This is a genomic window from Chromobacterium sp. LK1 (assembly GCF_001043555.1).
GTDB classification, from domain to species: domain Bacteria; phylum Pseudomonadota; class Gammaproteobacteria; order Burkholderiales; family Chromobacteriaceae; genus Chromobacterium; species Chromobacterium aquaticum.
Genome location: NZ_LDUI01000001.1, coordinates 114,744 through 225,261, shown reverse-complemented (window position 1 = coordinate 225,261; position 110,518 = coordinate 114,744). Strand labels below are relative to the sequence as shown.

General features: G+C 65.5%; 110 protein-coding genes, 2 tRNA genes and 1 pseudogene (2 of these 113 only partly in view). 48 read left to right on the top strand and 65 right to left on the bottom strand.

The features are described 5' to 3' along the window. Window positions 1-771: the 3' portion of a carboxylating nicotinate-nucleotide diphosphorylase gene (nadC, locus tag VI26_RS01015; protein ID WP_048407864.1), read on the top strand. The gene continues 69 nt to the left of window position 1, outside the view; the window shows 771 of its 840 coding nt (coding positions 70-840); the start codon falls outside the window, past its left edge; the stop codon is at window positions 769-771. A 76-nt stretch (window positions 772-847) separates the two neighbouring features. Then, on the top strand, window positions 848-2,728 hold the full coding sequence (locus VI26_RS22985) for a GGDEF domain-containing protein (RefSeq protein ID WP_053074156.1): 1,881 nt from the start codon (window positions 848-850) through the stop codon (window positions 2,726-2,728). On the opposite strand, the gene VI26_RS01005 is transcribed toward VI26_RS22985, so the two are convergent. From VI26_RS01005 to trxA, 3 genes are all read right to left on the bottom strand, one after another. Next, on the bottom strand, window positions 2,706-3,353 hold the full coding sequence (locus VI26_RS01005) for a CoA pyrophosphatase (protein ID WP_048407863.1): 648 nt from the start codon (window positions 3,351-3,353) through the stop codon (window positions 2,706-2,708). The genes VI26_RS22985 and VI26_RS01005 overlap by 23 nt on opposite strands. A 187-nt stretch (window positions 3,354-3,540) precedes the next feature. Next, window positions 3,541-4,797, bottom strand: a complete 1,257-nt coding sequence (rho, locus tag VI26_RS01000) for a transcription termination factor Rho (RefSeq protein ID WP_048407862.1) — start codon at window positions 4,795-4,797, stop codon at window positions 3,541-3,543. A gap of 124 nt (window positions 4,798-4,921) precedes the next feature. Then, entirely contained in the window at window positions 4,922-5,248 is a 327-nt protein-coding gene (trxA, locus tag VI26_RS00995; RefSeq protein WP_048407861.1) for a thioredoxin TrxA, read from the bottom strand. Window positions 5,249-5,460: 212 nt separating this feature from the next. Here trxA and fabI point away from each other — a divergent pair, with 212 nt between their 5' ends. Beyond that, window positions 5,461-6,249, top strand: a complete 789-nt coding sequence (gene fabI / locus VI26_RS00990; RefSeq protein ID WP_048407860.1) for an enoyl-ACP reductase FabI — start codon at window positions 5,461-5,463, stop codon at window positions 6,247-6,249. A gap of 125 nt (window positions 6,250-6,374) precedes the next feature. On the opposite strand, the gene VI26_RS00985 is transcribed toward fabI, so the two are convergent. After that, on the bottom strand, window positions 6,375-6,770 hold the full coding sequence (locus tag VI26_RS00985; RefSeq protein ID WP_048407859.1) for a nuclear transport factor 2 family protein: 396 nt from the start codon (window positions 6,768-6,770) through the stop codon (window positions 6,375-6,377). Between the two features lie 127 nt (window positions 6,771-6,897). On the opposite strand from VI26_RS00985, the gene VI26_RS00980 reads away from it, so the two are divergent. Next, window positions 6,898-7,653 carry an AraC family transcriptional regulator gene (locus VI26_RS00980; RefSeq protein ID WP_048407858.1) on the top strand — a complete coding sequence of 252 codons (756 nt, stop codon included), beginning with the start codon at window positions 6,898-6,900 and terminating at the stop codon, window positions 7,651-7,653. Here the strand turns inward: VI26_RS00980 and VI26_RS00975 are convergent. The 3 genes from VI26_RS00975 to VI26_RS00965 all read right to left on the bottom strand — a co-directional run bounded on the left by VI26_RS00975 (window position 7,631) and on the right by VI26_RS00965 (window position 11,079). After that, window positions 7,631-8,728: a polyamine ABC transporter substrate-binding protein gene (locus VI26_RS00975; protein ID WP_048407857.1), complete on the bottom strand. Its 1,098-nt coding sequence runs from the start codon at window positions 8,726-8,728 to the stop codon at window positions 7,631-7,633. The genes VI26_RS00980 and VI26_RS00975 overlap by 23 nt on opposite strands. Window positions 8,729-8,822: 94 nt before the next feature. Further along, window positions 8,823-10,229 carry an FAD-binding oxidoreductase gene (locus tag VI26_RS00970; protein WP_048407856.1) on the bottom strand — a complete coding sequence of 469 codons (1,407 nt, stop codon included), beginning with the start codon at window positions 10,227-10,229 and terminating at the stop codon, window positions 8,823-8,825. A gap of 85 nt (window positions 10,230-10,314) precedes the next feature. Then, a complete protein-coding gene (locus tag VI26_RS00965) occupies window positions 10,315-11,079 on the bottom strand; it encodes a helix-turn-helix domain-containing protein (RefSeq protein ID WP_048407924.1) in 765 nt (254 codons plus the stop codon). A gap of 92 nt (window positions 11,080-11,171) precedes the next feature. On the opposite strand from VI26_RS00965, the gene VI26_RS00960 reads away from it, so the two are divergent. Both VI26_RS00960 and VI26_RS00955 read left to right on the top strand, forming a co-directional pair. Beyond that, window positions 11,172-11,738 (top strand): GNAT family N-acetyltransferase, encoded by a 567-nt coding sequence (locus VI26_RS00960; RefSeq protein ID WP_048407855.1) that lies wholly within the window; start codon window positions 11,172-11,174, stop codon window positions 11,736-11,738. An 11-nt stretch (window positions 11,739-11,749) separates the two neighbouring features. After that, window positions 11,750-13,330 carry a hypothetical protein gene (locus tag VI26_RS00955; RefSeq protein ID WP_048407854.1) on the top strand — a complete coding sequence of 527 codons (1,581 nt, stop codon included), beginning with the start codon at window positions 11,750-11,752 and terminating at the stop codon, window positions 13,328-13,330. Here VI26_RS00955 and VI26_RS00950 read toward each other — a convergent pair. From VI26_RS00950 to VI26_RS00900, 11 genes are all read right to left on the bottom strand, one after another. Further along, window positions 13,327-13,626, bottom strand: coding sequence for a putative quinol monooxygenase (locus tag VI26_RS00950; protein ID WP_048407853.1), 300 nt, complete (start codon window positions 13,624-13,626; stop codon window positions 13,327-13,329). The two genes, VI26_RS00955 and VI26_RS00950, sit on opposite strands and share 4 nt — an antisense overlap. Before the next feature lie 246 nt (window positions 13,627-13,872). Continuing rightward, window positions 13,873-13,949: transfer RNA gene (locus VI26_RS00945), tRNA-Pro, on the bottom strand. 30 nt (window positions 13,950-13,979) lie between these two features. Continuing rightward, complete coding sequence (locus tag VI26_RS00940) at window positions 13,980-14,333, bottom strand: MerR family transcriptional regulator (protein WP_019103244.1); 354 nt, start codon at window positions 14,331-14,333, stop codon at window positions 13,980-13,982. Further along, window positions 14,314-14,616, bottom strand: a complete 303-nt coding sequence (locus VI26_RS00935) for an integration host factor subunit alpha (RefSeq protein ID WP_048407852.1) — start codon at window positions 14,614-14,616, stop codon at window positions 14,314-14,316. The genes VI26_RS00940 and VI26_RS00935 overlap by 20 nt, the downstream gene beginning before the upstream one ends. A 71-nt stretch (window positions 14,617-14,687) precedes the next feature. Beyond that, window positions 14,688-17,045, bottom strand: coding sequence for a phenylalanine--tRNA ligase subunit beta (gene pheT, locus VI26_RS00930; protein ID WP_048407851.1), 2,358 nt, complete (start codon window positions 17,043-17,045; stop codon window positions 14,688-14,690). A 21-nt stretch (window positions 17,046-17,066) separates the two neighbouring features. Next, the gene (gene pheS, locus VI26_RS00925) at window positions 17,067-18,050 is read right to left on the bottom strand and encodes a phenylalanine--tRNA ligase subunit alpha (protein ID WP_048407850.1); all 984 of its coding nucleotides are present in this window, start codon (window positions 18,048-18,050) and stop codon (window positions 17,067-17,069) included. Window positions 18,051-18,204: 154 nt separating this feature from the next. Continuing rightward, the gene (rplT, locus tag VI26_RS00920; RefSeq protein ID WP_019103240.1) at window positions 18,205-18,564 is read right to left on the bottom strand and encodes a 50S ribosomal protein L20; all 360 of its coding nucleotides are present in this window, start codon (window positions 18,562-18,564) and stop codon (window positions 18,205-18,207) included. 13 nt (window positions 18,565-18,577) lie between these two features. Further along, complete coding sequence (gene rpmI / locus VI26_RS00915; protein ID WP_048407849.1) at window positions 18,578-18,775, bottom strand: 50S ribosomal protein L35; 198 nt, start codon at window positions 18,773-18,775, stop codon at window positions 18,578-18,580. Between the two features lie 166 nt (window positions 18,776-18,941). Beyond that, entirely contained in the window at window positions 18,942-19,466 is a 525-nt protein-coding gene (gene infC, locus VI26_RS00910; RefSeq protein ID WP_081556240.1) for a translation initiation factor IF-3, read from the bottom strand. A 41-nt stretch (window positions 19,467-19,507) separates the two neighbouring features. Beyond that, a complete protein-coding gene (thrS, locus tag VI26_RS00905) occupies window positions 19,508-21,409 on the bottom strand; it encodes a threonine--tRNA ligase (protein WP_048407848.1) in 1,902 nt (633 codons plus the stop codon). Window positions 21,410-21,584: 175 nt separating this feature from the next. Next, window positions 21,585-21,661: transfer RNA gene (locus VI26_RS00900), tRNA-Val, on the bottom strand. A gap of 160 nt (window positions 21,662-21,821) precedes the next feature. On the opposite strand from VI26_RS00900, the gene tgt reads away from it, so the two are divergent. From tgt to VI26_RS00860, 8 genes are all read left to right on the top strand, one after another. Next, window positions 21,822-22,937, top strand: coding sequence for a tRNA guanosine(34) transglycosylase Tgt (gene tgt, locus VI26_RS00895; RefSeq protein WP_048407847.1), 1,116 nt, complete (start codon window positions 21,822-21,824; stop codon window positions 22,935-22,937). Between the two features lie 129 nt (window positions 22,938-23,066). Then, a complete protein-coding gene (gene yajC, locus VI26_RS00890; protein ID WP_043633815.1) occupies window positions 23,067-23,393 on the top strand; it encodes a preprotein translocase subunit YajC in 327 nt (108 codons plus the stop codon). Window positions 23,394-23,461: 68 nt separating this feature from the next. Then, complete coding sequence (secD, locus tag VI26_RS00885; protein WP_048407846.1) at window positions 23,462-25,309, top strand: protein translocase subunit SecD; 1,848 nt, start codon at window positions 23,462-23,464, stop codon at window positions 25,307-25,309. Window positions 25,310-25,318: 9 nt separating this feature from the next. Next, window positions 25,319-26,254, top strand: a complete 936-nt coding sequence (secF, locus tag VI26_RS00880; RefSeq protein ID WP_048407845.1) for a protein translocase subunit SecF — start codon at window positions 25,319-25,321, stop codon at window positions 26,252-26,254. A gap of 81 nt (window positions 26,255-26,335) precedes the next feature. Continuing rightward, window positions 26,336-26,980, top strand: coding sequence for a DedA family protein (locus tag VI26_RS00875; protein ID WP_039756039.1), 645 nt, complete (start codon window positions 26,336-26,338; stop codon window positions 26,978-26,980). A 210-nt stretch (window positions 26,981-27,190) separates the two neighbouring features. After that, window positions 27,191-29,092 (top strand): DNA mismatch repair endonuclease MutL, encoded by a 1,902-nt coding sequence (gene mutL, locus VI26_RS00870; RefSeq protein WP_048407844.1) that lies wholly within the window; start codon window positions 27,191-27,193, stop codon window positions 29,090-29,092. Between the two features lie 3 nt (window positions 29,093-29,095). Further along, entirely contained in the window at window positions 29,096-29,917 is an 822-nt protein-coding gene (locus VI26_RS00865; RefSeq protein WP_048407843.1) for an MBL fold metallo-hydrolase, read from the top strand. A gap of 496 nt (window positions 29,918-30,413) precedes the next feature. Continuing rightward, window positions 30,414-32,795: a glycosyl hydrolase family 18 protein gene (locus VI26_RS00860; RefSeq protein WP_048407842.1), complete on the top strand. Its 2,382-nt coding sequence runs from the start codon at window positions 30,414-30,416 to the stop codon at window positions 32,793-32,795. A 29-nt stretch (window positions 32,796-32,824) separates the two neighbouring features. Here the strand turns inward: VI26_RS00860 and VI26_RS00855 are convergent, their stop codons facing one another. After that, window positions 32,825-33,037 (bottom strand): hypothetical protein, encoded by a 213-nt coding sequence (locus tag VI26_RS00855; protein WP_048407841.1) that lies wholly within the window; start codon window positions 33,035-33,037, stop codon window positions 32,825-32,827. Window positions 33,038-33,126: 89 nt separating this feature from the next. Here VI26_RS00855 and sgrR point away from each other — a divergent pair, with 89 nt between their 5' ends. From sgrR to VI26_RS00835, 4 genes are all read left to right on the top strand, one after another. Continuing rightward, on the top strand, window positions 33,127-34,809 hold the full coding sequence (gene sgrR, locus VI26_RS00850) for an HTH-type transcriptional regulator SgrR (RefSeq protein ID WP_048407840.1): 1,683 nt from the start codon (window positions 33,127-33,129) through the stop codon (window positions 34,807-34,809). Window positions 34,810-35,182: 373 nt separating this feature from the next. Then, window positions 35,183-35,728, top strand: a complete 546-nt coding sequence (locus VI26_RS00845; protein WP_048407839.1) for a MarR family winged helix-turn-helix transcriptional regulator — start codon at window positions 35,183-35,185, stop codon at window positions 35,726-35,728. Then, on the top strand, window positions 35,725-36,939 hold the full coding sequence (locus VI26_RS00840; RefSeq protein ID WP_048407838.1) for a cyanate transporter: 1,215 nt from the start codon (window positions 35,725-35,727) through the stop codon (window positions 36,937-36,939). The genes VI26_RS00845 and VI26_RS00840 overlap by 4 nt, the downstream gene beginning before the upstream one ends. A 50-nt stretch (window positions 36,940-36,989) precedes the next feature. Continuing rightward, window positions 36,990-37,406 carry a RidA family protein gene (locus VI26_RS00835; protein ID WP_048407837.1) on the top strand — a complete coding sequence of 139 codons (417 nt, stop codon included), beginning with the start codon at window positions 36,990-36,992 and terminating at the stop codon, window positions 37,404-37,406. A gap of 431 nt (window positions 37,407-37,837) precedes the next feature. Here VI26_RS00835 and VI26_RS00830 read toward each other — a convergent pair whose 3' ends face one another. The 8 genes from VI26_RS00830 to VI26_RS00795 all read right to left on the bottom strand — a co-directional run bounded on the left by VI26_RS00830 (window position 37,838) and on the right by VI26_RS00795 (window position 44,869). Further along, window positions 37,838-39,310: an FAD-binding oxidoreductase gene (locus VI26_RS00830; RefSeq protein ID WP_082150807.1), complete on the bottom strand. Its 1,473-nt coding sequence runs from the start codon at window positions 39,308-39,310 to the stop codon at window positions 37,838-37,840. A gap of 70 nt (window positions 39,311-39,380) precedes the next feature. Then, window positions 39,381-40,652: a flagellar assembly protein T N-terminal domain-containing protein gene (locus VI26_RS00825; protein ID WP_197081331.1), complete on the bottom strand. Its 1,272-nt coding sequence runs from the start codon at window positions 40,650-40,652 to the stop codon at window positions 39,381-39,383. Continuing rightward, window positions 40,652-41,293 (bottom strand): LPP20 family lipoprotein, encoded by a 642-nt coding sequence (locus VI26_RS00820; protein WP_048407835.1) that lies wholly within the window; start codon window positions 41,291-41,293, stop codon window positions 40,652-40,654. The genes VI26_RS00825 and VI26_RS00820 overlap by 1 nt, the downstream gene beginning before the upstream one ends. 107 nt (window positions 41,294-41,400) lie before the next feature. Continuing rightward, window positions 41,401-42,318: a GlxA family transcriptional regulator gene (locus tag VI26_RS00815; protein ID WP_048407834.1), complete on the bottom strand. Its 918-nt coding sequence runs from the start codon at window positions 42,316-42,318 to the stop codon at window positions 41,401-41,403. Continuing rightward, the gene (locus VI26_RS00810) at window positions 42,308-43,204 is read right to left on the bottom strand and encodes an EamA family transporter (protein ID WP_048407833.1); all 897 of its coding nucleotides are present in this window, start codon (window positions 43,202-43,204) and stop codon (window positions 42,308-42,310) included. The genes VI26_RS00815 and VI26_RS00810 overlap by 11 nt, the downstream gene beginning before the upstream one ends. Continuing rightward, a complete protein-coding gene (locus tag VI26_RS00805) occupies window positions 43,191-43,415 on the bottom strand; it encodes a DUF1737 domain-containing protein (RefSeq protein ID WP_156183689.1) in 225 nt (74 codons plus the stop codon). Before VI26_RS00805 ends, VI26_RS00810 begins: the two co-directional genes overlap by 14 nt. 121 nt (window positions 43,416-43,536) lie before the next feature. Next, window positions 43,537-44,088 carry an isochorismatase family protein gene (locus tag VI26_RS00800; protein WP_048407832.1) on the bottom strand — a complete coding sequence of 184 codons (552 nt, stop codon included), beginning with the start codon at window positions 44,086-44,088 and terminating at the stop codon, window positions 43,537-43,539. Window positions 44,089-44,158: 70 nt separating this feature from the next. After that, window positions 44,159-44,869, bottom strand: coding sequence for a LysE family translocator (locus tag VI26_RS00795; protein ID WP_082150813.1), 711 nt, complete (start codon window positions 44,867-44,869; stop codon window positions 44,159-44,161). 237 nt (window positions 44,870-45,106) lie between these two features. On the opposite strand from VI26_RS00795, the gene VI26_RS00790 reads away from it, so the two are divergent. The 4 genes from VI26_RS00790 to VI26_RS00775 all read left to right on the top strand — a co-directional run bounded on the left by VI26_RS00790 (window position 45,107) and on the right by VI26_RS00775 (window position 49,713). Further along, window positions 45,107-46,555, top strand: coding sequence for a PLP-dependent aminotransferase family protein (locus VI26_RS00790; protein ID WP_048407831.1), 1,449 nt, complete (start codon window positions 45,107-45,109; stop codon window positions 46,553-46,555). A 470-nt stretch (window positions 46,556-47,025) separates the two neighbouring features. After that, window positions 47,026-47,760 (top strand): hypothetical protein, encoded by a 735-nt coding sequence (locus VI26_RS00785; protein ID WP_048407830.1) that lies wholly within the window; start codon window positions 47,026-47,028, stop codon window positions 47,758-47,760. An 18-nt stretch (window positions 47,761-47,778) separates the two neighbouring features. Further along, window positions 47,779-48,948 carry an MFS transporter gene (locus tag VI26_RS00780; RefSeq protein ID WP_048407829.1) on the top strand — a complete coding sequence of 390 codons (1,170 nt, stop codon included), beginning with the start codon at window positions 47,779-47,781 and terminating at the stop codon, window positions 48,946-48,948. A 345-nt stretch (window positions 48,949-49,293) separates the two neighbouring features. Next, window positions 49,294-49,713, top strand: coding sequence for a VOC family protein (locus VI26_RS00775; RefSeq protein WP_048407828.1), 420 nt, complete (start codon window positions 49,294-49,296; stop codon window positions 49,711-49,713). 264 nt (window positions 49,714-49,977) lie between these two features. Here VI26_RS00775 and VI26_RS00770 read toward each other — a convergent pair whose 3' ends face one another. The 18 genes from VI26_RS00770 to VI26_RS00685 all read right to left on the bottom strand — a co-directional run bounded on the left by VI26_RS00770 (window position 49,978) and on the right by VI26_RS00685 (window position 64,158). After that, window positions 49,978-50,691 (bottom strand): glucosaminidase domain-containing protein, encoded by a 714-nt coding sequence (locus tag VI26_RS00770; protein ID WP_048407827.1) that lies wholly within the window; start codon window positions 50,689-50,691, stop codon window positions 49,978-49,980. Beyond that, window positions 50,672-51,097: a flagellar export chaperone FlgN gene (gene flgN, locus VI26_RS00765; protein ID WP_048407826.1), complete on the bottom strand. Its 426-nt coding sequence runs from the start codon at window positions 51,095-51,097 to the stop codon at window positions 50,672-50,674. The genes VI26_RS00770 and flgN overlap by 20 nt, the downstream gene beginning before the upstream one ends. After that, window positions 51,098-51,367 carry a flagellar biosynthesis anti-sigma factor FlgM gene (gene flgM / locus VI26_RS00760; RefSeq protein ID WP_048407825.1) on the bottom strand — a complete coding sequence of 90 codons (270 nt, stop codon included), beginning with the start codon at window positions 51,365-51,367 and terminating at the stop codon, window positions 51,098-51,100. Between the two features lie 90 nt (window positions 51,368-51,457). Then, complete coding sequence (locus VI26_RS00755; protein WP_048407824.1) at window positions 51,458-52,150, bottom strand: Crp/Fnr family transcriptional regulator; 693 nt, start codon at window positions 52,148-52,150, stop codon at window positions 51,458-51,460. 223 nt (window positions 52,151-52,373) lie between these two features. Beyond that, on the bottom strand, window positions 52,374-53,357 hold the full coding sequence (locus tag VI26_RS00750) for a flagellar motor protein MotB (RefSeq protein WP_048407919.1): 984 nt from the start codon (window positions 53,355-53,357) through the stop codon (window positions 52,374-52,376). Between the two features lie 13 nt (window positions 53,358-53,370). Beyond that, window positions 53,371-54,237: a flagellar motor stator protein MotA gene (gene motA, locus VI26_RS00745; RefSeq protein WP_048407823.1), complete on the bottom strand. Its 867-nt coding sequence runs from the start codon at window positions 54,235-54,237 to the stop codon at window positions 53,371-53,373. Between the two features lie 17 nt (window positions 54,238-54,254). Next, window positions 54,255-54,947 carry an RNA polymerase sigma factor FliA gene (locus VI26_RS00740; protein ID WP_048407822.1) on the bottom strand — a complete coding sequence of 231 codons (693 nt, stop codon included), beginning with the start codon at window positions 54,945-54,947 and terminating at the stop codon, window positions 54,255-54,257. A 5-nt stretch (window positions 54,948-54,952) separates the two neighbouring features. Further along, on the bottom strand, window positions 54,953-55,393 hold the full coding sequence (gene fliL, locus VI26_RS00735; RefSeq protein WP_048407821.1) for a flagellar basal body-associated protein FliL: 441 nt from the start codon (window positions 55,391-55,393) through the stop codon (window positions 54,953-54,955). A gap of 17 nt (window positions 55,394-55,410) precedes the next feature. Further along, a complete protein-coding gene (locus tag VI26_RS24765) occupies window positions 55,411-56,406 on the bottom strand; it encodes a flagellar hook-length control protein FliK (protein ID WP_053074155.1) in 996 nt (331 codons plus the stop codon). Continuing rightward, window positions 56,403-56,690 (bottom strand): hypothetical protein, encoded by a 288-nt coding sequence (locus VI26_RS00725; RefSeq protein WP_048407820.1) that lies wholly within the window; start codon window positions 56,688-56,690, stop codon window positions 56,403-56,405. The genes VI26_RS24765 and VI26_RS00725 overlap by 4 nt, the downstream gene beginning before the upstream one ends. Then, window positions 56,677-57,069, bottom strand: a complete 393-nt coding sequence (fliS, locus tag VI26_RS00720; RefSeq protein WP_048407819.1) for a flagellar export chaperone FliS — start codon at window positions 57,067-57,069, stop codon at window positions 56,677-56,679. The genes VI26_RS00725 and fliS overlap by 14 nt, the downstream gene beginning before the upstream one ends. Before the next feature lie 85 nt (window positions 57,070-57,154). Continuing rightward, window positions 57,155-58,498 carry a flagellar filament capping protein FliD gene (gene fliD / locus VI26_RS00715; RefSeq protein WP_048407818.1) on the bottom strand — a complete coding sequence of 448 codons (1,344 nt, stop codon included), beginning with the start codon at window positions 58,496-58,498 and terminating at the stop codon, window positions 57,155-57,157. A gap of 111 nt (window positions 58,499-58,609) precedes the next feature. Beyond that, window positions 58,610-59,044, bottom strand: coding sequence for a flagellar export protein FliJ (gene fliJ, locus VI26_RS00710; protein ID WP_048407817.1), 435 nt, complete (start codon window positions 59,042-59,044; stop codon window positions 58,610-58,612). Next, a complete protein-coding gene (gene fliI / locus VI26_RS00705; protein WP_048407816.1) occupies window positions 59,041-60,354 on the bottom strand; it encodes a flagellar protein export ATPase FliI in 1,314 nt (437 codons plus the stop codon). Before fliI ends, fliJ begins: the two co-directional genes overlap by 4 nt. Before the next feature lie 3 nt (window positions 60,355-60,357). Continuing rightward, a complete protein-coding gene (gene fliH, locus VI26_RS00700) occupies window positions 60,358-61,065 on the bottom strand; it encodes a flagellar assembly protein FliH (RefSeq protein ID WP_048407815.1) in 708 nt (235 codons plus the stop codon). Then, window positions 61,062-62,120, bottom strand: coding sequence for a flagellar motor switch protein FliG (locus VI26_RS00695; protein ID WP_082150806.1), 1,059 nt, complete (start codon window positions 62,118-62,120; stop codon window positions 61,062-61,064). The genes fliH and VI26_RS00695 overlap by 4 nt, the downstream gene beginning before the upstream one ends. Beyond that, complete coding sequence (gene fliF, locus VI26_RS00690; protein WP_369799172.1) at window positions 62,104-63,798, bottom strand: flagellar basal-body MS-ring/collar protein FliF; 1,695 nt, start codon at window positions 63,796-63,798, stop codon at window positions 62,104-62,106. The genes VI26_RS00695 and fliF overlap by 17 nt, the downstream gene beginning before the upstream one ends. An 18-nt stretch (window positions 63,799-63,816) precedes the next feature. After that, complete coding sequence (locus VI26_RS00685) at window positions 63,817-64,158, bottom strand: flagellar hook-basal body complex protein FliE (RefSeq protein ID WP_048407814.1); 342 nt, start codon at window positions 64,156-64,158, stop codon at window positions 63,817-63,819. A gap of 477 nt (window positions 64,159-64,635) precedes the next feature. On the opposite strand from VI26_RS00685, the gene VI26_RS00680 reads away from it, so the two are divergent. From VI26_RS00680 to VI26_RS00645, 8 genes are all read left to right on the top strand, one after another. Continuing rightward, a complete protein-coding gene (locus tag VI26_RS00680) occupies window positions 64,636-65,499 on the top strand; it encodes a FliM/FliN family flagellar motor switch protein (RefSeq protein WP_048407813.1) in 864 nt (287 codons plus the stop codon). Window positions 65,500-65,530: 31 nt separating this feature from the next. Beyond that, window positions 65,531-65,887, top strand: coding sequence for a flagellar motor switch protein FliN (gene fliN, locus VI26_RS00675; RefSeq protein WP_048407812.1), 357 nt, complete (start codon window positions 65,531-65,533; stop codon window positions 65,885-65,887). Further along, window positions 65,887-66,651, top strand: a complete 765-nt coding sequence (fliP, locus tag VI26_RS00670; protein WP_048407811.1) for a flagellar type III secretion system pore protein FliP — start codon at window positions 65,887-65,889, stop codon at window positions 66,649-66,651. The genes fliN and fliP overlap by 1 nt, the downstream gene beginning before the upstream one ends. Window positions 66,652-66,908: 257 nt before the next feature. Then, the gene (gene fliQ / locus VI26_RS00665; protein ID WP_048407810.1) at window positions 66,909-67,181 is read left to right on the top strand and encodes a flagellar biosynthesis protein FliQ; all 273 of its coding nucleotides are present in this window, start codon (window positions 66,909-66,911) and stop codon (window positions 67,179-67,181) included. Between the two features lie 2 nt (window positions 67,182-67,183). Next, window positions 67,184-67,963, top strand: a complete 780-nt coding sequence (fliR, locus tag VI26_RS00660; protein WP_048407809.1) for a flagellar biosynthetic protein FliR — start codon at window positions 67,184-67,186, stop codon at window positions 67,961-67,963. Continuing rightward, window positions 67,956-69,098, top strand: coding sequence for a flagellar type III secretion system protein FlhB (flhB, locus tag VI26_RS00655; RefSeq protein ID WP_048407808.1), 1,143 nt, complete (start codon window positions 67,956-67,958; stop codon window positions 69,096-69,098). Before fliR ends, flhB begins: the two co-directional genes overlap by 8 nt. Next, window positions 69,095-71,185: a flagellar biosynthesis protein FlhA gene (locus tag VI26_RS00650; protein ID WP_048407807.1), complete on the top strand. Its 2,091-nt coding sequence runs from the start codon at window positions 69,095-69,097 to the stop codon at window positions 71,183-71,185. The genes flhB and VI26_RS00650 overlap by 4 nt, the downstream gene beginning before the upstream one ends. Before the next feature lie 757 nt (window positions 71,186-71,942). Further along, entirely contained in the window at window positions 71,943-72,806 is an 864-nt protein-coding gene (locus tag VI26_RS00645) for a helix-turn-helix domain-containing protein (protein ID WP_197081330.1), read from the top strand. Between the two features lie 84 nt (window positions 72,807-72,890). Here the strand turns inward: VI26_RS00645 and VI26_RS00640 are convergent, their stop codons facing one another. The 16 genes from VI26_RS00640 to VI26_RS00570 form a co-directional block, all read right to left on the bottom strand. Then, window positions 72,891-74,693 (bottom strand): hybrid sensor histidine kinase/response regulator, encoded by a 1,803-nt coding sequence (locus VI26_RS00640; protein WP_048407805.1) that lies wholly within the window; start codon window positions 74,691-74,693, stop codon window positions 72,891-72,893. Further along, window positions 74,693-75,181: a molybdopterin-dependent oxidoreductase gene (locus tag VI26_RS00635; RefSeq protein WP_053074153.1), complete on the bottom strand. Its 489-nt coding sequence runs from the start codon at window positions 75,179-75,181 to the stop codon at window positions 74,693-74,695. The genes VI26_RS00640 and VI26_RS00635 overlap by 1 nt, the downstream gene beginning before the upstream one ends. A 173-nt stretch (window positions 75,182-75,354) precedes the next feature. Then, window positions 75,355-75,615 carry an acyl-CoA-binding protein gene (locus tag VI26_RS00630; RefSeq protein WP_048407804.1) on the bottom strand — a complete coding sequence of 87 codons (261 nt, stop codon included), beginning with the start codon at window positions 75,613-75,615 and terminating at the stop codon, window positions 75,355-75,357. 415 nt (window positions 75,616-76,030) lie between these two features. After that, window positions 76,031-76,756 (bottom strand): hypothetical protein, encoded by a 726-nt coding sequence (locus VI26_RS00625; RefSeq protein WP_048407803.1) that lies wholly within the window; start codon window positions 76,754-76,756, stop codon window positions 76,031-76,033. 87 nt (window positions 76,757-76,843) lie between these two features. Continuing rightward, window positions 76,844-77,578 (bottom strand): DsbC family protein, encoded by a 735-nt coding sequence (locus VI26_RS00620; protein WP_048407802.1) that lies wholly within the window; start codon window positions 77,576-77,578, stop codon window positions 76,844-76,846. Between the two features lie 25 nt (window positions 77,579-77,603). Further along, window positions 77,604-78,755 (bottom strand): UbiH/UbiF family hydroxylase, encoded by a 1,152-nt coding sequence (locus VI26_RS00615; protein WP_048407801.1) that lies wholly within the window; start codon window positions 78,753-78,755, stop codon window positions 77,604-77,606. Between the two features lie 13 nt (window positions 78,756-78,768). Beyond that, a complete protein-coding gene (locus VI26_RS00610) occupies window positions 78,769-79,932 on the bottom strand; it encodes an FAD-dependent oxidoreductase (RefSeq protein ID WP_048407800.1) in 1,164 nt (387 codons plus the stop codon). A 40-nt stretch (window positions 79,933-79,972) separates the two neighbouring features. Then, a complete protein-coding gene (locus VI26_RS00605) occupies window positions 79,973-81,268 on the bottom strand; it encodes an aminopeptidase P N-terminal domain-containing protein (protein WP_048407799.1) in 1,296 nt (431 codons plus the stop codon). 87 nt (window positions 81,269-81,355) lie between these two features. Continuing rightward, complete coding sequence (iolB, locus tag VI26_RS00600) at window positions 81,356-82,165, bottom strand: 5-deoxy-glucuronate isomerase (protein WP_048407798.1); 810 nt, start codon at window positions 82,163-82,165, stop codon at window positions 81,356-81,358. Then, window positions 82,162-83,082: a myo-inosose-2 dehydratase gene (iolE, locus tag VI26_RS00595; RefSeq protein ID WP_048407797.1), complete on the bottom strand. Its 921-nt coding sequence runs from the start codon at window positions 83,080-83,082 to the stop codon at window positions 82,162-82,164. The genes iolB and iolE overlap by 4 nt, the downstream gene beginning before the upstream one ends. A gap of 14 nt (window positions 83,083-83,096) precedes the next feature. Beyond that, window positions 83,097-84,953 carry a 3D-(3,5/4)-trihydroxycyclohexane-1,2-dione acylhydrolase (decyclizing) gene (iolD, locus tag VI26_RS00590; protein WP_048407796.1) on the bottom strand — a complete coding sequence of 619 codons (1,857 nt, stop codon included), beginning with the start codon at window positions 84,951-84,953 and terminating at the stop codon, window positions 83,097-83,099. After that, the gene (iolC, locus tag VI26_RS00585) at window positions 84,950-86,908 is read right to left on the bottom strand and encodes a 5-dehydro-2-deoxygluconokinase (RefSeq protein ID WP_048407795.1); all 1,959 of its coding nucleotides are present in this window, start codon (window positions 86,906-86,908) and stop codon (window positions 84,950-84,952) included. Before iolC ends, iolD begins: the two co-directional genes overlap by 4 nt. 329 nt (window positions 86,909-87,237) lie before the next feature. Next, window positions 87,238-88,032: an ATP-binding cassette domain-containing protein gene (locus VI26_RS00580; protein ID WP_048407794.1), complete on the bottom strand. Its 795-nt coding sequence runs from the start codon at window positions 88,030-88,032 to the stop codon at window positions 87,238-87,240. Beyond that, window positions 88,019-88,168 (bottom strand): hypothetical protein, encoded by a 150-nt coding sequence (locus VI26_RS24180; protein ID WP_156183687.1) that lies wholly within the window; start codon window positions 88,166-88,168, stop codon window positions 88,019-88,021. The genes VI26_RS00580 and VI26_RS24180 overlap by 14 nt, the downstream gene beginning before the upstream one ends. Further along, window positions 88,165-89,310 carry an ABC transporter permease gene (locus tag VI26_RS00575; RefSeq protein WP_082150805.1) on the bottom strand — a complete coding sequence of 382 codons (1,146 nt, stop codon included), beginning with the start codon at window positions 89,308-89,310 and terminating at the stop codon, window positions 88,165-88,167. The genes VI26_RS24180 and VI26_RS00575 overlap by 4 nt, the downstream gene beginning before the upstream one ends. Before the next feature lie 68 nt (window positions 89,311-89,378). Beyond that, the gene (locus VI26_RS00570; protein WP_048407793.1) at window positions 89,379-90,422 is read right to left on the bottom strand and encodes a sugar ABC transporter substrate-binding protein; all 1,044 of its coding nucleotides are present in this window, start codon (window positions 90,420-90,422) and stop codon (window positions 89,379-89,381) included. A 204-nt stretch (window positions 90,423-90,626) separates the two neighbouring features. On the opposite strand from VI26_RS00570, the gene VI26_RS00565 reads away from it, so the two are divergent. From VI26_RS00565 to dcuC, 7 genes are all read left to right on the top strand, one after another. Further along, window positions 90,627-91,493, top strand: a complete 867-nt coding sequence (locus tag VI26_RS00565) for a MurR/RpiR family transcriptional regulator (RefSeq protein WP_048407792.1) — start codon at window positions 90,627-90,629, stop codon at window positions 91,491-91,493. Further along, complete coding sequence (gene iolG, locus VI26_RS00560) at window positions 91,483-92,481, top strand: inositol 2-dehydrogenase (RefSeq protein WP_197081329.1); 999 nt, start codon at window positions 91,483-91,485, stop codon at window positions 92,479-92,481. Before VI26_RS00565 ends, iolG begins: the two co-directional genes overlap by 11 nt. A gap of 164 nt (window positions 92,482-92,645) precedes the next feature. Beyond that, window positions 92,646-93,662 (top strand): Gfo/Idh/MocA family oxidoreductase, encoded by a 1,017-nt coding sequence (locus VI26_RS00555; protein ID WP_048407791.1) that lies wholly within the window; start codon window positions 92,646-92,648, stop codon window positions 93,660-93,662. A gap of 422 nt (window positions 93,663-94,084) precedes the next feature. Continuing rightward, entirely contained in the window at window positions 94,085-95,167 is a 1,083-nt protein-coding gene (gene glpQ / locus VI26_RS00550) for a glycerophosphodiester phosphodiesterase (RefSeq protein WP_048407790.1), read from the top strand. Window positions 95,168-95,590: 423 nt separating this feature from the next. Next, the gene (locus tag VI26_RS00545) at window positions 95,591-96,286 is read left to right on the top strand and encodes a DUF5610 domain-containing protein (RefSeq protein ID WP_053074152.1); all 696 of its coding nucleotides are present in this window, start codon (window positions 95,591-95,593) and stop codon (window positions 96,284-96,286) included. A 245-nt stretch (window positions 96,287-96,531) separates the two neighbouring features. Next, the gene (locus VI26_RS00540) at window positions 96,532-97,050 is read left to right on the top strand and encodes a DUF5610 domain-containing protein (protein ID WP_048407789.1); all 519 of its coding nucleotides are present in this window, start codon (window positions 96,532-96,534) and stop codon (window positions 97,048-97,050) included. Window positions 97,051-97,183: 133 nt separating this feature from the next. Continuing rightward, window positions 97,184-98,533 (top strand): anaerobic C4-dicarboxylate transporter DcuC, encoded by a 1,350-nt coding sequence (dcuC, locus tag VI26_RS00535; protein ID WP_048407788.1) that lies wholly within the window; start codon window positions 97,184-97,186, stop codon window positions 98,531-98,533. Window positions 98,534-98,797: 264 nt separating this feature from the next. Here dcuC and VI26_RS00530 read toward each other — a convergent pair whose 3' ends face one another. Further along, entirely contained in the window at window positions 98,798-99,910 is a 1,113-nt protein-coding gene (locus VI26_RS00530; protein ID WP_048407787.1) for a M35 family metallo-endopeptidase, read from the bottom strand. Window positions 99,911-100,273: 363 nt separating this feature from the next. On the opposite strand from VI26_RS00530, the gene queC reads away from it, so the two are divergent. From queC to VI26_RS00480, 11 genes and pseudogenes are all read left to right on the top strand, one after another. Continuing rightward, a complete protein-coding gene (gene queC, locus VI26_RS00525; protein WP_048407786.1) occupies window positions 100,274-100,972 on the top strand; it encodes a 7-cyano-7-deazaguanine synthase QueC in 699 nt (232 codons plus the stop codon). 319 nt (window positions 100,973-101,291) lie between these two features. Further along, window positions 101,292-101,627: pseudogene (locus VI26_RS25220) on the top strand (6-pyruvoyl tetrahydropterin synthase family protein); the annotation flags it as partial. A gap of 9 nt (window positions 101,628-101,636) precedes the next feature. Next, window positions 101,637-101,993: a 6-carboxytetrahydropterin synthase gene (locus VI26_RS25215; protein ID WP_231461316.1), complete on the top strand. Its 357-nt coding sequence runs from the start codon at window positions 101,637-101,639 to the stop codon at window positions 101,991-101,993. 185 nt (window positions 101,994-102,178) lie between these two features. Beyond that, entirely contained in the window at window positions 102,179-102,814 is a 636-nt protein-coding gene (gene queE, locus VI26_RS00515) for a 7-carboxy-7-deazaguanine synthase (RefSeq protein ID WP_048407784.1), read from the top strand. Window positions 102,815-103,109: 295 nt separating this feature from the next. Continuing rightward, window positions 103,110-103,370 carry a DUF2282 domain-containing protein gene (locus VI26_RS00510; protein WP_048407783.1) on the top strand — a complete coding sequence of 87 codons (261 nt, stop codon included), beginning with the start codon at window positions 103,110-103,112 and terminating at the stop codon, window positions 103,368-103,370. Between the two features lie 158 nt (window positions 103,371-103,528). Further along, on the top strand, window positions 103,529-103,804 hold the full coding sequence (locus VI26_RS00505) for a DUF2282 domain-containing protein (protein WP_048407782.1): 276 nt from the start codon (window positions 103,529-103,531) through the stop codon (window positions 103,802-103,804). 49 nt (window positions 103,805-103,853) lie between these two features. Next, a complete protein-coding gene (locus VI26_RS00500; RefSeq protein ID WP_231461308.1) occupies window positions 103,854-104,681 on the top strand; it encodes a DUF692 domain-containing protein in 828 nt (275 codons plus the stop codon). Then, window positions 104,668-105,417 (top strand): DUF2063 domain-containing protein, encoded by a 750-nt coding sequence (locus VI26_RS00495; protein WP_053074151.1) that lies wholly within the window; start codon window positions 104,668-104,670, stop codon window positions 105,415-105,417. The genes VI26_RS00500 and VI26_RS00495 overlap by 14 nt, the downstream gene beginning before the upstream one ends. 121 nt (window positions 105,418-105,538) lie before the next feature. Further along, window positions 105,539-105,994 (top strand): DoxX family protein, encoded by a 456-nt coding sequence (locus tag VI26_RS00490; RefSeq protein WP_048407780.1) that lies wholly within the window; start codon window positions 105,539-105,541, stop codon window positions 105,992-105,994. 52 nt (window positions 105,995-106,046) lie between these two features. Next, window positions 106,047-106,895 (top strand): phosphoserine phosphatase SerB, encoded by an 849-nt coding sequence (serB, locus tag VI26_RS00485; RefSeq protein ID WP_048407779.1) that lies wholly within the window; start codon window positions 106,047-106,049, stop codon window positions 106,893-106,895. 25 nt (window positions 106,896-106,920) lie between these two features. Continuing rightward, on the top strand, window positions 106,921-107,433 hold the full coding sequence (locus VI26_RS00480; protein WP_048407778.1) for a hypothetical protein: 513 nt from the start codon (window positions 106,921-106,923) through the stop codon (window positions 107,431-107,433). Window positions 107,434-107,533: 100 nt separating this feature from the next. On the opposite strand, the gene VI26_RS00475 is transcribed toward VI26_RS00480, so the two are convergent. The 3 genes from VI26_RS00475 to VI26_RS00465 all read right to left on the bottom strand — a co-directional run. Then, on the bottom strand, window positions 107,534-108,610 hold the full coding sequence (locus VI26_RS00475) for an ABC transporter ATP-binding protein (protein WP_231580932.1): 1,077 nt from the start codon (window positions 108,608-108,610) through the stop codon (window positions 107,534-107,536). A gap of 1 nt (window position 108,611) precedes the next feature. Beyond that, entirely contained in the window at window positions 108,612-110,222 is a 1,611-nt protein-coding gene (locus VI26_RS00470) for an iron ABC transporter permease (protein WP_048407776.1), read from the bottom strand. A 108-nt stretch (window positions 110,223-110,330) separates the two neighbouring features. Next, window positions 110,331-110,518, bottom strand: the final stretch of a protein-coding gene (locus tag VI26_RS00465) for an extracellular solute-binding protein (RefSeq protein WP_048407775.1). It continues 805 nt past the right edge of the window; only the last 188 of its 993 coding nucleotides appear in the window; the start codon falls outside the window, past its right edge; its stop codon occupies window positions 110,331-110,333.

Genomic DNA, 110,518 nt, shown 5'->3' with positions numbered 1-110,518 from the left:
CGCTGCGACTGGACCGCCCAGCTGATTCCAGAACGCGAGGACGGCGCGGCGCGCGTCATCGCGCGCGAGGCGGCCACGCTGTGCGGCCAGGCCTGGTTCGACGAATGCTTCCGCCAGGTGGATTCTCGCTGCCGGGTGGAATGGCTGGCGGCGGAAGGCTCCGAGCTCGCCGCCGGCGACGAGTTGTGCCGTATTGCCGGCCCAGCGCGCGCGCTGCTGACCGCGGAGCGCTCCGCGCTCAATTTCCTGCAGATCTTGTCCGCCGTCGCCAGCGAAACCCGCCGCTATGTCGACGCCGTGGCCGGCAGCCGCGCCCGCATCCTGGACACCCGCAAGACCATGCCCGGCCTGCGGCTGGCGCAGAAATACGCGGTAACGGTGGGCGGCGGCGACAATCAACGCATAGGCTTGTTCGACGGCATCCTGATCAAGGAAAACCACATCATGGCCGCCGGCGGCATCGCCGCCGCGCTGCAGGCCGCGCAGCGGCTGGCCCCGGCCGAGGTCAGCCTGCAGATCGAGGTGGAGACGTTGCAGCAGCTGGACGAAGCGCTGAGCCACGGCGCCAAGCTGGTGCTGCTGGATAATATGTCGCTGGAGCAAATGCGGGCGGCGGTGGCGCTCAGCGCCGGCCGCGCGCAATTGGAAGCCTCCGGCGGCGTGGATTTCGACAGCGTGCGCGCGATCGCGGAAACCGGCGTCGACCGCATTTCGGTGGGCAAGTTGACCAAGGACGTCCGCGCCGTCGATCTGTCGATGCGCTTCACCTGAACCGCGGGCGGGGCCGCCCTGTCGCCCCCGCTTGCCTAGCGCTATAACGGGTTCATAACTCCCAACCACGAGCGTCATGGACTTCCACCTCCGCAAACGGAACAAACGCCCGGCCCGCTACGCGATCTGGGGTTCCATCCTCTTTTTGTTCGGCACGCTGGCCATGGTGGGCCTGGAATTGCTCAACACCTACCGCCAGGAGGAGGAGAACGCGCTGCGGCAGGCCAGCGGCCTCAGCCAGCTGCTGGCGGAACGCCTGGCCGCCGGCATCAGCGAAGCCGGCCTGATCCTGCAAAGCAGCGGCCAACTACCGCAAGTACAGACGCTGCTGCACACCGGAAAAAGCAGCGAGAGCGAACAGCAGAAGCTGTTCCAGCAGCTGCAGCTGCAACTGCAGCTGGCGCCCTATCTGAGCCAGATAGAAATCATAGACAGCGCCTGCCAGGCCATCTTCACCAGCCGCCAGGCCAATCAGGTACGCCAGCCGCACAATGAGTTCTGCCGCTGGCTGCACCGCAATGAAAACCCGGAAAACAACTACACCGCAGCCCAGCACAATCCCGAGCAGCACGGCATCGCGCTGGCCAGCAAGCTGCGCGACGACGAAGGCAACGTCATCGGCATGGCCACCGGCGTCATCGCCAGCAATTTCTTCCAGGACGAGGTTTCGCGCGTCACCGTCGGCGAGCACGGCGAAATTCTGGTGTTGGACCAGCGCCAGTTGATGGTGGCGCGCTGGCCCAAGCCGCCCAAGGGGCTGGAGCAGCAGCTCCGCCCGCTGCAACCCAGCAAGCTGTTCAGCCGCGATGGCGCTCAGGCACAATTCAGCGCCCCGTCCAATGTCGACGGCGCCACCCGGCTCTACAGTCAGAGCCAGACCGGCCGCTACCCCTTCCAGGTCGCGGTGGGCATCGCCCGCAAGGACTTCACCCGCACCGTGCAGGAAAAAGCCGTGCTGGCGCTGCTGGGTTGGCTGTTCATCGCCGGCATAACGCTGCTGGCGCTGCGCAACTACCTGTCCAATCTGCGTCAGCATGCGCTGCTGAGCCGCAGTACCGACCTGATCCGCCAGAGCGAGGAAGAGGCCAAGCTGATCCTGGACACCGCGCCGCTGGCTCTGCTGCTGGTCAACCCCAGAACCCGGCGTATACAGCGCGGCAACGCGCTGGCGCGCGCAATGCTGCAACTGCCGCCACGCGCGCCCGACACCAAGGAGGATTCCGACATCCTCAATCTGCCGTTCCGGCTGCAGCCTCTGGAGCAGTGGCTGGAAGCCGGCAGGGAGATAGAAAGCCAGGAGATCGAGCTGGAGCTGGAAGATCAGAGCCGGCTCTGGGTGATTGTCTCGCTGCGCCCGCTGGGCGAACGCTCGCCGCCGTCCACCCTGGTGGCGCTCTACGACATTTCCTCGCGCAAGCAGTTGGAGCAGCAATTGCAGGAAAGCAATCAGCAGCTGAGCGAAATGGCCGCCACCGATCCGCTGACCCATTTGTACAACCGGCGCTACGCCGACATGATGCTGAAAGACGAGATCAGCCGCTGCGAACGCTATGGCCAGTCCATGACCATCGCGGTGTTCGATATCGACCACTTCAAGCAATTCAACGACCGCCACGGCCACCAGGCCGGCGACAATGTGCTGGTGGCGGTGGCCAATGCGCTGACCGACACCACGCGCAACACCGACATCTGCGCGCGGGTAGGCGGCGAGGAATTCCTGGTGATTTTCCCCTGCACCCGCTTGCGCGATGCGCAGAAGGTGATGGAACGGGTGCAGGTGGTGCTGAGCCAGACCCGCTTCCCGCTGGTGGACCAGAGCGTGACCTTCAGCGGCGGGCTGACCGACTGGCGCCCGCACGACACGCCGGAATTGATGCTGGCGCGCGCCGACCGCCTGCTTTACGAGGCCAAGGTCGCCGGCCGCAACATCCTGTTCAACGATCTGGACATGATCTGAACGGCGGCGCGTCCTGCCCGGCCACGCCCAGCGCGTCGGCCAGCAGCCACAACATCGCCGCGGTGGCACCCCAGATTCGGTGGCGCTGCCAATCCAGCGACATATAGGCGCGCAATTGGCCATCGTCACCGCGATGGCTGTGGCGCTGGTAGGCGCCGGTATCCATCAGCAGCGGCAGCGGCGCCTCGAACACCTCGGCCACTTCCCCCGGCTCCGGATGCAGTTCGAACGGCGGCAGCACCATGCCCACCACCGGCGTGACCACGAAGCCGGTGATCGTCACATAATCGGGCAGCCTCCCCAGCAGGCGGACGCGGCCGGCCTCCAGCCCGGTTTCCTCCCAGGTTTCGCGCAGCGCGGCGCGCTCGGCCGAGCCATCCTCCCGCTCCAGCTTACCGCCGGGAAAACTGACCTGGCCGCCATGCGCCGGCAGGTTTTCCGCGCGCCGGGTCAGCAATACCGTCGGCCCCTCCAGCCGCCACACCAGCGGCACCAGCACCGCCGCCGGCCGCAACCCGTCATCGGCCGGACGGTAACTCAAATCGCCCACCCTGCCGGTAAAGTCATAGCCGGACAGCCGACCGCTAATCCAGTCGGCAGCCTCTCCCGCCTCCATCGACCACATATTGTTGTCCCCTGCCCGTCCGCGCCGTCCAATGATTATGAGCAGCGGCGCCATTGCTCCATCTTAGGCCAAAGCGCGGCCGCGCAGGCACCGCCGCCACGGCTTTTAACAAAAAACTCCCACTTGCTGCGAGATGGACAAAAAAAATGCCAGGCTGGTAGCCTGGCATCCTTGTGAGCATTTCCGCTCAGCGGCGCATCGAGTCGAAGAATTGCTGGTTCGACTTGGTGGCCTTGATCTTGTCCTGCAGGAATTCCATCGCCTCCAGATCATCCATCGGGTAGAGCAGCTTGCGCAGCACCCAGATGCGTTGCAGCTGGTCCTGCGGAATCAGCAACTCTTCGCGGCGGGTGCCGGAACGGTTGATGTTCAGCGCCGGGAAGATGCGCTTCTCGGCCATGCGGCGTTCCAGATGGATTTCGCTATTGCCGGTGCCCTTGAATTCCTCGTAGATCACATCGTCCATGCGGCTGCCGGTATCGATCAGCGCGGTGGCGATGATGGTCAGGCTGCCGCCCTCTTCCACATTGCGCGCGGCGCCGAAGAAGCGCTTCGGGCGCTGCAGCGCGTTGGCGTCCACGCCACCGGTCAGCACCTTGCCGGAGGCCGGCACCACGGTGTTGTAAGCGCGCGCCAGACGGGTGATGGAATCCAGCAGGATCACCACGTCCTTCTTGTGTTCCACCAGGCGCTTGGCCTTCTCGATCACCATCTCGGCCACTTGCACGTGGCGGGTGGCCGGCTCGTCGAAGGTGGAGGACACCACTTCGCCCTTGACCGAGCGTTGCATCTCGGTCACTTCTTCCGGGCGTTCGTCGATCAGCAGCACGATCAGCACCGCTTCCGGGTGATTGGCGGTGATGGCGTGAGCGATGTGCTGCAGCATCACGGTCTTGCCGGACTTGGGCGGTGCCACCAGCAGGCCGCGCTGACCCTTGCCGATCGGCGAGATCAGGTCGATGATGCGGCCGGTGATGTTTTCCTCGGCGCGAATCTCGCGTTCCAGCTTGAACTGCTCGGTGGGGAACAGCGGCGTCAGGTTCTCGAACAGAATCTTGTGCTTGGAGTTCTCCGGCGCCTCGCCGTTGACCTTGTCCACCTTGACCAGCGCGAAATAGCGTTCGCCATCCTTCGGGGTGCGGATCTCGCCTTCGATCGAATCGCCGGTATGCAGGTTGAAGCGACGAATCTGCGACGGGCTGACGTAGATGTCATCCGGGCCGGCCAGGTAGGAGGTGTCCGGGCTGCGCAGGAAACCGAAACCATCCGGCAGCACTTCCAGGGTACCTTCGCCAAAAATGCTTTCGCCTTTTTTGGCCTGGTTTTTCAACAACGCGAAGATCAAGTCCTGCTTGCGCAGTCGGTTGGCCCCGTCGATCTCGTTGGAAATGGCCATTTCAACGAGCTCGGAAACATGAAGATGTTTTAGATCAGATAAGTGCATAGCAGCCGTAGGTCGACTCGGTAACGATTTAGCGGAACGCTGAATTCGGAGGGTGGCGTAAAAAATGGAACGGGCAACGCGTCAATCGCTACCCGTTTTGAGATTTTGCTGGAGAATAGACGCTTTACAGTTGGCTGTCAATGAAGGCGGTCAACTGGCTCTTGGCCAGCGCGCCCACCTTGGTGGCGGCCACTTGGCCATCCTTGAAAATCATCAGCGTCGGGATGCCGCGGATGCCGAATTTCGGCGGCGTCAGCTCGTTCTGGTCGATGTTCAGCTTGACCACTTTCAGACGGCCTTCGTATTCCTTGGCCACTTCGTCCAGGATGGGAGCGATCATCTTGCACGGACCACACCACTCGGCCCAGTAGTCGACCAGCACCGGCAGGTCGGCTTTCAGCACATCGTTATCGAAACTGTCATCGCTTACGTGGTGAATAAGATCGCTCATGGTTTCCTCGCTATATATATTTGGCGCAACTGCTCAATTGATGTGTGATGGTAACAAGCACGGAGGACCGGGGCAACCGGAAATCCGGCGCCGAGCGCCCGCCGCGCGCTTCGCCATTTCCTTATATAGCATGCCCGCGCCCGACAATGCCGCTGCTGAAAACCCAAGGCTTCGGTATAATGCGCAGCTGTTTATCCCGAGAAGGACGCCAAATGGGCTTTCTGCAAGGCAAAAAGATTCTGATCACCGGCATGATCTCCAACCGCTCCATCGCCTACGGCATTGCCCAGGCCTGTCATCGCGAGGGCGCGGAACTGGCGTTCACCTATGTGGTGGACAAGCTGGAAGACCGCGTGCGTGAAATGGCCGCCGACTTCGGTTCCAAGCTGGTTTTCCGCTGCGATGTGCAAAGCGACGAAGAAATCAACAAACTGTTTACCGATCTGGGCAAGGAATGGGACGGCCTGGACGGCCTGGTGCACGCCATCGCCTTCGCCCCGCGCGAATCGCTGGAAGGCGATTTCCTGGACGCGCTGAGCCGCGAAGCATTCCAGACCGCTCATGAAGTTTCCGCCTACAGCTTCCCGGCGCTGGCCAAGGCCGCGCGCCCGATGATGCAAGGCCGCAACGCCGCGCTGCTGACCCTGTCCTACCTGGGCGCGGTGCGCGCGATCCCGAACTACAATGTGATGGGCCTGGCCAAGGCCAGCCTGGAAGCCTCGGTGCGCTTCATGGCCGCCAGCCTCGGCAAGGACGGCATCCGCGTCAACGGCATTTCCGCCGGCCCGATCAAGACCCTGGCCGCCGCCGGCATTTCCGGCTTCTCCAAGCTGCTGGCCATGGCCGCCGGCCAGTCCTGTCTGCGCCGCAACGTCACCACCGAGGAAGTGGGCAATACCGCCGCCTTCCTGCTGTCCAATCTGTCTTCCGGCATCACCGGCGAAATCACCTATGTCGACGCCGGCTTCAGCATCAATTCGCTGAACGTGCCCGAAGCCTGATTCAATCGCGCATCTGGAAATGGACCCGCCGGGTCCATTTTTTTTTGCCCGCGCCCATGCACCTCCACTATTGCCCGCCCTAACCGCCCAAGCGCAGCAGGCTTTGAACGCCGGCCAAACTCGCATCAGTGGCGAGAGCCCAGATCCCTGTCCTCCCCCGTCCCGGCCAGCATATGCGTCAGTTCATCGCAGGCGACCACCCGGCCGTCGCGCACACGGAACTCGGCGATCACCAGCATGCGCACCTGGCCGCCATCCCACTTGTCGGCGGCGACGAGATGGCGGGTGAACACGCGTTCGCCCTGCTCCGCCCAACTCAGGATTTCAAGGACGACCCGGCCGCACGCCTGTTTCAGATGGCGCAGGTGCTTGACGAAATCGGCGTAATCCAGGCTGCGTCCATCCGCCTGCTGACGGTATTCGGGATGCACCAATTGCGCCAGCCTGGCTTCGTCCAGCTCCGGGCGCAGCAATGCGCATTCGAATAATTCGCGTACCAAGGTGATTGCGGTGTTCGACATAGTCACTCCTGTATCAATGGATAGGACGCGGCCGCCGGAACAGCCGCCGCGTGCCGCCAGTATCGCCGCGTCCCGCCATGACTTGTTATCGCTATAATGCCAATCAATATCTTAAATAGGCCAAAGCATGTTGCTCTCCGCCGCCCGCATCCGCCACGACGATGCCGATCCCGAAGCCTGGCACTGCCATGACAGCGGCCAGCTCAGCCTGCTGCGCCAAGGCGTGTTGAGCATAGCCACCGCCAACGGCCGCCTCTGGCTGCCGCCGGGCCACCTGGCCTGGATTCCGCCCGGCTTGCGCCACGCCTCACAGCGCCACGGCCCTATCGACGGCCTCAGCCTGCACTTCTCCGCCGCGGCCTGCTCCCGGCTGCCGGCCGATGCGCTGGCCATGACCTGCGACGCGCTGGCGCCGGCCATCATGCGGCGCGCGTTGGATTTCGCCGCGCCGCCAAGCGACCGCGAGCACAGGCTGCTGGAAATTTTGCTGGAGGAAGTGGCGGAATCGCCGCCGCTGCGGCTGACGCTGCCGCAGCCCAGCGACCCGCGCCTGCGCCGCATCGCCGCCGCGCTGACGCAAGCGCCAGACGATGCGCGCTCGCGCGACGCCTGGGCGCAATGGGCCGGCCTCAGCGGCCGCAATCTCAGCCGCCTGTTCCCGCAGGAAACCGGCCTCAGTTTCCAGGCCTGGCGCCGGCGACTAAGGCTGCTGAGCTCGCTGGAATTGCTGTCCGCCGGACAGCCGGTCGGCGTCGCGGCCTGGCGCTGCGGCTACGACAGCCCCAGCGCCTTCATCGCCGCCTTCCGCCAGGACTTCGGCTGCACACCCTCCCAGTTGCTGGCCCGGCGCCCGGACGCCTTCAGCGATAACTATTGTTCTTGAACTGATTGAACAGTCGCACCCGTTCACGTTGCAGCGCCGGCGGCACCCGCCCCTGGCTGCGCAGCCTGGCCATCGTCGCCGCGTCCGGATAGAGGTTGCGGTCCGCCGTCAGCGCGCGCTCCAGCAGCGGCCGCGTCGCCGGCACGGCATTGGGGTAGAACAGCTCGTTGCTGATCTCCGCCATCACTTCCGGCCTCATCATGAAATCGATGAAGCGATGCGCATTGTCCGGATGCGGCGCGTCCTTGGGGATGGCGAAGGTGTCCATCCACAGCTCCGCCCCCTTGGACGACAGCAGGTAGCGGATCTTGCGCCGGCTCTTGGCCTCGCTCGCGCGACGCGCGGCGATGTAGGCGTCGCCGGAATAAATCATCGCTACGCAGACCTCGCCGTTGACCAAATCGTTGATGGGCGCGGAAGTGAACACCCGCACATGCGGCCGCGCCGCGCGCAGCAGGCCGGCGACGGCGGGCAAGTCTTCCGGCCGGTTCAAGGCCGGGTCCTTGCCCAGATAGATCAGCGCCTGCACCACCACCTGGCTGGGCGAGATCATCATGGCGATGCCGCAGCCGCTGAGCTTGGCCGCATAGGCGGGATCGAACAGCAGCGCCAGCGCGTCGGCCGGCAGCGGCTGACCACCCAGCGCCTGCCGCACCCGGTCTTCGTCTATGGCCACCGAGGAGGTGCCCCATAGATAGGGCACCGCGTGGCGGTTGCCGGGATCGGCGGCGGCCAGCTGTCGCAGCAGCGCCGGATCCAGCTGGCGATAATTGGGCAACTTGGACTTGTCCAGCGACTGAAAAGCGCCAGCCGCCAGCTGATTGCCCAGAAAGCTCATCGACGGCCCCACCACATCGTAGCCGCTGCGGCCGGTCAACAACTTGCCCTGCAGAATTTCATTGCTGTCGTAGACATCGTAGCGGACCTTGATTCCGGTTTCGCGCTCGAAGCGCTGCAAGGTGCGCTGCCCTATGTAATGGCTCCAGTTATAAACATTGAGCACATTCTGTTCCTCCGCCTGCGCGGCCAGCGTCCATATCGCCAGACACGCGCCCATCACCATGGCTCGCCACATCGCGTCCCCTCCTTTAAGAGCGGCTAACAAAACGCCTGATGCTGCGTTGCATCGGCGCGCCTTGCTCAGCCGTGAAACTGACTTTTGTTAGCCGCTAGGCCAGCAGGGCTTCCAGCGCCGACGCCAGCCGCGCCGCGCCTCGCTTGCTCCAGGCCGGCGCGCCGCCGCTGGCGCACAAGCGCTCTTCCAGGGCATAGCCGCTGCGCACCAGGTGGTAACCCAGCCAGGGAATCGGTTCCGGCGCCCAGCGCCGCACCCGCTCCAGCCCGCCTTCGGTCGATACCCAGGGCATGGCGGTCAACGGGTCCGGCCGCTCCAGGATCAACTGCGCCAGCGTGCGCCCCATCAGATTGGCCGCGCCCACGCCTTCGCCGCCATAGCCGCCGGCCATGGCGAGGCCGGCGCGCCGGTCGTACAGGACATAGGGGGTAAACGCGCGCGTCACGCCCAGGGTGCCGCCCCAGCGGTATTGCACCGCCGTCGCGCCCAGCGCCGGGAACAGCCGGCGCAACAGGCGCTCACGCCAGCGGAACGCTTCGGCGTCGGGGTCGAAATCCCACTGCACCCGTCCGCCCAGGCGATAACCGCCGCGCGCGCCGAACACCAGCCGGCCATCGACGCTGCGCTGGCCGTAAGTCACCATGCGGCTGAGATCGCCAAACGCTTGCCGCCGCGCCAGGCCGATCTCATCCCATTGAGCCGCCGACAGCGGCTCGGTGGCCAGCAACAAACTTTGCACCGGCAGCAGGCAGCGGCTCAGCGCCGAGAACTGGCTGGCGGCGCCTTCCAGCGCCGGCACCACCACCCGCGCGCTCAGCTCGCAATCGGCCAGGTAGAGCTTGCCCGCCGACCAGCGCCGGACCGGGCTATCCTCGTGGATGCGCACGCCCAGCGCCGCCACCGCCCGCGCCAGACCCCACGCCAGCTTCGCCGGGTCTATCACCGCGCAATGCGGCGAATAAATCCCGCCGCCGACGCCGCTGACACCCAGTTGCGCCGCCATCTCCGCCGCGTCCAGCCAGCGGAAATCGGCTTCGTCATGGCCGGCCCGCCGCAATTGCCGCAACCAGTCGCGCCCCATCGCCGCCTGCTCCGGATAGCGCGCCGCCGCGTACAGCACGCCGCCATGAGCGAAGTCGCAGTCGATGCGCTCTCGCGCCAGCACCGCCGCCACCTCGTCGACGATGCCGAACAGGCTCCGCCTGGCCTGCTCGCGCGCCGCGCCTTGCAGGCTCAGCAAGTGGCGCTCCTGCTGGGCCAGGCCGCCGAGCAGCCAGCCGCCGTTGCGGCCGGAAGCGCCGTCGCCGCAGCGCTGCGCCTCCAATAGCGCCACGTCCAGTTCCGGCGCGGCGCGCTTCAGGTAATAGGCGGTCCACAGGCCGGTGTAGCCGCCGCCGATGATGGCCACGTCGCAGCTGGACGACTGCCGCAGCGGCGGCCTGGCCGGCGCCGCCGGCGGTGCGGCGTCCAGCCACAAACAGGCTTGAGACAAGGCGCTCATGCGCTCTCCTTGGCAACGCCCCGCTCAGGGGACGAACCCAAACAGACTAAGCCGGCGCGCGCGCCGCGTCATGCGCGCGGGACCGCTAGGAATCGGCGGAGAAGTGGCGCTGCGGCGTGGTGCCGGTTTCCAGACGAAAGGCCTTGTAGAAAGTGGAGGCGGACTTGAAGCCGACGGCGAAGGCCATTTGCAGCGGGCCGGACGGTTGTCGCGGCTGCGCCAGCAAATGGCGGATGCGCTGCTGATTGAGCCAGGCGTAGAAACTCAGGCCCAGCGCCTGGTTCAGCGCGTGGGAAATCTGGTTACGGGTGTAGCCGGTGGCCTGCGCCACCTGGCCCAGGCTCAGCTCGCAATCCAGATAGGGCCGCTGTTCGGCGAAATAAGCCTGCAAATCCGCCAATAGCCGCGCCAGCCGCTGCGGGTTCAAGCCAATTCGATCGCCGGCCCGTTCCCCGCTCAAACGCACCGGCGTGCAGTATTCGCGCACGGCGATGATAAGCCCGTCGCGCACTTGGATCGCCTCGCCGCCTTGAAAGCCGACCAGCTTGCCGCTGGAGGCCAGGCGGATCACATAGCGGTATTGAATGAAGGCGGTGTCGCCGTCCACGCGGATGCGGTCGGTGTGGCGCAAGCTCTCCTTGCCGCCATGCGGCATGCTTTCGGCCAGGTAGGCCGGCAAGTCGGCGTGAGCCAGCGTCAGATTGCGATAGAAGTCGCAGTATTCGATTTCCGGATGAAACAAGGCCAGCGCAGCCTCCGCGTCGCGCGCGCGCCAACACTCGTGATAACGCCGCGCCACCTCCCACGTCGCGCGGCTCTCTGCGTCCCAGCCCGCTTGCGGCTCAGTCATCATGTCCGCCATGTCTGTCCCTCTCCCGCTGCGTTGGCGGCTGTTATCATATAGCGTTGACCATACCCGTCCCTTGCGAGGAGAGCCAGCCGATGGAGATTCTGATCTTCCCCGAAGCGGAAGTGCCCGCCGAACTGCGCGACCAGGTGCTGGCGCTGCAACAGCTGGCCTGGCCCGGCGACGCTGCGCCCGGCCTGCAAGCCATCCATGATCCGGCGCTATCGCCATTGTCACTTTTGCTGGTGGAAAACGGCCGGGTGCTGTCGGCGCTGGACATCCTCAGCAAATCCCTGCGCCATGCCGACGCGGAATTCCGCGCCAGCGGCATCAGTTGCATGGTGACCCAGCCCGAGGACCGCAGCCGCGGCCTGGGCCGTCTGCTGGCCGCCAGCGCGCGCGAAACCATGCAGGCCAATGGCGCCGACCTGGGCATCTTCACTTGCGACCGGCCCTTGCGCCGTTTCTACCAGGCCTGCGGCTGGCAGGAACTGCCCGGCGCGGTGCTACTGGGAGGCACGCCGGAGGCGCCGCTTGCCAGCAGCCGGTTCGACAAAGCAGTCATGGCCTGCTTTTTCAGCGCCGAGGCCAAGCGGCTGGCGGCCCGCTTCGAGCGCTGCGAGATCGCGCTCTATCCGGGCGCCATCGACACACTGTGGTAAGGCCAGCCCTCATGAGCGAAGCGCCCACCCACATCGACGTCGAGCTGTCTTCGCCCTGCCGCGTGAACGGCCAGCCGGCCCGCGCGCAGTCCGTGTGGCTGCTGGCCCGGCTCTGGCACGCTCACCGCCATGGCGACGGCACGCTGCCGGCGGCGGCGCTGCGGCTCGGCTTCCCCGGCCAAGACAATATCCGCATGCTGGTTTCACGCGCCTTCGCCGATTTCGCGCGCTGGGGCGTGGAAGTGGGCTGGGGCGCCGCGCGCGAGCAGCCCATCGCCACGCTGGCGCGGAACGGACGCAGCCGCGGCCCGTTCTGGCTGAGCGCCGACGGCGCGCGACGGCTGCGCCTGCTGGCCGAGGGCGCGGAGGTGGAGCGCGACTGGCTGGAACACTTCCTTGGCCTGCGCCGGCCGTCGGCTACCGGCGCCGATCAGCCCGGCGGCTGGTCTCATCTGATGCGGGACATGGGTTTCTGGCAACAGATGGCGCAGGCGATCCGCGATGAGCATGATGGCTTCGGCCGCCGCCCCAGCCGCCAGGTGGCGGAGTCCTTCCATGCGGCACGGCTCTGCGCCGGCGACGATTTCCAGCAGGCGTTGGCCCTGATGAAGGAAAGCCTGGCCTGGCGCCGCAGCGCGCAACTGGAAGGCAGCCGCAGCGCGCTGAAACGGCTGGACCGCATCCTGGACGCCGGCAGCGTTCACAGCGCCCAGCCCACCTTCGCCGCGATGGCCTGCATCGTCAAGGCCTGGGAACGCTATACCCAGGGCGATACCAGCGCCGCGCGCGCCGCGCTGGAGCATTTGCAGACCGCGCCGGAATTGCAGCCGGTGTTCCGTTACAACCCGCGCGTGCGTTTCGAATGTCTGAACCTGCTGGCACTGCTGCACAAGCATGCCGCTACCGGCAAAGCCGAACCGGCCTACCGTCAGGGCGAGGCCGCAGCCGCGCTGCGGGCGTTGAACGGCGCGCTGGAAGCGGCCTACGAGGCGGACTCCATCGACGCCGCCCAACACGTCGCCGCCAATATCGGCTGGTGCATGTGGCTGTTCTGGCAACAGCGGCTGATAGACCCGGAACGGGAGCAGGCGATAAACGCGGTGCAACTGCAGGCAATGCGCTGGCTGGGATTGTCGGAGTGGATTTGCGACCGCTTCGGCTATGGCAGCGGCTCGGCCTGGAATCTGATCTTCATGCTGCGCATCGCGCGCGGCAACTGCTCGCCGCAGCGCTCGCGCAGCCTGGCAAGCTTCCGCGCCCAACAGCCGCTGGCGCTGCCCGAAGTGGTGCTGGCCTTGCGCCCCTTGCACGCCTCGCTATCGCCAGCCAAGGGCTTCAGCCGCTGGTCCTCGGCGGCGACCTTGGCGCTGGAGGAGCAGGCGGCCGGCAATACCGCCTTCACACCCTTGCAGCAGGCCAATCTATTGCTGGAGGCCGCCTGGTTCCTGCTGCACGAACAAGGCGCCGGCCCGGAGGCCGCCGACGCGCTCGCTCGTCTGCAGGCGCAACTGCCCTCCTTGCGCCGCGGCGAGCGCAGCTTTTTCAACAGCGAATTGCAGAACTTGCCGATTGAGGCGCCGAGCGCCGGCTAGGCCGGATTCAGCACATGCACGGCCAGGCTGGCCACCATGCCCTCGGTCGCGGCGATGAAGGCGAGCAGCGGCGGCGCGGCTAGATGTTGGTCCAGCGCCGCCTTGCTTTCCCACTTTTCAAGCACCACCAGGCTGTCCGCGCCGAAAGGCCGCGGCGAATCCTCATGATCCAGGGCCGGGCCGTATTCGATGCAGCCCTCCTCCAGGCGCACCTCAGGCACGATGGCATTCAACTCGCGCAATACCGCGGCGCGCTGGCCCGGCTGGGCGGTGATCACGGCAACAACATGCAGCATGGCATCCTCTCTGTCGAACTTACGCCGCGCGCGACGCGCACGCGGCTAGATTACGGCAAGCGACAAGGAAAATGGTTCGCGGCGGCGGATAGACAAGCGAATGAACGGGCCAAAAGAAAGTGAGGACGGACTTAAGGAGGCGGGGTGATTGAAGGGGAATCCCCGCAAAAGTCCCGCAAGACCGATGAAAATAAAAAAAGCCCTGCAAATGCAGAGCTTTAAATATTTGATTCTATTGGAATTCTTTGGTCGGGGCGAGAAGATTCGAACTTCCGACCCCCTGCACCCCATGCAGGTGCGCTACCAGGCTGCGCTACGCCCCGACTCGAGAGAAACGTATTCTAAACTGCTTTTTAATTTTTGCCAAGCCCTGAATCAAGCCATTCCAAAATTGCCTCCAGCTCGGTCCTAACCTCCTGGGCCGTTGCCGGACGCACTTCCTGACCGTCTGCGCCCAGGCGCTGGCGTGCGCCGTGGATGGTAAAACCATCGTCATATAACAGCCCGCGAATACGCCTGACCAATAAAACCTCATGGTGCTGGTAGTAGCGGCGGTTGCCACGGCGCTTCACCTGGCGCAGCTGGGAGAATTCCTGCTCCCAATAGCGCAGCACATGCGGCTTGACGCCGGTGAGCTCGCTGACTTCGCTGATGGTGAAATAACGCTTGGACGGTATCGACGGCAGATCAGCCTTGCTTGTTGGCATGGAATTGCTCGACCATTCCCTTGAGTTTCTGACTAGCATGGAACGTTACCACACGGCGCGCGGTGATGGGAATCTCTTCCCCGGTCTTGGGATTGCGGCCCGGGCGCTGCGGCTTGTCGCGCAATTGGAAATTGCCGAAACCGGACAGCTTGACGGAATCGCCGGATTCCAGCGCCAGACGGATTTCCTCAAAAAACGATTCAACCATGTCCTTGGCTTCCCGCTTGTTCAGACCCACTTGGTCAAACAGCATGTCGGCCAACTCAGCCTTGGTCAAAGTCATGTCACCCTCTCACACATCAATATTCTAATCATTGCAGAGCCCGCCGCAAGCGCCGGGCTCCATGCTCAAACTCAGCGCAGCTGAGCGCCCAACTCGGCGGCGGCGCCGTCAAGCAAGGCGCTTAGCGCCGGCTCCACGTCTTCGTCGGTCAGAGTGCGGCTATTGTCCTGCAACAGCACGCGGAAGGCCAGACTCTTCTTGCCTTCCGCCACGCCTTTGCCGCGATAAACGTCGAACAAGGCCACTTCGCTGACGATGGCGCCGCTGTGCTTGGCGAAGCAGGCCAGTAACTGGGCGGTTTCCACCGCCTCGTCCACCACCAGCGCCAGATCGCGGCGCACCGCCTGGAACTTGCTGACCGGCTGCGCCTTGATGGGCTGCCGCGCCTCCACCACGGCCAGGTCCAGCTCGAACAACACCGGCGCGCTGGGCAGATCGTATTGCTGCGCCCACTTGGGATGCAGTTCACCGATCACGCCCACCACCAGGCCGTTCACCAGCACTTCGGCGCAACGCCCCGGATGGAAGGCCGGATGTTCGGCCTTGCGGAAGCTGGCCTGCTGCGGATGCAGCAGCGCCTCGACATCGGCCTTGGCATCGAAGAAATCGACGCGCTCGGCCTTGACGCCCCATTGCTCCGGCAGGCGCGGCCCCCAGGCCAGGCCGGCCACTTTTTCCGGCTGATCGAACCAGTCGGCGGATTTCTTGAACACGCGCGCCACTTCGAATACCCGCACGCGCGGCTGCTTGCGGTTGATATTGCCCACCAGCACGTCGACCAAGCCGCCGATCAGCGTGGAGCGCATCACGCTCATCTGCGAGGCGATCGGGTTGATCAGGCGCACCGGCTGCTCATTGGCGGCGAAATCGCGTTCCCAGGCCTCGTCCACGAAAGCATAGCTGACGATTTCCTGATAATCGCGGGCCGCCAGCAGATGACGGATCTGATCGCGCGGACGCAGTTCTTCGCGCTGCGCCAACATGCGCATGCCGGAACGCGGCGCGTCGGACGGAATCGCGTCGTAACCATAAACTCGTGCCACTTCCTCGATCAAGTCCTCCTCGATCGCGATATCGAAGCGGAAGGACGGCGCCGCCACGGTGAAGACATCGCCGTCCAGGCTGTGCGTCAGACCCAGACGGCTCAGGATGTCGCCGATCTGTTCGCTGCTCAGCGTCACGCCCAGCAGCTTGGCGCAACGCGACACACGCAGCTTGACTTCGCCGCGCCGCGGCAGTTCCGCCGTTTCCTCGACGATAGGACCGGGCTGACCGCCGCAGATCTCCAGCACCAGACCGGTTGCGCGCTCCATCGCTTCGCGCTGTAGCTGGAAGTCCACGCCGCGCTCGTAGCGGAAGGAGGAATCCGAACCAAAGCCGAATTCGCGCGCCTTGCCGGCAATCGCTTCCGGCGCGAAGAACGCGCTTTCCAGGAAGATATCGCGGCTGGCGACGGTCACGCCGCTATGTTCGCCGCCCATGATGCCGGCCAGCGCCAGCGCCTTGGTCTGATCGGCGATCACCATATGGCCGGCGTTGAGCTTGACGGTTTTTTCGTTCAGGCACAGCAGCTCTTCGCCGTCCTTGGCCATGCGCACGGCGATGCCGCCGTCCAGCTTGGCCAGGTCGAAGGCGTGCATGGGCTGACCTTGTTCCAACAATACGTAATTGGTGATGTCGACCACGGCGGAAATCGAACGCAGGCCGGCGCGCTCCAGGCGGCGGCGCATCCATTCCGGCGTGGCGGCGGCTGCATTGACGCCTTTGACCACGCGGCCGAGGTAGCGGCCGCAGGCCGGCGTGGCCGCTATCGCTACCGCCAGCGCGTCGTCGATCTGCGGCGCGACGGCGGGAATGGCCACCGGCGCGAGCTCGGCGCCGGTCAAGGCCGCCACTTCGCGCGCGATGCCGCGGATGGACAGGCAATCGGCGCGGTTGGGAGTGATCTTCAGCGTGAACAGCTGATCGTCCAGACCCAGGTAGTCGCGGATGCTCTGCCCTACCGGCGCGTCGGCCGGCAGCAGCAGCAGGCCGTCGGCGTCGTCCGGCACGCCCAGTTCCTTGCCGGAACACAGCATGCCGTTGGACTCGACGCCGCGCATCTTGGTCGGCTTGATCTTGAAATCGCCGGGCAGCACCGCGCCGGGCAAGGCGCACGGCACTTTCAGGCCGACGGCGACATTGGGCGCGCCGCAGACGATCTGCACCAGCTCGCCGCTGCCCACGTCCACCTTGGTCACGCGCAGGCGGTCGGCGTTTTCGTGCTTGGCCACTTCCTTGACTTCGGCCACCACCACGCCGCTGAAGGCCGGCGCGGCGGCGTTGACTTCTTCCACTTCCAGGCCCGCCATGGTCAGCAGGTAGGACAGCTCGTCGGTGCTCAGCGACGGATTAACCCAGCTTCTCAGCCATTGTTCGGAAAATTGCATAGTATTCGGCTCCGTACGCGATCAGTTGAACTGTCTCAGGAAGTTGAGGTCGTTCTCGAAGAACAGCCGCAGGTCGTTGACGCCGTAGCGCAGCATGGCGAAACGATCGAGGCCGATGCCGAAGGCGAAGCCGGTGTACTTCTCCGGGTCGATGTTGACATTGCGCAACACATTGGGGTGCACCATGCCGCAGCCGCCCACTTCCAGCCAGCCGCGTTCTCCCAGCACGTCGATTTCCGCCGACGGTTCGGTGAACGGGAAGAAGGACGGACGGAAGCGCACTTGCAGGTCGTCGCGCTCGAAGAAGCGGCGCAGGAAGTCGGTGACCACCGCCTTGAGATCGGCGAAGGACACGCCCTCTTCCACCCACAGGCCTTCCATCTGATGGAACATCGGCGAATGGGTGGCGTCGGAATCGACGCGATATACCCGGCCCGGAGCCACGATCTTGATAGGCGGCTGATTGTCCATCATGAAGCGCGCCTGGATCGGGCTGGTATGGGTGCGCAGCACATCGCCGCCTTCCACGTAGAAGGTGTCGGCCATCGCGCGCGCGGGGTGGTTTTCCGGGATGTTCAGCGCCTGGAAATTGTAGAAATCGGTTTCGATCTCCGGACCGTCCGCCACTTCGAAGCCCATGGTGCGGAACAGGCCGGCGATGCGTTCCAGCGTCAGCGCCACCGGATGCAATCCGCCACCCGCGCTGCCGCGGCCCGGCAGGGTCACGTCCAGCGCCTCGGCGGCCAGTTGCGCTGCCAGCTTGGCGGCGTTCAATTGCTCGAAGCGCTGCTTGTGCGCGGCTTCGAACGCCTGCTTGGCCACATTGATGGTGGCGCCGGCGGCCTTGCGCTCTTCGGCGGGCAGCTTGCCCAGCTGTTTCAGGAGTTCGGTCAACTCGCCGCTCTTGCCCAGATAGCGGGCCTTGACCTGCTCCAGTTCAATGAGATCGGTCACCGCCGCTAGCGCGGCCTGGCCGGATTGGAGAATCGCGTCAACGTTGTTCATCGTGTTCCACACCGTATGCGAAAGAAAGCTGGCCACACGCGCCCAGGGCTCGGACGAGTCTGGCCAACCATCTTGATGGTGAATCATGCCTGCGGCCGGGCCGCATCAAAAAAAAGGGAGGCAAGATTGCCTCCCTTTTGATCCGTCCGGGCGATTAAGCAGCGAGGCTTGCTTTCGCCTTTTCGACGATCTGGGCAAAAGCCGGCTTGTCGAACACGGCCAGGTCGGCCAGGACCTTACGGTCGATTTCGATGGAGGCTTTTTTCAGACCATTCATGAATTTGCTGTACGGCAGGCCGTTCTCGCGAGCGGCTGCGTTGATACGAGCGATCCACAGTTGACGGAACTGACGCTTTTTCTGACGACGGTCACGGTAGGCGTATTGACCGGCTTTCATCACCGCCTGTTTGGCGATGCGATAGACGTTCTTCCGGCGGCCGCGATAGCCTTTCGCCAGTGCGAGGATTTTCTTGTGACGAGCACGTGCGGTTACACCGCGTTTTACGCGTGGCATATTTCAGGTCTCCTTAAGCGTAGGGCATCATGGCGCGAACAGAGGCCACATTGGTTGCGTCCACCATGGAGGTGCCGCGCAATTGGCGCTTGCTCTTGGTGGTCTTCTTGGTCAGGATGTGACGCTTGAAGGCGTGTGCACGCTTGAAACCACCACCACCCAGTACTTTGAGACGCTTTTTCGCGCTCGACTTGGTCTTCATTTTCGGCATGGACTGCTCCTGCTGAATTTTGATTAGATTAGACGCGAGGTGGTTGCCAGCCAGGCTGGAAACGCTTCAAAAACCATCGCGTCACGCTTTTGGGCAGATCGTTGCCGACCTACAAAATCAACACGGCAGAGCGAACCCTGCCGTGTCAAGGTGATGATTATACCGATTATTTCTTCTTCGGCGCAATCATCATTACCATCTGGCGGCCTTCAAGCTTGGGAAACTGCTCAACAACCGCAATTTCGGACAAATCGGCTTCGACACGCTTAAGCAACTCCAAACCGATGTTCTGGTGGGCCATCTCACGACCGCGGAAGCGCAGGGTGACCTTGGCCTTGTCGCCGTCAGCCAGGAATCGGGTCAAGTTGCGCAACTTGACGTTGTAGTCGCCGTCGTCGGTACCCGGACGGAACTTGATTTCCTTGATCTGAACCTGTTTCTGCTTCTGCTTGGCTTCGTGACGCTTCTTGGACTGCTCGTACTTGTACTTGCCGTAGTCCATCAGCTTGCACACCGGAGGTTGCGCGGTCGGGGAAATCTCCACCAGATCCACATCGCCCTCTTCGGCAAGAGCCATCGCCTCACGCAGACTGACAACACCAATCTGCTCACCTTCCTTACCTACCAGACGGATTTCACGGGCGGTAATCTCGCCGTTGATCCGTGCTTCGCGTTCCTGAGCTATAGCCAAATCTCCTATTAATCTAAACTCAATGCCTGCCGTCGCCGGAATCAGGCCCCAGGCATCTCAGCCTTGAGGCGCGCAATCAGCGCATCCAGCGTAAGCTGCCCCAGGTCTTCCCCGCGGGAGCGTACAGCAACCAACTCGCCAGCCTTCTCCTTGTCGCCGACGATGATCTGATACGGCAACTTTTGCAGGCTGTGCTCGCGAATTTTATAGCCGATCTTCTCGTTTCTCAAGTCGAGATCAACGCGGAAGCCTTGTTCGCGCAGCTTGGCGGCCACATTGGCCGCGTATTCGGCCTGCGCTTCGGTGATATTCATCACCACCATCTGCACCGGAGCCAGCCACAAGGGGAAGGCGCCGGCGTGGTTTTCGATCAGGATGCCAAGGAAGCGCTCCAGCGAACCCAACGCCGCGCGGTGCAGCATCACCGGCCGTTTGCGGCTATTGTCGTCGGCCACGTATTCGGCGTCCAGACGCTCCGGCAGCATGAAGTCCAGCTGCAGGGTGCCGCACTGCCAGGAGCGGCCCAGCGCGTCCTTGATGTGATACTCGATCTTGGGACCGTAGAACGCGCCCTCGCCCGGCAGTTCTTCCCACTCCACGCCGCAGGCGCGCAGCGCTTCGCGCATGCCTTCCTCGGCCTTGTCCCAGGTCGATTCTTCACCGATGCGTTTTTCCGGGCGCAGCGCCAGCTTGATCGCCACCTTGTCGAAACCGAAGCGCTCGTACACTTCCATCACCAGGCGGTGGAAGTCCTTGGCCTCCTGGTTGATCTGGTCTTCGGTACAGAAGATGTGGCCGTCGTCCTGCACGAAGCCGCGCACGCGCATGATGCCGTGCAGCGCGCCGGACGGTTCGTTGCGATGGCAGGAACCGAATTCGGCATAGCGCAGCGGCAGGTCGCGATAAGAACGCAGGCCGCTGTTGAACACTTGCACATGGCCCGGGCAGTTCATCGGCTTGACCGCGTAGTCGCGCTTTTCCGATTCGGTGATGAACATGTTTTCGCGATAGTTGGCGGCGTGACCGGAGCGCTCCCACAGATGGGCGTCCATCATCATCGGGGTACGGATTTCCTTATAGCCTTCGCGGTTCAGCTTGTCGCGCATGTATTGCTCGACGCTCTGCCACAACTGCCAGCCCTTGGGATGCCAAAACACCATGCCCGGCGCCTCGTCCTGCAGGTGGAACAGATCCAGTTGCACGCCCAGCTTGCGATGATCGCGCTTTTCCGCCTCTTCCAGCATATAGAGATAGGCGTCCAGGTCTTCCTTCTTGGCCCAGGCGGTGCCGTAGACGCGCTGCAGCATTTCATTCTTGCTGTCGCCGCGCCAGTAAGCGCCGGCCACCTTCATTAGCTTGAACACCTTGAGCTTGCCGGTGGACGGCACGTGCGGGCCGCGGCACAGGTCGGTGAATTCGCCTTCGCGGTACAGGCTCAGCACTTCGCCCTGCGGGATGGACTCGATGATCTCGGCCTTATAGGCCTCGCCTATGCTCTTGAAGTAGGCGATGGCCTCGTCGCGCGGCAGCTCGTAACGCTCCACTGGGATGTCTTTCTTCGCCAGCTCGGCCATTTTCTTTTCGATGGCGGCCAGGTCTTCCGGCGTGAACGGGCGCTTATAGGCAAAATCGTAGTAGAAGCCGTTTTCGATTTCCGGCCCGATGGTGACCTGGGCTTCCGGGAACAGCTCCTTCACCGCGTACGCCAGCAAGTGGGCGGTGGAGTGGCGGATGATGGACAGGCCGTCCGCGTCCTTGTCGGTGATGATGGCCAGATCGGCATCGCGAGCGATGGTGTGGGAAGTGTCCACCAAGGCGCCGTCGACGCGACCGGCCAGCGCCGCGCGCGCCAGCCCGGCGCCGATGGACGCAGCCACTTCATGAACCGTCACCGGTTTATCGAACGAACGGATCGAGCCGTCCGGCAAGCGAATGTCTGGCATGTCAACTCCAACAAGGCGAGAGAGAAATTTTTAGAAAGCGAAGGATAAAAAAAAAGTGCGGCCTGAGCCGCACTTTTTTCGCATGGAACAACCCGCAAGGCTCAGCTAGCGTGAGAATTTCGGGTTGTGGTAGTTCGCAAGTTGTACACTTGTAACGCTCCATGCGTTTGAATTTTGGTAGGCACGATTGGACTCGAACCAACGACCCCCACCATGTCAAGGTGGTGCTCTAACCAGCTGAGCTACGTGCCTGTCGTCGAGTTGCGAATACTAAACAAGCCCATCCCTCTTGGCAAGCATTTTTTTCATCCCCGTTACAAGCAAAACCGCGACAAAACCCCAGCCGGCGCGGCTTACGGTATACTAGCCGGCTGATTTTGCTAAACAAACATACCAGAGCAATCCCCGAATCATGCTGAAGTTTACCGTACACAAAACCTCCGGCGGCGCGCGGCGCGGCACGCTGGAGTTGAACCACGGCACCGTGGAGACGCCGGTGTTCCAGCCGGTGGGCACTTACGGCTCGGTCAAGGCGATGAGCCCGGTCGAGCTGAACGACATCGGCGCCCAGATCATTCTGGGCAACACTTTCCACCTGTGGCTGCGCCCGGGCCTGGAAATCGTCGAGCAGTTCGGCGGCCTGCACGAGTTCATCGGCTGGGACAAGCCCATCCTCACCGATTCCGGCGGCTTCCAGGTGTTCAGTCTGTCCGATATGCGCAAGCTGACCGAGGAAGGCTGCACCTTCCAAAGCCCGATCAACGGCGACAAGCTGTTCCTGAGCCCGGAAATCTCGATGCAGATCCAGACCGTGCTCAACTCCGACATCGTGATGCAGCTGGATGAATGCACGCCGGGCCAAGTGGACCACGCCACCGCGCAGAAGTCGCTGCAGATGAGCTTGCGTTGGGCCGAGCGCTCGCGCCGCGCCTTCGACGATCTGAAAAACCCGAACGCGCTGTTCGGCATCGTGCAAGGCAACCTTTATACCGATTTGCGCCAGGAATCGCTGGAAGGGCTGATGCAGGTCGGCTTCGACGGCATCGCCATCGGCGGCCTGTCGGTGGGCGAGCCCAAGCCGGAAATGTACCGGATGCTGACCGAGCTGAAGGACATGCTGCCGGCGGAAAAGCCGCATTATCTGATGGGCGTGGGCACGCCGGAGGACCTGGTGCATGGCGTGGCGAACGGCGTGGACATGTTCGACTGCGTGATGCCGACGCGCAATGCGCGCAACGGCTGGATCTTCACCCAGTGGGGCGACGTCAAGATCAAGAACGCGCGCTACAAGGACGACAAGAAGCCGCTGGACGAAGAGTGCGAATGCTATGCCTGCCGCAACTTCAGCCGCGCCTATCTGCATCATCTGCACCGCGTCGGCGAAATCCTTGGCGCCCGCCTCAACACCATCCACAACCTGCACTATTACCAGGAGTTGATGCGCCAGATGCGCCGCGCCATCGAGGAAGACCGCTTCGAGGACTTCCGCCTGGAGTTCGCCGCCAAGCGCGCCCGCGGCGTCAACTGAGGAACCACCCGCACGGTCGGCCTGTCACAGGCCTGACCGTTGCAAGCATTGGAAAAAGCGGACCAGCATGGCTACAATGGTCCGTTTATTTCGACCAGCCATAACAAATATATCTAAGGGAGTAGTTTGATGTCCTTTATCAGCCCCGCCTTCGCCAACACCGGCGCCGCAGTTGGAGGTTTCGACCTGATGGGTTTCCTGCCCATGATCGCCATCTTCGTGCTGTTCTGGTTCCTGATGGTTCGCCCGCAGCAGAAACGCATGAAAGAGCATCAAAAGATGCTGTCGGAAATCCAGAAGGGCGATGAAGTCGCCACCCAGGGCGGCATCGTCGGCCGCGTGGCCAAGATCGGCGAACAATTCCTGACCCTGGAAATCGCCAACGGCGTCGAAATCACCGTTCAGCGCGGCTCGGTTTCCGCCAAGCTGGAAAAAGGCACGCTGAAGTCGCTGTAAGGATTCAGCCGACGGCCACCGCAGCCCGCTGCCGGTGGCCGGTTCATTTTCTTTTCCCGAACTAAAACATGAACCGCTACCCTCTTTGGAAATACCTCGTCATTGCGGTGGCCCTGATCCTTTCCGCGATCTACACGCTACCCAATTTCTACGGCGAGACTCCCGCGGTCCAGGTCTCCAGCTCGCGCCAATCCATTCCGGTGGACACCGCCGTGATGACGCGCGTGGAAGAGGCGCTGAAGGCGCAGAACATCTCTCCCGACGGCCTGTTCCTGGACGGCACCAGCCTGCGAGTCCGCTTCAAGGACGCCGACACCCAGTTGAAGGCGCGCGACGCCATCCAGCACGCGCTGGGCGATAACTACATCATCGCGCTGAACCTGCTGTCCGCCTCCCCCGCCTGGCTGAGCAGCCTGAAGGCGCATCCGATGTTCCTCGGCCTCGACCTGCGCGGCGGCGTGCACTTCCTGCTGGAAGTGGACATGAAGGCCGCCACCGACAAGACGATGGAACGCTACGCCGGCGACCTGCGCCGCGAGTTGAAGAACAAGAAAGTCCGCTATGGCGCGATCAAGCGCAACGGCAATGCGCTGGAAGTGCAGCTGCGCGACGCCGACACGCTGAAATCCGCTCAGGACGTGGTGTATCGCACCCTGCCCTCGCTCACCGTGAAAAGCGACGACAGCAGCTACCGGCTGACGCTGACCCTGAAACCGGAAGAAATCACCAAAATCCAGAGCGACGCGGTCAAGCAGAACATCACCACGCTGCACAACCGCGTCAACGAGCTGGGCACCTCCGAGCCCATCATCCAGCAGAACGGCCCGAACCGCATCGTGGTGCAGCTGCCCGGCATCCAGGACACCGCCCGCGCCAAGGACATCATCGGCCGCACCGCCACGCTGGAAGTGCGCATGGTGGAAGACGACCCGAGCAAGATGGCCGACGCGATGGCCGGCAATGTGCCGGCCGGCTACGAGTTGCTGGACGAAGCCTCCTCCCGCGGCGTGCAGAAGATCCTGGTGCGCAAGGACGTGGAGCTGACCGGCGACAATATCAACGACGCCCAGGCCGGCTTTGATGAAAACGGCGCGCCCGCCGTCCACATCAATCTGGACTCCGCCGGCGCCTCCATCTTCCGCCAGGTGACCGCCGAGAACATCGGCAAGCGCATGGCGATGGTGCTGGTGGAAAAAGGCCGCGCCGAAGTGGTCACCGCGCCGGTGATCCGCTCCGAAATCGGCGGCGGCCGCGTGCAGATCTCCGGCAGCATGAACCCGGCCGAAGCCAACGACACCGCGCTGCTGTTGCGCGCCGGCTCGCTGGCCGCGCCGATGAACATCGTCGAAGAACGTACCGTCGGCCCGAGCCTGGGTCAGGAAAACATCGAGAAAGGCTTCCACTCCACGCTGTGGGGCTTTGCCGCCATCGCCGCGTTCATGATCCTGTACTACGGCGTATTCGGCGTGTTCTCCGCGCTGTCGCTGGCGATCAACGTCTTCCTGCTGCTGGCGCTGCTGTCGATGATTCAGGCCACGCTGACCCTGCCCGGCATCGCCGCCATCGCGCTGGCGCTGGGCATGGCCATCGACGCCAACGTGCTGATCAACGAACGCATCCGCGAGGAACTGCGCAACGGCGTGCCGCCGCATTCGGCGATCCAGGCCGGTTACAGCCATGCCTGGCACACCATCCTGGACTCCAACGTCACCACGCTGATCGCCGGCCTCGCGCTGCTGATCTTCGGTTCCGGCCCGGTGCGCGGCTTCGCCGTGGTGCACTGCCTGGGCATCCTGACCTCGATGTTCTCCGCGGTGGTGGTTTCCCGCGGCCTGGTCAACCTGTGGTACGGCCGCCGCCGCAAACTGACCACGCTGGCCATCGGCCAGGTGTGGAAACCGGAAAACAAAGGATAAGGACCGGACATGGAGCTTTTCCGCATCAAACGGGACATCCCGTTCATGAGCTACGGCCGGCTCACCACCGCCATTTCGCTGGTGACCTTCATCCTGGCCGTGTTCTTCCTGGCCACCCGCGGCCTGAACTATAGCGTCGAGTTCACCGGCGGCACCGTGCTGGAAGTCCAGTACCAGCAGTCCGCCGACTTGAGCGCCATCCGCGACAAGGTGGACGCGCTGAAGCTGGGCGAATCCACGGTGCAGAGCCTGGGCAGCAGCCGCGACGTGATGATACGCCTGCCCAACAAGCCGGGCGTGACCTCCGCCCAGCTGTCGGACAAGGTCATGGGCATGCTCAAGGCCGGCGATCCGCAAGTGCAGCTGCGCAAGGTCGACTTCGTCGGTCCCAGCGTGGGCGAGGAATTGGTGACCCACGGCCTGACCGCCACCATCCTGGTGTGCCTGGGCATCATGATCTATCTGGCGGTTCGCTTCGAGTGGCGCTTCGCCATCGCCGCCATCGTCGCCAATATGCACGATGTGGTGATCATCCTGGGCTGCTTCGCCTTCTTCCGCTGGGAGTTTTCGCTGACCGTGCTGGCCGGCATCCTGGCGGTGCTGGGCTACTCGGTGAACGAATCGGTGGTGGTATTCGACCGGATTCGCGAGAACTTCCGCAAGCCGGGCATGAAGGGCCACAGCGTCGCCGAAGTCATCGACAACGCCATCACCGCCACGATGAGCCGCACCATCATCACCCACTTCTCCACCGAGATGATGGTGGTGTCGATGCTGCTGTTCGGCGGCCCGGCGCTGCACGGCTTCGCGATGGCGCTGACCATAGGCATCGTGTTCGGCATTTACTCCTCGGTGCTGGTCGCCAGCCCGATCGCCCTGTGGCTGGGCGTGAAGCGCGAACATATGATCAAGCCGGTGAAACCAAAAGAAGAAGCGGTCGTCTGATCACTTCTCCAAACGCTGGCCGGCTTGTCCGGCCAGTACTACTTTCAACCCAAGCACCCCCAGACCGAGCGCAACGACACCATGGAAGCCATCACTTTCCTGATCGACTTCATCCTGCACATCGACACCCATCTGTCCCAGCTGGTGGCCGCCTACGGCCCCTGGATCTACGCCATCCTGTTCCTGATCGTGTTCTGCGAAACCGGACTGGTGGTCACGCCCTTCCTGCCCGGCGATTCGCTGTTGTTCGTCGCCGGCGCGCTGGCGGCCATGGGCCAGATGAATCCGCACTTGCTGGTGCTGCTCCTCATCGTCGCCGCCATCCTTGGCGACGCGACCAATTACGCCATCGGCCGCAATGTCGGCATGAAGCTGTTCGAGAAATTCCCCCGCATCCTGAAGCCGCAATACCTGGACCGCACCCACGCCTTCTATGAGCGCCACGGCGGCAAGACCATCATCTTCGCCCGCTTCGTGCCCATCGTGCGCACCTTCGCGCCCTTCGTCGCCGGCATCGGCAAGATGCACTACCCGCAATTCCTGCGCTACAACGTGGTCGGCGCCATCGCCTGGGTGGTCGGCTTCACCTACGCCGGTTATTTCTTCGGCAACCTGCCCTTCGTGCGCAAGAACCTGGAACTGCTGATCTTCGGCATCATCCTGGTCTCCTTCCTGCCGGGACTGATCGAGATCTGGCGCCACAAGCGCGCGGCCGCCCGCGGCTGATCCGTAGTAGAATCGACAAGGCCGCCCAAGACCTGTTCAAAGTCTCGCGAGCTAAGGTGAGACAAGGCGAAAACGGCTGAAGAAGCGGAGTGTACAGACAGTACATAAGCATTCTGAAGACGATTTCAACGCCGTATCGCCGACGCGCAGCAGACATTGACAGGCTCTTCGCGCGGCCTTTTGCTTTGACATCACGCCCCAACGCCGCCCATGACACGCATCCAACGCCTGCCCGACCACCTCGTCAACCAGATCGCCGCCGGCGAAGTGGTGGAACGCCCCGCCTCCGCGCTCAAGGAAATACTGGAAAACAGCCTGGACGCCGGCGCGTCCAAGATCACGGTGGACCTGGCCCAGGGCGGCATCAAGCTGCTGCGCGTCACCGACAACGGCGGCGGCATCGTGGCGGAAGACCTGGCGCTGGCGCTGGACCGCCACGCCACCAGCAAGATCGCCTCGCTGGACGACCTGGAAAACGTCGCCACGCTGGGCTTCCGCGGCGAGGGCCTCGCCAGCATCGCCTCGGTGTCGCGGCTGACCCTGGTCAGCCGGCCGCCGGACGCCGAGCACGCCCATCAAGTCATCGCCATCGACGGCTCGCTGCACCCGGTGGAGCCGGCCGCCCACGCGCCCGGCACCAGCGTCGAAGTGGTGGACATCTATTTCAACACCCCGGCGCGGCGCAAATTCCTGAAAAGCGAGAACACCGAATACGCGCACTGCGAAGCCGTTTTCGAGCGCATCGCGCTCGCGCATCCGCATGTGGAATTCATGTTGCGCCACAACGGCAAGGTGATCTGGCGCCTGCCGGCGCAAAGCCTGGCCGAGCGCGTGGCCGCGATGCTGGGCAAGGACTTCGTCGCCGCCGCCATCGAGATCGACACCGCCGCCGGCCCGCTGACGCTCAGCGGCTTCGTCGCCTCCCCCACGTATTCCAAGGCCAGCCGCGACGCTCAGTACTTCTACGTCAACGGCCGCTTCGTGCGCGACAAGACCGCGCTGCACGCGCTGCGCCAAGCCTATCGCGACGTGCTGCACCACGATCGCCACCCGGCTTACGCGTTGTTCCTGACCATGGAGCCGTCCGGCGTCGACGTCAATGTACACCCGACCAAGATCGAGGTGCGCTTCCGCGAATCGCAGGCCATCCACCAATTCCTGTTCCACAGCGTGCACAAGGCCTTGGCCAGCACCACCGCCGGCGCCGCGCCCACCGTTCAGATCGCCGACGCGGACGGCGAAACGCCGGCCAGCCCGGCGCTGGCCCAGGGCGAATCGGCGCCCTTGTTCGACAAGCCGTTCAACCGCTCCGCCGCGCCCTCCTCCGGCCAGGCCGCGTCCCAGCCCGCCTTCCGCTACCAGCAGCAGGCGATGCCGCTGCACGTGGCCAGGGAGGCCACCGGCATTTACGACAAGCTGTTCGGCGGCCTGCGCGAGGAAGAACGCGCCCAGCCCGCCGCGCCGGCGCCGGTGGAATACAGCCTGCCGCCGCAGCGCGTCGCCGCGCTGCCGCAAAGCGCGGACGGCATTCCGCCGCTGGGCTTCGCGCTGGCGCAGCTGCACGGCGTCTACATCCTCAGCCAGTGCGAAGACGGGCTGATCCTGGTGGACATGCACGCCGCCCATGAACGCATCGTCTACGAGCAACTGAAGACCGCGCTGGAAGCCGACACCATCCCGATGCAGCCCTTGCTGCTGCCAGTGTCCTTCGCCGCCGACCGCATGGAAGTGGCCACCGCCCACGAGCACGGCGAGGACATGAAGCGGCTGGGCATGGAACTGGCGCCGCTGTCCCCCACCCAGATCGCGGTGCGCGGCGTGCCGGTGTGGCTGAAGGACGGCAACCCGGTGGACCTGGCGCGCGCGGTGCTGAAGGATGTGCGCGAGTTCGGCCTCAGCCAGGTGCTGACCGAGCGCCGCAATGAGCTGCTCGCCACCATGGCCTGCCACGGCGCGGTGCGCGCCAACCGCCAGCTGACGCTGCCGGAAATGAACGCGCTGCTGCGCGATATGGAAGCCACCGAGCGCTCCGGCCAGTGCAACCATGGCCGTCCCACCTGGACCCGGTTGTCCATGCGCGAGCTGGACAAGCTGTTCATGCGCGGACAATAAGCGATGCGCGTGACCGTACTGGCGGAAAACCACAGCCTGCGCCCGGACTTGATCGCCGAAGCCGGCCTGGCCTTGCTGATCGAGGACGGCGAAGAACGCATCCTGTTCGATACCGGCCGCAGCGACGCGCTGCTATACAACGCCAGCCGGCTGGGCGTCGACCTCGCCACGCTGAGCCGGGTGGTGCTGTCGCACGGCCATTACGACCACAGCGGCGGCCTGCCGGCCTTAAGCCGACTGCTGCGCGAGCGCGCGGCTGCGCCGCTGCCGCTGCTGGCCCATCCTGGAGCTTTCCGAGCGCGCGAAGCGCGGCTGGGGCCGATCACGCTACGCAAGCTGGGCTCGCCGCTGAACGAAGCCGATCTGCAAGCCAGCTTTAAGCTGCAGCTGCACGCTGGGCCGCACGCCTTCGCCGACCGCTATGTCTTCCTCGGCCAGATTCCGCGGCAACGCCACGCCGAGGGCCGCGGCACCCTGGGCCGGCTGCTGGACGCGCGCGGCCACCGGCCGGACCCGGTGGCCGACGACTCGGCCCTGGTCTACCACAGCGAGCAAGGCCTGATCATCTTCAGCGGCTGCGCCCATTCCGGCATCCGCCACATCGTCGACTACGCGCGCGAAGTTTGCGCCGAGCCGCGCGTCCGCGCGGTGATAGGCGGTTTCCACCTGCGCAGGGCCAATCCGTGGCGCGTCTGGCAGACGCGCCGCTATTTCCAGCGCCTGGACGCCGAACGCCTGCACGCCTGCCACTGCACCGGCTACGCCCGCCACGCGCTGGCCGGCCAGCAAGGCATAGCCGCCGGCAGCCGCTTCAGCTTCGACTAAGAACCTGTTTACGATCCGCTGCGCGTCGTGAAACCTTGCACGGTGAGTACGAGCTCAAAATGCTCATCTACCACCTGTACATTCCACTTTTTCGCTCGTTTTCGCCTTGCCTCGCGCTAGCTCGCGAGACGTTGAACCGATTCTGAGACGCTAAACGCTGACGCGCGCGCCACAATCGCGCGCCAAAGTCATTATTCACATCCCGCCGCAAGCCCTCGTTTGCTGCGCCGCACTAAGGTGGAGCACGATCCAGGCCTCTCGGCCCGTTGCGCCAGTTGCGGCGCGCATTCCAGACATTTCCTCTTCCGACCAAGGCCTCGTCGCTAGCAGAGACCACGACAAACGCACCTGAAAAAAAGAACAGGTGCGTCATTAGCATTTCTGTTCACATGCTTAAGCCCAATACCACTTACATACAACTTTAATACAACTTGAATACAAGTCGGCGCGCCGCGCCGGCCTTCCGCCCCGCCTTTTTCCAAGAAGGAGATGGACAGTGAGCAAAGCCCTACTGCTGCTGAAAACCGGCCTGGCCGGCACCGCCATGGCCGGCGCCGCCTTGCTGGTCGCCCAGCACGCCCCCACCACGGCCAAGGCGTCGGCACCCGCCGCGCGCGACGGCCTGATCAAAACCGCGGCCGCCAGCTGCGCCGATCCGGCCTGGAGCGCCAGCTCGATCTACACCGGCGGCCAGCGCGTCAGCTACCAGGGCCAGATCTGGCAAGCCAAATGGTGGACCCAGGGCAATGCGCCCGCCGCCAACGACGCCAGTCCGTGGAAATTGATAGGCCAGTGCGACGGCGGCGGCGACAACCCGAGCGATCCGCCGCTGGTGCAAGTGCCGCCGCCCACCGGCAACGCGCTGTGCCAGCCGGAAGGCCTGGCGCGCACCGACGGCGTCGACGTGCCCTATTGCGCGGTCTATCAGAAAGGCGGCGCCGAGCAGCTGGCCAATGGCAGCCGCAAGCGGCTGATCGGCTATTTCACCAGCTGGCGCACCGGCAAGAACGGCCAGCCGGCCTATCTCGCCAGCGACATCCCTTGGGGCAAGCTCACCCACATCAACTACGCCTTCGCCCACGTCGACGGCAACAACCGGCTGTCCGTCGGCGAGAACAACCCCGGCAACCCTGCCACCGACATGAGCTGGCCCGGCGTGCCCGGCGCGGAAATGGACGCCAGCCTGCCCTATAAGGGCCATTTCAACCTGCTGACCCAGTACAAGCGCAAATACCCGGGCGTCAAGACCCTGGTCTCGGTGGGCGGCTGGGCCGAAACCGGCGGCTACTTCGACGCCGACGGCAAGCGCGTCAACAGCGGCGGCTTCTACAGCATGACCATCAACGCCGACGGCAGCGTCAACCAGGCCGGCATCAACGCCTTCGCCGATTCCGCCGTCGCCTTCCTGCGCAAATACGGCTTCGACGGCGTGGACATCGACTTCGAGTACCCGACCTCGATGAACGACGCCGGCAATCCGCTGGACTGGACGGTGGCCAACGCCCGCCGCGGCGCGCTGAACAAGGGCTTCAACGTGCTGGCGCAAACGCTGCGCGATCGCCTGGACCGCGCCGCCGCCCAGGACGGCCGCTACTACCAGCTGACCGCCGCGGTGCCGGCCTCCGGCTACCTGCTGCGCGGCATGGAAGCCTTCCGCAGCCTGCGCTACTTCGACTTCGTCAATGTGATGTCCTATGACCTGCACGGCGCCTGGAACGAATTCGTCGGCCCCAACGCCGCGCTCTACGACGACGGCAAGGACGCCGAGTTGGCGCGCTGGAGCGTGTACACCACCGCGCAATACGGCGGCATCGGCTATCTGAACACCGATTGGTCCTATCACTACTACCGCGGCGGCCTGCCGGCGGCGCGCGTCAATATCGGCGTGCCCTACTACACCCGCGGCTGGAAAAACGTCAACGGCGGCAGCAACGGCCTGTGGGGCACTTCGGTGGGCGGCAACTGCCCGACCGGCCTGAAAACCTGCGGCGACGGCGCGGTGGGCATAGACAATCTGTGGCACGACCTGGACGAACAGGGCCGTGAAGTGGGCGCCGGCTCCAACCCGATGTGGCATGCCAAGAACCTGGAGAAGAACCAGGCCGGCAGCTATCTGTCCGCCTATCTGGACCCGAGCAAGCCGGAAAACCAGCTCAACGGCAGCTACCAGCGCTTCTACAACGACACCCTGACCGCGCCGTGGCTGTGGAACGCCGGCAAGAAGGTATTCCTGTCCACCGAGGATGAGCAGTCCATCGCCAAGAAAGCCGCCTGGGTCGACGCCAACAACGTCGGCGGCGTGATGTTCTGGGAACTGGCCGGCGACTACGACTGGAAACAGGACCGCAATGGCGGCAAGGGCGAGTACTTCATCGGCACCACGCTGACCAGCCTGCTGTACAACGCCTTCAGCAAGCCGGCCACAGTCAGCGTCAAGCCCGCCGCCGCCGCTCCGGCCGCCACCGCCGCCATCGACGTAGGCTTCTCGCTGGATGGTTTCGCGCTGGGCGACAGCAATTATCCGATCAACCCCAAGCTGACCATCACCAACCGCTCCGGCAGCAGCCTGCCCGGCGGCACCGAGTTCCAGTTCGACGTACCCACTTCGGCGCCGTCCAACTTCGCCGACCAGTCCGGCTTCGGGCTCAAGGTGATCAGCGTCGGCCATAGCGGCAACAATATCGGCGGCCTGAAGGGCGATGCCCATCGCGTCTCGGTCAAGCTGCCGTCGTGGCAGTCGCTGGCGCCGGGCCAGAGCGTCAGCCTGGCCGTGGTCTACTACCTGCCGATTTCCGGCCCGCGCAATTTCAGCGTGACTTTGGGAGGCAAGACTTACGCCATTCGCGAGGAGGCGCCCTACCTGCCTTACCTACGCTGAGAACCGCTTCAATGTCTGGCGCTGGCTCGCTAGACATTGAACGGATGCTGAATTCCCTCGTTCTCCTCAGTACCTTCCAAGCCGGGTTCGCCCGGCTTTTTTTCTGCGCCGCCATCCGTCGGCGGCTGCCATTGCATCAGCTCGTTCAAGCTGTCCAGCGCCGCCTGCGGCGTCAGGCCGAACACCGGCTTTTTGTCATCGAGAAAGCGCTGGTAAAACAAGAAGATCGGATCGGTTTTCATCGCTGTGGACTCCCGCTGTGGATGCGAGTATTGTCGGCGCAATATGAGGCAATAAAAATTGCTGACTTTCAATCAGGAAACTTCCCCTTATGTCCGCGCGGCTCGCCCAGCAGTACCAGAAACTCCATCATCACTTCGCCGGCCAGGCCGAGGCGGTCTCGCTGCAGCAATTGGCCGACCTGCTATTCTGCACCCGCCGCCACATGCGCAGCCTGCTGCAGCAGATGCAGGCGCAAGGCTGGATAGCGTGGCAGGCGCAAGCCGGCCGCGGCATGCGCTCGCGGTTGAGCTTTCTGCAAGCGCCGGAACAACTGCAGCGCGAGCGCGCCGCGCAATTGCTGGAACAGGGCCGGGTGGAACAGGCGGTGGACCTGCTGGGCGATGACCGCGACGAGTTGGCGCCCTTGCTGCTGGCGCGGCTGGGCAAGCGCTGGAGCCAGGATCGCCAAGTGCTAGGCGTGCCCTATTACCGACCGCTGCCCAATCTCTATCCCGGCACGCCGCTGCGCCGCTCCGAGCGCCATCTGGTCGGCCAGATCTTCAACGGCCTGAGCCGGATAAATGAGGAAAAAGGGGAAGTGGAAGGCGATCTCGCCCATCACTGGAGCCAGCAGAGCCCGCTGGAATGGCATTTCCATCTGCGTCCGGCGGTGCGCTGGCACGACGGCGGCGAACTCAGCGTCGCCGATGTCCAGGCCTCGCTGCTGCGCTTGCGCGCGCTGCCGCTGTTCTCCCATCTGCAAGCTGTGCGGCCCTTGTCGCCGCGCAGCCTGGCGCTGGAATTGAGCGAGCCCGATCAGTGGCTGCCCTGGCTGCTGGCCGACAGCGCCGCGCTGATCCTGCCGGCCGACCACGCCGCGCGCGCCGACTTCGCCTCGCGCCCGGTGGGCACCGGCCCCTACCGCGTCGCCGCCAATACTCGGCACCAGCTGTGCCTGCAGGCCTTCGACGACTACTTCGGCTACCGCGCGCTGCTGGATCAGGTGGACATCTGGATGATGCCGGAGCTGGGCGAACAGCTGGAGCACGGCAATGGTCAGGTTTGCGGCCTGGAAGTGCGCATCAATCCACGCGAGCCCAGCGTGCAGACCGAAATGGCGCTGGAGTCCGGCGTCTATTTCCTGCTCGCCGACGGCCGCTCGCCACGGCTGCACGATGCCGCGCTGCGCGATTGGCTGGCCCAAACGCTGGCGCCGCTGGCCGTGATCCAGGAAACCGCGCCGGCGGTGCGCCAATACTGGGCGCCGGCCGCCGGCCTGCTGCCCAATTGGCACCATGCCCAACCGGCCTTGAACCTACAGCCGCCAGACGGCCTGAGCATGCTACGGCTGGCCTATTACGAACAGCACCCGGAATACCAACTGATCGCCGCCGCGATGGCGCGCTGCCTGCGGCCCCATGGCGTGGAGCTGGAATGCCGCGCGCTGCCCTATGCCGACTGGGAGCAGGGCCATGGCGAAGCCGATCTGTGGCTGGGCTCGGTCAATTTCGCCACCCGGCCGGAATACTCAGTGGCCGCCTGGGTGCTGGGCACCCCGCTGCTGCGCCGCTGCCTGGAATCGGCGCTGCCGCTGACGCAGTGGCAGCAAGGCTGGCGCCAGGGCCTGTTCCGCGCGCAGGACCTGTCCGCCGCCGTGGTCCAGCAGCGCTGGATGCTGCCGCTGTTCCACAACTGGCTGCGGCTGCAAGGCCCGGCCCAGATGCAAGGCGTGCGCCTCAACAGCCTGGGCTGGTTCGATTTCAAGTCCGCCTGGTTGCAGGCGGACGGCTGAGAACCCGTTTAAAGTCTGCTGCGCTGAGTGAGATGTGACACGGTGAAAGCCAATTCAGAATGCTCATGCGCCACCGGCGCACTCCGCTTTCTCAGCCGTTTTCGCCTTGTCTCGCCCTAGCTCGCGAGATCGTAAACAGGCTCTTAGAACCTGTTCAAAGTCTGCTGTGCTTCGGCGATACGGCGTTGAAAACAACTTCGAAATGCTCATGTACCGCTTGTACATTCCGCTTTCTCAGCCGTTTTCGCCTTGTCTCGCTCTTGCTCGCGAGACTTTGAACAGGTTCTTAGATTCCGCTCATATATTTTTATATAAAGATACTTTATGTGAAATATCTTCCCAGGAATACATATCCATGACATAATCGCTCCCCATGGACAAAATCGACACCATCATTTCCCAGTGGCGGCGGGAGCGGCCCGACCTCGACAGCGCCAGCATAGGCGTCATCGGCCGGCTGGCGCGGCTGGTCACCCATGTGGAGCGCGCGCTGGCCGACAACTTCGCCCGCTTCGGGCTCAAGGATGGCGAATTCGACGTGCTGGCCACGCTGCGCCGCGCCGGCGCGCCCTACCAGCTATCGCCCACCATGCTGTACACCACGCTGCTGCTGACCTCAGGCGCGGTCAGCAAGCGGCTGGACCGGCTGGAGAGCGCCGGCTGGGTGGAGCGTCATCCCGATCCCAACGACCGCCGCGGCATGCAGATCCGCCTGAGCCCGGCCGGACTGGAACTGATAGAGCGCGCGATGAGCGCCCACATCGCCACCCAGGAAGCCGCGCTGGCCGCCTTGGCCGCGCCGCAACGCGAACAATTGGCCGCGCTGCTGAGCCAATGGCTGCAAAGCTTCCCCGGAGAAGCGCAAGCCGAAGCGACGCCCCAAGCTCGCCCCCTCCCCACCGAAAGCAAAACTTCATGAAGCAAGACACCTCCGTTCAGCGCCCGCTGTGGCTGGCGCTGTCCATCATCCTGCTGGGCCTGAACCTGCGCCCCGCCCTCGCCGCCATCGGCCCGCTGCTGGACCAGCTGCGCCACGCCACCGGCATGAGCTTTAGCGACGCCTCGCTGTTGACCACGCTGCCAGTGGCCACCATGGGCGCCGGCGCCTTCCTCGGCAGCTGGCTGGAGCGCCGCGCCGGCGCGCGCCAGGGCGTGGTCATCGCCCTGCTGCTGATTCTCTTGTCCAGCGCGCTGCGCTGGCTGCCGGCCAGCTTCGGCGCGCTGCTGGCCACCGCGCTGATGGCCGGCATCGGCATCGCGCTGGCCCAGGCGCTGATTCCCGGCTTCATCAAGCAGTATTTCCCGCACAAGGTTTCGGCGCTGATGGGCTTCTACATCACCGCCATCATGGGCGGCGCTTCCCTGGCCGCCGCCGGCGCGCCGTGGCTGGCCGCGCATAGCGCGCATTGGCAGAACGGGCTGGCCGTCTGGGCCGCGCTGGCGGCGCTGGCGCTGCCGTGCTGGCTGCTGAGCGCGCCGCGCGGCGGCCATGGCGGCGGCTCCGCCGCTCGCGCGCCGCAATTCAGCCGGATTCCGCGCGCCTGGCTGCTGGCCTTTTATTTCGGCATCGGCACCGCGGTCTACGCCAGTTCGCTGGCCTGGCTGCCGGCCTTGTTCGTGCAATTGGGCTGGAGCCAGCAGCAAGGCGGCCTGATGCTCAGCTTCATGACCGGCATGGAAGTGGTGTCCGGCCTGACCATCCCGTTGTTGTCGGCGCGCAGCCACGATATGCGCGGCTGGCTGACCCTGGTGCTGCTGGCGGTGCTGGCCGGCTTGCTGGGCATGGTGCTGGCGCCGCATGGCGGCTTGCTGCTGCTGTGGGTGGCGCTGCTGGGCCTGGGCGTGGGCGGCCTGTTCCCGCTGACCATGATTCTGACGCTGCATCATTATGAAGACGCGCGCAACGCCGGCCAGCTGTCGGCTTTCGTGCAGGGCATAGGCTATCTGATCGCCGCGGTGGCGCCCTTCGCCGCCGGCTGGATCCGCGACGCCACCGCCAGCTTCAATCTGGCCTGGCTATGCCTGGCGCTGCTGATCGCCGGCCTGCTGGTGCTGACCCGCCGCTTCGCGCCACAGGGTTACACCGCGGCGATGCAAAGCCCGGCCGCCGTCGCCGCGCAAACCCGTTGATCCCGAGGCGGCGCCAGCCGCGCCGCCCGGCAAACCACAGGAGAGAGCAGATGAGCAAAGCAGTTCCCTTCCGCCTGAGCAATCCCGCCGGACTCTACGACCCGGCGCCCAATGGCTATTCCCACCTGGCCAGCGTCGACGCCGGCAGCCGCATGCTGCTGGTGGCCGGCCAGGGCGGCGAGAACGCCGCCGGCGAACTGGCCGATGGCTTCGAGGCCCAGGTCAGCCAGGCGCTGGCCAATCTGCGCACCGCGCTGGCCGCCGGCGGCGCCGATCTCGCCCATGTCGCCAAGCTGACTGTGTTGATCGTCGATCACAGCGAGGCGCGGCTGCACGCCTTCGGCGCGCTGCTGAGCGCCGCCTGGGGCGCGCTGCCAACGCCGGCCTGCACGCTGATCCCGGTGCCGCGGCTGGCGCTGGACGGCATGCTGTTCGAGATCGAGGCCACCGCCTTCCTGCCGGGCTGAGGCGGCATCGCGCGCCCGGAACCGGTTCGCTGATACGCAGCAGGCTTTGAACAGGTTCTTAGAGCCTGTTTACGATCTTTCCGAGAGAGATCATTGTTCAATACATTGAATCCGCTACGCGGATGATGATTTAGGGCCGGTTCCGCCCGGCAAGCAGGGAGGAGATATTTGCTTGGCCAAATATCCCCTCCACCCCTAAAGGCCACCCTGCAAGCCTGGCCTACGGCTTCCCGTCGGGCCCCGTCAGGCCCGAGGCGTGGCTGAACTCGCAGCGCGCTAACGTCGCGCTGCTCGAACAAGCAGCCGCTTAAAACCTCGGGCCTGCCACCCGACGGCAGGCTTGAAGGGACCCTGGGGCACGTCGAATACGAGCTTGCCTATGTATCTACGCAATATTTCAGCGCACTTACAAAAAAATCGTAAACAGCTTCTTAGGCCGTCAGATATTTATTCCACAGCTGATTGCGGAAACGGCCGGCCGGGTCCAGCGTCCGCTTCAAGGCGAACAGTTTGCCGGCGTCGGGATAGGCCCGCTGGAATTGCTCGCGGCTGGCATGCAATTGATAAGGCAGGTAATAGCTGCCGCCCTGAGCCAGCGCGGCGTCTATCAATTGGCGAGTCCACACTCCCACCTGGCGCCGCGCGGCCTCGTCCTTGCCCTGCCGGTAATACAGCACCAGGGAGAACACCTCCTGCCGCGCCCACGCCAATACGGTGCCGGCATCCGCCGGCGAATGACGGATGGACACATTGAGCGCGGCCACTTGGTGCGTGTCCAGAATGGCAGCCAACGCAGCGACGAAAGCCTCCAGCTTCGCCACCGGAACAAAATATTCCTGCAGCACGAAGCTGTGGCCGTCATCCGCGATGCGGCCCAGCGAGGCCACGTCCAGGCTGGCTTCCCGGTTGCGCCAGAGCACGGCGGCGCGGGCGAAGCGCAGCGGATCGGCGATCTTCTTGCGCAATAGCGGCCCGCCGGGCAGTTCGGCCCAGGCGCGGATCGCCCCTTCCTGCAACCAATAGCGCTGCCCCTGCGGCGTCAGTCTGCGCTTGTCGGTCAAGGCCTGGTCGCTGACACGCCAGGTCACCGCGGTGGCTTCCTGAAAGTAAGGCGGCGCCAGATCGGCGTTGTGCATCACCGCGCCGCTGTCGGCGCGCACATGCTTGAAGAAGAAGTCGCGATACGCGTCCAGCCGCATGCGTTCCACCCGCCGCTCCAGCGGCTGATTGACGGCCAGTTCCAGCTCCACCTCACAGATCACGCCCAAGGCGCCGTAAGCGCCGATAGCCGCGAAAAACACCTCTGGCCGCTGCTGGCGGCTGGCCTTAAGCAGGCTGCCATCGGCCAGCGCGATCACGATGGAGCGCACCGCGTTCACCAGCGGCCCCAGCCCGACGTAACGGCCATGGGCATTCACCGACAAGGAGCCGCCAATGGTGAAGTTGGCGTAGCTTTGCATGATTTTCACCGCCAGCCCGTGCGGGTCCACCCATTGCTGCAGCTCGCGCCAGCTCATGCCGGCCTGGACCCGGACCAGCCGCTGCCGCGGCTCCAGGCTCAGCAGACGATTGCAGCGCCTCATGTCCAGATGCAGGCTGCCGGGGCTGGCGATCTGCCCGCCCATGCTGAAACGGCCGCCGCCTATGGACACCGGGCCGGGCCACTGCCGCAGCGCCTGCTGAATGTCGGCGCTGCTGCGCGGCGTCGCCACTTGCGCGACGGCCACCGGGTTCATGCCGGTGATGTCGTTGACCACCGTGCCGGCGGGGGTCGCCGCCCAGGCCAGCAAAGGCTGGCATAGCGGCGCCGCCGCGCTCAGCAGCCCGGCTTTGAGCAGGGCGCGGCGCAGTGGATCGACAGAACTATCGGGAATGGGACGGGGCGTGGCGGGCGGTATCGGCATGCGCCGCAGTCTACGGCCAGCCGAATGGCATGACAAGCGACCCGGACGCAAGCGCCGGGCCGGCTTCGTTTCAGCGCCGCGGCATGAAACGCACGTAATCGCCTTCCGCCACCTTGCCCGGCGCCTGCACCGAGCCGATGGCGAAATTGGGCTGCACCTGGCTGATGGTGACATCGCCGGCCAGGGTTTCCGGCACGCCCAACTCGCGGCCGGAGATCAGATCACGCACCGGTTGCGCGCTCTTGCGCTGATAGATCAGGAATTTGTCGCCGACGGCGATGCCGTCCAGCGAGCCGGCATTGATATAAACCTGGCGCGGGCCGGACAATTTGACGATGCGGGCGGAGAACGGGATGCAGGAAATCACGTCGCTGATCTTGCGGGTGGCCAGGTCCAGCGCGCGGTCCACCGCCTGGCCATAATCGCTCTGCCAGAAGGCGGCCGAGGCGAACGGCCGCGGCGGGTTCACCATCACTTCGCCCTTGCCCAGTTCCGACACCCGCTCGCGCGCCAGCAGCGCGCCGGTCAGGCCGTCGTAAACCCAGACCTCGGCGTCGAACTGGCGCTCGGTGGGCACGTATTTGACGCCGCCGCCGAACAGGCCGGCGAAGGGACCGTTATAGAATGTGCCCTGCTGGCTGGTGTTATTGGATTCATACAGCGATTTGCGCAGGCCCTTGGCGGTGGCGCCGGTGGCCAGCACCCGCCCCGCCACCACGAACTGCGCGTCCTCGGTTTCGCCGATGCGGCGCACGGTTTCCGCGCCAGCCGCCGGTTCGGCGATGCGCGAATCGGCCAGCACCGACACGGTGTTGGCGTCCAGCAGGCTGTACATGCGGTTGGCGCCCAGCCGCCGCGACAGCTCGGTGGGCAAGCCGGTGGCCAGTTCCGGCATGTCGGACGCCTCCGCCGGGCGGTCCACCTGGAAATAGGTGGTGACGATCTTGCGGCGCAGGCTGCGACCGGCCGGCATCGCGCAGGCGGCTTCGGTTCCGCGCGCGGTACGCGGCGCTTTGGAGGTGTCCACCTCCACCTTGACATGGTAGAGCTTGCCCTGCTGGTACTCGCTCACCACCTTGACCTCACCCCGCACCGGCGCCAGCGGGGTCAGGCTGCCGGATTCGCTGCTCCTGCCGTAGTCCAGCCCCTGCGAGGCTTCCACCCGCGCGCCCTGGCGCAGCGCAATCATCTTCAGCGCGTCCTGCAACGCCTGTTCACGCGCGACGGCGCCGCCGCCGTCCAGCGCCGCCACGCCCTCGGCGCTCAGGATCTCGGCGCCGGCCGAGCACGCAAAAACCGCCGCGAACGCGGCGGCCAGCACGGGGGAAACGCGAAACCGCATCATTGGGCCATATAGTAGTTGCTGCTGTAGCGCGCGGCGCCGCAATTGCCGTCGGCGCATTGCAGGCCGGCGGTGGCGTTTTCCTGCGAAGCCTTCATCACGCTGCCGGTCTTGTCCAGCGCCTGGCGGAATTGCTTGTAAAACTCCTGGTCCAGCATGATTTCGGCCACCGCCTCGCTGGTGCCGTCCGGCTTCATGGTGTTGGACACGATGTTGACGCCGCGCAGATAGGCATCCACATAGGTGCGGAAGCTATCGCTGTTGGCGATCATGTTCGATACCGAGCTATTGCCCACCAGCTTCATGCCCTGCACCTGTTCCGCGATCGCGCGGAAAGCGTCCAGCCGCGCGGCGCGCAAGGCCAGCAGCTTGCGTTGCGACGGGGTCAGACTGGAGGTGTACGGCGCGGCGCCGCTGCCCACCACTCGCACCACGATGGGCTGATAGGGGTTCACTTCCTTGACCACCACCTTGGGCGCTTCGGTCTCGATGCCGGGGCCGACGAAACCGACGCCGCTGGGCGTCATGCCGGCCGGCTTGGGCGCGACGGCCGCTACCACCGGGGGATGCTCGGCGGTGGCGCAGGCGGACAGCCCCAACAGAACAGTAAACACGCAGGCAAGACTGGGAATCGTTTTCATGGCAAGTACCGTTGGATGTTGTTCGAATTATGAAGCGATCTAAAGGAACGTCAACCGCAACATCGACATTGACAGCCGGAACTTGAGAGCCGGAACGCATCTTCCCGTCATGTCTGGCGCGCATCGGCCCGGTTCAACTGCCGCGCCGAGGAAAAACCGGCCGCCAGCGCGGCCTTTTCCTTGGACAGGCCGGCGTCGCGCCACTGGCCGGCCAAGGCCAGCCTCAGCACCGCGTGATAGCCATGCACCGATACGCCGGCATGCTCGCGAAACAGCCGCGACAAATGGCGGGAACTGACATGGACCTGGCCGGCCAGGTCCTCCACCCGCCAGCCGCGCGCCGGATCGGCGGCGATCAGATCCTGCGCCTTGTGCACCGCCGGGTGCAGATGGTTGCGGTGAGTCAGCCACGGCGACAACTCCGGATCGCCGGCGGAACGGCGGAAATACACCACCATGTGGCGCGCCACCTCACGCGCCGGGCCGGGTCCGGCCAGTTCCGCGATCAAATGCAGCGCCAGATCCACGCCGGCGGTGATGCCGGCGCTGCTGCAGATTGGGCCATCCTGCACGAATACCCGGTTCTGCTGCACTTTGGCGCGCGGCGCCAGTTGCTGCAGCCGCTGCAGCAAGGTGTGGTGGGTGGTGCAGTGACGGCCGTCCAGCACCCCGGCCTCCGCCGCCAGCAGGCTGCCGGAGCAGATGCAGGCGACGCGGTGGCGGCCAGGGTCCAGCTCGCGCCGCAGCCAGCGCACGATTTCGCGCGCCTCGGGCCGCGCATAGGCTTCGATGGAATGCGAGGCGCCGCTGATCACCACCAGCGCGCCATCCGGCAAAGCCCGCGGCAGCGGCGCCGCGCCCAGCAGGCACAGCCCCAGCGAGGTGGCGACTTCCGGCGTCGGCGCCACATAATGCGGGCGCAGCGGCAGGCCGAACTGAGCCGCGATGCGGAAAGCGTCGGCCGGCCCGGCCAAATCCACCAGCAAGAGATTGGGCGGCAACACGAAATAGACATCAAGCGCCACGCGTCGCCACTCCCTGGCGCCAGCGCGCGCCGAACACGTTCACCACCAGGCCAGCCAATAGCAGCAGGCTGCCGGCCGCCTGCTGCGCGCTCAGGCGCTCGCCCAGCAGCAGGCTGGACGCCAGCACGCCCACCACCGGCACCAGCAAGGAGAACGGCGCCACCTTGCCCGCTGGGTGGCGCGACAGCAACCGGCTCCACAAGCCGTAGCCGAACAAGGTGGCGACGAAGGCCAGATAGCACACCGCGAACAGCGCCTGCGGCGTGAAATGGCTCAGCGCGGCGGCGATGCGCTCGCCGCCCTCCAGCCACCAGGACAAGAGGAAGAAAGGAATCGGCGGTACCAGGCTGGACCACACCACCAGGCCCAGCGGCTGCACGCTGTAGCCGGCGCGGCCCATCTGCCGCACCACCACATTGGACAGCGCCCAGCTGAAGGCGGCGGCGATGGTCAGCCCCAGCCCCACCGCCGTCATGCTGCCGCCCTTGCTCAGGCCGATCAGCGCCAGGCCGCCCAAGGCCAGCAGCAGGCCCGCCATCTGGCTGGCCTGCCAACGCTCGCGCAGCCACAGCCCGGCCAGGATCAAGGTGAAGAAGGCTTGCGACTGCAGCACCACCGAGGCGAGGCCGGCCGGCATGCCCAGCTTGATCGCGGTGAACAGGCAGGCGAACTGGCCGACGCCCACGCTCAGGCCGTAGGCCAGCAGATAGCGCCACGGCAAGGCCGGGCGGCGGATGAAGAACAAGGCAGGCACCGCCGCCAGGCAGAAGCGCAGCCCGCCCAGCAATAAGGGCGGCACATCCGACACCCCCCATTTGATCACCACGAAGTTGACGCCCCACACCAGCACGATGGCCAGCGCCTGCATGAGATCACTCCAGGGCATCGCCGCCTCCCTGCACTCCCGGCCACAGCACCGCCTGGGCGACGATGACGCGCTCGCCATCGAAAGTGGCGGCCGGCGAGCCATGCAAGCGGTAACCCAGCGCCAGCGCCTCGCTGACGCGACGGCAAAAGCTGGAGTCGTCAGGGCCGGTCAGCAAACGATAAACAGGCAGGCCTCCCGGCGGATGAACAGATGGCATGTCCTTGGACATGGGCTTTCTCCTTCAACAAGCGCTTGCCGAACGCGGCGGGCCTGGCCCGCCGCATTCATTTCGAGTACCGCTTCACAGTAACATCAGATAGTCGCGATGGCGACGGTCACATGCGGCTTGCTCAGCGCTCCAGCTTGGCCAAGGCCTGCTCCACGCTGACGATGTCGGCGAAGCGGCCGGCCAGCACCAGCTCGGTCTTGGCGCGGATCTGCGCCGGACTGAACGCCTGGCCGCTGAGCGGATGGGTCATCGCGAAGGTCAACGTGGCCTCGGTGACGAAGTCGACTTCATAACCCAGATCCGATGCCACCCGGGTGGTGGTTTCGCAGCATTGCTCGGTGCGGATGCCGGTCACGATCAGCCGCTGGATGCCATGGCGGATCAGCCAGGGCTGCAAGCCGGAATCGGTCAAGGCATTGTGCACATGCTTGACGAAGGTGGCGGCCGGCCGGTGGCTCAGCCATGCTTGCGGCCGCACCAGGCCGGACTCGGCGGAAAAGGCTGCGTCGCCGTCTTCATGCAGGATATTGATCACCGGCACGCCGCGCTGCTCGGCGCCGGCGATCAATTGTTGCAGCTTGGCCTGGAAGGCCGGCAGCTCATCCTCGTTCCAATACGGACGGTGACGGAAGGACTCTTGCACATCGATCAGCAATAAGGCGGTTTTTTTCATGGCGGCTTCTCCATCGCATCCGGGCCGGACGCTGTTGAACACAGCCCGAATGCTACGGACTCGCGCGCCTTTATTTAACGCTGATTACGGACAAGCCACTGTCAAAAACGGACATCGTCCCCACCGGCCGCGCCGCCGCCGCCGGCGCCGCAGCGATTTCGGCCGGCTGCGTCCGACCATGCGGCTGGAACTCATCGTACAACAGCCACAGCGCGGTGGCGGCCATCAACACGCCCATGCTCAGGTTGAAGCCCAACAAGGCGCGCGGGCTGGACAGCCAGGCGCGCAGCCGCTCGCCGGCCCAGGCCCAGACGCCTATGCACGGCAGATTGACCACGGCGAACACCAGCGCCAGCATGCTCGCGCCCAGCCAGCGCTGCTCCAGCGCCGGCGGCATGAACAGGATGGCGGCGTTGATCACCATCACCCAGGCCTTGGGATTCAGCCACTGGAACAGCGCGGCGCCGACGAAGCCCAACGGCTTGGCCGCCGCGCCGGCTTCCGGCTGGCCGGCGCGGGCGATCTTCCACGACAGCCACAATAGATAGGCGCAGCCCAACAAGGCCAGCGGCAGCCGCGCGGCCTGGATGCCGTCCAGCAGCAGCGACAGCAGGCTGGCCACCAGGAATACCTGGAAGGCGCTGCCCAGGCTGATGCCCAGCATGTGCGGAATGGTGCGGCGGAAGCCGAAATTGACCCCGGAAGCGGTCAGCATCAGATTATTGGGGCCGGGGGTGATCGACATCACGGCCACATAGGACAACAAGGCGAATTCAGGCATGGCGCTCACTTTTCTTTCCACCGCGCGAGGTGGCGCGGCATGGCATTGCGGGAACGAAGCCCGCCCCGCGGCCGGCTCCGTCGTCCCAATCCATGCTACGCAGCGCCGCCGCATGCCGACAGCGGCAGCTGTCACCTTTATCCGTGGTGACAGAACAGGGTTTTCGCAAACTGTCACCATCGCCTATCATGGCTACTGTGTCTGTCTACCGCCGCCCAAGCGCGGCAAGCTGTCCTCATGGAACCCACTGTCACCCCCCACGCCCCCACGCTGTACCAGCAATTGGCCGACGACCTGTCGCTGGCGATCAAGCGCGGCACGCTGCCACCCGGCTCCAAGCTGCCCTCGGTGCGCCGCACTTCGCAAAGCCGCCAGCTCAGCCTCAACACCGTGGTGGCCGCCTACCGGGTGCTGGAGGACCGCGGCCTGGTCGAGGCGCGGCCGCAGTCCGGCTACTATGTGCGCGCGCGGCTGCCGTCGCCGGCGCGCGCGTCCGATACCCTGAGCAGCCCGGCGGCGCCCACCCGCCCGCAGGTGCTGGGACTGATAGACACCGTGCTGGAAGCGCAGCAGAACGAGGACTACATCGATCTGGCGCTGGCCTGCCCGCATGGCGGCGACTTCTACCCCGGCGGCAAGCTGGGCCGGCTGATGGGCCAGATCCTGCGCCGCCAGCCCGGCATGGTCAGCCGCTACGCGCTGCCCCCGGGCTCCTTGCGGCTGCGCACCCAGATCGCGCGCCGCGGCCTGGAACTGGGCATGACGCTGCAGCCGCAGGACATCGTGCTCACCCACGGCTGCATGGAAGCGCTGCAATTGGCGCTGCGTGCGGTGACCCGCCCCGGCGACACCGTGGGCCTGGAATCGCCGACCTATTTCAATCTCTTGCCGCTGATCGCCAGCCTGGGCCTGAAGACGGTGGAAATCCCCACCGATCCGCAAACCGGCCTGTCGATAGACGCGGTGGAGCTGTTGTTGGCGGAAAAGCGCATCAACACCCTGGTGGCCATGCCCAATGTGCACAATCCGCTGGGCGCGACCATGCCGCTGGAGGCGAAAAAGCGGCTGGCGCGGCTGCTCAGCCGCCACCAGGTGCCGCTGATCGAGGACGCCCTCTACGCCGAACTGCAGTTCGGCGACACCCTGAGCCCAGCGGTCAAGGCCTTTGACGACGAAGGCTGGGTCATCGTCTGCTCCAGCTACACCAAGACGCTGGCGCCGGACTTCCGCATCGGCTGGATGGAAGGTGGCCGCTTCGGCCACGCGCTGCGCCAGCTCAAGTTCGCCTCCTCGGTGGCGGAACCGGCGGTGCTGGCGGAAACCCTGGGCGCCTTCCTGGAATCCGGCGGCTACGATCACCACCTGCGCGCGCTGAAGCGGCGCTACGCCGCCCATGTGGAGAAGGTGCGCGGCATGATCGCGCGCCATTTCCCGACGGGCACCCACGCCACCGCGCCATCCGGCGGCTTTTTGATCTGGGTGGAACTGCCCGAGGGCATAGACGCGGTGGCGCTGTTCCACGCCGCCATCGCCGAGAAAATCAGCATCATGCCCGGCCCGCTGTATTCTCCCAGCGGCCGCTATCCCAATGCGCTGCGGCTGTCTTGCTGCTACCCGCTGGACCAGCGCTACCTGACGGCGCTGGCCCGCGTCGGCGCGCTGGCCGCCGAGCTCAGGAGCGGCTAAACCAGACAAAGCCGGAATCCGTTTTGAATGACAATGAAATAAAAAACATCAAGACGAAGCAAAGCCGCCAGCGTTGTCAAGGCCGCGGCCCTTACCGCCGCATCGCCGTCGAGGCCGAAGGCGCATTGAGCGAATGCGCTAGCCAAACACGGGTCATCCCGCACGCGTAGCCGCGCCGGCCAAGGCCGAGTGGCGATATGGCCGGCGATGCCTGCAAACCTCGTCCGATCCGATGCCACAGCCATCCAGCTCACGGCGTTTCGACGGCCGCGCGCTCTGATCGATTACTGTTCTTTTGGCCGGCGTAAGCTTCGACCCATAAAAGTCATAATGCATAAAAAGGCTTGGAGTCCCGTGCCGGCCCAGGCGTGTCCTGCATGCCCCAATCCGTCCTTCCCGGTCAGCGACGCTCTTGATCCAAGCCCCGGGCTCGCCCGTTTATCGCAAACCTATCATCAAGGAGTCTTGCCATGATCGACGATCAAGCCGTACTGGACATCGCCCTGGACGACGATGTGGACGCCGAAATCGAACGCGTGCTGGCGATGATCTCGCCGCAGGAACTGCAGCGCCTGCAAAACCGGCTGCAGCAGCTGTTCCAATTGCAGTATTCCGAGACCGACTCGCACCCGCACAATATCAAGACCATCATCAAGGGCCGCGATATCCAGTTCTCGCGCGGCGTGTCGCCAGCCTCCCGCGCCTTCATGATTCTGCACAGCCTCGGTCATTACTTCTTCATCTGCGTGGCCAAGCGCAAGAATATCGAGCGCTATTCCTATATCTACGACCTGCGCGGCGTGCAGGCCGCGCTGCACTATTACGAAACCGCCGGCCAGTCCAATGGCCTGGACGAGCCGCCGCCGATGACCGAACAGCGCCGCAAGGACCGGGTCTCCTTCGAAGTGGGCGCCAACCGCTTCGCCGCCGATCTGCTGGCCCATATCGGCTTCGAGCACGTGGCCCAATTGCTGCGGCGTTACGAAATCGGCGATATCAACTATATTCTCGATGTTTCGCGCGGCGGCAAGGCCGCCATCGTGCCCAGCGACCGCGACTACCTGCGCCAGTACATCTGCGCCGGCCTGTCCATCGACCCGGCCGACGCCTACGACGACGGCGTTTATTCGCCGGACGCGTTCCGGCCGGACGGCATCGATTGGCAACACATCGAGGACATCAAGCTTGAGATCCACTTTTTCTGAGCGCGGGCGGGCGGCGCGATGAGCGGCCGTCAGCTCGCCACCCTGTTCTGCTGCATGTTCATCATCGGTTCGGCTGAAGTGGCGGCCGGACCGATGATGGCTTTGATGGGCCGCCATTTCGGCGTGGCCTCCAGCGCCATCGCCTATCTGCCCGCCGCCTATGGCCTGTGCTACGGCGCCTTCGCCCTGGTGGCCGGACCGCTGTCCGACCGCTTCGGCCGCAAACGGCCGCTACAGTGGGGCCTGCTCGGTTTCACCCTGTTTTGCGCCTTGATGCCGGCCGCGCCCACCCTGACCGCGGCCATCGCGCTGTCCGCGCTGAGCGGGTTGTGTGCGGCGGTGATACAGCCCAATGCGCTGGCGCTGGTGGCGGATCTGGCGCCGCGCGAGCAATTGGGCAAGCGGCTGGGCCAGGTCTTCATCGGCCTGATGCTGGCCTTCGTGCTGACGCCGGCGCTGAGCGGCCGGCTGGCCGACACCGCCGGCTGGCAGGCCAGCTATTACGCGCTGGCCGGCTGCGGCCTGCTGGCCTGGGTCGCGGTATGGCGCGGCTTTGCCTCCGGCGGCGGTCACGCCGCCGCGGACGACGGCTTCCTGGCCACGCTGGCCGGCGCCTGGAACACCCCCGGCGCGCGCCGGCGGCTGAGCGCCAGCTATCTGTGGCTGGGCTGGGTGGCCGGCTTCGGCGCGGTGGTGGCGGAAGTCGCCGCGCGCAAGCTGGCGCTGAGCTCCACCGCCGGAGGCCTGCTCGCCGGCGGCTTCGGCCTGGTGATCATGCTGGGCAATCTGTGCGGCGTGCCGCTGCAGCGGCGCTGGGGCGAGGCCGCGCTGCCGGCGATGGCGCTGTGCGGCGCTCTGGGCATCCTGGCTTTTCTGCTGCCCTTCACCGCGCTGTGGCAGCTAGCGCTGGCCGGCTGTCTGTGGGCCTTCGGCTACGGCTGCGCCGGGCCCTTGCACCACGCCCGCCTCAGCATTCTGTCCGAGCGTTACCGCGGCACCCTCAACTCTTATCACGCCAGCCTGCTGAACCTGGGCATTTTCTCGGCATCCTTCCTGCTGGGCTTGAGCAGCGAGCCGCGGCCCATCGCCTGGTTCTGCGCCGCCGCCGGCCTGCTGACGCTGAGCGGCGCCGCGCTGCTGCTGCCTTTTGGCGCCGGCATGGGGCTGGCGCGCGCCGGCAAGGCCTGAGAACCGTTCAAAGTCTGCTGCGCTTCAGCGATACGGCATTGAAAACAGCTCAAAATGCTCATGTACCACGTGTACATTCCGCTTTTTCACTCGTTTTCGCCTAGTCACGCCCTTGCTCGCGAGACTTTGAACAAGCTCTGAAGCTGTTTACGATCTGCCGTGCTGCGACGGCGGCTATCGGTGGCATTGGAAAATCCAATGTCGCCACCGCCTTGCAATCCACGCCCTCAGCCGCGACATGACAAATACACAATGAAATGCCATTAGGATTGGTCGCGCCATTCCCGCCCTAGCATGCCAACACGGCGCGGGACGCGGCGGTTCCGATGGCGCCAAGGAGAAACCATGATTGCGATTCGAGAACTGGACCACATCGTGCTGCGGGTAGCGGACTTGCCGGCCATGGAGCGTTTCTACCGCGAGGTGCTGGGCTGTCCGGTGGAGCGCCGACGCGAGGACCTGGGTCTGCTGCAACTGCGCGCCGGCCGCAGCCTGCTGGACCTGGTGCCGGTGGACGGCCCGCTGGGCCGCGCCGGCGGCCGCGCGCCGGGCACCGAGGGGCGCAACCTGGATCACTTCTGCTTCCGGGTGGAGCCCTTCGACGAGGCGGCGATCCGCGCCCACCTGGCGCGCCACGGTGTCGCCGCCGGCGTCACCGAGCAGCGCTACGGCGCCGAGGGCGACGGCCCATCCCTCTATCTGCAAGACCCGGAAGGCAATGTGATAGAGCTCAAGGGCGCGCCAAGCGGCGAGCCGTCAAAATAATACGAGTAATGACTTTTTAATTTGAACATAAATACTCTAGACATTGCCGACTCGCTGAATTGGCTAATTGCGCGACGCCTTGATTCAAGCGATGTCTCCAGCGTTATTCAAACAATCGTTTGGAGTAAATACCGAAATTAAATGGCATTAAAGTGGTATTAAATATCATCAATGACAACTTGCCCGCTTCCGGCCAGCTCCCTGCGCGCAAAAAAGCCCCTGCGACGATAAGCGTCCAGGGGCTCTTGCTTGGAGCAAGCTGCTCTAGGGTTTCTTGCGGGCCAATATCCCCGCCGCCACCTTTTGCAGCTTGTCGGCATAGCCGGGATCGGTGGCGTAGCCACCCTGGGCCAGCCCTTGGGCGAAGGCCTGGGCATTGCTGCCCGCGCCCAGCGCGCCGCGGTAGCGCGGATTGCCGGCCAGCAGTTGCGCGTAGTCGGCGAAGGCATCCTGCAGGCCGGAATAGGCGCGGAAGCTCTCGGTGCGCTTCACATCGCGGCCGTCCAGGTGCTCGGTGGTCAGCGCGCGGCTGACTTCACCCTGCCAGCCCTTGCCGGCCTTGATGCCGAACAGATTGTGGTTGCTGCCGCCATCGGCGCGGGTCAGCGGATGCTGGCCCCAGCCGGACTCCAGCGCCGCGTGCGCGGCCACCAGCTCCGGCGCCACGCCCAGCTTGGCCGCGGCCTGCTGGGCATAAGGGGCGATGCTGTCGAGGAAGGCCTGCTGATCGGCGCCGTAGGGCATGCTGCCTCCCAACGTTGCATCGTTGACGCGCTGGCGCGCCCAAGCGCCTTCCGGCGACAAGCTGGCCCAGTTGTCCGAGCCGTTCTCGATGAAGTCGCGCACCTCGCTTTGCAGCTGGCCGCTCCATTGATCGGCGAAACGTTCGCCGCCCTGCCCCTGGCCCATCGCCGGCAGCGCGATCGCGTCGATGTCGAAGTCCGCGCCGGCGCGCGCCTCATTGCGCACAGTAAACATCGCTGTCTCCATTCAGCACGCGGTTCATCAGTTCCTGCTGCTGTTGCAGCAGCTGGCCGTTGCGCAGGTTCAGGGTCTGGCACTGGCGGATTTGCGCCACCAGCGCGTCCCAGCGCTGGCGGCAGGCCGGCTCGACGGCGACCGGCAGCAGTTTGAGCACCGCGTCCATGGAGGCGGCGCGGCCGTCGCCCAGCAAACGGCCAGCCAGTTGCAGGCGCTGGTCGCGGCTGGCTTGCAGCGTGTCGCACTGGCCGACGATATCATCGCCCAATTGCTTCAGGGTTTCAGTCTGGTGCGCCAGCGCGGCGGAGAATTGCTGTTCCAGCAATTGCTCCAGCTGGCGGTAGCCTTGCAGATCCTGCTGCACGGTGGCCAGCAGTTGTTTGAAGGCTTGCTCGCGGTTCATTCAGCGGCTCCGGTGATATTGCTCCACCAAGTCGGCCAGCCGCGCGGCGTCGAAACGCACTTCGCCGCGCGCCAGGGCGGCGCGCACTTCTTCCACCCGCTTGAGATCGATGTCCGGCAGCGCGCGCAATTCCGCCACCGCTGGCGCCATGTCCTGGCTCGCGGCGGGCGTTGCCGCGGCGGCGGGCGCGCGCGTCGGGGTTTCCACCGCGGCGCCTTGGCCGCCAACGGCCAGTTCGCGGCGTTGCGACGAGGTCGAGTTGATTTGCATAGTTTGGGAATCCGTCTTGTGTTGGCTGTGCGCTGCGAGCGGGCACGCGGCCCGCTCTCAACCTTTCAAGGCGACAGTCTGAAAAAAAACTTAAAAATTTACCGGTAACATTTTCAGAACGACGATGCGGCGGTTTTCCAGACGGATATAGCGGCCGAATACCAGTTCCTTCAGGATGCGCGCCACCATCTCGCGGGAAGAGCCGATCTGGTCGGCGATTTCCTGCTGGGTCAGTTGCTTTTTCAGCACCATTTCGTCACCGTCCTGGTCTTCCAGCATCTGGTTGATCAGGATGCGCACGCGACCGTACACGTCCATCAGCGCCAGGTTCTTGGCCTTGGTGGACATGCGGCGCACCACTTGCACCAAGTGGCACATGATGCGGGTGCGCGCTTCCGGGCTGTGCGGCAGGCCGTCCTCGGTATCGAACAGGCGCATCAGGCGCTCGCGGCTGAAGGCCAGCAGGTGGCTGTCTTCGTCCGCCGCGCAGTTGGAGCTGCGTTCGCCGCTGTCGATGAAGCCGACCATGCCGATCAGCTCTCCCGGCGTGCAGATTTGCAGAATGTATTTCTTGCTGAGGCCATCCGAAACAAAGGTTTGCATGCTGCCGCTGGCCAGCAGATAGACCTCGCTGGCGTTGTCGCCCTCGCTGTACAGCGTTTCGCCCTTGCTCAGGCGGCGGCTGTCGGCCAGTTCCAGCGCTTTGTCCAGTTTGTCGTTGTCCAGGTGCCCGAACAGATGAGTGCCCTTTAACAAGGCTTTGATATTGTGGTTTTCATTCATGACCACGTCGTCCCCGATAGTCTTGCGATTGAATCGACTTTCCCGCAGATGTTTGCCGCCTTTTGGCGTCTTTTTTTGTCAACATCATCCGAGTCTTTCGCTCGAATTTTTATTAATCAGGTGCGGATTATAATATTAGCGGTTAACAAAAGTGTGAAAAAACACACATAAAAAAAGCCTGAAACGAATCAGGCTTTTGTTTTGAACCCAAAAAAATAAAAGTTCAGCGGGGAGTTAGGCCATCTTTCAGCGCGCTATTCAGATCGGATTGCTGTAGTGGCGAACTTACAACAGTGGTCTCGCGATTCCCGCTCTGTCCGGGCGTGCCGAACATCGCCACCACCGCCTGCGCCTGCTTGCTGGTCAGCACCAACAGCTCGATGCGGCGGTTATAAGCGGCCAGCGGATGCGCGGCGTCCAGTGGCGCGCGGTCGGCCATGCCCACCACTTGCAGGATGCCGGCCGCGTTCATGCCGCCTTCCAGCAGATGCAGCCGCGCCGCCATCGCGCGATTGCTGGACAAGCCCCAGTTCGAAAACGAACCGAAGCCGGCGGTGCGGTATTGCGCGGCGTCCGTGTGTCCGACAATCAGCAATTGATTGTCGATGTGGCCGAACATATCGCCCATATCGTGCAGCAAGCGCTTGAAGCGCGGATCGACGATGGCGCTGCCGCGCTCGAACATGCCTTGATTGTCGGTATCGTGCAGCATCACCCGCAAACCGTAGGGCGTGATCACGGTTTGCAGATTGCTGGCCAGGCCGGCGTCGCGGCTCATCTTGGCCAGCATGCCGGCCAGCTTTTCCAGGTCCGCCACGCTGTCCAGGTTGCGCGGCGCCTTGCCATCGGCCGCCTGCTTGGCCACCTTGTTGCTGTCTTGCAGCAAGGAGTCGGCCTTGGTAGTGGTGGTGGGCTGGCCCGGAATCGGATCGCGCGGAATCAGGCTGCCCGGCGGCGTGCCGCTATGCTCTATGCTGCGCGTGCCGCCGGCCTTCAAGGGGCTGCCGCCGCCGGCGGTCAGCAATTGCTGCAGGTTTTCCTGGTCGCGGGCGGCCAGCACCCACAGCACCAGGAACAAGCACATCAGCGCCAGCACGAAGTCGGCGAACGCCACTTTCCAGGCGCCGCCGTGTCCTTCGGAATCCTGGCGGCGCGACACCTTCTTGATCACCGCGGCTTCATGCTCGCGATTATTCTTGTTCGCCATGCCCGCCATCCGCTTAGTTCACGCCTTCCAGCGTGTTGATCCAGGTTTCCAGCTGCGAGAAGCTGGGTTTGGTGTTCAGTTGCACCAGGCGGCGCCCGGCGTCGATGGCCAGCAGCGGCGGCTTGCCGGATACGTGGGTGGTCAGCACCACTTTCACCGATTCGTAGTTGGACAGCTCCTGCTTGACCAGCTGGTGCATCATATTGGACAGCGGGTCCAGCACGCCGTAGCAGAAGAAAATACCGATGAAGGTACCCACCATGGCGGCGGCCACTTTCTCGCTGATCTCGCCGGCGGTGGCGCCCTGGCTGACGCTGTTCATCGCCATCACGATGCCCAGCACCGCGGCCAGGATGCCGAAGCCCGGCATCGCCTCGGCGATCTTGTGCAGCGATTTGGACGGCTGGTTCAGTTCTTCGTGGATGGCGTCCAGTTCCTGGTCCAGCACGCCCTCCAGTTCATGGGCGCTGATCTTGCCCATCGCCATCAAACGGAAGTTGTCGACGATGAAGGCCAGCAGCTTGGGTTCTTCCAGCACCAGCGGGTAGCGGTTGAACAGCGCGCTCTGGCGCGGCGCTTCCACGTGTTCGTCCAAGGCCTTCAGGCCCTGGCTGGCGGTGATCAGGAGTTCGTACATCAGCAACAGCAGCTGGCGCTGGAACTCCGCGTCGTATTTCTTGCGCATGCCAACGCGCTTGATCTGGCCGCCCATTTCCGTGAGCACGTGCTGGGGATTGCCCAGCACGATGGCGCCGACGGCGGCGCCGCAGATGATCAGCAGCTCCACCGGCTGCCAGATCACCGACAGGATGCCGCCATGCAGCATGAAGCCGCCAAAGACACAAACCAGCACGATCAGAATGCCGAATAATTGCTGCATGTTTTCTTTCCTCGGACTCAGGCCGCTTGTAGGCAGGCCTGCATTTTTTTCAGGGCGCTCTTGTTGATCTGGCAGACGCGCGCTTCGGTCAGTGCCAGCACCGCCGCGATCTCCTTGAGGCTCAGTTCAAATTCGTAATACAGCTGGATCACTTGCTGCTCGCGCGGGTTAAGCGCTTGCAGCGCCACCGTCAGCGCGCTCTTCAGCGCCAGCCGCTGCTCGGGATTGTCCTCGCTCGCCGGCTCCATGCCGGCGGCCATCAATTCGTCGAAGCTGGCCAGCGCCTCGGCGTTGTCGGCCAGCAGCGCTTCCTGGTAGGCCTCGGCGCTGAGGCCGAGCAACTGCATCGCCTCGGCTTCGCTGGGCTCGCGCCCCAGCTTGCGGCTGAGCAGGCGCAGGCCGTCGCGCACGCGGTGCGCCTCCTGGCGCACCGAGCGCGGCCGCCAGTCCAGCCGGCGCAATTCGTCGAGGATGGCGCCGCGGATGCGCAAAATGGCGAATCCGGCGAACTTGTCGTCCGGCTCGCCGTAGCGGCGCAGGCTTTCCAGCAAGGCCATCAGCCCTACCTGCTCCATGTCTTCGCGGTCGAACACGCCGCCGGCCTGGGACGACAGCTGGCGCGCCACCCGCTTGACCAGGTGGGCATACTGGCGCAGCGCCTCGGCCTCGCCGCCGGCGCTGGCCGGGGCCTCGGCGTAACTGGCGTACATGAGGCTTACTCTATGATCAATTTGCTGACCATCACTTCGCTGAACGGCGCGTCGCGGCGCTCGCGCAGGAAGCCGCCGGCATAGGCCTTGGCCAGCAGCCGCTGGTAATCGTCTATGCTCATCGCCAGCGCCTTGTCCGCCGGCAGTTCCGACAGCGCGCGCACGGCGATGCTCTTCAGGAAGGGCAGTTGGGCCTTGACTTCGGCTTCCTGCTTTTCGCTGCTGCGGAACACCAGGTCCACCGCCATGAAGCGGGTGGCGGATTCCCCGCCGCGCAACATCACGATCACCTTGTCCATGCTGACGAAGCGCGAGTCCGGCGCTACCGGCTTGGGCGCCGCTTCCGCCTGCGGCGCATGCGAACTCAGCCACCACCAGGCGCCGCCGCCGGCGGCCAGCGCCACCACGATGGCCACAATCAAAATCACTACGATGTTTCGGTTCATTCTCGTGCTTTCGCCGCTCAGCCCTGGCCCAGCCAGAAGCCTTGTCCATCACCCTGCCCCGCTTCCGCCAGCGCGCGCCCGGGCGCGCGTTGCGGCTGCTGTTGCCCCTGGCGCTCCTGACGCTGCTGGCCGCCCTGTCCCGGCGCGCCTTCGCGCACTTCCACCGCCACCTGGGTGTATTGGCGGTTGGACAGGTCCTGGCGCAGCGAATCGCCTATGGCCTGCAACTGGCGCACCACTTCGCCATGCGAGGCGGTCAGTTGCACTTGCAGCGCGCCGGCTTCGTGGCGAATGGAGATTTCCAGCGAGCCCAGCGACGGCGGGTCCAGACGGATCAGCGCGCGGTCCATGCCGTGGCTGCTTTGCACTTGCAGGCGTTCGCCCAGCGCGGCGCTGAGCTTGTCGCCCCAGCTGGCCGGCTGCTGCACCGGCAGTTTGATCGGCGCCCATTCCGGCAGCGGCGCGCCGGCCTTGTCCGTTTGCTGCGGCGCGATGGCGGCCAGCGCCGGCGCTGCGGGCAGCGCGGGAGTCGGCGGCTCGCGGCCGGCCTGGGCCTCGCCGGCCGCGGTCGGCTTGGCCGGCAGCGGTGTCAGGGTGTTGAGCGCGGCGGACAAGGCGTCCGCCGGCAGTTCCGCCTCGACGTTCTGCCGCGGCGCGGCCGTGATGGCGCGCGCGGCCGCTTCCACGCCGGGCTGGGCCGACGCGGCGGCCTGCGGCGCCAAGGCCACCGGCTGCGGCATTGCCGGCATCAGCGGCAGCGGCTGCGCGGCCAGCGCGCCAGGCTGCGGCGCCGGCGTTCCGGCCTTGGCCTCGTCGCCCGCGGGGAGGTCGCTATCGCCGTCCGTCGCCGGCGCGGCATCCTGCCCATCCGTCAGGCTGGCCAGCAAGGCGCTGGCGAAATCGCCGCCGGATGGCTGCGCCGCGTTCAGGTCCAGCAACGGGTCCGCCGGCGCGGCGTCGGCCGGCGCGGGAGCGCCGCCGGCGAGAAGATTGAGAGGCAAAGATACATTCATGCTTGATTCCAGTCGCTGACTTCGGCGTAAGCGATTTGCGCGTCGCGCTGATGACTCAGCGCGGCGATTTTTTCTTGTAGTTCCGCGGAGTCTGCGCGGCAGACTTCCAGCGCGTCGCGGTAGGCGGCGCGCAGGGCGGCGCGCGCGGCGGCGTCAAAGGACTGGGGCTGGGTGCGCAATAGCTCGGCCAGCAATTGGTCCAGCGCGGCCAGGCGTTCCCAGTCGCGCTCGGCGCAGGCGCGGCGGATGGCGGCTTCCAGCGCTGCCGGCTCAGGCGGCTTCATGCTGGTCCCGCACGCCTATCCAGCCGCCCTTGAGCTTGATCAGCAGTTGTTCGGCCTCGTCCAGCGCCGCCACGTCGAGATTGACGCTGGCGTGGTAGAGCCGGTAGGCGCAGTAGTCGTAAAGCCGCGCCAAATTAGTAACCACCTCACCGCCGGAATCGAAGTCCAGCGCGCTGGACAGGCCGTTGAGGATGTTGATGCACTTGCTGATGCTCTCGCCCTTTTGCTCATAGCGCTGGTTTTCCAGATGGCCGCGCGCGCGCGCCATTTCTTCCAGCAGGCCGTCGAACAGCACCAGCACCAATTGCACCGGCGAGGCGGCGTGGGTCTGCGCTTCCAGATTGACCGCGTGATAGCTGCGGTAGGCGTCGTATTCCACGTTGTCGTGCTCCTGTTCTAATCAATAGGCGGGAGGTCGTCCCTCCCGCCGAATTTTGTGCGGCCAAGCAAATCCGGCGACGGAATCAGAAGGACAGCATGCCCATGGTTTTCTGCATGTCTTCCTGCATCTTCTGCAACTGGGTGAATTGCGTCAGATAGCGCTTGTAGCTCTGGTCGTACTGGGCCTTCAGCCGCACCTGGCGGCTGTCCAGGTCTTTCTGGATGCGCGCCTCGGAATCCTTGCGCAGCTTGAGCAGACCGCTGCTGCCGTTCAGCCATTTGTCCAGGTAGTCGCTGCTTTGCTTGACCACGCCGTTCTTGTTGTCGCCGTTGACGAAACGATCCAGCGCGTCCGGCTTGTCCTTCAGCGTTTCGTTCAGCTTCTTGCTGTCCAGGCTCAAGCTGCCGTCGCGGTTGGCCTTGATGCCCAGCTGGTTCAGGGTGATGCCGTCGTATGACTGGCGCAGCAGGCTGTTGATGCCGTCTTTCAGGCTGCGGATGCCGGAGTCGCTGGCGAAGGGGCCGCCGGCCTTGCCTTCCTTGCCCGGCGCGGACAGATCGGTGATCGCGCTGGCCAGCTTGTTGTAGCTGTCGACAAAGCCTTGCACATTGCTGACGGTGTCGGCCTCGTTGCGCGCGACATTGAGCTGCAGCGGAGTGTCGCCGGTCTTCATCGCCTTGCTGATGGTGAGGTTGACGCCGTCTATGCTTTCAAAGGTGTTGGACGCCTGCTTCATCTGCACGCCGGTGTCCTTATTGCCCAGCCAGACGATGGCGTCCTGGCCCTTGGTCAGTTCCTTGGGGCTGGCGAGGCCGCTTTTGAGGCCGGCGTCGCTGACCTGGCTCAGGTCCAGCGAGATGGCGCCGCTCTCGCCGGTCTTGCCGGAGGACATCACCAGCTGGCTGGTGCCGCCGTTGTTCAGCACCATGGCGTTGACCTTGCCGCTGTTGCCGCTGGCGCGGTTGATCGCCAGCGCCAGTTCCGACGGCGACAGATTGCCGTCGCCGTCGCGGTCGGCGCCGTTGAGGTCCACTTCGAAACTGTCGCTGCCCTGGCGGATGGTGATCTTGTCGCCGGCCTGGGCCTTGGCGCCGGACAGGCTGCCGAAGGACAGCTGGTGCGCGGTGGCCACTTGTTCGATGAACAGCGAGTAGTTGCCGGGCTGGGCATTGCCCTTGGCGCTGACGCTGGCGAAGCCTTCCTGGCTGATGCTGGCGTTCATCGCCACCAGGCTTTTCTTGGTGGTGATGCCGGACAAGGCGCTGCGATAGTCTTGCAAGGCTTTTTGCAGCTTGCTCAACGCGTCGCCGCGCGCCTGCGCCGCCTTGCTCTGGGTGTCCAGCTGGTTCTGGGCGTCTTGCAGATACAGGCTGGCGGCGTTCTGGGCCAGCGCCGAGGGCGGAGTCTTGCTGAAATCGATAGCCATTTGAAATCCTTTCGCTGTGCGCGGGCCGGAGCGGCGGCCGGGCGGGAAGATGGACAGTAGTTACTGTTCAGGGCGACCGCCGCCGGGCCTTTCTTGAGCCCTCGTGAATAATCACGCTCCGCGCAGCCAGGCTTGCCCGGCCAATTCGTCGGTTTGTTTCTGTTCTTTCTTCAGCCGCAGACGCAGCAGGCTTTCCGCCGCCTGGTCGCGCACCTGGACCATCACTTCGCGGCGCAGGCTGGCTTGCAGCAGCGCGCGCTGGCTGACCGCGGCGTCGGCCTCGGCCAGTTGCAGATCCTGCTGCTGCGAGGCCATCAGGCCCAGCAGCGCGCCCTTGTAGTCGGCGCAGTTGCGCGCCAGCGCCGGGTGGCCGGCGTCGGCGCTGGCGCCGCTCTGGCCGCACAGCTCGCCCATGCGCAGGATGTTGCGGCGGTAGCGCTCCTGCAGCTGGCGCTTGTGCTCCACCTCGCTTTGCAGGCGGTCCACGTCCTGTTGCCGCAATTGGACCATCAGGCCCAGGCGGCGCACGTCTTCGGGCTGGCTCATGTCGCTAGCATCTCCATCAAACCGTTGCGGCTGTCTTCATAGCTCGCGGCCTCGACCGCGCCCTGGCGCAAAAAGGCTTCCAGCCTGGGCATCAGCCGCACCGCGCGGTCGGTGTCGGCGTCGGCGCCGGCCACATAGCCGCCCAGCGGGATCAGGCTGCGCACTTCCTGATAACGGGACCAGGCGCCGCGCGCGCCGCGCGCCGCCTCGGCGTGCTCCGCCGCGGTCAGCTGGCTCATGCAGCGGCTGACCGAGCGTCCGATGTCTATCGCCGGATAATGACCGCGCTCGGCCAGTTCCCGCGACAGCACGATGTGGCCGTCCAGGATGGCGCGCGCGGTGTCCACCACCGGGTCTTGCTGGTCATCGCCCTCGGCCAGCACCGTGTAAATGGCGCTCATGCTGCCGGCGCCGCCCTCGCCATTGCCGGCGCTCTCCGCCAGCGAGGGCAACAGGCCGAACACCGACGGCGGATAGCCGCGGGTGGCCGGCGGCTCGCCCAGCGCCAGCGCCACTTCGCGCTGCGCCATCGCGTAACGGGTCAGCGAATCCACCAGCAGCAGCACATTGCGGCCCTGATCGCGGAAATGGGCGGCGATGGTGTGGGTCAGTTCAGTGGCTTTCAAGCGCATCAGCGGCGATTCGTCCGCCGGCGCCACCACCAGCACCGCCTTGGCCAGGCCCTCGGCGCCCAGCGAGTGTTCGACGAATTCGCGCACTTCGCGGCCGCGCTCGCCGATCAGGCCCACCACCACCACATCGGCCTCGGTATGGCGGGTAATCATGCCCAGCAACACGCTCTTGCCGACGCCGGAACCGGCGAACAGGCCGACGCGCTGGCCGCGGCCTATGGTGAGCAGGCTGTTGATCGCGCGCACGCCCACGTCCAGCGGCGCGGACACCGGCTGTTTTTTCAGCGGATTGACTTGCGGCGGATGCGCGGCCAGCGGCTGTTCGCCGCCGAGGCGGCCCAGCCCGTCCAGCGGCTCGCCCAGGCCGTTGACGATGCGGCCGAGCCAGGACGGCCCTATCATCAGGCCGCCGCTGTCCGCGGCGGGCAGCACCCGCGCGCCGGTGCTCAAGCCCACCGGCTTCTTGAACGGCATCAGGTAGGAGACTTCGCGCTTGAAACCCACCACCTGGGCTTGCAGCCAGCCGCCGCCGGTGGTTTCGATCACGCAGCGCTGGCCGGTTTCCAGCGGACAGCCGACGCTTTCCAGCAGCAGGCCGGATGCGCCCACCAGGCGGCCGCTGACGGTGGCCACCGGCACCTCGGGCAGTTCCAGTCGTCCCAGCGCCTGACGCAGCATGGCTTAAGCCTCCGCCTGTTCCGCCGCCGGCGTGGCGGCGTCACTTTGCAATTGTTCGCGCACCGTGGCGATGCAGGCCTCCAGCCGCTGCTGACAGCCGGCGTCGGCCTCGGATTCCGGTGTGCGGATCCGGCATTCGCCGTGCGGCAGCTGCGGGTCCGCCACCAGGCGCCAGCGCGCGGCGCGCTCCGGCGCCAGCTCTCGAATACGCTGGCATTCCTCGGCGTTGAGCAGGATTTCCACTTCGTCCTGCTGGTATTGGACTGGCGGCAAGGCGGCCAGGGTTTCGTCCACCAGGTCCAGGATCTGCACCGGCTTGAGCGCCAGTTCGCAGCGGATCACCTGGCGCGCCACCTTGGCCACCAGCTCCACCACTTCGTCGCGCATCGCCGCCTGGTATTCCTCGCTGACGCGGCGCAGCTCGGCCAGCGCCGCTTCCAGCGGGCGGCCGAGGTCGGCCAGGCCGGCCTGGGCGTCGCGGCGCGCCGCCGCCAGCCCTTCCTGGCGGCCCTGCTCCAGGCCCGCGGCATAACCGGCGTCGCGGCCGGCGGCTTCGCCGCTGGCCAGGCCCTCGTTGTAACCGGCATCCATGCCCTGGCGGAAGCCGTCGGCGGCGGAAGCCTGGATCTGGGCGGCGTCCTGGCCGTCCAGCGGCTGTTCCAGCGCGCTGTGGATCAGCGGCGGAAAGCGGAAGGGGCGCCAGGCCTTCACTCGACCACTTCCTCGGGGAATAGCTGCAGATCGATTTCGCCGGCCTGGGCCAGCTGTTTGACCTGGGCCATGATGTCGGCGCGCACTTCTTCCACGCGGCTGAGCGGCACCGGTCCGGAGCGGCGCATCATCGCGTCGAAGTTCTGCGCCTGACGGCGCGGCATGGTCTGGACGATGGCTTCTCGCACCGCCGGCTCGGCGCCCTTGAGCGCGATCGCCCATTGTTCCAGCGCGATGTCTTCGCTGATGCGCATCAGCACCGCTTCGGTCTGGCGCGACAGGATGAAGAAGTCGTACATGCGGGTTTCGATTTCTTCGACGATGTCCGGGTCGTGGGCGCGCAGCAGCTCCATCATGCGCTGGCGGTCGCCCGGCAGCCGGTTGATGATGTCGGCGGTCTGCTGCATGCCTTCCACCGCGGTGCTCTGGGTGTGCAGGCTTTCCAGGCAGCGGTTGACCAGCTCTTCCAGTTCTTCCAGCAGCTCGCGGTCCACGTCCTTGAGCCGGGCCACATTGACCAGCACGCTGTCGCGGCTGTCCGCCGGCAGCGCGTCCACCACCTGGCCGGCCAGCGCCGGCGGCAGGAAGGCGAGGAACACCGCCTGCATGCGCACGTGCTCGCCGGCGATGCGGTCCGCCAGCCATTGCGGCGACACCCATTGCAGCCGCGCCATCTTGGGACGGATGGCGTCACCGTAAATGGTGTCCAGCACGCTATTGGCGATGTCGCTGCCCAGCGCCAGGTCCAGCGAGCGCTTGAGGAAGGCGCGGCTGGCGCCGTGCACCCCGCTCTGCTCGCGGTATTCGTCGAAGAATTTCTGTATCGTGGTCTTGACCGCGTCCACCTTGATGCCGCTCATGCCGGACATCGCCTGGGTCACTTGCAGCAGTTCCTCGCGACTCAGGCAGCGCAGCACGGCGGCGGCCGGCTCCTCGCCCATGCACAGCAAGAGCACGGCGGCCTGTTCTATCGTGTTCATCGCCTCGGCGGCGGGCGCGGCGGCGGCGGCGGCCGGCGTCATCGCCGGCGCTAGCGCGTTATTGGTTTCGTCCATTCTTCTGCACCCATTGTTTGACGACTTCGGCGACGCGTTCCGGCTCTTTGGCGGCCAGGCCCTTCAGGTGGTCGACCAGAACGTCGACGCTGGAGCCGGCCGGCGGCAGATCGTAGTTTTCCAGCAGCGGCACCACCGGGCTGGCGCCGGCCGCGGCGGCCAGCGCCGCCGGCTGCGGCGCGGCGGACAGCTGCGCCTGGCGCGCGGCGCGCAGATCGGCGCCGTCCATCAGCGGATCGGGCTTGAGTTCCAGCGCTTCCGGCTGCTGGTATTCGCGCAGCTGGCGGTCGGTGAGCTGGCGCAGCATCTTCAGCAGCGGGCGCGCCAGCAGCAGGTAGGCCAGCAGCAGGCCGAAGGCGTAGACGGTCCAGCGCGCGGCTTCGAACCAGGTGTCTTGCTGCATCCAGATCGGCTCCGGCTCGGACAGCGCGGAGAAGTTGAGCGTGGACACCGCCAGGGTGTCGCCGCGTTCGGCGTGGATGCCCAGGCCGTTGCGCAGCACCTTGTCGACATTGGCCAGCTCGGCCGGCTTCCAGCCGCCCTTGCTCGGCGCGGCGGACTGGTTCAGCACCACGGCCACGCTCAGGCGGCGCAGCGTGCCGCGCGCTTTCTTGATCTGGGTGACGCTGCGGTCGTAGGCGTATTGGCGAGTGACTGCGTTCTTGCTGTTGCCGGCCTTTTCCGAGGCCGCGCCGGAAGCGTCGGTGTTGATCGGTCGGTTGCTCAAGGAACCGGGCACGCCCAGCGCCATTTTCTCGGTGGAGGTTTCCTCGCGCGAGGCCTCGTTGGTGACCTTGGGCGCCTCGCCGTATTTCTCGCGGGTTTCCTCTACGCGGTCGTTGTCGACGTCGGCGGTGACACTGACCTTGAAATTGTCCTTGCCCAGCACCGGGGTCAGCAGATCGCGCACGTTTTGCAGCGCTTCCTCGCGGAAGCGGCGCGCGGCGTCGCTCTCATTGCCGCCCAGCATGCCGTCGTCGCTCAGATCGACGCGCGAGGACAGCAGATTGCCGGCCTGGTCCACCAGGGTGACCTGGGACGGCGACAGCGTGGACACGCTGCCAGCCACCAGCTTGATCACCGCGGCCACTTGCTCGTTGTTCAGCTGCTGGCCGGGCTTGAGGGTGACCACCACCGAGGCCGAACCCTTGTCGTTGGCGGCGCCGACAAAGGACGTGGCGCGCGGCAGCGACAGATGCACCCGCGCGGCGGACACCGGGTCCAAGGCCAGGATGCTTTGCACCAGCTCGCCTTCCAGGCCGCGGCGGAAGCGCACGTCCTGCACGAACTGGCTGACGCCCAATGGGTCGTTCTTGTCCAGCAGCTCCAGGCCGGACGGCAGCTGCGCCACCACGCCCTTCGCCGCCAACTGCATGCGCACGCGGCCCAGCTGGCTGTCCGGCACCAGCACCTGGCCGGTTTGCGGATGGATGCGATAGGGGATTTTCTCGGCGTCCAGCACCGCCATCATGTCGGCGGCCACCACTTTTTCCTGGGCGCCGAACACCGGCTTGTAGCTGGCGTCGTCGCGCCACAGCCACAGGCTGATCAGCACGGTGACGCCTATGGCCAGCGCGACGATGGGCAGCGCCAGGCGCAGGGATTGTCCGGAAACCGGCCAGCGGCCGCCCAGACGGGTTTGCACGGCCGCGACGCCGCTGCGTAAACGATTCAACACGGGCATGGTCCTCGCGGCTTACAGCTGCATCTTGATCAGGTCGTCCACCGCGCCCACCACCTTATTGCGCACTTGCATCAGCATGGAGAACGACAGACTGGCTTCCTGGCTCATCAGCATCGCGCCGACCAGGTCGTCGCTCTTGCCGCTGTCCACATCGGCCATTTTTTCGGAAGCCAGGCGGTTCTGCGCATCGACGTCGCGGACGGCGGCGCCCATCGCGTCGGAGAAGCTGGCGGCGGAAGCCGGCTCCTCGCTGTGCTGCGGCGGCGCGATCGGCGCATTGCGCGCCATCCCGGCCATTTCGCCGAGCATCTGCCGGCGATCGGCATGAATCATCAAACCCAGGTTGGTCGCCATCGGAAATCCTTGTCGGGCGGAGCCCGTTATTATTGAGTGGCCAAACATGGCCGGTTTCACGTCTGCGGCCCGCGGCCCGGAGGCAACGAGCGTATCGAAGCGGCAGCCCCGAGATGAGCGGCATGACCATGCCATCATCCTGACGCCAAGATACGAGCGGCGATTTTAAACTTTATGCTTAAACCAACCGCCGTGAATTTTCACAAAGTCTGACGTGAATTTTCCCCCTTTACCCAGCGGCGGCAGCCAGTAAGATGCACACTCCATAAGGTTTAGCCTGCCGTTTGCCTCCGTCCGCGAGCCGCGAATTTAGTACCGCCTAGTACAATTCGCACTCGACGCCGCAGAGGGCCGGCCGGCCTTGATGAACACCAGGCCGCCGCGGTTTAAGCGCCGCGCCCCTGCCGTCGCTCGCGCGCGCCGGCCGGGCGCGCTGAAGCCGGCGGCGCCACGCCCACCCCATCACCGAGTATCGAGATGCCAAGAGCCAGAATCATTTCGCAGCATGACGGCGCCCAACTGCCGGCTCTCGACCTGCGCACGCTGGGACGGCCGTTCCACCTGCTGCCCGTGTTCGGCAAAGCCCTGCAAGAAGAGCTGGCGGATTTCCTGCAGCAGGAACTGAACCGCCGCTACCACGCGCATTTCCACATCCGCGCGCTGCAGCAGGCACAGCCGGCCGCCGACGAGCGCCGCTGGCTGTGGCACGCGCTGGACGGCTGCCAGTTGGGCAGCCATATCGAACGGCCCTTATTGCTGCGCTTGCTGGATTACCGCTTCGGCGCGCCGGCGGCGCAGGCGGACGCCGACGCCGTGCCGGCGGAAACCGAAACCGAGCGCCGTCTGGCGCGCAGCCTGGCGGAACGGCTGCTGCCGCGCCTGCTGCAATGCATTTTGCGGCTGGACCGCCAGGCCGGCGGCCTGCCGCCCGGCCCGGCCGACTGCGCGCAACTGCCCTTCGTGCCGCCCGGCACCGGGGTCTGGGAGATCCGCCTGGACATCGGCGACGGCGAGCACGCCATCGGCGCGCTGTGCCTGCAATTGGACGCCACTTGCTTCGAGCGGCTGCTGAAAAACCTGTCCGGCCGCCGCGACAGCGCCGATGCCCAGGCGGCGCCGGCGGAAACCTTCCGCGAGCGGCTGCGCGTGCGGCTGCAAGCGCGGCTGCTGGACCGCGAAATGGCCTTGGGCGACATCATGGACTTGCGCCCAGGCAGCGTGCTGCCGGTGACGCTGCAGGCCAGGAGCGAAGTGCTGGTCGGCGCCTCGCGGCTGTTCGACGCCGATGTGGCCGAGCAGCACGGCAAGCTGTGCCTGACCGGTTTCGTCGCCAGCGAATGACTCTACAAACACAGAACAAGAAGGATTTAGCATGGACTTGAACGACGATTTCGACCTGGGCGGCGTGCTGGACGGCCTGGACGCGCTGGACGGCAAACCGGCGGACGACGCCGCCGCTCCGCGCCGGCAGCCGCGCGACATGACCCAGTTCCTGCGCAAGATCCCGGTGCGGCTGACGCTGGAAGTGGGCGGCGCCGACATCTCGCTGGCCGATCTGGTCAATATCGAGAACGGCTCGGTGGTGGAACTGGACAAGCTGGCCGGCGAACCGCTGGACATCAAGGTCAACGGCACCGTGATCGGCCGCGGCGAGGTGGTGGTGGCCGGCGAGAACTACGGCCTGCGGGTGGTGGAGCTGAACGACCTGGAACTGGACAGCCTGGCCTGATGGAACTCTTGAAGAAGCTGCGCCCCCTGCTGCGACCCAGCCTGCTCGCTACTGGGCTTTGGGCGCTGGCCGCCGCCTGTCAGGCCGAGCCGCTGAAGCTGCTGTCGGCCAATGCCGGCGGCACGCCGGTGGACTTCACCATCAAGACCCAGATCCTGATCCTGATGACCCTGCTCGGGCTCTTGCCCGTGCTGGTGCTGATGATGACCAGCTTCACCCGCTTCGTCATCGTACTGTCCCTGCTGCGCCAGGCGCTGGGCCTGCAGCAGGGCCTGCCCAACCGCATCGTCACCGGGGTGGCGCTGATCCTGACCCTGCTGGTGATGCGGCCGGTGGGCCTGGAGGTGTGGAACCAGGCGCTGCAGCCCTTCGATCAAGACAAGATCACCATGCAGCAGGCGCTGGAGATCGCGCAGAAGCCGATCAGCCGCTTCATGCTGGCGCAGACCAGCAAGACCGCGCTGGCGCAGATCGCCAGGCTGTCCGGCGAGGAAAAGATCAGCAATCCGCAGGACCACGCCTTCGCGGTCAAGCTCGCGGCCTTCGTGCTGTCGGAATTGAAGACCGCGTTCCAGATCGGCTGCATGCTGTTCATTCCCTTCCTGGTGATAGACCTGGTGGTGTCCAGCGTGCTGATGGCGATGGGCATGATGATGCTGTCGCCGCTGGTGATTTCGCTGCCGCTCAAGCTGCTGCTGTTCGTGCTGGTGGACGGCTGGTCGCTGACGGTGAACACCCTGGTCACCTCGATACAGGCGTATTGAATTGAGCACAAATTTTTTTGCCACGGAAGCACACGGAAAACACGGAAAATTCAAAATCAATGACTCCATGCCTGTGTTGTGTACGCCTTATGTTCGGCGCTTCGAAAAGCACTATTCCCTATGCCACGGCGGACATCTATGACAAAGAATTTTGTGTTTTTCTGAATTTGTCCGTGTCTTCCGTGTGCTTCCGTGGCTAAAAAAGTTTTTTACGCTTCCGTGGCTCATTGATCATCTTGACTAACTAACAGGCGTTTATGCTCACTCCCGACATTGCCGTCGACATCGTCAACGACAGCCTGCGCGTCGTCGTCACCCTGGTGGTGCTGCTGATCCTGCCCAGCCTGATCGTCGGCGTCATCGTCAGCCTGATCCAGGCCGCCACCCAGATCAACGAGCAAACGTTGTCCTTCCTGCCGCGGCTGCTGGTGACCCTGCTGACCATCGCCGTCGCCGGCCACTGGATCACCGGCTTCCTGATGGACTTCTGCGTGGCGATGTTCCAGCGCGCCGCCGGCCTGGTCGGCTAGCCGTGACCGGCCTCTACGCCCAGCTGCTGGACTTGATCCCGGCGTTCTGGTGGCCGTTCTGCCGGCTGATGGCCGCCTTCAGCGTCGCGCCCTTCATCGGCGAGGGCATGGTGCCGGTGCGGGTGCGCATCGGCCTGGCGCTGGCGCTGTCCGCCGCCACGCTGCCGGCCACCCTGCCGCTGCCCAAGCTGGACCTGTTCTCGCTGGCCGGCGTCGCCGCCAGCATCGAGCAGGCGGTGATAGGCCTCGTCTTCGGCCTCGCCTTCCAACTGGTGCTGGCGGTGCTGGCCGTGCTCGGCTTCCTGGTGTCCTCGCAGATGGCGCTGTCGATGGCGGTGATGAACGACCCCGGCAACGGCAACTCTTCCGATGTGGTGTCCAGCCTGCTCTACCTGCTGGGCGCCATGGTGTTCTTCGCGCTGGACGGCCATTTGCTGCTGATCCAGGTGGTTTACGCCAGTTTCCAGGCCTGGCCGGTGGGCGGCGGTGTGCCGGCCGCCTCGCTGTCCATGTTGGCCGGCGGCGTGGCCTGGGTCTTGTCCGCCGCCATGCTGCTGGCGCTGCCGGCGGTGTTCGCCACCTTCGTGGTGCAGGCCGGCATCGGCATGATCAACCGGGTGGCGCCGTCGCTGAACCTGTTCTCGCTGGGCTTCCCGCTGATCACCCTGTTCGGCCTGGGCACGCTGGGCCTGATCGCCCGCTTCATCCCGCAGCAATACCTGAACCTGAATGAACAGATGCTGCGCCTGCTGGGCGGCATGCTGAGGGCCGGCCATGGCTGAGGGGCGCGGCGGCGATAAAACCGAAAAGGCCACGCCGCACAAGCTGCGGCAGGCGCGCAAGCAGGGCCAGGTGCCGCGCTCGCGCGACCTGGCCGCCGCGCTGGGCCTGCTGCTGGCGCTGAAGCTGGCGTTCTGGCTGATGCCTCAGTGGCTGGACGAGTTCCGCCAGCTGTTCGCGCTGGCTTTCGCCCCGCTCGCCGGCAACGGCGCGCTGGACAATAGCTGGTCCAAGCTGTTTGGCGGCACCTTGCTGCTGCTGGTCAAGATGGTGCTGCCGCTGGCGGTGATTCCGCTGTGCGTGATCGTGGTATCCCTCTATCCCGGCGGCTGGATCTTCAGCCTCAACCATCTGCAGCCCAAGCTGGAGCGCTTCAACCCGCTGGCCCACTTCGGCCGCATCGCCTCGGCGCGCCACGCCAGCGAGATCGGCAAATCCATCGCCAAGGCCTTGCTGCTGGGCTGGGTGCTGTACCGGCTGAGCCAGAGCGCGCTGGAGGATTTCTTCGCCTTGCAGGACGCGCCCTTCGCCACCGCTCTCGCCGGCAGCGCCGAATTGCTGATCAACGCGCTGCTGAGCCTGACCGCGGTGTTCATGCTGTTCGCGCTGATCGACCTGCCCTTGCAGATCCTACTGTTCATGAAGCAGCAGAAGATGAGCAAGCAGGAGGTCAAGGAAGAGTACAAGAGCACCGAGGGCCGGCCGGAGATCAAGCAGCGCATCCGCCAGATCCAGATGCAGATGGCCCAGCGCGGCGTGCGCAAGGCGGTGCCCACCGCCGACGTGGTCATCGTCAACCCCGAGCACTACGCGGTGGCGCTGAAATACGATGAAGAGCGTGCCGAAGCGCCCTTCATCATCGCCAAGGGCCTGGACGAGATGGCGCTCTACATCCGCCAGGTGGCGCAGGAGCACCAGGTGGACGTCGTGCCGCTGCCGCCGCTGGCGCGCGCCGTCTACCACACCACCCAGGTCAACCAGCAAATTCCCGCGCCGCTGTACCGAGCGGTGGCGCAAGTCCTGACCTATGTCATGCAACTCAAGGCCTTCCGCAACGGATCGCGCCGCAGCCAGCCGCGGCTGCCGGACGATTTGCCGATCCCGCGCGACATGGCCGATCCCAGAACCGCATCATGAACGCTTTCACTAGACTGCTGGCCGACATCGGCCGCCACAAGATCGCCGCCCCGCTGTTTTTGCTGGCCATACTGGCCATGGTGATGCTGCCCTTGCCGCCGCTGGCGCTGGACATGCTGTTCACCTTCAACATCGTGCTGGCCATCATCGTCATCCTGGTCAGCGTCTCCGCCAAGCGGCCGCTGGACTTCTCCGCCTTCCCCACCATCATCCTGGCCACCACCCTGCTGCGGCTGTCGCTGAACGTGGCGTCCACCCGGGTGGTGCTGCTGCACGGCCATGAGGGCACCCACGCCGCCGGCCGGGTGATCGAGGCCTTCGGCCAGGTGGTGATAGGCGGCAACTTCGTCGTCGGCATGGTGGTGTTCGTCATCCTGATGATCATCAACTTCATGGTGGTGACCAAGGGCGCGGAACGGATCTCGGAAGTGTCCGCCCGCTTCACCCTGGACGCGCTGCCCGGCAAGCAGATGGCCATCGACGCCGACCTCAACGCCGGCCTGATCAACCAGGAGCAGGCGCAGCAGCGCCGCCGCGACATCGCCACCGAAGCCGATTTCTACGGCGCGATGGACGGCGCGTCCAAATTCGTGCGCGGCGACGCCATCGCCGGCATCCTGATCCTGATCATCAATCTGTTCGGCGGCGTGGCCATCGGCGCGCTGATGCACGGCCTGTCCGCCGGCGACGCCTTCCGCCAGTACGCGCTGATGACCATAGGCGACGGCCTGGTCGCGCAGATTCCGGCCCTGCTGCTGTCCGCCGCCGCCGCCATCATCGTCACCCGCATCAGCGACGACGGCGATATGCAGGAGCAAGTGGGCAAGCAGATGCTGGCCTCCCCCACCGTGCTGATGAGCGCCGCCGGCATGATGCTGGTGCTTGCCGCTATCCCCGGCATGCCCTGGCCCACCTTCCTCGGCTTCGCGCTGCTGCTGGGCTTCGTCGCCTGGCGGCTGCACCAGCGCCAGCAGACGCTGCCGAACCAGCCGGACCCGGCGCTGGCGAAAAGCGCGCTGGCCGGCGACGCCGACATCGAACTGGAATGGGGCGCGCTGCCCTATGTCGACACCCTGGGCATCAATCTGGGCTACAAGCTGGTGTCGCTGCTGGACAAGAGTCAGGGCGCGCCGTTGGCCAAGCGCGTGCGCGGCGTGCGCCAGAGCCTGAGCGAAAGCCTGGGCGTGCTGATGCCGACGGTGAGCCTGCGCGACGACTTGCGCCTAAAGCCCTCGCAATACGCCATCCTGCTCAGCGGCAACACCGTGGCCGAGGGCGAGGTCTACGCCGACCGCTTGATGGCGATCCCGTCGCCGGAGCTGTACGGCGAAGTGGACGGCATGCCCGGCGTGGACCCGGCCTATGCGATGCCGGTGACCTGGATCCAGCCCGAGGACAAGAGCAAGGCCTTGGGCCTGGGTTACCAGGTGGTGGACTGCGCCAGCGTGGTGGCCACCCATCTGAACAAGGTGATGCGCGAGCACCTGGCCGAGCTGTTCCGCCACGACGACGTGACCGCGCTGGGCGAACGGCTGTCGGCACTGGCGCCCAAGCTCGCCTCCGCGCTGAACCAGGCGCTGCCGGCGCCGCTGCAGCTCAAGGCCTATCGCCAGCTGCTGACCGACAATGTGTCGCTGAAGGACATCGTCCCCATCGCCAACGCGCTATTGGACGCCAGCGAGAGCAGCAAGGACCCCATCATGCTGGCGGCCGAGGTGCGCTGCGCGCTGAAACGCCAGATCGTGCAATCCATCCTGGGGCCGCGCGGCGAAATGAAGGCCTTCAATCTGTCCGCCGATCTGGAAAACCTGCTGCTGGGCGCGCTGAGCCAGGCGCAGCAAACCGGCAAGCCTCAGCTGGACAGCTTCCCCATCGACCCCAATGTGCTGCAGCAGTTGCAGGCGAATATGCCGGTGGTGCGCGACCAGATGAAACAGCTGGGCCACGCGCCCATCCTGCTGGTGATGCCGCAGATCCGCCCGCTGCTGGCGCGCTACGCGCGCTTGTTCGCGCCCGGCCTGCACGTGCTGTCCTACAACGAGGTGCCGGAGACGCGCGAAGTCAGCCTGACCGGCACCCTGGGCTAAGAACCTGTTCATGATCTGCTGCGCGTCGCGAAGCGTTCACGGTGAGTACGAGCTCAAAATGCTCATGTACCACGGGTACATTGCGCTTTCTCAGCCGCAACGCCTTGTCTCGCTCTTGCTCGCGAGACTTTGAACAGGTTCTTAGCCCGCTTCGTCCCGGCGCGGCCGCGCCGGGACTGGTTTCGCATTGGATGCGAAGCCCTTCTCCTCTTGCCTCCTCGCCGCCGGCACCCGCCCGCTTTACCGACACATAGAGATTTCCTCAAAGCAATCATCGCATTAAGTACAATTCACTCTTCAGACGCATCCATCCATTTATCTCGCGCAGCAAAGACTCTGTACCAAGGAACAGGTTTCAAGCTGTATGCATGAATCTAGAATGGAAGCCTTTTTTGCGTTTTAAGCGAAAATTTTTCGCACATTTTGCAAATTTTGACTAATAATCGGCTGACAGCCTGGCAATGATTTCGTACCCGGGTGGCATGCCGCAACCGGCAAGCCCCGGCCCTGCCCGGAAGGCCACCCGCCGCCCGTGCGCCGGCAGCGATAATCATTGAACAAGACATAAAAAGCGCCCGTCCATTGCCCGGGACGCGCGCAGATAAGAGCCGCCAAGCAAACCTGGCAGAGAACCTGAGGCAAGGCGCGCTGACGCGGACAGTACCTCCCGCGCCGCAAGTCAGCGCAGCATCAAGGGTTTGCTTGATGGCGAATAAGAAACGACCCCGAATAGTCGCCCTACTTAGAAGACATGCAAATGACACAGAATAAGCCAACGACTGAAATCATCAATGCCAATATCCGGACCCATCTGGAACAGCGCGGCCTGGCGGAATCGCAGCAGGTCAGCTTGATCGAGGAAGTGCTGGGCCTGAGCGCGTCGCAAACCTACCGCAAGCTCAACGGCAGCAGCCAATGGCAGCTGGGCCAGTTGGAAAAGCTGGCGCAATACCTGGGCCTCCCCACTTCGGAACTGCTGGTGTCGCAGGACAACCGCCGGCCGGTGCGGGTGCCGGACGCCGATCTGATCCCGGCCATCCTGCACCTGACCGACCACACCGAGGAAGCCCATTGCTGGATACAGCTGGGCGACGTGGTGCAGGACGATTCGATCTCCCCGCTGTTGCTGGCGCGCCGCCAGGGCGACAGCTGGCACGTGTATCCGGGCAGCCACGACCGCTGCATCAACGGCCACGAAGTCACTTACCTGGCGGTGCAGCCGCCCAAGCGCGCCAATAACAAGCGCCTGCTGGTGGCGGTGCTGGACGATATGGACGCCGACATCCTGGCCGCGGTGCTGGTGCGCCAGGGCCTGTTCGCCCTGCCCTATGAATCGCCATCCGAACTGCTGGCCGCGCTGCCGAACGAAGAGTTCGACGCCTTCGTGCTGGACTGGGTGCTGGGCGACGACGATTGCATGAAGGTGATAGAAACCATACGCCAGCGCTCGGCCACCGTGCCCATCATCGTGCTGACCGGCCACGCGGAAGAATACGAATCCGCCTTGCAGCAGGCCTTGCGCATCCAGGGCGTCTACTACATCGGCAAGCCGACGCCGGGTTCCATCCTGGCGCTGCAGATCACCAATGTGGTGACCGCGGCCCACGACCTGGAAGTCTGAACAGACCGGCTCCAGCCGCCACGCGACATGAAAAAGCCCTGGATCCCCAGGGCTTTTTTTCATTCCGGCCATGCTCCACCGCGTTCAGCCGCGCTTGGTCACCGCCTCCAGCATGCGCCGCAGCTGGCCGGCGTCAAAGGGCTTGGCCAGGATGCCGGCGAAACGCCGCGCGCGCGGGTCCTGGAAGGCTTCCGGGTAGGCGCTCATGCCGACGATGGCGGTGTGCGCGCCGCGCTGACCGTTCCAGGCCTGCTCCGCCACCTGATAGCCGCTGTCCGCGCCCAGGTGCATGTCCAGCAACACGGTGTCGAAATCGGCCCGCTCCAGCGCCTGCTCGGCCAGCGCCGCCGTCTCCGCGGTGGCCACCTGATAGCCGTCGCGCTGCAGCAGCTCCGCCAGGGTGTCACGGATATCGGCGTCGTCATCGACGATCAGCACCGATTGCGGGCCGGGCGCGTCCAGCGTCTGCACCGGCAACCGGACCGTGAAACATGAACCCTGGCCCTCGGCGCTGTCCAGTTCGATGCAACCGCCAAACAGATTGACCAGTTCCTTGACGATGGACAGGCCCAGGCCGCAGCTGCCGGCGCGGCGGTGCTTGCCCTGGATGAAGGGCTGGAAGATGCGCTGCTGCTGCTCCGGCGGAATGCCGATGCCGGTGTCGCGCACCTGCAGCATCAGCTCATGGTGGCCGGTGGCGCGCAGGCAGCTGACATTGACCGTCACCCCGCCCTGATCGGTGTAACGGATGGCGTTGGACACCAGATTGCCCACCACCTGACGCAGCCTGACCTCGTCCAGCAGCACCTTCTCCGGCAAGGGGCCGGCCTGATAGCTCAGGGTCAGCCCCTTGGCGTCGGCCAGCGGCCGCATCACGTCCATGGTGGCTTGCAGCACCTCGGCCAGCGGCATAGGCTGCGGATTCATCCGCAGCTTCATATTGCGGATGGCGCTGATGTCCATGATGTCGTGCACCTGGGCCGACAGATGCGACACGCTGGTCTTCAGGCGCTGCACCGCGGTGCGCGCCGTCTTGTCGCCATCCGCCACCGGCTCCAGCAATTCGATGCACACCTGCATCGATTGCAGCGGTGAGCGGATCTCGTGGCTCAGCGTGGCCAGGAAGGTGGTGCGGTCCAGCTCCATCGCCACCGTGGCCTGATGCGCGGACTGTTCCTTCTCCAGCAAGGCCTGCTTGGCGCTGGCCAGACGCTTGACCGAGCTGTAGCGCGACAACAGCAGGATCACCGCGCAGATCACGCCCCACAACACTGATTGCAGATAGAGCACATTGCTGCGCTGGCGGTCCAGATCCTCCAGGCGCTCGGTGCGGCTCTTGACCTCGGCCACCCGCGCCTCCACGGCGAAAGCCATCAGTTGCGGCCGCAGCAGATCGATGCGCTCCAGCAGCGCCGGCACCGCAGCCGGCGACGGATGGCCGAAGCCCGGATCGGTGAACAGTTGCTGATAATCCGCCACCAGGGTGTCGAACCCCTTCACCTGGCGCAGCAGCATCTGCACGCGCACCGGCGCCGGTTCAGAGAATACGTGGAAGCGGCTGCTGGCCACCTCCAGCCGTCGGGTCAATTCCTCGTTATTGATGCGGCCGGCCTGGAAAGCCACCAGCGCGGACTTGGCGCGCTCCATCTCCAACTGGAATTGCGCCACCGACCAATACAGGTCTTCGCTGCTATTGGCCACCGAATTGCCCTTGCCCACCTGGCTGATGCTGTAATACATGCCGCCGGCGGCGGTGATCAGCACCAGCAGGCCCACCCACAGCATGCGCCGGCCTTCCGGCCAGCCGCCCCAGCCGGATGCCAGTTGCCGCAGACGTCCGACCCAGGCCGACTTGGCGCCTTCCTGCGCCCTATCTTGCTTGTCCATCAGTTCACCACCAGGCCATCGATCTGCCAGATCAACTTGGCGTCCAGCGCCGGCCCCTTGGCCGAATCCGGCATCTGCTCCAATGGATACATCAACCACAGCGGGCCGTAACGGGCCACGTTCATCGGCTGTTGATTGAAGCGGCGCGCCAGGATGGCGCGGTACTTGACCAGTTCGCTGACAGGGATCGAATAGGTGTAGTCATTGAGGGCGACGAACTGGGCCTGATGCCCGTAAGCGCCCACCTTGTTGAGAATGTCGCGCACCAATGGCCCGCTGAAAGTGGCCTTGGGCGTCCAGCTGGTGGCGGTGACCAGCGAGGTCTGCGGCAAGGCCATCAGCGCGCTTTCGCGGAATTCATACACCCCGCGCGCCGGATCGGTGTAATGGCTGATTTTGCCCGACACCACCAGCAGCACCGGGTCGTCGCCCGCCCGGCATGCTTGCGCCAGCAGCGCGAAAACCAGCAAGCAAAAGACTTTCTTCATCTTGGCAAACGCTTCATTGATTGAAAAACCCTAGCGCCACGCGCTGCGTCGCGGCGAACCGCGACGGACAACTAAAAAAAATCGGCACGCGCTGCCGGTGCCGGTTTGCCGCGCCGCAGGCGGAGCCGCCCGACGGGCAGTCCGCCAGGGCGGCCGGGGTCCGAACCGCCGGATCAGTCTTCCAACAGGCGCTTCACCACATCCACGTATTCCTGCATCGCTTCGTCGCCGCCCTTGCCCTTCAGCTTTTCCCAGGCATCGAACTTGGCGCGATTGATGAAATCCATCATGCCCGGACGCTCGCCGGCGGCGTCGCCTTCGGTCGCCTGCTTGAACAAGGCGTACAGCTGCAGCAGCGTCTGGTTGTCCGGGCGCTCGGACAGGGTCTTGACATCGGCCTGAGCCTGGGTGAACAGCGTCTGCAAATCAGACATGGCAATTCCTTTGTGAAAACCGGGACCTTTTCATGTCCCTGGTAAGATGTTAGCCACCGGCACCATGCCGGAAAGCGGAATTTACCATGAACCCGCGCCGCGGTCAGCCCGGGCGCTGGCGCGCTCCTCACCTGTTTACGTTCTCGCGAGCTAAGCGAGACAAGACGTTGCGGCGGAGCAAGCGGAATGCATGACTGGCACATGAACATTTCGAAGCAGTACGCGCACCGTGCTACGCCGCACCGAGCGCAGCAGACTTTGACCAGGTTCTCAGAACGTGTTTACGTTCTCGCGAGCTAAGCGAGACAAGGCGAAAACGAGCGAAAAAGCGGAATGTACTCGTGGTACATGAGCATTTTGAGCTGGTACTCACCGTGCAACGCTTCACGACGCGCAGCAGATCGTAAACAGGTTCTCAGCGCTGGCCAGGCTGCCGCGGCAAGACCACGCCGCCTCCCGGCTCGGACTGGATCAAAATACGTTTATAGCTCTTCACCGCGATGCCGTCCTTGCGCCCTGGCGAAAATTCGACATGGCGAAAACGCTCGATCAAGGCCTGCTCGCTGCCGGCCGGCTGCGCGCTGAACGATTGCACCGCATCCACCCCACCCTGTTCATTGATATAGACGCGCAGCTCTATCCTGATCGTCACCCCAGTCAAATAGGACAGGTCCGGCAGCTCGATAGGCCGCAGCGGCGTCGCCACTTGCTCCAGCTGACTGGCCGGGTAATACAGGTCTAGCCCCAGACGCTGCGCCACATCCTCCCCCGGCTCGGCGGCCTCGGCCAGCGGCGCCGACGCCGCGCTCGACGGCTCGCCGGCAGGCGCCGATGCGCTTGGCTGTGGTTCCGGCTCCGGTTTCGCTTCAGCCTCCGTCGGAGGCAAAGCCTCGGCCGCCACGGGCGCGCTCCACGCCGGCGGCGTCTCGGCCCGCTCCACGCGCGGCGACGGCCTGGGCGCGGGCCACGCCGCGGCCAGGCGCACGCTCAGGCCGGCCGGCTCGCCGTGCGCGCCCCCCACCGGCCACGGCGCGAAAATCGCCAGCCCGTGCGCGGCCAGGGAAAACGACAGGCCCAGCAAAATGCGGTCGCTATTGGACAGGCCGCGCCAGCGCGTCCCCCAGCCCGGCCGCGCGCTCACCGCCGCGCTCCAGTCGCGACAACGGCCTGCCGCGCCGCCACGAAGGCGTCGGGACAGGCCGCGGGCGTCGCGCGGGGCGCGGCTGGCTTATTTGGCCTTGAGCAGCTTCTCGATGTCTTCGGCATCGATCGCGCCCGGCACCAGCTGGCCATTGGCGAAGATCAGGCCCGGCGTGCCGGTGATGCCCAGTTTCTCGCCCAACTGCTGAATCTTCTCCAACGGAGTGTCGCAATTGTCCGGACCGGTCAGCGGCTTGCCGTCGCGCATGAAGCCGGACCAGGCCGCCACTTTGTCGGGCGAGCACCAGATCTGCTTGGACTTGCGCATCGCGTCCGGATGCAGCTGGGTCAGCGGATAGAGGAAGGTGTAGATGGTCACGTTGTCCAGGTTCTTCAGACCCTCGCGTTCCAGCTTCTTGCAGAACGGGCAGTCCGGATCGGAGAACACCGCCAGCTTGCGCTCGCCCTTGCCGCGCACTTCCTTCAGCGCGTATTCGAACGGCAGCGACTTGAAGTCCACCTTGTTCAGCTCGGCCAGTTTCTTCTCGGTCAGGCTTTCCTTCTTCACCGCGTCGATCAGGTCGCCGACAAACAGATAGCTGGCGTCGGCATTGGTGTACACCACCTGTTTATTGTCCACCACCACCTCGAAAATCCCTTTCACCGGGGAGGCGCTCACCGCCTTGACCGGCTTGCCGGGGAAACGGCCTTCAAACGCCTTTTTCACATCACCGACGTTGCCGCTGCCGGCGGCCTGCGAGCAAGCGGCCAGCGCCATCATCAGGGAGGCGCCCAGCGCCAGGGACTTCAAGTTTTTCTTCATCAATCTTTATCCTTGGAAAGGAGGTTCAATAACCAATCGCCTGGCGAGCGAATTGCCGCTTCAAAGGCTTCAGGCAATTGGTCAGGTTCAGTCCGGCATTGCGCAGCCAGGGCAGGCCCGGCGCCTTGGCCTGGAACAGCTGGAACAGTCCATCGCAACCCAGCTGCATGGTTTTCACCGCTTCGCGCCGCTGGCGCTCATAACGGCGCAGCAGCATCCAGTCTCCGGCGTCGCGCTCGCCGGCCAGCAAGGCCGCCAATTGCTCAGCGTCCTGAAAACCCAGGTTCACCCCCTGGCCGGCCAGGGGATGCACGGTGTGAGCGGCGTCGCCCACCAGGGCCACGCGCTCGGCCACCACCCGCTGCGGCTGGATCAAGCGCAGCGGAAACGCCGCGGCGGCAGTGATGGTAGCCAATTTTCCCAGCGTTTGTCCTCCGGCCGCGGCCACCGTCTCCGCCAACGCGTCCGGCGACAGTTGCAGCAAACGCTCGGGATCAGAGCTTGACCACACCATGGAAATTCGGTTCCCGGCCATCGGCAGCCAGGCCAGGATGTCGCCGCCGAGAAACCATTGCCGCGCCACGCCGCCGTGCGGGCGCTCGCAGTCGAAATTGGCCACCACCCCGCTCTGGCGGTAAGGCTTGACGCTGGCATCCAGGCCGGCCTGCTCGCGCACCCAGGAGTTGGCGCCGTCGGCGCCGACCAGCAAGGCGGCGCTCAGCCGGCGGCCGTCCTCCAATTCCAGCTCGGCGCCCAGCGCGTCGGCGCGCAGTGTCTGCGGCAAGACCCCGGTCAGGCAATCGACGCCGGACGCCGTCAGCCGCCGCCACAAGGCGGCCAGCAGCCAGCGGTTCTCGGCGATCCAGGCCAGCGCCGGCTCGCCGGCGTCGCTGGCGGCGAACTCGATGCGGCCGCCCGCGTCGCCGCGCACATCCATCGCCTCAATCGCGCCCAGGCGCTCGGCGCCGGGCCAGGCGTCCAGGCTCTCGAGGAAACGGCGGTTGGCCGGGCTCACCGCGTAAATGCGCGCGTCCCAGCCCTGCTCCAGACCCTCCAGCCGTGGCGGCCGTCCTTCCAGCAGGGCCACGCTCTTGCCGGCGCGCTCCAGCGCCAGCGCCAGGCTGGCGCCCACCAGCCCGCCGCCGACGACGATCACATCATATTGCAATGCTTTCACGCTCGCTCTCCCATCACACGCCGAACACCAGATGGCTGGCGAATTTGCGCCGTAGCGGCGGCAGCGCGTCCAGCGCGCTGAGGCCGACGCTGCGCATCGCGCTGACCACCGGATGGTGGCCGTCGAACAATTTGATCAAGCCATGGGTGAAGCCCACCACCGCGTGGCTGTCCACCCGTCGCGACGCGGCATAGGCCACCAGCGCGGCGGCATCGCCGGGATCGGCGACGCCGGCCAGCGCCGCGCTGAGACCGGCGGCGTCGCGCAGGCCCAGATTCAGGCCCTGCGCCGCCACCGGATGCATGGTTTGTGCGGCGTTGCCTATCATCGCCACCCGGCCGCTGACCACGCGGTTGAGCTGCTTCAACGCCAGCGGGAACGCCGCGCGCGGCCCCACGTCCAGGATGCGGCCCTGGCGCTCGCCGAAGGCCTGTTGCAAGGCGGCGGCCACCTCGGCGTCGTCGGCCGCCTGCAAGCGGGCGGCGTCCTCGGCGCTGCGGGTCCACACCAACATATAAGCGTCGCCGTGCGGCAACAGGGCCAGCGGCCCGTCATGGGCAAAGCGCTCATAGGCCACGCCCTTGGGCGGCAATTCGGTGCGCACTTCGGCCAGCACCGCGCACTGGCGGTAATCGTGGCTCAGGCGCTTGACGCCGGGCAGGCTTTCCGCCAACGCGCCGCCCTCGGCCATCACCGCCAGCCGGCAGGTCAACACGCTCTCGCCGGCGTCCGACTCCACCGTCGCCACCGCGTAATGGCTGAGGCTTTTGACCGCCCGCACCCGGTGCCGCCACAACACGCGCACGCCGGCGCGCTCCAGCGCGCCGCCCAGCGCCGCCACCAGCGCCGGGTAATCCACCACCGCGCCCAGGTGCGGCAGGCCCACGTCCTCGCCCTGCAATAGGGTGCGGCCGCAAGCGCCTTGCTGCGACACGTGCACGCTGTCGATCAAGGATGCCGGCAAATCCTCCGGCCAGGCGCCGGCTTCGCGCAGCAGCTCGCGGCTGTGCCAGGACAGCGCCAGCGCGCGCGCGTCGCGCACCGTCTCATCGCGGCCGCGGGCCTCCACCAAGGTCACCTCGCGGCCGGCGCGCGCCAGCCGCAAAGCGGCCAGCGCCCCGACCGGGCCGCCGCCTATGATCACCACGTCCGCATGTTCATTTATCTGTTGCTGCATTCTGTTTCCTCCTGTTTCCTCGGGACACAGGCTCCGGAATTCAATCCTGATTCATCAGCGCCTCGATCTCGTCGATGCGCTTGGGCACGCCGCCGGTATAGACCTCGCAGCCCTGCTCGGTGATCAGCACATCGTCCTCGATGCGCACGCCGATATGGTGCAGCGCCGCCGGCACTCCGTCCGCCGGGCGGATGTACAAGCCCGGCTCCACCGTCACGCACATGCCGGGCTGATAGGCGCGCCACAGGCCGTTGCGCTTGCGCGCGCCCACGTCGTGCACGTCCAGGCCGATCAGATGGCCGATGCCGTGCATGTAGAACTGGCGGTAGGCGCCGGATTCGATCACCCCGTCCACGCTGCCTTGCAACAGCCCCAGGTCCAGCATGCCCTGGGCCAGCACCGCCAGCGCGGCGTCGCCGGACGCGTTCCAGGGAACATTCGGCCCCAGCGCGGCGATGGCCGCCGCCTGCGCCGCCAGCACTACTTCGTAGACGTCGCGCTGCGGGCCGCTGAAACGGCCGTTGATCGGGAAGCTGCGGGTGATGTCGCCGGCGTAGCCTTCCAGTTCGCAGCCGGCGTCGATCAACAGCATTTCGCCGTCGCGCAGCAAGCCGTTGTTGGCGCAGTAATGCAGGGTGCAGGCATTGGCGCCGCCGGCGACGATGCTTTCATAGGAAGGCTGGCGCGCGCCGCGGCTGACGAAGGCGTGCAGGATTTCCGCCTCGATCTGGTATTCATGCAGGCCGGGCCGGGTGGTCCGCATCGCCTGCACATGGCCGGCGGCGGAAATCTCGCCGGCGCGGCGCAATAGCGCGATCTCGCTGTCGTCCTTGATCAGGCGCATCTCGTCCAGCAGCGCGTGCACGTCGCCGTAGCAGCTGGGCGCCGGCGCGCCGTGGTAGGCGCGCTGACGCAGGCTGTCCAGCCAGCCGTTGACGCGCGCGTCGAACTTGGCGTCGCGGCCCAGGCTCCAGCACAGCCGGCCGCAGCCGGACAGCAGCTCCAGCATCCGCGCGTCCAGCTCGGCGACGGGATAAGCCTCGTCGAAGCCGAAAGTCTCCGCCGCTGCCTGCGGCCCGTGGCGGAAGCCTTCCCAGATTTCCATGTCCGCATTCTTGTCGCGGCAAAACAGGATGGACTTGCCGCTGCGCCCATCCAGCACCAACACCGCTTCCGGCTCGGCGAAGCCGGTCAGGTACAGGAAATGGCTGTCCGGGCGATAGGGATAGAAATTATCGGCGTTGCGCACCGCTTCCGGCGCGGTGGGCAGCACCGCTACGGCGTCGCCCAGGGCGGACAGCAGGCGGGCGCGGCGTGCGGCATGAGGCGTGGGCATGGCGGAATCCAGGCAAGGGACCGACGCGGTCGTAAAAGCGGCAGTTTACACCGCCGCCCGCGCCAACCCAAGCCCCGCGGCCGCGCCTCAGCTCACGGCGGACAGCATCCACTCATGCGCCGGGTCGTTGTGGAAGCGCCATTCGCGGCGCGGCCCGGCCATCACATTGAGGTAGTAGGATTCATAGCCGTGCGGCACGCACACCGGATGATAGCCGCGCGGCACCAGCACCACGTCGCCGTCCTCCACCGCGTGGGATTGGTCCAGATCGCGCTCGTCGGTGTAGACGCGCTGGAACACGAAGCCCTGCGCCGGGCTCACCCGGTGGTAATAGGTCTCCTCCAACAGGCTCTCCACCGGCAGCGCGTCGCGGTCGTGCTTGTGCGGCGGATAGCTGGACGAATGGCCGGACGGGGTGCGCACTTCCACCACCAGCAGGCCGTCCGCCTCCGCCTGCTGCGGCAGGATGTCGGTGACGTAGCGGGTGTTGCTCCCCTGCCCGCGCACGCTCTGCGCCATGTCCTGCGGCCGGATCAGCCGCGGCGGCCGGGTCAGCGGCCGGCCCGGCGCCGAACACAAAGCCACTTCCGCCGCGCCGTGGGCGACGATGCGCAATGCACAGCCGGCGGGAATATAAGCCGCCCACGGCGCTTGCCCGTCGAACACATCGGCGCGGCCGCCCACGCCCGGCCAGCGCTGTTCACCGGCGATGAGATCGACGACGCCGGCCAGCACCACCACGCAGCACTCCCGCTCCGCTTGCAGCCAGTCCTCGGCCTCGCCGTCGGCCAGGCGCAAGGCGCGGAAACCGACGTGGCGCCAGCCGGCGGAGGCCGGGGTGATGTCGGCGGCGACGCGGCCGGCCGCCGCTCTCACGCGCAAATCAGGCTGATTCATGCGCAACTCCTTTCCGACGCGCCGGCGCGGATGGCGGCCACCAGGCCAGCCAGGGTGCGGAAGCCCAGTTCGGCATAGCGGTAGCTGGGCGCCACCACCGGGTCCTGCTCCGCCTCCACCACCAGCCAGCCGCGATAGCCGTGCTCGGCTAGCGTGCGCAGCAGGGCTTCGAAATCGATGACGCCGTCGCCGGGCACGGTGAACACGCCGTTGAGCACCGCCTCCAGAAAACTCCAGCCGCGGTTGCGCGCCAGCCGCGCCACCTGCGGGCGGATATCCTTGCAATGGACGTGGACCACGCGGCCGATATGGCGGCGCAGCACCGCCAGCGGTTCGCCGCCGGCGAAGGCGATGTGGCCGCTGTCGAACAGCAGGCCCACTTCCGAGCCGGTGACCGCCATCAACGCGTCCACATCGTCCGGGGTTTCGACGTAGGCGCCCATATGGTGATGGTAGGCCAGCGTCAGGCCGTGGCTTTGCAGGTGGCGGCCGAAGGCGTTCAGCCGCTCGCCGTAATCGCGCCATTGCCGCTCCGAGCCAAAGCGCGGACGCTGGCTCAAGGGCCGCGGCTGGCCCTGTATCGCCTGGGCCACTTCACCGTAGACCATCACCCGGCATCCGCTGGCGGCCAGCAAACGCAGATGCGGTTCCACGGCGGCGATTTCCTCATCCACGCCGCGCTCGGCCAGCCGGCCGGAATGCCAGCCGGACACGCATTGCAGGCCGTGCGGCGCCAGCGCCGCCGCCAGCGCCTCCGGCTGACGCGGGAATTTATTGCCCAGCTCAAAACCGCGGTAGCCGATGGCCGCGCCTTCGGCCAGCGCCTGCTGCAGCGATATTTCGCCGCCCAGCGACGGCAGGTCGTCATTGCTCCAGGAAATCGGATTGATGCCGATTTTCACGTCGAATGCATGCATTGCGCTGTTCCCCGCTATTCGTATTGACGCCGGCGCAGCCGGTCTTCGTAAGCCTGGCGCGCGGCGCGGACCTCGGCCCGTTCCGATACCTCCGGCACCGCCACTTCCCACCAGCAGCCGCCGGCCTCGGTGGTGCGCGCCGGATCGGTGTCGATCACAATCAGATAACTGCGTTCCGCGGCGCGGGCGCGGACCAGCGCCGCCTCCAGGCCGGCGATGTCGGCCACGTGCTCGGCCTCGGCGCCCAGCGCGCGGGCATGGGCGGCGAAATCCACCCGCGGCGCGCCGTGGCGGCCCTGGCGGCAGTCGTCCAGCAAATTGTTGAACGGCGCGCCGCCGCAGGCTTGCTGCAAGCGGTTGATGCAGCCGTAGCCGCGGTTGTCCAGCAGCACCACGATCAGTTTTCGGTCCAGCATCACCGAGGTGGCCAGCTCGCTGTTCATCATCAGATAGCTGCCGTCGCCCACCATCACGATGACTTCGCGCTCCGGCCGCGCCATCTTCACGCCCAGGCCGCCGGCGATTTCATAGCCCATGCAGGAATAGCCGTATTCCAGGTGGTAGCCGCCCGGCGTCGCCGCGCGCCACAGCTTGTGCAGTTCGGCCGGCAGGGTGCCGGCGGCGCAGACCACGATGTCGTCGCGCTCGGAGCCGGGGTGGCGCTGCACCGCGCCGATCACTTCCCCGTCGTAAGGCCGGCCGCGAGGCTGACGCTGGCCGGTGACGCGCGCCGTCTCCGCGCGCCAGTCCTCTGCCAGCGCGCGCGCCTCGGCGCTCCAGCCGGCGTCGGCGCTCCAGCTGTCCAGCCGCGCCGACAGCGCGTCCAGGCATAGCGCGGCGTCGCCGCTCAGGGCCACGGCGTCGGCCTTGATCCCGTCCAGCGCGTTGACGTTGACGCTGAGCAGCCGCGCCTGGCGGAACAGCTGCCCGGAGCCGGTGCTGAAGTCCTGCAAGCGGCTGCCCAGCGCCAGCACCAGGTCGGCCCGTTCCGCCAGCCGGTTGGCGGCCGGCGAGCCGGTGACGCCGATCGCGCCCAATTGCAGCGGGTGATCCCAGGACAAGGCGCTCTTGCCGGCCTGGGTTTCGGCCACCGGCGCGCCGTGGCGCTCGGCGAAGGCGCGCAAGGCCGCCGCGCCGCCGGCGCTGTAGAGCACGCCGCCGCCGGCCACGATCAGCGGCCGCCGCGCGGCGGCCAGCGCCCGCGCCGCCCGCTCCAACGCGTCCGGTTCCGGCGGCGGCGCGGCGATGCGCCACAGCCGCGGCCGGAACCAGTCGGCCGGATAGTCCCAGGCCATGGTCTGCACGTCCTGCGGCAGCGCCAGCGTGGCCGGCCCGCATTGCGCCGGATCGGTCAGCACCGCCAGCGCGCGCGGCAGCGCCGTGAGCAGCTGCGCCGGGTGGACGATGCGGTCGAAATAGCGCGACACCGGCCGCAGGCAATCGTTGACCGACAGCGTGCCGTCCTGCGGCGCTTCCAGTTGCTGCAGCACCGGGTCCGGCGCGCGCGACACGAACACGTCGCCGGGCAAGAGCAGCAAGGGCAGCCGGTTGACGTGGGCCAACGCCGCAGCGGTAACCAGATTGGTGGCGCCGGGGCCGATGGAGCTGGTCACCGCCATCATCCGGCGGCGGAAATGCGCCTTGGCGTAGGCGATGGCGGCGTGGGCCATGCCCTGCTCATTGTGGGCGCGCCAAGTGGGCAGGCTGTCGCCGGCCTGCTGCAGCGCCTCGCCCAGGCCGGCGACGTTGCCGTGGCCGAAGATGGCCCACACCCCGGCGAACAGGGGCAGTTCCTCGCCGTCCAGCTCCACCCGCTGCGCGGCCAGGTAGCGCACCAGCGCCTGGGCCATGGTTAAGCGAATCGTGCTCATCGCGCGCCCTCCTCGCTGAGCGCGCGGCCGGCCGTGCCGCGTTCCTCGCGCCAGACCGCCACCAGTTCAGTGAATCGGGCGCCGGCCTCGGCCACCAGGCCGGCGTCGTCGATCTCGCCCGCAAGCCAGCGCTCGGCCGGCCGCTGAAACAGGCTGCGACCCACCATGAAGCCGCGGCAACTGCGGCTGGCGCGCGCGGCGGCAAAGCCCCGGCGCAGCTCGTCCAAGGGCGCGTTCAAGCCCAGCAATACCACGCCTCGGCAATAGGGATCGCGCTCGGCGATCAGCGCGTCCAGCGCCGGCCATTGCGCGGCGGTGGGCGGCTCCAGCTTCCACCAGTCCGGGTGGACGCCCAGGTTGTACAGGCGTTTGAGCGCGCGGTAGACGGTGTCGTCGGCGCGCGGCAAATCCTTGGACGGGATGATTTCCAGCAGCAATTCGTGGCCGCTGGCCTGGGCGGCGTCGTAGAGCGCGCGGACCTGCGCCTCCTGTTCCAGCCGGTTGTCCAGCTCATCGTCCGGGTGGTACTGGACCAGGCATTTGATCACCTGCTCGCGCGGCCAGGCGTTCAAGGCGCCGGCCATCGCGCGGCCTTGCTCGAACACCAGCGGATTGGAGCCGGGCAGCTCCACCGGCCGGCCCACCCACCAGCCGCGGCCGGTGGCGGCGTACAGCGCGTCGGCGCCGTAGCGCTCGTCGATCAACACCCCCACCCGCCCGTGCAGGCCCAAGCGCTGCTCGACGTCGGCCACCGCTTGCACCAGCAGCTGTTTCAAACGCGGCAGCCGCGTCTCGTCCGCGCCCGCCGCGCGCGCCAGTTCGAAGAACTGACTGCGGTGGTCGAAGGCGAACACGCACAATTCGTCCCAACGCGGCCGCGCCGCGCTGACCCGGTGCAGCCGGCTCAAGGCCGCGTCCTCGCCCGGCCGCCGCGTTGGCGCGGCGAGAAAGCGCTCCAGCTCGGCCGGGGTCGGCATCGCCGGCGCGCAGCCGTGGCGCGACACCACCAGCGCGCCGCAGGCGTTGGCGCGGCGGCAGCATTCGGCGTAGTCGCCGCCGCGCAGCCAGGCGGACAGGAAGCCGGCCAGGAAGGCGTCGCCGGCGCCCAGCACATTCATCACCTCCACTGGCGCGCCGGCCACGCTGAAGGCGTCCTCGATGCGCGCCGGCACCGCGTCGGGAATCACCGCGCAGCCCAGCGGCCCCAGCTTGACCACCAGTACCGCCCGGCTCAGCGCGCGCACTCGGGCCAAGGCCGGCATCAGCTCGGCCGCGCCGCCGGCGATCAGGAATTCCTCCTCGGTGCCGACGATGAGGTCGAACTCGGAGAGCAGCTTCTGCAAATGGGCGCTGACCTCGGCGCTGGAGATGTAGCGGGTTTCGCCGTCGCCGCGGCCGGCCAGGCCCCACAGCACCGGCCGGTAGTCGATGTCCAGCACCGTGCGCGCGTCGTGGCGGCGCGCGTATTGCAGCGCGCGGCGGCTGGCCGCCTCCACCCCGGGCCGGGACAGATGGGTGCCGGTGATCAGCAAGGCCTGGCTGCCGGCGATGAAGTCCTCGTCGATGTCATCGGCGCCGAGCGCCATGTCGGCGCAGTTTTCGCGGTAGAACAGCAGGGGGAAGGTGTCGCGGTCCTTGATGCCCAGCAGGGTCAGGGCGGTCAGCCGCTCCGGGTCCACCCTCACCTGGCTGACGTCGCAACCTTCGGCGCTCAGGGTCTTGAGCAGGAAGCGGCCCATCTGTTCGTCGCCGACGCGGGACAGCATCGCCGATTTCAAACCCAGCCGGGCCGCGCCGAAGGCGATGTTGGCGGAGGAGCCGCCCAGGTATTTGGCGAAGCTGGCCGCGTCTTCCAGCGGCGCGCCCAGCTGCTGCGCGTACAGGTCCACCGCCAGCCGGCCCAGGCAGACCAGGTCGCGGTCGCGGCCGCTGGCGAAACGGGTGGTGTTTTGCATTCATCCTCCTTCGAAAGCTTGATTGGCCACGGAATACATAAAGAGACATCAGCAGGCATTTTTAGCCACGGAAACACACGGAAATACACTGACAAACCCAATAAAACCTTGGTGGTTCTTTAACTTGGGGGTCGTAGTTGGCGCTATTCGTTTTCCGCTTTTTTCCGTGTGCTTCCATGTATTCCCATGGCTCAAAATCCAAAACGCCAACCACGAAACCCACGAGACAGCACGCAAGCCACGTTTGCATCCACGCTGTCTTTTTCCGTGTCCTTCCGTGTGTTTCCGTGGCTAAAAATGGTTTCGTGGATTTCGTGGCGATACCGTTGTTAGATATGGACGCCGTCCAGCTCGGCCATCAGTTTCTGCATTTCCGCGCCGCCGGCCATCATGTCCAGCACCTCCTCCTTGCTGACCGAGTCCTTGGCGTAAGTGCCGAGCGAGCGGCCGCGGTTGAGCAGGGTGAAGCGGTCGCCTATCGGGTAAGCGTGGTTGACGTTGTGGGTGATGAAGATCACCGAGATGCCCTTGTCGCGCGCCTTGGAAATCAGCTTGAGCACATTGACGCTCTGCTTGACGCCCAGCGCGGCGGTGGGCTCGTCCAGGATCAGCACCCGCGCTCCGAAGTAAATGGCGCGGGCGATGGCCAGGCATTGCTTCTCGCCGCCGGACAGGGTGCCTATCGCCTGATGCGGGTCGCGGATGTGGATGCCCATTTCCGCCAGCTTGTCGCGCGCCACCTCGCCGGCCAGCTCCAGATCCAGCACCGGCAGCAGGCCCAGCCATTTCTTCATCGGCTCCCGCCCCAGGAAGAAATTGCGCGCCACCGACATCAGCGGCACCAGGGCCAGGTCCTGGTAAACGGTGGCGATGCCCAGGTCCAGCGCCTGGCGCGGCGAGTCGAAGCGCACCGGCTGTCCGTCCACCCGGTATTCGCCGCCGCTGGGCCGGTGCACCCCGGCCAGGGTCTTGATCAGCGTGGATTTGCCGGCGCCGTTGTCGCCCAGCAGACAATGCACCTCGCCGCGGCGCAGTTGCAAATCCACCTTCTGCAAGGCGATCACCGAACCGAAGGTCTTGCTGACCTGATCCAGCTCCAAGATGTAGTCGTCACACGGTTTCATCTTCGACTCCTTGCGGCCCGCGGCCAGGATTGTTCGGCGCAGCGGCCGCGGCAAGGCGCGCCGATGCGGACAGTACATTGAGTACGGCAAGGAGGCGCAACGCGGCCGCAGGGATTTTGCCGGTCGTGACCATCATTTGGCCTCCGTCACGCGGCGTCTGACATAGTGATTGAACAACACCGCCATCAGCAGCATCAGGCCGAGGAAGACGCGGAACCAGTCGGAATTGATATTGGTGTAGGTGATGCCGATCTGCACCACGCCGAAGATCAGCGCGCCGAAGCAGGCGCCCACCACCGAGCCGTAGCCGCCGGTGAGCAGACAGCCGCCTATCACCGCGGCGATGATGGCCTCGAACTCCTTTTGCAGGCCGCGGTCGGCGGCGGCGGAGCCCACGTCGCACACTTGCAGCACCGCGAACAGGCAGGCGCAGAAGGCGGTGAACATGAACAGGCCTATCTTCACCTGCTTGACCGGCACCCCCACGTTCTTGGCGGCGTTGGCGTCGCCGCCGGCGGCGAAGATCCAGTTGCCGATCCGGGTGCGCGCCAGCACGAAGGCCGCGATCGCCGCCAGCGCCAGCCACCACAGCAGCACCTTGGGCACGCCGGCCGCCGCCGCGCCGCCGTCCGGCAAGGAGGCGATCGCCCCGATGCCGGCCAGCCAGTGGAACAGGCCGGCGCCGACATGGCCGACGAACAGCCATTGCGCCAGCGGGTCCGCCGCCGCCAGGTCGCCGACGCCGCTGACGATGGTGCGGTTGGCGAATAGAATGGACAGCGCCAGCGTCAGGCCGCGCAGGATGAACAGAAAAGCCAGGGTGACGATGAAGGACGGCAGCCGGGTCTTGAGCACCAGATAGCCGTTGAGCCAGCCCACCGCCAGCGAACCGGCGAAGGCGAACAGGACGGCCAGCCAGAACGGCCAGCCGAAGTACAGCGGCGGGATCGCCACCATCATGCCGGCGAAGCCTATCATCGAGCCCAGGCTCAGATCGAACTCGCCGGCTATCATCAGCAGGCAGGCGCCGATGGCGATGATGCCGAGATAGGCCGCCACCTGCGACCAGTTGACGATGCCGTCCACCGCGAACATGCCGGAACCGCCGGCGCCGACGCCGAACACCGCGAACACCAGCGCCGCGCCGGCGACGGCGGCGAATTCCGGCCGTCCCATCAGCCGGTCGAACAGCGACAGCCGCCGCACTCTTTCATCATCGCCGGGCGGCGCCATGCGGATGCCCGCGGCCTTGCCCGGGCTGGCCTTGCTCATGCTCATTGCTCTGCTCCTTGCCCCGGGCGGCCGGTAATTCCGCGCCGGGCGTCAGATCCATCGGAAAACGGCGGCTAGCGGAACTGCCCGGCGTACTTCTCCACCTTGGCGATATTGTCCTTGGTGACGAAGCCGGGGCCGGAGTTGATGTGGCGGCCCTTATAGAGGGGGACCAGCCCGTACTCCCTCAGCCGGGCCTGGAATTTGGGATTGGCCTTGAGCGCGGCTTCCACCTTGGCCGGGTCCGCGGTCTTATCGCGCTTGACGATGGCCAGCGCTGCCACCGGGATATAGCCCTGCAGATAGGGTTGCTGGTCGATGGCGAACTTGATGGTGCCGTCCTTGATCGCCTTGGAAATGTCCTCGGACAGGTCGAAGGTGGCGAAGTAGAGCTTGCCGGCCAGGCCCATCTTCTTCACCGCCTTGATCGCCGGGCTGGCCGAGGTCGGCCCCAGCGTCAGCAGCGCCTGGGTGCCGGGATTGTTGCGCAGATAGGCGCTGACCTTGCTTTCGATGCCGGTGGGGTCGTCGCCGGCGTCCAGCGTGGATTTGCGCACATCGGCGCCGATGGCGTCGGCGAAGCCCTTGCAGCGCTCGAAGGAGGCCGGGTTGGTGGCATAGTGGTTGACGCAGAGGAAGCTCTTGATCCCGGCGGCCTTGGCCTGCTTGCCGGAATCGAAGCCGGCGTCGTATTCCGGCTGGCCTACGTGCAGCAAGGCGCCCAGGCTTTCGCTTTGCTTGATGGTGCCGGAATTGATGGTGATCAGCGGAATCCTCTTGGCCACCACCTGGCCCAGCGGCCGCTTCAGCACATCGTAATCGGCGATGCTGGCGATCACGCCGTCGTACCGCCGTGCCGCCGCCTGCTCAATCAAACGCGCCATGTCGGCCAGGTCGCCATTGGGCGGATTGCGGTAATCCACCTGCACGTTGAAGTCCTCGCCGGCCTGCTTGATCGCGTTCTTGATGGTGTTCCACCAGGCGTCGGAATCCGGCGCGTGGCTGACCAGCACGACACGGGCGTCGGCTGCCAGCGCCGGCTGGGCCAGCGCGCAGAGCGCCAGCGCCGCCGTGGGCAGAGCCCACCTCCACTTACACTTCCAGGATCGCTGCTGCATCTCTCTCCTCCTTCTTATCAGCCGGCCCATCGTGGGGCCCGCCATGGTGTCGGCCGCGGCCACTGTCGGCGCCGGGCGTGAAATCACCTTAAGAGCTTTCGCTCTATTCTGCAAATAATTTTCCAAATATGTTTTTTAATAGAAATATATTTTCGAATATCGACACAAAACGTATACTGGCCAAAATCTTAGGAGAGTCCGCCGATGGCCAACACCGCCCCCGCCGAGGAATTGATGCAGCGCATCGCCGCCGAATACGACACGCTGAGCAAGCAGCTGAAAGTGATTGCCGGCTACGTGGAGCAGCACCGGGGCACGCTGATGCTGCAACGCATTACCGACATCGCCCAGGCTTGCGAAGTGCAGCCTTCGGCCATCGTCCGCTTCGCCCAGCGCTTCGGCTTTGCCGGCTTTTCCGAGATGCAGACCGTGTTCCGTGACGCATTTACGCCACAGGGCGCGCCGCAGCCCAATTACCGCCAGCGCATCCAGAGCCTGATCGCCAACCGCGACGAGCAGCGCTCCGCCGCCGGCATGACCCGGGACTTCATCGCCGCCTGCCAGCAAGGTCTGCAAGAACTGGACGCCGCGCTGGACGAGGCGCAGCTGGAGGCGGCGGTGGAACTGCTGCTGAACGCCGACAACATCTACGTGACCGGGGTGCGGCGCATGTTTCCCATCGCCTCCTACATCGCCTACGCCTTGCAGCACACCGCCAAGAAAGTGCATCTGCTGTCCGGCCTGGGCGGCATGTTTCCGCAACAGATCCGCAGCATTGGCGAACAAGACGTGCTGATCGCCATCAGCTTCCAGCCCTATGGCAAGGAAAGCCGCTATTGCGCGCGGGTGGCGGCGCAGCACAAGGCCCGGCAATTGGTGATCACCGACAGCCAGCTCAGCCCGCTGGCGCGCGGGGCCGACGCGGTATTGACGGTCAGGGAAGGCTCGGCCTTCTCCTTCCGTTCGCTGACCAGCACCATCTGTCTGTGCCAGGCGCTGTTCATCGCGCTGGCCTGCCGGCTGGAGCTGAACATAGAAGAAACCAAGGAGACTGGAGGATATGATGATTGACGCAGCGCTGTTCGGAGCCGGCCGCATCGGCAAGATCCACGCCGCCAACCTAGCCCGCCTGCCGGGCATGCGGCTCAAATACGTGGTGGACAGTCACGCGCCGGCGGCGCGGGAGCTGGCCGCCGCCCACGGCGCCGAGGCCTGCGCCGCGGAACAAGCGCTGGACGATCCCGCGGTGCGCGCCGTCATCATCGCCGCCAGCACCGACACCCACGCCGAGCTGATCCTGGCCGCCGCCGCGCGCGGCAAGGCCATCTTCTGCGAAAAACCGGTGGACCTGGAGCTGGAGCGCGCGCGCCAGTGCGCGCGGGCGGTGGCGGCGGCCGGCGTGCCCTGCCTGATCGGCTTCCAGCGCCGCTACGACCCCACCTTCGCCGCGCTCAAGGCCAGGCTAGCCGCCGGCGAGATCGGCGCGCCGGAAATGCTCATCGTCACCAGCCGCGACCCCGGCGCGCCGCCGCTGGACTATATCCGCCGCTCCGGCGGCATCTTCAAGGACATGCTGATCCACGACTTCGACATCTGCCGCTGGATTCTGGACGACGAAGTCCTCAGCGTGCACGCCAGCGCCAGCGCGCTGAGCGACCCGGCCATCGCCGCCGCCGGCGACGCCGACAGCGCGGCGGTGACGCTGCGCACCCGCCAGGGCCGGCTGTGCCAGATCAACACCAGCCGCCGCACCGCCTACGGCTACGACCAGCGCTTCGAAGTGCTGGGCAGCCGCGGCATGCTGCAGGCCGGCAACCACCGCCCCACCGAGGTGATCGCCTACGGCGAGCGCGCCGTGGCCGCCGACCTGCCCGAGCCCTTCTTCCTGGAACGCTACCGCCAAGCCTACGCCGCCGAGATGGCGCACTTTCTGGAGGTGATGCGCGACGGCGCCGCGCCGCGCACCACGGTGGAGGACGGCGTGCGCGCGCTGGAACTGGCCGACGCCGCCACCCGCTCCTGGCGCTCGGGTCAGGTCGTCGAATTGGATCAGGTCTAAGAGCCTGTTCACAATCTCGCGAGCAAGAGCGAGACAAGGCGTTGCGGCTGAGAAAGCGGAATGTACAAATGGTACATGAGCATTTCGAAGCGGCACTCACCGTGTCGCATCTCACTAAGCGCAGCAGATCGTGAACAGGTTCTAACTCAACAGGGAGGCTTGTCATGTCTACATTAAACCTTGGCGTCGCCGGCCTGGGCCGGCTGGGCCGCCGCCACGCGCTCAATCTGCGCGAGCGCATCGTCGGCGCGCGCGTGATCGCCGTCTGCTCGCCGCTGCCGGAAGAACTGGACTGGGCGCGCCGGGAACTGCCCGACGCCGCCGGCCACGCCGCGCTGGACGAACTGCTGGCCGAACCGGGGCTGGACGCGGTGCTGCTGGCCACACCCACCGCGCTACACGCCGAGCAGATCATCGCCTGCCTGGACGCGGGCAAACACGTGTTCTGCGAAAAGCCGCTGGCGCTGAATCTGGAGGACTGCCTGCGAGTGGAGCGCGCCGCCGCCCGCCGCCCGGAACTCAAGGCCATGGTGGGTTTCGTGCGCCGCTTCGACCCCAGCTACCAGGACGCCGCCGCCAAGCTGGCGCAGGGCCTGGTGGGCCGGCCCTATCTGGTGCGCTCGCAAACCTGCGATCTCAACGACGACAGCGGCTTCTTCGTGCAATTCGCCCCCGCCAGCGGCGGCATCTTCATGGATTGCAGCATCCACGACATCGATCTGGCGCGCTGGCTGCTGGGCGCGCCGCGTCCGTTGCGGGTATGGGCCAGCGGCGTCAACGCGGTGCACGGCGCGCTGGCGCAATACGGCGACGTGGACAACGGCGTGGCGATGTGCGAGTTCGAGGACGGCAAGCTGGCCTGCTTCTACGCCTCGCGCACTCAGGCCCACGGCCATGAAACGTTGACCGAGATCTTCGCCACCCAGGGCCGGCTGAGCGTGGGCGCCAACCCGCGCGCCAACCGGGTGGAGATCAGCGACCGCCACGGCGTGCGCAATGAATGCGTGACGGACTTCTACCAGCGCTTCGCCGAAGCCTTCACGCTGGAGCTGCAGCACTTCGTCGACGCCGCGCGCCTGGATCGGCCGCTGGCCTTGAGCCTGGCCGACGCCCGCGAAGCCACCCGCATCGGCCTGGCCATTACCGAGGCCTTGAGGACCCGGCAGGCGGTGGAGTTGTAAGAACCTGTTCAATGTCTGCTGCGCTTCAGCGATACGGCGTTAAAAACTGCTTCGAAATGCTCATGTACCGCTTGTACATTCCGCTTTCTCAGCCGTTTTCGCCTTGTCTCGCTCTTGCTCGCGAGACTTTGAACAGGCTCGAAGAGCCTGTTCACGATCTGCCGCGAATCGGCGGGAGCAAGGAAGAAAGACGTGAAAACGGCTGGCCTCGCGGTTGCCGCAAGGGCGTGAACACCTTCAAAACTACCGCGCCGGAGGGCTTGTCGCCGGCGCGGCGATACCCTATCGTCCTACTCCTTTCAGCAAAAACAAAACCATGGCGATGCCGATGGACTGACCGGGTTTCATCACGCCGACATCCGTGCGCCCGATCATGGCGTCGCGCCAACGCCCGTTGCGAACTTATATACAAAGGAGAAGCCATGTCATTCGCTTGCAAACCCCTGCTCGCCGCCGTCACGCTGGCCATCGGCCTGGCCGCGTCCGCCCAGGTCCTGGCCGCTGACAAGATCGTCATCGCCCACCGCGGCGCCAGCGGCTACTTGCCGGAACACACGCTGCCGTCCAAGGCGCTGGCCTACGCCCAGGGAGCCGACTACCTGGAGCAGGACCTAGTGATGACCAAGGACGACAGGCTGATCGTGCTGCACGACCATTACCTGGACCGCGTCACCGACGTGGCCGAGCGCTTTCCCGAGCGCGCGCGCAAGGATGGCCGCTATTACGCGATCGACTTCACCCTGGCCGAAATCAAATCGCTGCGCTTCACCGAAGGCTTCGACATCGACAAGGGTGTCAAGCGTCAGAGCTATCCCGGCCGCTTCCCGATGGGCAAGTCCGATTTCCGCATCCACACTTTTGAAGAGGAGATCGAATTCATCCAGGGCCTGAATCACTCCACCGGCCGCGACATCGGCCTCTACCCGGAAATCAAGGCGCCGTGGTTCCATCGTCAGGAAGGCAAGGACATCACGGTGAAGGCGCTGGAAGTGCTCAAGCGCTACGGCTACACCGGCAAGAACGACAAGGTTTATCTGCAGTGCTTCGACTTCAACGAGCTCAAGCGCATCAAGACCGAGCTGATGCCCAAGGCCGGCATGGACCTCAAGCTGGTGCAGCTGATCGCTTACACCGACTGGCAGGAAACCTTCGAACAGAACGCCGCCGGCCAGTGGGTGAACTACAGCTATGACTGGATGTTCCGTCCGGAAGGCATGAAGGAAATCGCCAAGTACGCCGACGGCATCGGCCCGCAATACCCGATGCTGATAGACAAGGCCTCGACCCCAGGCAAGATCAAGCTCACCGGCATGGGCCACGCCGCGCACGCCAACGGCCTGGTGATCCACCCCTACACCCTGCGCAAGGACGCGCTGCCGGCCTACGCCAAGAATATGGACCAGTTGCTGGACGCGGTGTACAACCGCGCCCAGGTGGACGGCGCCTTCAGCGACTTCCCGGACCTGGCGGTGGATTTCCTGCGCCGTCAGAAACAGCACCGCTAAGAGCCGCTAACAAAACCCCTGATCCGGCGTTGCGCCTCCTTGTCGTACGACTTGTACTGCCTGCGTCGGCGCGCCTTGGCTCAGGTTCTCTGCGAGCTTTTGTTAGCGGCCCTAAGCGCGCGTTCCGAAGCCAGCGGCCGCCGGCTGTCAACGCCTGAGCCGGGCCGGCCCAACGCCAGCCTGGGCTCTGCCTGCCGCATGCACGCGCTCACCGAAATAAGCCTCAAGTTTCCGCCGGCCCGGCCGAAAATATGGCCATACTGAGGTAAGGCAGCCCTCGGTTTCCTTGCGCCCACCGCGCAAGTCCCAATAAACACAATAGATTCAGACCAGGTCGACCAACACCAACAGCGCCTTGGGCATGAAAGCGTCGCGCCGCATCCGGCGGCCGATCTCAACGCCCTTTCCGCTAAGGAGCGCACTATGTCCGTCAATTCCGTGAACAACCCGTCCGTCGGCAGTCAGCTCGGCGTCAGCGCCCAGCAGAGCCAGACCAGCACGTCCTCCAGCCAGAACGTCAGCAGCACCGTCACCGCGCGCAATCAGCTGAACGCGCAGCTGGTGGCCAATCTGGACGTGTCCACCAACACCGACGGCAAATCGCTGTCCCTGCTCTACCGCACCGCCATCGACAGCATCAACCAGATCCTGGCCGACCAGCTGAACGGCGGCGCCGGCGCCCAGGCCGCCTCCGACGGCCAGAGCGCGCAGACGGCCCAGAACGCCCAAGGCGCGCAGCAGACGCCCAATATCCTGCAGCAGAAAATGAGCGAGGATAATTCGCCGGAGGGCACGTCCCAGCGCATCCTGTCCGGCGCGCTCAGCTTCTTCAGCACCTATGCCAAGCAACACCCGGAAATGAGCCAGGAAGAACAGGCCAAGAATTTCGTCGACATCGTGCGCGGCGGCTTTGAAAAAGGCTATGCCGAGGCGGTGAACGTGCTCAACGGCCTCAAGGTGTTCAACGGCAGCATCGCCGACGAGGTCAAGAAGACCCGCGACCTGGTCAACAAGGGCTTCGACGACTTCGTCGCCAGCATGACGCCCAAGCCCCAGGGCAGCGACAGCGCCGCGACCGGCGCCTCCGCCAGCACGTCAACCAGTACCTCATCCAGCTAGTTCGATTTAAACTGAAAATAGTTTTAAATTTACAATCAAGTTTTCCCCGGACTGGCCGAAAAACAGGCATGGCCGGGGAAAACTCAGCACCCAGCATCATCGCAGGGCCGTTTCCCGCCGGATGCCGCTAGTCAGCCTAGCGGCAGTTTGCAAGATCCGCTGACAGCGAGCGCTCAAGGCGGCAGGCAGTCGAACGCATCGACCACCCGCGCCCCGCTCGAGCAGCGGCTCTTAAGGAGACCGCCATGCCCATCTCGCCCGTCAGCCTCACCTTGGCCGGCCACGCCGCCGGCCAGCAGCACGCTCATCCAGACAAGCACGACAAACATGGCCGCCAGCAATCGCCCGCCGCCCAGGCCGGCGGCGACGCCGACATCCGCTTCAATGCCCATAGGCAATTCCTGGAGCTGTTCCACCACGCGGTGATGGACCCGCTCAGCTGCGCGCTGGACCTGCCCTTGCTGGACAAGGACCCGCTGGCGCAGCTGGGCCAGGAATCAGGCCCGGCGGCCACCGCCGAGCGCATCGTCCGCGATTTTTACCGGCTCTACACGCTGTACCGCCAGCAGCACCCCAGCCAATCGCTGATGCAGCAGCGCTTCATCTTCCTGGCGGTGGCGCGGCAGAGCCTGGACTGCGGCTTCAACGAAGCCCACCAGATGCTGGAAACCCTGGGCCTGTTGCACCAGGCTTACCATGAGCTGGTCTCGGCCAAGGAACAGGTGGCGGTATCGCTGATCGCCTTCGGCCAGACCTCGGTTTAAACCCGCGCAGCAAGCGTCACCGCGACGCGGCGGCGGCGCTTTCCTTGTTTCACATCAAACTCAGTCCATATACGTATATTTGCAATTACATTTTTTAGTAAATTATTATTTTGTTATTTACGTAGAGCTGGACATGGAATTACTGATAGGAGCGCTCGTCACCTTGCTGGTGGGGCGGGCCATTTTCAAAGGCTACTCGGCCACCGGCGTGTTGATGCTGGGCGGGCTGGCGCTGCTGACCGCCACCGCCTTGCAAGGCTTGCCGGTGCTGCCCAAGAACATGGCCGCCACCGGCCACGCCGTCACCGACATCGCCGAGTTCGTCAAATCCCTGCTCAGCAGCCGCGCCGCGGACCTGGGCCTGATGGTGATGGCGCTGTGCGGCTTCGCCGGCTATATGACCCATATCGGCGCCAACGACATGGTGGTCAAGCTGGCCTCCAAACCGCTCAGCCGCATCAAGTCGCCGTACGTGCTGATGGTGGCGGCCTACTTCGTCGCCTGCCTGCTGTCGCTGGCGGTGTCGTCCGCCACCGGCCTGGGCGTGCTGCTGATGGCCACCTTGTTCCCGCTGATGGTGAACATGGGCATCAGCCGCGGCGCGGCTGCGGCCATCTGCGCGTCGCCGGCGGCGCTGATCCTGTCGCCCACCTCCGGCGACGTGGTGATCGCCGCCCAGGCCTCGGGCATGCCGCTGATAGACTTCGCCTTCAAGACCACGCTGCCGATCTCGCTGCTGGCCATCGTCGGCATCGGCTGCGCCCATTTCTTCTGGCAGCGCTACCTGGACCGCAAGGCGCAGTTGCCGCTGACGCGCCAGGACGCGCATGAAATCATCACCGACGCGCCGGCGCTGTACTGCCTGCTGCCATTCACGCCCATTGCCGGCGTGCTGGTGTTCAACGGCAAACTGGCGCCGGAGCTGCACATCGTCACCGTGCTGATCCTGTGCATCGCGCTGGCCGCGGTAGTGGAATTCCTGCGCCACCGCCGCGCCGCGCCGGTGTTCGCCGGCCTGGAAGTGGCTTACAAGGGCATGGGCGACGCCTTCAGCAGCGTGGTGATGCTGATCGTCGCCGCCGGGGTGTTCGCCCACGGCTTGTCGGCGCTGGGCTTCATCAGCCAGCTGATCGGCCTGGCGCAGTCCTTCGGCTCCGGCGCCATGGTGCTGATGCTGGTGCTGGTGGCGATCACCACGCTGGCGGCGCTGACCACAGGCTCCGGCAACGCGCCGTTCTACGCCTTCGTGGAGCTGATCCCCAAGCTGGCGGCCGAATCCGGCATTAACCCGGCCTTCCTCGCCATTCCGATGCTGCAGGCGTCCAATCTGGGCCGCACTGTGTCGCCGGTCGCCGGCGTGGTGGTGGCCTGCGCCGGCATGGGCGAGGTGTCGCCGTTCGAGATCGTCAAGCGCACCTCGGTGCCGGTGATCGTCGGCCTGGTGATCGTGGTGCTGGGCACGCTGGCGCTGGTGCCGGCCTGAGAACCAGTTCAATGTCTGCTGCGCGTCGGCGATACAGCGTTGAAAACAGCTTCGAAATGCTCATGTACCGTATGTACATTCCGCCTCCTTAGCCGCAACGCCTTGTCTCGCCCTAGCTCGCGAGACTTTGAACAGGCTCTGAGAACCCGTTTCCGATCTGCTGCGCTTCAGCCATAAGGCGTTTGAAGCGCCGCCAAACCCGGTTCCCGCCGAAGAGAAAACGGCCGCCCTCAGGCGGCCGTTTCTCATGGCGCAAGGGAAAGCTTATTGCTGGGCCGGGGTGTTCTCGGCGAAGTATTCGTGGCTGTCCGCATTGTTCAAGGCCTGGGTCGGATTGGTTTTCGCCAGGTTCTTGGCGCCGGTCTGGCCGTAGACGTGATCGCTGGTCCCCGCCACCACGGTGAAGTGGGACAGCTCATGCACCAGGGTGCCGCCCTTGGAGTCGGTGCCGCTGGTCGGCGCGCTCCAGAACGCGCCGCACAGATAGATCTTGTACGGCTGCGACGGATAGACGTAGGCATAGGTGCCGCCCTGGGTGCAACCGCAATCGATGCTGATCGGCTTGGTGTCCAGCGCGTCCTTGATGCTGACGTAGTGCGACTTGGCGGTATTCCAGTTGGCCTGAGAATACTGGCCGAACCAAGTGGTGTAGCGCGGCGTGCCGGACGGGGAACCGGACAGATAGCTGACCGAATCATTGGCCATGCCGATGGCCGCGCTGACGCCGCCATTGGTCTGGCTCTGCTGGTTCACCGAGCAATTGGCCGCGTAGCTGACGCTGGAAGCGGCGGCCTTGCGGCTGAGGATGGACCATTCGCGCTGCGCGTCCAGCGACTGTTTCAGCAGCTTGCTGCTGCGGCCGGCCACCGACACGCTGGCGGTATTCGAGCTCAGTACCTCGTCGGCGGCAGCGGCGGCTTCCGCGCCGGAGGCGATCTTGGCGTTCAGCTGCGGCGCGGCGCGGTTCAGCACGCGGGAGCTGGCAGCCTGGAAGCGCACGTCGAAGCGGCCGCTTTGCGACATGTCATAGTAGTCGGACACCTTGACCTTGACGCTCAGCGAAGCGCCCGGCGCCAGCGCCACGGTGTCCTTGATGGTGGGCGTCACCCGCTTGTAGCGCGGCCCCAGGTAGCTGACCGGCTTGCCGTCGCGGCTGACCTCGAAAATCTGTTCCTGCAAATCCTTGCCCGGCAGATACCACTTGTAGATATGCAAGGTCTCCTTGCCGGTATTGCGGTAATTCAGCACCACCTCGACATCCTGATCCGCCGCCACCGCGGCCTGCTGCTTGGCCACGCTCACCTGCAGATCATGCGCCTGGACCAGGCCGCTCCCCAGAGCCATCACGAACAACGGAATCGGCAACAGTTTCTTCATTGATTTTCTCCATGGCGGAAGCGGCAGCCCCACCGCCGCGGTCAAAGCCGCCAAACGGAAGGTTTTCAGCCGTTCCACTCCTTTGTCATCACGTGTTATTGAAATGGCCGCATACATATTTCGAATGCGAAAGTCATTAAATACATGACAAAGAGATGATTTCAATCAAGAAAAGCCAGCCCGCCGACAGAAAATCCGCGGCTGTCTGTTTTTTGGCACGCTTCATCAAATGGCTTGTTCTAGGTTAAAGTAATGGGTTGCCCTGCTTGGTGAGACCGATCCAGGCAGGCGACATGCCGGCAGGCCCGCGCCGCGCCCGGCTCCGCATCCCAACCTTCGACTGTTTATCGAATGGCGAACACCATGAACCAGACTCCTGAAAAGGCTCTGGTCGTCCTCTCGGGCGGCCAGGATTCCACCACCTGCCTGTATTGGGCCCTGCGCACCTTCGGCCGCGGCAATGTCGAGGCCGTCACCTTCGACTACGGCCAGCGCCACCGCGTCGAACTGGACTGCGCGCGCAAGATCTCCGAACTGGCCGGCGTGCGCCAGACCGTGTTGCCGATAGACACCTTCGCCGCCATCGGCGGCAACGCGCTGACCGACGCCGACATCGCGCCGGAAGACGGCGCCCGCGACGACGACGCGCTGCCCAACACCTTCGTGCCGGGGCGCAACCTGGTGTTCCTGACCTTCGCCGCCGCGCTGGCCTATACCCGCGGCGCGCGCCACCTGGTCACCGGCGTGGCCCAGACCGACTACTCCGGCTACCCCGATTGCCGCGAAAACACCCTCAAGGCGCTGGAAGTGGCGCTGCGCCTGGGCATGGACAGCCGGGTGGAGCTACACGCGCCGCTGATGTATCTGTCCAAGGCGGAAACCGTGGCTTTGGCGCAACAAGTTGGCGCGATGGACGCCTTGGCCTGGAGCCACACCTGTTACAACGGACAGGTGCCGCCCTGCGGCCGCTGCGCGTCTTGCGAACTGCGCGCCAAGGGTTTCGCCGATGCCGGCGTGCCCGACCCGCTGATCGTCCGCTGCCAAACCCGCGCGGAGAGCTGACATGCATACCTCCAGCCTGATTTCCGGAGCCCGCTTCGAAGCCGCCCGGCAGGTGGCCGGCGCGCCAGACCGTACCGCGCGCCCGCACGGCCACAGCTTCCGCGTCATCGCCCGCGCCGACGCCCAATATCCCGGCCACGAGCGGCTGCAAGCGGCGCTGGACGCCGCCGTCGCGCCGCTGGACTACGCCGATCTGAACCGCCAACTGGCCCAGTGCGACGACTTGGCGCTGGCCGCCCATCTGCGCGCGGCGCTGCCCTGCCCGGCGGCGCTGAGCCTGCAAAGCTCGCCGCAGCGCGGCGTGACGCTGGACGGCGACATCGCCTTTAACTGGATACAGGTGCAGTTCGAAGCCGCCCATCAACTGCCTCATGTGCCGGCTGGCCACAAATGCGGCCGTCTGCACGGCCACGGTTTCGGCGTGCGCCTGGCCGCCGACGCCGGACTCAGCGACCACGCGCGGCTGGAAGCCGCCTGGTTGCCGCTGTTCGGCGAACTCAATCACCGTTACCTCAACGACATCGCCGGCCTGGACAACCCCACCAGCGAAGTGCTGGCGCAATGGCTGCACCAGCGGCTGGCCGACACCCTGCCGGGCCTGGCCTGGGTAGAGGTGCGCGAAACCCATAGCGCCGGCAGCCAGTTCGACGGCCAGCGCTTCCGCATCTGGAAGGAACAGCGCTTCGAAAGCGCCCGTCCTTTCAACGATCAGGGCGCCTACACCGGCCACAGCTATCTGGTCCGGCTGATGTTGACCGGCAAGCTGGACCAGACCATGGGCTGGCTGCTGGACTTCGGCGACGTCAAGGACCGCTTCAAGCCCATCTACCGCCAGCTGGACCACAATCCGCTGGACCGGCTCAGCGGCGTGCGCGGCGGCGACAGCGCCTCGGTGGCGGAATGGGTGCATGCCCATCTAGCGCCGCTGGTGCCGGAACTGGCGCGCATCGACCTGATGGAACAGGAACAGCGCGGCGTGTCGCTGATGTTCCATGACGATATGCGCTGGCCGCTGCTGTAAGAACCTGTTTACGATCTGCTGCGCGTCGGCGGGATGGATAGAAATGGGCGTTGAAACCAAGCTCAGTGCTCATGTACCACGAGTACATTCCGCTTTTTCGCTCGTTTTCGCCTTGTCTCGCCTTAGCTCGCAAGATCGTAAACACGTTCTAAGCCTGTCCCTTCATTACATTTAGAGAACGCGCTGTGACAACTTACACGGTCAAGGAAATCTTCTACACGCTGCAGGGCGAAGGCCGGCAAGCCGGCCGCGCCGCGGTGTTCTGCCGCTTCTCCGGCTGCAATCTGTGGTCCGGCCGCGAGCAGGACCGCGCCAAGGCGGTCTGCCAGTTCTGCGACACCGACTTCGTCGGCGTCGGCCCGGACGGCGGCAAATTCAACAGCGCGGCGGCGCTAGCCGAACGCATCGCCGCCGAATGGCCGGCCGGCGCCGGCGGCGTACCCTATGTGGTGTGCACCGGCGGCGAGCCCTTGCTGCAGCTGGACGCCGAGCTGATCGCCGAACTGCACCGCCGCGGCTTCGAGGTGGCGGTGGAAACCAATGGCACCGTGGCCGCGCCGCCTGGGCTGGACTGGATCTGCGTCAGTCCCAAGGCCGGCGCGGAGCTGCTGCTGCAAAGCGGCGATGAGTTGAAGCTGGTCTATCCGCAGGCGACGCAGCTGCCGGAAACGGTGGAGCACCTGGACTTCGACACCTTCTATCTGCAACCGATGGATGGACCGGAGCTGGCCGCCAATACCCGTGCCGCCATCGCCTACTGCATGGCGCATCCGCGCTGGCGCTTGTCGGTGCAGACACATAAGGTTACCAATATCCGCTGAACTTGCCGGGCCCCGCGGGGCCCAATCCTTACCCGCCTCCCCTGCCCCCTCGCTCCTCCCGCAAGAAAAAATCGCGCTCCGCCGTAATGAAACCGCCTTGATGCCGACTTACCGGCAAGAAGGGCGGCCAGGCGGCGCGGCGAATCAAAAAATTCGCATCTACAGTGTAAGAAGCCGGCAAGGCCCCCGACTCAACCCATGTCCGCCCCAGTGAAAGCAAGGGCGGGAAACACGGGCTCGTTTATAATCCGCACCATCAATTTTCGGCCTCAAGCCGTTAAACAGGAGAAACACCATGAGTACCAGCAAAACCCTGATCGCCTCCGCTCTCGGCGCCGTTGTAGCCTTCGGCGCGCTGGCGTCCGCGCCGGCCGCCGCCGCCGACAAAGAGAAGTGCTACGGCATCGCCCAGGCCGGCAAGAACGACTGCGCGTCCGCCACCGGCGCCCATTCCTGCGCCGGCCAGGCCAAGATGGACAAGGACCCGGGCGACTGGAAATACGTGGCCAAGGGCAGCTGCGAGAAAATGGGCGGCAACACCGCGCCCAAGAAGTAAGCCGGACCCGGCCGGGGCGCGGCCACCGCGCTCCGGCCGGAATCTGAACGAAATCTGAAAGAACAAATTTCAAATCCATGTAGTCTCAGCGAGGTTTGCCAAACGCCGGTCTTAAAACCCACCAAGGGCCGGCCCGCACATCCCCACAGGAGACTGACATGAACACCACTCGCAAACTGCTTGCCTCCGCCGTCGGCGCCGTCATCGCGCTGGGCGTCGCCGCCTCGGCACAGGCCGAGGACGCGCCTCAGCCCAAGGAAAAATGCTATGGCGTCACCCCGGCCGGCAAGAACGATTGCGCCTCCGCCGACGGCGCCCATTATTGCGCCGGCGAAGCCAAGGTGGACAACGACCCCAATGAGTGGCACAGCGTGCCCAAGGGGACTTGCGAGAGCCTGGGCGGCAGCACCACGCCGCCGCCCAAGCAATCTTGATCGCGCCGCCGGACCAGCCGTCCGGAGCCGCGCATCGAAGGGAATGACGATGAAAACCAAGCTTCCCGCGGTCTGCGGCATCGGCCTGCGCGCCCCGCATTACCGCGAAGCGCTGGACAGCCGCCCGGACCTGGGCTGGGTGGAAGTGCACAGCGAGAACTTCTTCGACGGCGGCATGCCATGGAGCATGCTGCATGAGGTGGCCGCCTGTTGGCCGCTGTCGCTGCACGGCGTCGGCCTGGGCTTGGGCTCGGCCGCGCGCCCGGACCCGACTCACCTGGCCGCGCTCAAGCGGCTGGTGGACGCGATGCAGCCCGCTGCGGTATCGGAACACCTGTCCTTCAATCATTCCGCCAACCGCTTCGTCAACGATCTGCTGCCCATTCCCTACACCCGCGAGTCGCTGGCGGTGATCGCCGGCCACGTCGCGGAAACCCAGGACGCGCTGGGCCGGCCCATCCTGCTGGAAAACCTGTCCAGCTATCTGGAGTTCCCCGGCAACGAGATGCACGAGGGCGAGTTCCTGGCCGAACTGGTGCGCCGCACCGGCTGCGGCATCCTGCTGGACATCAATAATCTCTACGTCAACCGCGTCAACCTGGGCGTGGACACCGACGCGGTGCTGGACGCGCTGCCGGCGGCGGCGATAGGCGAAATCCACCTGGCCGGCTACAGCGAACGCGAAGGCATGCTGGTGGACACTCACAGCCAGCCGGTGCACGACGGCGTCTGGCAGCTGTACCGCGAAGCCATCGCCCGGCTGGGCCCGCGGCCCACCTTGATCGAATGGGATCTGGAAATTCCGCCGCTGGCCACCTTGCGCGGCGAGGCCGCCAAGGCTCAGGCCATCCTGGAGGCCGCGCATGAACTGGTCTGATTGGCAGGCGGAACTGCTGGAACAGATCGCCGATCCGGCGCGCGCGGTGGAAGCGGCGCCGGCGCTGAACCCGGCCGGCCTCGCGGTCTACCGCAACAATTACCGGGTGGGGCTGATCGACACCCTGGCCTTCATCTATCCGGTCTGCCGCCAACTGGTGGGCGAGGACTTCTTCACCGGCCTGGCCCGCGCCTTCATCGGCGGCCATCCGTCGCACAGCGGCAATCTGCATCTGTACGGCGCCGGCTTCGGCGACTTCATCGCCGGCTTCGAACACGCGCGCGAACTGCCTTATCTGGCCGATGTCGCGCGGCTGGAATGGCGGGTCCACCGCGCCTACTACGCCGCCGACGCCGCGCCAGTGGACAGCGCCGCGCTGGCCGCCTTCCCGCAGCAGCGCTGGGGTGAGCTCAGACTGCGGCCGCTGCCCGATGTCGCCGCCCTGCTCAGCCGCTGGCCGGCGGCGTCGATCTGGCTGGCCCACCAACGCCAGCCGGTGGAACTGGACGTGGACCTGCACCGGCAGCCGGAGGCGACGCTGGTCTACCGCCTTCAGGGCCGGGTTCAAGTCGAAATCGTCGGTCCCGGCCTGGCCACGCTGCTGCAAGCCTTCCTCGACGGCGCAATGCTGGAGAGCGCGGTGGAACAGGCGCTGGCCGCCGAAGCGGACTTCGACCTGCAGGCCGGCCTGCTGCGGCTGTTCCAGCAGGGCCTGATCCAGGACCTCACACTGTAAACACGCTTAAACCCTGAGCACCGAATCTCATCCAAGCTTGCGGGCATGGAGGGGATACTCACACCCACGATTTGCCATCCGCCACTGCTGAACCATACTCAACACACAGGAGACACCCGCCATGAACCCCTTGACCTGCTCCCGCCTCAACACGCCCTATCGCTGGCTGATACGCGGCGGCGATCTGCTACAACCACTGCTCTTGCTGCTGTTCCGGCTGTGGATCGCCAATGTGTTCTTCAAATCCGGTCTGACCAAGATAGACGACTGGGACACCACCCTGCTGCTGTTCACCGAGGAATACCACGTGCCGCTGCTGCCGCCCGCCATCGCCGCGCTGCTGGCCACCGCCGGCGAACTGGGCCTGTCCGCGCTGCTGGCGCTGGGCCTGGGCGCGCGCTTCGCCGCCGCCGGCCTGTTCATCCTCAACGCAGTGGCGGTGATCAGCTACCCGGGGCTGACCGAGGCCACCCGCGAATTCCATTACTACTGGGGCATGCTGATCGCCACCGTGCTCGCCTTCGGCCCCGGCCTGCTGTCCGTGGACGCGTGGCTGCGGCGCTGGGCGGAACGTTGAGCGGCGCGGCGTGGCATAATGCCGATTCCGACACGCATTGACCCGCCACGCCATGAGCCCTGCCTACACCCTGGTGATCCAAGCCGACACGCTGGACCCGCATCATCTGCATGAACTGGCCCATCTCGCCGAGGCCACCCATATGGATCATCCCAGCCCCAGCGTCGCGCGCCTGCGCGGCGCGGCGCCGGCGCAACGGGCCGCGGCGCTGGCGCTGTGCGAGCAATGGGCTTACGACGGCGCCTATGTCGAAGCCGGCCGCAGCTTCGCCGATTTCGGTCTGCTGGTGTCGGATATGGATTCCACGCTGATCACCATAGAGTGCATAGACGAGATCGCCGATCTCAACGGCCTCAAGCCGCAGGTGGCCGCCATCACCGAGCGCTCGATGCGCGGCGAGCTGGACTTCTCCTCCTCGCTGGCGGAGCGAGTGGCGCTGCTGCGCGGCTTGCCGGAAAGCGCGCTGGAACAGGTCTATCGTGAAAGAGTCCGGCTGATGCCGGGCGCCGAGACCTTGCTGGCCGCCTGCAAGCGCCATGGCGTCAAGTTCATGCTGGTCTCCGGCGGCTTCACCTTCTTCACCGACAGGCTGAAAGCCGAATTGGGCCTGGACTTCGCCTTCGCCAATCAATTGGAAGTGGAAAACGGCGCCTTGACCGGCCGGGTGCGCGGGCCCATCGTCGACGCCGCCGCCAAGAAGCGGCTGCTGATCCAGCAGCGCGAGGCATTGGGGCTTAAGCCGGAGCAGGTGCTGGCGATGGGCGACGGCGCCAATGATTTGCAAATGCTGGCCGAAGCCGGCGTCGGCATCGCCGTGCACGCCAAGCCGGTGGTGCGCGCCCAGGCCGACATCGCCATCAACCACGGCGGGCTGGACCGCATCCTGAACCTGTACCACTGAACACGCACGCCACGGGAGCCGACCGATGAGCTTATTTCCTGAACTGGGCAGCGCCAGCTTTGACGCCGAACTGCCGTTCTCGGTACAGCCGCTGCCTGGCGGGATCTGTCCGGCGCGCCAGGAGCGCGAAACCCGGCTGGCGCTGCGGGTGCTGGCCGCGCCCACCGAAACCCTGCCCGAAGCCGACCCGATGCTGGTGCGGCTGGAAGCCAAGCTGGACCTGGCGCTGGAAGTATCGCTGCTGTCGCGCCACCCCGAACGAGCGCCGCTGACGCCGTGCCGGCTGGGCCTGGACAGCATCGCCTGGATCTCCGACCACGCCAACCACGGCAGCGAGCCGGTGCTGGTGGCGCTATGCCCCAATCCCGACTCCGCGCTGCTGCTGTTTCTCGCCGCCCGCATCCGCACGGTGACGCCGGGCGAAAACGGCAACTATCTGATCTGCGCCGACATCAGCGGCGCTTTCGACGAAGCCACCCACCTGCTGTGGGAAAAATGGGTGTTCCGCCGCCATCGCAAGGCGATACTGGAACGCTGAGCCTGACCCGCAAAGAATGGGCAAAACCTCCTGATCGGTTTTGCCTGCGGCTTGGCCCCCGTTTTTTCCCGCCCTCCCAGCGTTCCTTCCCCGGCCCTGGTCAGCCGCCTCCCGCTCCCGAGCGCGGAAAAGCGATCAAATGATCCAGCTCCAGCCGGATGCCTATCGCCTCGCCCAGCGCATGGTCGTGATGGCTGGGCACCTGAGCCAGCACCCGCTGGCCGGACGGCAGCGTCAAGGTGTAATGAAACTCGGCGCCGCGGAACACCTTGGCGCTGACCCGCGCCCGCGTCGGGCTGACATCGTCGTGCACCACATCGTCGGGCCGCACCAGCACATCCACCTCGTCTCCGGTCTCGAACTGCAAGGGCACGATGCCGCAGAATTCGCCTATCTCCAGCGCCACGCAGCGCGGTCCGGTCACCTTGCCGGACAGGAACACGCCCTGGCCGATGAAATCGGCGACATAGCGCGTGGCCGGCTCGTGGTAAAGCCGGTACGGCGTGTCCCACTGCAATAGTCGGCCCTGCTGCATCACGCCGACGCGGTCAGCGATGGCGAAGGCCTCGTTCTGGTCATGGGTCACCATGATGGCGGTGGCGCCCTGGCTTTTCAGGATATCGCGCACCTCGCGCGACAAGCGCTCGCGCAAATCCACGTCCAGATTGGAAAACGGCTCGTCCAGCAACAGCAGGCTGGGCCTGGGCGCCAAGGCGCGCGCCAGCGCCACCCGCTGCTGCTGGCCGCCGGACAATTCGTGCGGGTAGCGCCGCGCCCACTCCGCCAGGCCCACCACCTCCAGCACTTCCGCCACCCGCGCCGCGCGCTGGCTCTTGGGCAAGGCGTCCAGACCGAAACCGACATTGCCGGCCACGGTCAGGTGCGGAAACAGCGCGTAATCCTGGAACACCATGCCGATGCGGCGCTGATGCGCCGGCAGCTGTTCGCGGAAAGAGCTGATCACCTGGCCATTGAGCCGGATTTCGCCGCCCAGCAGCTTCTCGAAACCGGCAATACAACGCAATACCGTGGTCTTGCCGCAGCCGGAACTGCCCAGCAGGCAGGCGATCTCCCCGGCCTGCAAGCCGAAACTCATATTGTCCACCACCCGGCTCTCGCCGTACTTCTGGCTGACCAGGTCGAACTCCAGCAAGGCTTGTTCATCCATACGCTTCATCTCAGACCGCATCCTTCTGCCGCGACAATACCCACACCGGCAGCAGGCCGGCCAGCACGATGGCCACCGCCGGCAAGGCCGCGCGCTCCCATTCGCCCTCGGTGGTCAAATTGAAAATCCTCACCGCCAGCGTGTCCCAGCCATAAGGCCGGGTCATCAAGGTGATCGGCATCTCCTTCATCACATCGACGAACACCATCAGCACCGCGGTGAACAGACCGCCGCGCAATAGCGGCAGATGCAGCCGAGCCAGCAGGCGCAGGCCGCTATAACCCATATTGCGCGCCGCCTCCTCCTGGCTGCGGCTGATGCGATGCATCGCCGTATCCACCGCGGAATGCCCCACCGCCAGGAAGCGCGCCACATAGGCCAGCATCAACACCAGCAAAGTGCCCTTGATCACCGCGCTGGCGTCCGGCGCCAGCCAGGGCCGCAGCCAGTCCAGCAAGCGGTTGTCCAGCCAGGCGATGGGCACGAACACCCCCACCGCCAGCACCGTGCCCGGCACCGCGTAGCCCAGCGTCGCCAGCCGGCTCCACAGCCGGGTCCAGCGCGAGGGCTCTCGCCGAGCCGCATAGCTGAGCAGCAAGGCGGTCAAGGCCACCAGGCCGGCGGCCAGCAAGGCCAGCAGCAGCGAGTTGGCGACATGGCCGAGGAAGTCCGCGTCCAGGTCCTCGGCCAAGTGGGCGCCGGCCCAGACCAACAACTGGCCGAAGGGCAGCGCGAAAGCCAGGGTCAGCACCAGCGCGCAGGCGGAGGCGGCCAGCCAACCGGCCGCGCCATCCAGCCGCAAGCGCGGCAGCGGCGCCGCCTTGCCGGCCTGGGTATAGGCGCGGCGGCCGCGCGAGCGCTGCTCCAGCCACAGCAGCAGCAGCACCATCAACACCAGCAAGGACGCCAGCTGCTTGGCCACCGGCAGGGAAAACAGGCTGAACCAGGCCTTGTAGATGGCCGAGGTGAAGGCGTCGAAATTGAAAATGGCCACGGTGCCGAAATCGGCCAGCGTTTCCATCAAGGCCAGCATCAGGCCGCCGGCGATCCACGGCCGCGCCATCGGCAGCGCCACGCGGCGGAAGCCCTGCCAGCGCGACAGGCCCAGCGACTGCCCCACTTCCAGCGCGCGCCGGCCCATGCTGGCGAAGGCGTTGCGCGCCAGCAGATAGACATAGGGGTAGAAGGCCAGCGACATCACCAGGATCACGCCCGGCGTGGAACGGATATTCGGCACCCAGGACGAATCGCCGAAACGCTCGCGCAGCCAGCTTTGCAAAGGCCCGGTGAAATCGAACAGGCCCAGCTGCGAAAACGCCAGCACATAGGCCGGCATCGCCAGCGGCAGCATCAGCGCCCAGTGGAAAAAACGGCGGCCGGGGAAATCATGCACCGCGGTCAGCCAGGCCAGCGGCACGCCCAGCAGCAGCACGCCGGCGCCGACGCCGCCTATCAGATACAGGGTATTGAGCAATAGCTCCGGCAAGGTGTAATCGTACAGATGCCGCCACACCTCCCAGTCCGGAGCCAGCAACGAGCACAGCATCACCAGCAGCGGCACGACGGTCAGCAGGCTGATGCCGAAAGCCAGACCGCGCCACGGCGACAAGAAACGAATCATCGGCGGAGAAACCATGTCAAAAACGCGGGGAAACAAGCAAAGACAGCCTGCCGGGGCTTTGGTGCCCGGCAGGCTGTAAAAAAATGCGGGCAGACGGCCCGCCGCGGCTTACTTGTAGCCTACGCGGTCCATCAGCTTCACCGCTTCCGCCTGGCGCGCGCCGGCGTTGGCGACATTGATGTAGCTGTGCTTGAACTCGCCCCAGGCGGCCACGCTGGCGTCAGGCTTGACCTTGGGGTTGACCGGGAATTCCATGTTCACGTCGGCGAACATATTCTGCGCCTTGGCGCTGGACA

What these genes read in the sequence shown, in the direction of transcription:
- VI26_RS22985 (WP_053074156.1), top strand. Translation starts at nt 848, where the DNA reads ATGGACTTCCACCTCCGCAAACGGAACAAACGCCCGGCCCGCTACGCG.
- VI26_RS01005 (WP_048407863.1), bottom strand. Translation starts at nt 3,353, where the DNA reads ATGTGGTCGATGGAGGCGGGAGAGGCTGCCGACTGGATTAGCGGTCGG.
- rho (WP_048407862.1), bottom strand. Translation starts at nt 4,797, where the DNA reads ATGCACTTATCTGATCTAAAACATCTTCATGTTTCCGAGCTCGTTGAA.
- trxA (WP_048407861.1), bottom strand. Translation starts at nt 5,248, where the DNA reads ATGAGCGATCTTATTCACCACGTAAGCGATGACAGTTTCGATAACGAT.
- fabI (WP_048407860.1), top strand. Translation starts at nt 5,461, where the DNA reads ATGGGCTTTCTGCAAGGCAAAAAGATTCTGATCACCGGCATGATCTCC.
- VI26_RS00985 (WP_048407859.1), bottom strand. Translation starts at nt 6,770, where the DNA reads ATGTCGAACACCGCAATCACCTTGGTACGCGAATTATTCGAATGCGCA.
- VI26_RS00980 (WP_048407858.1), top strand. Translation starts at nt 6,898, where the DNA reads ATGTTGCTCTCCGCCGCCCGCATCCGCCACGACGATGCCGATCCCGAA.
- VI26_RS00975 (WP_048407857.1), bottom strand. Translation starts at nt 8,728, where the DNA reads ATGTGGCGAGCCATGGTGATGGGCGCGTGTCTGGCGATATGGACGCTG.
- VI26_RS00970 (WP_048407856.1), bottom strand. Translation starts at nt 10,229, where the DNA reads ATGAGCGCCTTGTCTCAAGCCTGTTTGTGGCTGGACGCCGCACCGCCG.
- VI26_RS00965 (WP_048407924.1), bottom strand. Translation starts at nt 11,079, where the DNA reads ATGACTGAGCCGCAAGCGGGCTGGGACGCAGAGAGCCGCGCGACGTGG.
- VI26_RS00960 (WP_048407855.1), top strand. Translation starts at nt 11,172, where the DNA reads ATGGAGATTCTGATCTTCCCCGAAGCGGAAGTGCCCGCCGAACTGCGC.
- VI26_RS00955 (WP_048407854.1), top strand. Translation starts at nt 11,750, where the DNA reads ATGAGCGAAGCGCCCACCCACATCGACGTCGAGCTGTCTTCGCCCTGC.
- VI26_RS00950 (WP_048407853.1), bottom strand. Translation starts at nt 13,626, where the DNA reads ATGCTGCATGTTGTTGCCGTGATCACCGCCCAGCCGGGCCAGCGCGCC.
- VI26_RS00940 (WP_019103244.1), bottom strand. Translation starts at nt 14,333, where the DNA reads ATGCCAACAAGCAAGGCTGATCTGCCGTCGATACCGTCCAAGCGTTAT.
- VI26_RS00935 (WP_048407852.1), bottom strand. Translation starts at nt 14,616, where the DNA reads ATGACTTTGACCAAGGCTGAGTTGGCCGACATGCTGTTTGACCAAGTG.
- pheT (WP_048407851.1), bottom strand. Translation starts at nt 17,045, where the DNA reads ATGCAATTTTCCGAACAATGGCTGAGAAGCTGGGTTAATCCGTCGCTG.
- pheS (WP_048407850.1), bottom strand. Translation starts at nt 18,050, where the DNA reads ATGAACAACGTTGACGCGATTCTCCAATCCGGCCAGGCCGCGCTAGCG.
- rplT (WP_019103240.1), bottom strand. Translation starts at nt 18,564, where the DNA reads ATGCCACGCGTAAAACGCGGTGTAACCGCACGTGCTCGTCACAAGAAA.
- rpmI (WP_048407849.1), bottom strand. Translation starts at nt 18,775, where the DNA reads ATGCCGAAAATGAAGACCAAGTCGAGCGCGAAAAAGCGTCTCAAAGTA.
- thrS (WP_048407848.1), bottom strand. Translation starts at nt 21,409, where the DNA reads ATGCCAGACATTCGCTTGCCGGACGGCTCGATCCGTTCGTTCGATAAA.
- tgt (WP_048407847.1), top strand. Translation starts at nt 21,822, where the DNA reads ATGCTGAAGTTTACCGTACACAAAACCTCCGGCGGCGCGCGGCGCGGC.
- yajC (WP_043633815.1), top strand. Translation starts at nt 23,067, where the DNA reads ATGTCCTTTATCAGCCCCGCCTTCGCCAACACCGGCGCCGCAGTTGGA.
- secD (WP_048407846.1), top strand. Translation starts at nt 23,462, where the DNA reads ATGAACCGCTACCCTCTTTGGAAATACCTCGTCATTGCGGTGGCCCTG.
- secF (WP_048407845.1), top strand. Translation starts at nt 25,319, where the DNA reads ATGGAGCTTTTCCGCATCAAACGGGACATCCCGTTCATGAGCTACGGC.
- VI26_RS00875 (WP_039756039.1), top strand. Translation starts at nt 26,336, where the DNA reads ATGGAAGCCATCACTTTCCTGATCGACTTCATCCTGCACATCGACACC.
- mutL (WP_048407844.1), top strand. Translation starts at nt 27,191, where the DNA reads ATGACACGCATCCAACGCCTGCCCGACCACCTCGTCAACCAGATCGCC.
- VI26_RS00865 (WP_048407843.1), top strand. Translation starts at nt 29,096, where the DNA reads ATGCGCGTGACCGTACTGGCGGAAAACCACAGCCTGCGCCCGGACTTG.
- VI26_RS00855 (WP_048407841.1), bottom strand. Translation starts at nt 33,037, where the DNA reads ATGAAAACCGATCCGATCTTCTTGTTTTACCAGCGCTTTCTCGATGAC.
- sgrR (WP_048407840.1), top strand. Translation starts at nt 33,127, where the DNA reads ATGTCCGCGCGGCTCGCCCAGCAGTACCAGAAACTCCATCATCACTTC.
- VI26_RS00845 (WP_048407839.1), top strand. Translation starts at nt 35,183, where the DNA reads ATGGACAAAATCGACACCATCATTTCCCAGTGGCGGCGGGAGCGGCCC.
- VI26_RS00840 (WP_048407838.1), top strand. Translation starts at nt 35,725, where the DNA reads ATGAAGCAAGACACCTCCGTTCAGCGCCCGCTGTGGCTGGCGCTGTCC.
- VI26_RS00835 (WP_048407837.1), top strand. Translation starts at nt 36,990, where the DNA reads ATGAGCAAAGCAGTTCCCTTCCGCCTGAGCAATCCCGCCGGACTCTAC.
- VI26_RS00830 (WP_082150807.1), bottom strand. Translation starts at nt 39,310, where the DNA reads ATGCCGATACCGCCCGCCACGCCCCGTCCCATTCCCGATAGTTCTGTC.
- VI26_RS00825 (WP_197081331.1), bottom strand. Translation starts at nt 40,652, where the DNA reads ATGCGGTTTCGCGTTTCCCCCGTGCTGGCCGCCGCGTTCGCGGCGGTT.
- VI26_RS00820 (WP_048407835.1), bottom strand. Translation starts at nt 41,293, where the DNA reads ATGAAAACGATTCCCAGTCTTGCCTGCGTGTTTACTGTTCTGTTGGGG.
- VI26_RS00810 (WP_048407833.1), bottom strand. Translation starts at nt 43,204, where the DNA reads ATGCCCTGGAGTGATCTCATGCAGGCGCTGGCCATCGTGCTGGTGTGG.
- VI26_RS00805 (WP_156183689.1), bottom strand. Translation starts at nt 43,415, where the DNA reads ATGTCCAAGGACATGCCATCTGTTCATCCGCCGGGAGGCCTGCCTGTT.
- VI26_RS00800 (WP_048407832.1), bottom strand. Translation starts at nt 44,088, where the DNA reads ATGAAAAAAACCGCCTTATTGCTGATCGATGTGCAAGAGTCCTTCCGT.
- VI26_RS00795 (WP_082150813.1), bottom strand. Translation starts at nt 44,869, where the DNA reads ATGCCTGAATTCGCCTTGTTGTCCTATGTGGCCGTGATGTCGATCACC.
- VI26_RS00790 (WP_048407831.1), top strand. Translation starts at nt 45,107, where the DNA reads ATGGAACCCACTGTCACCCCCCACGCCCCCACGCTGTACCAGCAATTG.
- VI26_RS00785 (WP_048407830.1), top strand. Translation starts at nt 47,026, where the DNA reads ATGATCGACGATCAAGCCGTACTGGACATCGCCCTGGACGACGATGTG.
- VI26_RS00780 (WP_048407829.1), top strand. Translation starts at nt 47,779, where the DNA reads ATGAGCGGCCGTCAGCTCGCCACCCTGTTCTGCTGCATGTTCATCATC.
- VI26_RS00775 (WP_048407828.1), top strand. Translation starts at nt 49,294, where the DNA reads ATGATTGCGATTCGAGAACTGGACCACATCGTGCTGCGGGTAGCGGAC.
- VI26_RS00770 (WP_048407827.1), bottom strand. Translation starts at nt 50,691, where the DNA reads ATGTTTACTGTGCGCAATGAGGCGCGCGCCGGCGCGGACTTCGACATC.
- flgN (WP_048407826.1), bottom strand. Translation starts at nt 51,097, where the DNA reads ATGAACCGCGAGCAAGCCTTCAAACAACTGCTGGCCACCGTGCAGCAG.
- flgM (WP_048407825.1), bottom strand. Translation starts at nt 51,367, where the DNA reads ATGCAAATCAACTCGACCTCGTCGCAACGCCGCGAACTGGCCGTTGGC.
- VI26_RS00755 (WP_048407824.1), bottom strand. Translation starts at nt 52,150, where the DNA reads ATGAATGAAAACCACAATATCAAAGCCTTGTTAAAGGGCACTCATCTG.
- VI26_RS00750 (WP_048407919.1), bottom strand. Translation starts at nt 53,357, where the DNA reads ATGGCGAACAAGAATAATCGCGAGCATGAAGCCGCGGTGATCAAGAAG.
- motA (WP_048407823.1), bottom strand. Translation starts at nt 54,237, where the DNA reads ATGCAGCAATTATTCGGCATTCTGATCGTGCTGGTTTGTGTCTTTGGC.
- VI26_RS00740 (WP_048407822.1), bottom strand. Translation starts at nt 54,947, where the DNA reads ATGTACGCCAGTTACGCCGAGGCCCCGGCCAGCGCCGGCGGCGAGGCC.
- fliL (WP_048407821.1), bottom strand. Translation starts at nt 55,393, where the DNA reads ATGAACCGAAACATCGTAGTGATTTTGATTGTGGCCATCGTGGTGGCG.
- VI26_RS24765 (WP_053074155.1), bottom strand. Translation starts at nt 56,406, where the DNA reads ATGAATGTATCTTTGCCTCTCAATCTTCTCGCCGGCGGCGCTCCCGCG.
- VI26_RS00725 (WP_048407820.1), bottom strand. Translation starts at nt 56,690, where the DNA reads ATGAAGCCGCCTGAGCCGGCAGCGCTGGAAGCCGCCATCCGCCGCGCC.
- fliD (WP_048407818.1), bottom strand. Translation starts at nt 58,498, where the DNA reads ATGGCTATCGATTTCAGCAAGACTCCGCCCTCGGCGCTGGCCCAGAAC.
- fliJ (WP_048407817.1), bottom strand. Translation starts at nt 59,044, where the DNA reads ATGAGCCAGCCCGAAGACGTGCGCCGCCTGGGCCTGATGGTCCAATTG.
- fliI (WP_048407816.1), bottom strand. Translation starts at nt 60,354, where the DNA reads ATGCTGCGTCAGGCGCTGGGACGACTGGAACTGCCCGAGGTGCCGGTG.
- VI26_RS00695 (WP_082150806.1), bottom strand. Translation starts at nt 62,120, where the DNA reads ATGGACGAAACCAATAACGCGCTAGCGCCGGCGATGACGCCGGCCGCC.
- VI26_RS00685 (WP_048407814.1), bottom strand. Translation starts at nt 64,158, where the DNA reads ATGGCGACCAACCTGGGTTTGATGATTCATGCCGATCGCCGGCAGATG.
- VI26_RS00680 (WP_048407813.1), top strand. Translation starts at nt 64,636, where the DNA reads ATGCCAAGAGCCAGAATCATTTCGCAGCATGACGGCGCCCAACTGCCG.
- fliN (WP_048407812.1), top strand. Translation starts at nt 65,531, where the DNA reads ATGGACTTGAACGACGATTTCGACCTGGGCGGCGTGCTGGACGGCCTG.
- fliP (WP_048407811.1), top strand. Translation starts at nt 65,887, where the DNA reads ATGGAACTCTTGAAGAAGCTGCGCCCCCTGCTGCGACCCAGCCTGCTC.
- fliQ (WP_048407810.1), top strand. Translation starts at nt 66,909, where the DNA reads ATGCTCACTCCCGACATTGCCGTCGACATCGTCAACGACAGCCTGCGC.
- flhB (WP_048407808.1), top strand. Translation starts at nt 67,956, where the DNA reads ATGGCTGAGGGGCGCGGCGGCGATAAAACCGAAAAGGCCACGCCGCAC.
- VI26_RS00650 (WP_048407807.1), top strand. Translation starts at nt 69,095, where the DNA reads ATGAACGCTTTCACTAGACTGCTGGCCGACATCGGCCGCCACAAGATC.
- VI26_RS00645 (WP_197081330.1), top strand. Translation starts at nt 71,943, where the DNA reads ATGACACAGAATAAGCCAACGACTGAAATCATCAATGCCAATATCCGG.
- VI26_RS00640 (WP_048407805.1), bottom strand. Translation starts at nt 74,693, where the DNA reads ATGGACAAGCAAGATAGGGCGCAGGAAGGCGCCAAGTCGGCCTGGGTC.
- VI26_RS00635 (WP_053074153.1), bottom strand. Translation starts at nt 75,181, where the DNA reads ATGAAGAAAGTCTTTTGCTTGCTGGTTTTCGCGCTGCTGGCGCAAGCA.
- VI26_RS00630 (WP_048407804.1), bottom strand. Translation starts at nt 75,615, where the DNA reads ATGTCTGATTTGCAGACGCTGTTCACCCAGGCTCAGGCCGATGTCAAG.
- VI26_RS00620 (WP_048407802.1), bottom strand. Translation starts at nt 77,578, where the DNA reads ATGAAGAAAAACTTGAAGTCCCTGGCGCTGGGCGCCTCCCTGATGATG.
- VI26_RS00610 (WP_048407800.1), bottom strand. Translation starts at nt 79,932, where the DNA reads ATGCAGCAACAGATAAATGAACATGCGGACGTGGTGATCATAGGCGGC.
- VI26_RS00605 (WP_048407799.1), bottom strand. Translation starts at nt 81,268, where the DNA reads ATGCCCACGCCTCATGCCGCACGCCGCGCCCGCCTGCTGTCCGCCCTG.
- iolB (WP_048407798.1), bottom strand. Translation starts at nt 82,165, where the DNA reads ATGAATCAGCCTGATTTGCGCGTGAGAGCGGCGGCCGGCCGCGTCGCC.
- iolE (WP_048407797.1), bottom strand. Translation starts at nt 83,082, where the DNA reads ATGCATGCATTCGACGTGAAAATCGGCATCAATCCGATTTCCTGGAGC.
- iolD (WP_048407796.1), bottom strand. Translation starts at nt 84,953, where the DNA reads ATGAGCACGATTCGCTTAACCATGGCCCAGGCGCTGGTGCGCTACCTG.
- iolC (WP_048407795.1), bottom strand. Translation starts at nt 86,908, where the DNA reads ATGCAAAACACCACCCGTTTCGCCAGCGGCCGCGACCGCGACCTGGTC.
- VI26_RS00580 (WP_048407794.1), bottom strand. Translation starts at nt 88,032, where the DNA reads ATGAAACCGTGTGACGACTACATCTTGGAGCTGGATCAGGTCAGCAAG.
- VI26_RS24180 (WP_156183687.1), bottom strand. Translation starts at nt 88,168, where the DNA reads ATGATGGTCACGACCGGCAAAATCCCTGCGGCCGCGTTGCGCCTCCTT.
- VI26_RS00575 (WP_082150805.1), bottom strand. Translation starts at nt 89,310, where the DNA reads ATGAGCATGAGCAAGGCCAGCCCGGGCAAGGCCGCGGGCATCCGCATG.
- VI26_RS00570 (WP_048407793.1), bottom strand. Translation starts at nt 90,422, where the DNA reads ATGCAGCAGCGATCCTGGAAGTGTAAGTGGAGGTGGGCTCTGCCCACG.
- VI26_RS00565 (WP_048407792.1), top strand. Translation starts at nt 90,627, where the DNA reads ATGGCCAACACCGCCCCCGCCGAGGAATTGATGCAGCGCATCGCCGCC.
- iolG (WP_197081329.1), top strand. Translation starts at nt 91,483, where the DNA reads ATGATGATTGACGCAGCGCTGTTCGGAGCCGGCCGCATCGGCAAGATC.
- VI26_RS00555 (WP_048407791.1), top strand. Translation starts at nt 92,646, where the DNA reads ATGTCTACATTAAACCTTGGCGTCGCCGGCCTGGGCCGGCTGGGCCGC.
- glpQ (WP_048407790.1), top strand. Translation starts at nt 94,085, where the DNA reads ATGTCATTCGCTTGCAAACCCCTGCTCGCCGCCGTCACGCTGGCCATC.
- VI26_RS00545 (WP_053074152.1), top strand. Translation starts at nt 95,591, where the DNA reads ATGTCCGTCAATTCCGTGAACAACCCGTCCGTCGGCAGTCAGCTCGGC.
- VI26_RS00540 (WP_048407789.1), top strand. Translation starts at nt 96,532, where the DNA reads ATGCCCATCTCGCCCGTCAGCCTCACCTTGGCCGGCCACGCCGCCGGC.
- dcuC (WP_048407788.1), top strand. Translation starts at nt 97,184, where the DNA reads ATGGAATTACTGATAGGAGCGCTCGTCACCTTGCTGGTGGGGCGGGCC.
- VI26_RS00530 (WP_048407787.1), bottom strand. Translation starts at nt 99,910, where the DNA reads ATGAAGAAACTGTTGCCGATTCCGTTGTTCGTGATGGCTCTGGGGAGC.
- queC (WP_048407786.1), top strand. Translation starts at nt 100,274, where the DNA reads ATGAACCAGACTCCTGAAAAGGCTCTGGTCGTCCTCTCGGGCGGCCAG.
- VI26_RS00510 (WP_048407783.1), top strand. Translation starts at nt 103,110, where the DNA reads ATGAGTACCAGCAAAACCCTGATCGCCTCCGCTCTCGGCGCCGTTGTA.
- VI26_RS00505 (WP_048407782.1), top strand. Translation starts at nt 103,529, where the DNA reads ATGAACACCACTCGCAAACTGCTTGCCTCCGCCGTCGGCGCCGTCATC.
- VI26_RS00500 (WP_231461308.1), top strand. Translation starts at nt 103,854, where the DNA reads ATGAAAACCAAGCTTCCCGCGGTCTGCGGCATCGGCCTGCGCGCCCCG.
- VI26_RS00495 (WP_053074151.1), top strand. Translation starts at nt 104,668, where the DNA reads ATGAACTGGTCTGATTGGCAGGCGGAACTGCTGGAACAGATCGCCGAT.
- VI26_RS00490 (WP_048407780.1), top strand. Translation starts at nt 105,539, where the DNA reads ATGAACCCCTTGACCTGCTCCCGCCTCAACACGCCCTATCGCTGGCTG.
- serB (WP_048407779.1), top strand. Translation starts at nt 106,047, where the DNA reads ATGAGCCCTGCCTACACCCTGGTGATCCAAGCCGACACGCTGGACCCG.
- VI26_RS00480 (WP_048407778.1), top strand. Translation starts at nt 106,921, where the DNA reads ATGAGCTTATTTCCTGAACTGGGCAGCGCCAGCTTTGACGCCGAACTG.
- VI26_RS00475 (WP_231580932.1), bottom strand. Translation starts at nt 108,610, where the DNA reads ATGAAGCGTATGGATGAACAAGCCTTGCTGGAGTTCGACCTGGTCAGC.
- VI26_RS00470 (WP_048407776.1), bottom strand. Translation starts at nt 110,222, where the DNA reads ATGATTCGTTTCTTGTCGCCGTGGCGCGGTCTGGCTTTCGGCATCAGC.